Raw genomic sequence first — 115,343 nt, 5'->3', positions numbered from 1 at the left:
AGCCAGCCGGGGCCTGGCCATTCTGCGCCAGGCTGTAGAGCATCCGCCCGGTGCTGAAGATGCCGCCGTTGCAGGACGACAGCGCCGCGGTGATCACCACAAAGTTGATGATCCCGGCGGCGGTCTTGATGCCCAGGCGCTCGAAGGTCATCACGAATGGGCTACCCTGGGTGCCGATCTCGTTCCAGGGGTAGATCGACAGGATCACGAACAAGGCGCCGACGTAAAACAGCAGGATCCGCCAGAACACCGAGCCGATGGCGTTGGGGATGGTTTTCTGCGGGTTCCTCGCCTCACCGGCGGTCAGGCCGATCATCTCCACGCCCAGGTACGCGAACATCACCATCTGCAGGGACATCAACACGCCCGTCACGCCGTTGGGCATGAAGCCGCCGTGGGCCCAGAGGTTGGAAATACCCAGCGCCACGCCGTCGTTGCCGAACCCGAAGGCGATGATGCCGACGCCGCCGATGACCATGGCAATGATGGTCACGATCTTGATCAGGGCGAACCAGAACTCGAACTCACCGAAGGCCTTGACCGCGATCAGGTTGATCGAGCCCATGCTGACCAGCGCCGCCAGGGCCCAGATCCAGCGCGGCACATCGGGGAACCAGATGCCCATGTACACCGCGACGGCGGTGATCTCCGCCACGCAGGTCACCAGCCACAGGAACCAGTAGTTCCAGCCGGTGAGAAAGCCTGCCAAAGGGCCGAGGTAATCCTGGGCATAACGGCTGAACGAACCGGCCACCGGGTTATGCACGGCCATCTCGCCGAGGGCACGCATGATCACCAGGATCGCCAGGCCGCCGATGATGTAGGAGAGCATGATCGCCGGGCCGGCCATTTCAATGGCCTTGGCCGAACCGAGGAACAACCCGACACCGATGCATGCGCCAAGCGCCATCAGGCGGATATGCCGCTCGCCGAGCTCACGTTTGAGCGGACCACCCTGAGCGGTCTCGCCATGGGGCAGATGATTGCCGACTGGCATAGGGAACAACCTCGTCTTGTTATTGGATTAACCACCGAGTCTCCAAGGCGCAGACCGATAAGCCTGCCACCTTGCCGAAACCGGGCCTGTCTTGTGGACAGGCCGTCCTGTGGAACGACAGCCTCAGGATCAGCGGGCCATGCAGTATAAAAAGCCTGCGATAGAGATTTTCACTGTAAAACCTGGGTTATTCAGGGGAAAGCCTCAACAAAATCGGTTCTTTTGGAGAGGCATTGACTGAGATTACAGGAAATTCAGTGGACAAACGCGGTATTGGCGGGCAAACGTCAAGCGAAAAAGCGAGGTACGAGTGCGACGACCGATGGCTCTAACACCGGCATTACAAGCAACACCCTTCTTGTGGCGAGGGGATTTATCCCCGTTGGGCTGCGCAGCAGCCCTGAAACCAGCCAATCCGGTCTGTCAGACAGATTGAGTCAATTGCAATGGGGCCGCTTCGCAGCCCAACGGGGATAAATCCCCTCGCCACAGGACTACAAAACCCACGGACATTTCGCTCGACGTTTTCAGCACCAAGGCAAGAGCCGCGGCACTACGCTGCCTTGAATCCCTTCACTGGAATCAAGGAATGCCTCCATACCCCAATTCTCATCGCTTGCGTCAAGGTCGCTATTCAGAGCAAGGACGAGCTTATCTGGTAACCGCAGTTATCCATCGACGACGTCCGGTTTTTGCTGATTGGACAGTTGGACGACTGCTGGTTGCCGAGTTCAAGCACGCCCATGACTCAAACCAAGTGAATTCACTGGCATGGGTGGTGATGCCGGATCATTTCCATTGGCTGCTGCAGATCAACGAAGGCTCTCTGAGCCAGGTCATCGGCGCCGTCAAAGCCCGATGCACTCGACGTCTCAACTGTTGGGCCGGAACGTCTGGCCCACTCTGGCAAAGTGGTTTTCACGACCGGGCCATCCGCGATAACGAAGACCTCCTGCCTTTTGCCCAATACATTATTGCCAATCCCCTTCGTGCCGGGCTGGCGGATCGTATCGGCGACTACCCCCTTTGGGACGCCGCATGGCTTTGAAGTCCTCTACTCACCTGTGGCGAGGGGATTTATCCCCGCTGGGCTGCGCAGCAGCCCTGAAACCAGCCCATTCGGTCTGTCAGACAGATTGAGTCAATTGCAATGGGGCCGCTTCGCAGCCCAACGGGGATAAATCCCCTCGCCACAAAGTTCATCGCAGCCTTGATGGCACCTGCCCACCCACAATTTCCCCTCCCCCCACGCCAACCACCGTCTAAGCTTCAAGCAAGTCCGATCAATCTGCTTAATTGGATCAGTCGACTATGGGCGCTTTATGGCATACCGATTCGAACAAACCTGTGGTCCCGACTGAACGTATGGAAGACGCGCCCTCACCCCAAAAAAAGCCCCGTGTACGGCATGGCTGGCGGGCGTTCTGGTTGTTGTTGCTGATCATCGTGGTGGTGGTCGGGTTGGCGGTGGCCAAGGAAATGCGCACCTCGCGGTTTCAGGCCCGGGAAATCAGCAAGTACGCCGACTCCCTTTCCTATTCGGTTCAACCTGGCCCCAGCGATGCCATCGTCTACCCCGGCGCGGGTCCGTTCGACCGGCGCCTGGGCTACAGCTCGCTGGGCGAGTTCCTGCCGCGGTTGCTCAAGCGCGACTACGTGATCCAGGCCCAGGCGCGCTTTTCACCGGCCCTGATGGACTACGTCGAAAAAGGCCTGTTCGTGCCCTATACGGAGAAGATCCAGGCCGGGCTGACCATCACCGATTGCCGCGCCGCGCCGGTGTACCAGTTCAAGTACCCACAGCAGTTGTACGGCAGTTTCGACGCGATTCCGCCGGTGGTGGTGCAAAGCCTGCTGTTCATCGAAAACCGCTTCCTGCTCGACCCGCAGCAGCCCTTGGCGAACCCGGCGGTGGACTGGCCGCGCTTCGCCATGGCGGCGTGGTCGCAGGTGGCCAAGCTGCTGAGCTTGCCGGGGCAGTCCGCCGGGGGCAGCACGCTGGCGACGCAGTTGGAAAAATACCGCCACTCCCCTGAAGGCTTGACCGTGTCGGGCGCGGAGAAGATCCGCCAGATGATCTCCGCCAGCGTGCGCGCCTACCAGGGCGGCCCGCAAACCCTCGAGGCGCGGCAGCGGGTGATCCGTGACTACCTCAACAGCGTGCCGCTCTCGGCCGTCCCGGGGCACGGTGAAGTGCATGGCATGGCCGAAGGTTTGCGGGTCTGGTACGGCGCCGATTTCAACCGGGCCAACGAACGTCTGTTCAGCACCGCCACCGACCCACAGACCCTGGCCGAAAAAGGCCTGGCGCTGCGGGAAATGCTGTCGTTGATGATCGCCCAGCGCCGCCCTTCCCATTACCTGACCAAGGGTCACGACGAACTGGCGCGCCTGACCGACAGCCACATCCGCCTGCTGGCCCAGAACGGCGTGATCGACGCAGACCTGTCCGCTGCCGCCCTGGCGAGCAAGGTCAGCTACCGCGACTGGGTGCAACAACCGACGATCCAGCCCAACGAGACCAACAAAGGCATCAGCGCCGCCCGCAGTCGCCTCGCCACGCTGCTCGACCGCCCGCTCTATGACCTCGATCGCCTGGACCTGTCGGCCACCAGCACCTTGCAAAGCGACTTGCAGGCCCAGGCCACCCAGTACCTCAAGCGCTTGGCCGACCCGGCGTTCGCGGCCGAGATCGGCCTCATGGGCGAGCGCCTGCTGACCCCCACCAGTACCACCCAGGTGCGCTACAGCTTCACCTTGCTGGAATTGACCCCGGACGGCTCGCGGGTGCGGGTGCAGACCGACAGCACCGACCAGCCCTTCGACATCAATGAAGGCAGCAAGCTGGAGCTGGGCTCCACCGCCAAATTGCGGGTGCTCACCACCTACCTGCAGATCATCGCCGAGCTGCACGATCGCTACGCCCAGAAGACCCCGGCGGAGCTGAGAAAAACCGACATCGCCGAGCAGGACCGCCTGTCCCGCTGGGCCGTCGACTACCTGAGCCAGAACAGCGACCGCAGCCTGCCGAAAATGCTCGAAGCGGCCCTGGACCGTACCTATTCGGCCAGCCCCGGCGAGGCGTTCTTCACCGGTGGCGGGCTGCACACCTTCCATAACTTTCGCAACGAGGACAACGGCCGCAACCCCACCCTGCGCGACGCCCTGCGCGAATCGATCAACTTGCCGTTCATCCGCCTGATGCGCGACCTGGTGCGCTATGCCACCTACGCCGGCCCCAGCAACAGCGCCGAGTTGCTCAAGGACGACAGCGACCCGCGCCGCCAGGAATACCTGGCCCAGTTCGCCGATCGCGAAGGCACCTCGTTCCTGCTCAGGTTCTGGAAGAAGTACCAGAAGAAAGACACCGGTGAACGCCTGGAAACCTTCCTCGACAGCATGCACCCCACGGCGATCCGCCTGGCCGCCGTGCACCGCTATTTCTTTCCCGGTGACAGCCAGGAGAGTTTCAACCTGTTCGTGCGCTCGCACCTCAAGTCGGTCAAGAGCAGCGAGAAACTCACCGACGAACGCCTGGAGCGGCTCTACCAGAGCTATGGCCCCGGCGCCTATGACCTGCCGGACCAGGGCTTCATCGCCAAGGTCCACCCTCTGGATTTGTGGTTGATGGGGTACCTGTTGAACAACCCCGACGCCAAGTTCAGCCAGATCGTCAAGGCCAGCGAATTCGAGCGCCAGGAGGTCTACAGCTGGTTGTTCAAGAGCCGGCACAAGAGCGCCCGCGACAGTCGCATTCGCACCATGCTCGAAATCGAAGCCTTCCTGGATATCCACCAGCGCTGGCAGAAAGTCGGCTATCCGTTCGACCACCTGGTGCCGTCACTGGCGACCGCCATCGGCAGCTCCGGCGACCGCCCGGCGGCCTTGGCCGAACTGGTGGGCACCATCCTCAACGACGGCATCCGCCAACCGGCGCTGCGGGTCGACAGCCTGGATTTCGCGGTGGGCACGCCGTACGAAACCCGGCTGGTCAGCGACCCAGACAACGGCAAGCGGGTGATGCCAGTGGACGTGGCCCGGGCCCTGCGCGGGGCATTGTCCCAGGTGGTGGATGCCGGCACCGCGAAACGGGTGGCCGGCAGTTTCAAGCTGGACGACGGCACGCCACTGGCCATGGGTGGCAAGACCGGCACCGGCGACAACCGCATCGAAGCCATCGGCGCCGGTGGGCGCATCCTCAGCTCCAAGTCGATCAATCGCACGGCCACCTTCGTCTTCTACATCGGCGACAGCCATTTCGGCACCCTCACCGCCTATGTCCCGGGGGCATCGGCGCAGAACTTCAGGTTCACCTCGGCCTTGCCGGTACAGGTGCTCAAGGGCATGGCACCGTTCCTCTCGCCCTACTTGCAGCCGGGCAGTCATACCCAGTGCAAGCCGTTGGTGGCGCGCCAGTGACGGGCGTGCGGATTACGGGTTCACCCGCGGCACGGCATCGAAGATCACCGTGAAATCGGCATTGAACACACCTGTCTGTCCGGGCAGAGGCAAGGCCGAAGCCCTGATGACCATGTCGGCCTGGGTACCTGGCGTCGACGTGGGGTCGTCCACCACCTCCTGGGGCGAAGCGGTCAGGGTGACGTTGTTGAACCGCACCAGCAGCGGAATGGCGCTGCTGCCGTTGGTCAACGCAGGCTGGCCAGCCGGCAGGTACGCATGCACCGAGCCGTCGGTGTTCTTCACATCGAAGGTCTGGCGTACCGTACTGAACTGACTCGTCACCGGGTCGTAATGCATGACCTCATCCTTGCCGAACTCCGGATCCCGGGGCTGCACATGGAACTGCTGGGTGGGAATGTTCGCCGTGATGTGAATCGGCGAACGGGCATCGTCGGCCGCGTGCAGCGGCGAAACGCTCGAGGCAACAAGGCCCAGAGCCATTGCAAAGACCTTTTTATCGAACATGGCAAATACCTTTTAGCCGTAGAGAAACTGGGTGGGTCAAGCGGAGATCCGCGGCACGGCGTCGTAGATCACCGTGAAGTCGCCGGTGTAGAAGCCCGGCCTGCGCTGGGCCGGCATCGCATCGGCAGAGATGGTCATCTCGACCTGGGTGCCGGGCGTGGAGGACGCATCGTCCACCACTTCCCGCGGCAAGCCGTCCAGACGGACTTCGTTGAACCGGACCCTCAACGGGATCCTGGTATTGCCGTTGGACAGGAACGCCGCGCCGCCCTCGATGTAGGCGTGGATCGAACCCTCGGTGTTCTTCACATCGAAGATCTGGCGCAAGATGCCCAGGTCGTCGTTCAAGGGGTTGTAATGCATGACCTCGTGCTTGCCGAACTCCGGGTCCCGTGGCTGGACATGGAATTGCTGGGTGGGAATGTTCGTCTTGATATGAATGGCTGAACGCGCATCATCGGCCCCGAGTGCCAGCGACGGACTCATGGTCGCGGCGCCCAGGGCCATGACGGATATACATTTCTTCAACATGCTTGCTACCTTTTTTCATCGTTGTTTTTAAAGAAGCATCCATGCCATCACTGCCAACCGTGGCAACGGGGCGGTGTCGAGTGCCCTTTTTCGTGATGCCCTCGCATCCGTGGCGAGGGAGCTTGCTCCCGCTGGGGGGCGCAGCCGCCCCCGCTCTTCTCCTGAAACACCGCGTTCTTCGGATACGTTGCGTCTGCTGCGCAGCCGAGCGGGAGCAAGCTCCCTCGCCACAGGGATCGGTGCTGCTTCAAATGATCGGCATCACAGGGTTTGGTGTTGTGTCGATGATCTTTATCCAGTGCTATGGCGCCGTGGCGTCGAACACCATGTGCACCGTGCCGTAGTAGTCGCCAGGCTTGTAGTCGTCATCGGGCTTGATGGCGGCGATTTCCAGGGGAACCTGGCGGCCCGGACGGGCCTCGGTGGCCGAGACCACCTGGGTCGAATCCAGGGTCAGTTCGACGCCGTTGAAGCGCACCCGCAAGTCGATGCGGTCGCGGCCATTGGACAGGTAGGCCTCCTCGCCGAGGCGCGCGCCAATGGAGCCGTTGCTGTTCTTCACCTCATAAATGGCCCGCAACGGGCTCAGGTCCGAGGTGATGGTGCTGAACGGCAGCCGTTGTTCTCGCTGGACCAGCTGCGGGTCGAGTGGCAACACATAGAAGTCGGCCGTCGGGATGGTCACGTAGAGTTCGAACGTCTCCCGCTCGACAGCCCCCAGGCCAAAGACCAGGGCATGACCAGGGCGGTCAAAGCGAGAGGGCGTAGCCGTGTCTTGATCATTTTGATTTACCTCTTGCGTCAACGACGGTTCGGCGACAGCCGTCAGCCCTTGATCTCGACGTTCTGGGTCTTGCTGCCTTCGATCAGCGTGAAGCGGTACTCACGTCCCGCCTCCTTGTCGAACGCGAACGTGCGGCCCTTCATGACGTGATGCTTGGTGGTCGGGCGGCATTCGTTTTCTTTTTTCGCTTCGCAGTCCTTGAACTCGTCGATCACCACCACGCTGTTGCCGTTGTTGCGCAACTGGTAGCGGGTGGCGCTGTGATCGATCACGGTGTCGAAACGGGTGTCCTTGGGCCGCACGAAAAACACCGTGCCGTACCCAGCCAACACCTTGACCCCGGCGGCCACGCGCTCTTTCTTATAGGCTTCGCGTTCCTCGGCGCTGACGGCGAATTCGTCTTCCGCTTCCGGCACCACCGGCACGAAACGCACGCGGAAGTAACGCTCCTTGTCGCGGTTGCCCATGAACAACAACCGCGTGCCCTGCACACCGTTGGCCGGCACGATCAGGCGCGCCGGGCTGGCCATCAGGCCATCCCTGGCCTGGGCACTGGCCTGGTTCTGCAGCGGCACCTCGCTGTAGGTGCCGTCCTCGTTGTAGATGATCTCCAGGATGTTCACCTTGACGAAGGCTGTCGACGTCCCGCCGTTGAACACCCGCTTCATGTAGGTGGTCTTGTTGCCGTCCAGGTAGTCGTAGACCACTCCGACACCGATCTGCGGCCCGGCCTGGGCCACGCCGCAAAACAGAGAAATACCCACCCATGCCCATAGTTGTTTCATCACTTGCTTGACCTCATGCATTAAACGCAACTCACAAAAAATTTGGCCGGCAGGCCACTCAGACTTCCGAATCCCAGATCACCGTGACACTGCCGGAGTAAGCCTTGGCGCCGGTGTCCAGCATCTCTTCGACGCTGCCCCGGGCCACTTCGAAATGCAGCATCCCGGACCGACGATCAACGTAAACACTTGGCTGGAAGAGTTCGGTCCCGCTGCCATCGCGTAACAACGGACGCCGGTCGACCGGTTGGCCGCCAACGTCTGCCAGACCTTCGGGCAGGCTCACGCGCACATCCACCGGCACGGTATGGCCGCTGCCGGTTTCCGAGATCGCGCAGGTGTTGCCGCTGACGTACTGGCATTCGAGCCTCATCTTGAAACGTGACGAAGCCGAGATATGGAAGCGCTGGTCGCGAAACAGCCGCGTCGGTTTGCTCCCGCTGTTCAGCCACGCTTGCCAGCCTTCCTGGGGCACCAGTTCCACCCGGTTGCCACCCGGGGGCACCTCCACCTTGAGGGTGTGCTCGACATCGAGCTTGAAATTGAGGGTGATCACCGATTCGTTGGGGATCATCAGGTCACCGAAGTCGAAGTCCTGCCCCGGGCCGATGCTGTAGACCAAGGAGCCGGTATATTGGCCAGACGACATCTTCAGCGGGTTGGGGGTGCGCAGTTCGTAGGCGAAGTTCATGGAGGTGTATTCCATGCCCGGAATCAGGTAACGGGCTCTTTTGGCACAGTTGCCTTCGACCGGGGTTTTCCAGAAGAAAAAGTAGGCGCGGTCGTTCAAACCCGATTCACTGCTGGATCGACAAGGTGCAGGGGCGTACTTCCAGGTCGAACCCCACAACATCGCATGGGCGGTCCCCATGTCCACGCCGCCTCCGACCAGATCGATCACACTGACCGGCAGGAAGTACATCGAGCCGATGCCGGCGATGCGCACCTGGACGATCTCAGTCTCGCCCGTGCCGGTATGGGTGACCTGCGCCAGACGCCAATTGGCAGGCACATGGAATGTCGCCCCTTGCCGCAGGTCCGCATGATTGGCCTGAATGGGCGCGTTGGAATACGAGTTGATGTTCCACTGCAGGCTGGATACGTTCTCCCTTTCACAATCCGCCGGGTTAGAAGCGCAGTAACCGGAAACCGGCGTGGTGTTGCGAAAGGTGTTCTCGTTGGGCTTCGAGGGATCGGGCCTGAAGACGGCGGTGATCTCCTTGCTCACGCCATGGGCCGCCGATGCGCCGGCCAACACCATCACCGAAACCATGCTACGCACTGCTACTGGTAGACCTTTCATCAATCACCGTCCTTTCGCCTCAGGCAGGCCAATCCGTGCCCTTTAAACTTCCGAATCCCAGATCACCGTGACATCCCCGGTGTAGCGCGTGGCGCCCGTGTCGAGCATCGCTTCGACGCTGCTGCGGCCCACTTCGAAATGCAGCATCCCGAGCCTGCGGTCGACGTATAAGCTGGGCTCGAACAACTCCGTGCCACTGCCGTCACGCAACAGCCGGCGGCGGTTGACCGGTTGCCCGGCGCCGTCCATCAAGCCATCGGGCAGGGTCACGCTGACGTCCACCGGCACGGCGTGACCGGTGTCGGTTTCGGACATCGCGCAGGTGTTGCCGCTGATGTACTGGCATTCGATTGCCATCTTGAAACGCGAAGAGGCGGAAATATGGAAGCGTTGGTCACGGAACAGCCGCGTAGGCTTGCGCCCGCTGTTGAGCCAGGATTGCCAACCTTCCTGGGGCACCAGTTCCACGCGATTGCCGCCGGGAGGGACTTCGACCTTGAGGGTGTGTTCGACGTCGAGTTTGAAATTGAGCGTCAGCAGCGAGTCGGTAGGGATCATGACGTCGCCTGCATCAAAATCTTGTCCTGGTCCGATGGTGTAATTCAGTGAACCTGTGTATCGACCAGACGACATTTTCAACGGGTTGGGTGTACGCAATTCGTAGGCAAAATTCACCGAGAGATATTTCAGGCTGGGAACGGCATAACTAGCCTTTTTGGCACATACGCCGTCAGTCGGCGTCCACCAGATAAACGGAAAGTCTTTATCGCTATAACCTATAAAACCAACCTCTTGGCAGGGCGCAGGCGCGCTTTGCCAGGTCTTCCCGCCCCACAATCGGCCATGAGCTGTCCAGTTAGATACCCCCCACCAACCAGACTGGGTGCGGACACGGGGAGTCGATAGGTCGCTCCTATACCAGCCCAGCGAAACTCTACGGTCTCGGTTTCTCCTGTCTCCGAATGGATTACCTGGAGCTCGCGCCATTGAGTGGGAACACTCAACATTGCGCCCTTGCGAGGGTCGGTGTGATTTGCCTGGATGGGTCCGGTTGAATCGAAAGTCACGGGCAACAAAATGCTGGATAGTTTCTTGGCCTCGCATACCGTCGGTTGATGCTGGCAGTAACCACCAATAGGGGTGGTATTGAGGAACACATTCTCGTGAGGCTTCGAAGCATCCGGCCTGAATATCGCAGTGATATCCCGGCTTACGGCATTGGCAGCAGGCACGCAGGCAAGCAACAACATCGAGACGATGCTGCTCACAGCCACCGGTAAACATTTCATCTATACAACCTCATCCATCAAAGCGAATCCCTGCAAGTTGGGGGAAGAATCCTCGCGCGGGGAGCGCCCTGCTCTCCCGCGCCACGTGAGGATTCAGGAGCGCTGCCGGTCGTTGTGGGCCGCGGCCAGCGAGCTATCGGCCAGGCTGTCCGGCGTGCAGCGCAGGTCGCCGATCATCAGCACATCGCCTTCGTTGCTGGCGTTCTCCGGGTCGAGGCGGAAGCGGCAGAACAGCTCGTTGCCGTAGCGCACTTCCAGGGTCGGCGAGGCGGCATTCATTTCCATGGAGAAGAACCCGTCCGCCTCGCTCACGCCACGGCTGGCGTGATTGATCACGTGATGGCCCTTGAGCGGCTCGCCCTGTTCGTCCAGCAGGCGCCCGAGCACGGTCACGGTTTTCATCACGCTGACCTTGCGGTAATCCACGCCGCCCTTGTTCAGGTGATAGCGGGTGCGTGCCGGCTCGATGCTCGCCGCCGGTGGGTGCACGCCCTCGAAGTCGAAGGTCACCATGCTGTTGCGGTAGGCGGTGATCGGTACGAAGTTGCGGCCCGGGTGCAACGTGGTGGAGCCACCGGTCAGGTCATCGGCACGCAGGATGATGTCGTCCAGGTCGGTTTCCACGTCGACGATCATCCCCGCGCCACGGCCCTGGGGCAGGCCGGTGAAGACGGCTTTCTGGCCGCCGATGGCAACCGTGCTGCTCAGGTTCAGGCCACCGGTGAGGTTGTCGTTGTAGGAAGAGCGCTGCAGGAAGCCGTCTCCGTAGAGCGATTCGGTGCTGAAGCTGGCGATGCCGGACAGGCCCACGCCATAGGTGTCGGCCAGGGCCGTGGCGGAGACGTTTTGCAGCACATGATCCTCAAGGTCCCGGCGATAGGTCAGCGATGCATTGTTGTCCCGGTCGCCTTCGCGGGAAGTGCGAGTGCCGATGCTGCCCGACCAGTATTCGCCCGGCCCGCCCAGGGCGACGCTGACGCTCAGGTCCACGCCGCGATTGCGCCGGTCATTGGTACTCGACGTGCCAGGGCGGTCGAACACCGACAGCCGCCAGTTGGCGTCGCTGCCACGCAGCTTGCCGCGCTGGGTCCAACCCAGGTCCAGGCCCGTGCCCTGGACATTGCCTTCGCTGTAGGCCAGCCGCCCATTGATCGAGGACTTGCTGCTCAAGCGGTGATTGACCGACAGCGAGGAATTGCTGGTCTGGCCGACGTACACGTTGCGCTGGCGAATGCGGGTGCCGTCCGGCAGGGTTTCGTAGGTGTTGCGGGTGTCCAGCCAACTGCGGTTGTGGCTGGCGACGACGCTGCCCAAGCCATAGCTGTACAGGGCCTGCACGTCCATGCCGTTGCCGTACTGCTCGGTGTGGTAAACGTTGGCGTACAGACTGGTGTGGGAGGCCAGTGTCCAATCTATCGACGTGCCGACCTGCAGCTTGTCCTGCACCTGGCGCGTGGAACCCCCGACGATCACCCGTGGGTGCAGCAGGTAGTTGACGCCAACCCCCGCGGTCGTGAACCCCGAGGGCTGGTCCTCCCAGTTGCTCCAGAGCCGGGTCTCGCGGCCGGCGAACAGGTTGTAGCGCCAGCGCTCCTCGGTGCTGTTCCAATTGTTCGGCTTGTAGACCAGTTCCTGGCTGGTGGCGGTGGTTTGCCCGTCCTCGATCAGCCGCACTTCCACTTCGTAGATCCCGCCGGGCAACGGGCGAGTGTCCAGGCTCTGCAAGCCGGCGCTGACGGCCTGGCTGTTGATCAGCAGGCCGTTGCGATAAATTTCTACCGAAGCCTGGCGGCTGGCGGTGACGTAAATGGGGTAGACGCTGGGCTTGGGGTTGTCGATCACCAGGCTGTCGGAGCTGCCGTACATCACGCCCAGGGCGGTGTCCGGGTTGGCGCCGAACGAACGAATCTGCCGGTTCAAGCCATCGGAGCTGGGGGTGAAATAGCCCAGGCGAAAGAAATGCCCTTCCAGTTCACGTTGGGTGAACAGTTCATGGACGGCGTGGTAGAGCTTGTCGTCCGGCCCGCCCAGGCGCGAGAGCTGGAGGTCCAGGGACTGGCTCCAGTTGCCGACGCTGGAACTGGCGTTGAGGCCATAGCGGCCGCCGGTGTCCTGTTGCTGGCCACCGTTGAGATTGAGTTGGTTATTGAAGATCAGGCCGAGGCTGCCGTCCTGGGGCTGGTCGTGATAGCGCTGGGTGTGGGTACCGCGTTCGACATCGCGCGTGAGGATCGACACCAGCGAGTTCTCAAGGCTGTAGTGCACGGCCAGGAGCCCGGCGGTGCAGTTCTTTTCACAGGCGCCCAGCCGTTGGCCTTGCTTGAGCGTCTGCTCCCACTGGTCCCGCTCCACGGCCTTGACCGTGCTGTCATGGGTGTCGGTGAATTCCAGCAGGGTAATGCGATCGTCCCGCGTCAAGACCACCATGGCTTCACCGAGGTACTGCTGATTGAGCTCAATACGAACCGCCAGGGGCACGTCGAAGAAGTGGGCTTCAAATTCCGCCGGAAGGCCCTTGGCCTGGGACAGCAGGCTGGTCGGTGTGGTACCGGGGGCAGTCGGCGCGGCCAATGCGCTGGCGCACAACAGCAGCGCGAACGCACCCGCGATGGGTGTCATCGGAAACATCAACGGACTCTCATAATCAGCGAGCTTTCTGGGCGTTTCGGGGTGGGTCGACCGGTCGGGGAGAACCGGTCGACCTGCTGCTGCCCTGGGATGAGGTGGGGATCACTGGGCAGCGGGGGCCTTACGGGCGAGGCACGGCGTCGAAGATGACGGTCATGTCGGCGGTGTACAGGCCGTTCTGGGTCGCCAGCGGCTTGGCTGCGGTGATGGTCATCTCCGCCTGGGTGCCCGGGGTGGAGGTGGCGTCGTCGACCACTTCCTGGGACAGGGCGGTCAGGGTGATGCCATTGAAGGTGGTGGTCAGGGCGATGGCATCGCTGCCGTTGTACAGCGAAGCCGGGCCGCCTTCGATGTAGGCATTGACCGAACCTTCGGTGTTCTTCACGTCATAGGTCTGGCGCAGCGACGTCAGCGTACCGCTGACCGTGTTGTAGTTCATGGTTTCGTCCTTACCCCAGTTCCCGTCGCGCGGTTGTACATGGAACTGCTGGGTCGGGATGTTCGCGGTGATGTGGATGGCCGAACGTGCATCATCCAGAGCGAAAGCCAGCGAAGAACTCAGGGCCGCAGCAGTCAGGGAAGCGGCGGTTACGATTTTCATGAGCATGGGTTAACACCTGTTCATAGCAATAAAGAGAGAAGGGTTGAAGTGGCAGGCCAAATACACCTTGTCATGCCCCCTCAACGCCGCTGCATGATCGTCGCTCTTTAATTAAAAATAAGCAGGAAAGTTCGCACAGTCATGTAGTAAATCGCGCACGCAAAAGAGCGAAAAATACGCAACTTTCGATAAAGCGTAACTTTTAATGTAAGAGGCTTCCCACATCCCCAGGAGCCAAAGGGGAAAAGGCTCGCAGACACTTTCGATTCATCCCGCAACCATGGGGGATTCAGGTAAGGTCTTATTTCACTTAGTGTAGGACGCAACTAAGATATATCTCCAAGACAAGATATATCTATAGGCGAAGATATATCTGAAATCAAAGATATATCTCGGTTCTATTGATGCCGAACAGAGAGCAGAAAGATGACAGCCCCTTACTTCCCCTCCACTCGCGACCAGGGTCATCACGATGGCTTCGAACGGCGCCCGCCCGGTCGCGAACGCAGCGGGCGCGGCCCCCGGGTGTTCGCGGCCGGCGAGTTGAAATTGCTGTTGCTGGCGTTGATCGCCGAAAAGCCTTGCCACGGCTACGAGTTGATTCGCCAGATCGAGTCCATGTTCGACGGCGCCTACACCCCCAGCCCCGGCGTGATCTACCCGACGCTGACACAGCTGGAAATGGGTAAGATGGTCCTGCGCGACGCCGAGGGCGGAAAAAAATGTTACAGCGCCACCGACGCCGGACGTCTATTCCTTCGAGACCAGGCCGAGGCGCTGGATGGTGTGCGGGTACGCATCGAGGCCAGCAAGCGTGTCCTGCGCGAGCAAGGGCGGCCGGCGGAAATCCACGAAGCGGTGGTCAACTTGCGTCGCGCGCTGCAGATGCACCAGGCGCGCTGGAATCCAGAAGAAATCCTGCGCATCCGCGACCTGCTCAACGAGACTGCCAAAGCCATCATCGACGGCCCCGACCGTCCACCTGTTTCGGAGTCAAGCCATGACTGAAGTCGATCCAACCACCATTCACCGCGTCAACCACGAGATCAAGCGTCGTCGCCTGCAAGTGCTGCGGGTGGTGGAGCTGACCCCGCGCATGCGCCGCATCACCGTCGGCGGGCCGGAACTGGCAGGCTTCGTCAGCCTGGGCACGGACGATCACGTGAAATTGTTTTTCCCGCAGGACGCCGCGCAGCACGCCGCCCTGGAGCACTTCGACCCCAGCGCCGACAAAGGGCAGGCGGCAATGCCGCCCATGCGCGACTACACCCCGCGCCGCTACGACCTGGACACCCTGGAGCTGGACCTCGACTTCGTCCTGCACGGCGACGGTCCGGCAGCCACCTGGGCGGCCCAGGCCAAGCCGGGGCAATACCTCGACATCGGCGGGCCGCGGGGCTCGATGATCGTGCCGGACGTGTTCGACAGTTACCTGTTGGTTGGCGATGAAACCGCCCTGCCCGCCATCGCCCGCCGCCTCGAAGGCCTGGCGCCGAACCGCCGGGCCCTGGTGGTGGTGGAAGTGGAAAACGGCGCCGAGCAGCAAGTGCTGCAAAGCCCGGCGCAGGTCCATGTGATCTGGGTGCTGCGCGAAGGCCGCCAGGACAATCTGGTGGCCACGGTCAGGCAACTGGAAGTCCCCGCCGGCAAGCTGTATGCCTGGGTCGCCACCGAAAGCAAAGTGTCGCGGCGCATTCGCAAAGTGTTGCTGGAGGAAAAAAGCCTGGACCCGGATTACGTCAAGGCCGTGGGCTACTGGAAGGCGGACGATAGCGACGAGGAGTGAATGCACTTGTGCCCCGTGACAAGAGCCGGTCTCTGTGGCGAGGGGATTTATCCCCGCTGGGCTGCGCAGCAGCCCTAAAACCAGCCAACCCGGAGTATCAGGCCGATTGAGGCGAGTTGATGGGGGCCGCTTCGCGGCCCAACGGGGATAAATCCCCTCGCCACAGATAAATCCCTCTCCACCGATAAATCGCTTCGCCACCGGTTTATCATTCGCCTTCGAATATCGGCTGAACCGGGTCCCCCCATGCTTTTCCTGCTCGCCTACATCAGCAGCGTCGTGCTGATCAACTACGCGTTTTCCGCGGCGCCGCACCTGGACATCATCTGGTCGGCCTGGGGTGGGCTGGTGTTTATCCTGCGGGACATGGTGCAGACCCGCTTCGGTCATGGCGCCATCGTCGCGATGCTGGCGGCGCTGGTGTTGTCCTATGTCACCTCGGACCCGACCATCGCCCTGGCCAGCGCCACGGCCTTCGCGGTGTCCGAGTGCATCGACTGGCTGGTGTTCACCATCACCCGGCGCCCGCTGCATGATCGGCTGTGGATCAGTTCGGCCTTGAGCATTCCCTTGGACACCTTCATCTTCTTCGGCCTGATCGATGCCCTGACGCCGGGCGTGGTCGGGACCGCCCTGGCCTCCAAGTTCGCCGGGGTCACGGCGGTCTGGCTGATCATGGCCTGGCGTTTACGCAAACAGGCCGTCGCCAGCTGAAGCCAAAACCTGCGGTTCATGTAAAATGCCGCGCTTTCTCCCACGGGAAGCTCGCCCGGCGCGCAACCCTCGACGATCCGCTCCTGCTTGAGGACTTTCAGATGACCCGTATCGGTACTCCATTGTCGCCGACCGCGACCCGCGTTTTGTTGTGTGGCAGCGGTGAGCTGGGCAAGGAAGTGGTAATCGAACTGCAGCGCCTGGGCGTCGAAGTAATTGCCGTGGACCGCTATGCCAACGCGCCGGCCATGCAAGTGGCCCATCGCAGCCACGTGATCAACATGCTCGACGGCGCTGCCCTGCGCGCAGTGATCGAAGCCGAGAAGCCGCACTACATCGTGCCGGAAATCGAAGCCATCGCCACCGCCACCCTGGTGGAGCTGGAAGCCGAGGGCTTCACGGTGATCCCGACCGCCCGTGCCGCGCAACTGACCATGAACCGTGAAGGCATCCGCCGCCTGGCCGCCGAAGAACTGGGCCTGCCGACCTCGCCGTACTTCTTCGCCGACACCGTCGAAGACTACCGCAAGGCCGTGCAAAGCCTGGGGTTCCCTTGCGTGGTCAAGCCGGTGATGAGCTCGTCGGGCAAGGGCCAGAGCCTGCTGCGCAGCGATGATGACGTGCAGAAAGCCTGGGACTACGCCCAGGAAGGCGGCCGAGCCGGCAAGGGTCGGGTGATCATCGAAGGCTTCATCGACTTCGACTACGAAATCACCCTGCTCACCGTCCGTCATGCCGGCGGCACCACCTTCTGTGCCCCGGTCGGCCACCGCCAGGAGAAAGGCGACTATCAGGAATCCTGGCAGCCCCAGGCCATGAGCCCGGCGGCGCTGGCCGAATCCGAGCGCGTCGCCCAGGCCGTCACCGAGGCCCTGGGTGGGCGCGGGATGTTTGGTGTCGAGTTGTTCATCAAGGGCGACCAGGTGTGGTTCAGCGAAGTGTCGCCACGGCCACACGACACCGGCCTGGTGACGCTGATTTCCCAGGACCTGTCGCAGTTCGCCCTGCATGCCCGCGCCATCCTCGGCCTGCCGATCCCGCTGATCCGCCAGTTCGGCCCGTCGGCCTCGGCGGTGATCCTGGTGGAAGGCCAGTCGACCCAGACCGCGTTCGCCAACCTCGGCGCCGCCCTGAGCGAGCCTGACACCGCCCTGCGCCTGTTCGGCAAACCGGAAGTCAACGGCCAGCGCCGCCTGGGCGTGGCCCTGGCCCGCGACGAATCCATCGAAGCGGCCCGTGCCAAGGCGACCCGGGCTTCGCAGGCGGTGAAGATCGAGTTGTAAAAGCTGCACACTAATCCCCTGTAGTAAAGGGATTCATCTGTGGCGAGGGGATTCATCCCCGTTGGGCTGCGAAGCAGCCCTAAAACCTAGCAACTCGGTGGATCAGGTAGTTTGAGGTGGCTGCTTTTTTGGGGCTGCTGCGCAGCCCAGCGGGAGCAAGCTCCCTCGCCACAAAAGCTCAACCGCTCAAAGGCCTGCGCTCACCAAAAACCGATGCTGCAAAAAAAGGCGACACCCGTAAAGGTGTCGCCTTTTTCATGTCCGCCGGTAGGGCTTAATCCGGCAGTTTGTAAGCAATCACATAGTCACCCTGCTTGGTGCCCAGGGAGCCGTGGCCACCCGCGACGACCAGCACGTATTGCTTGCCGTCCTTGCCGGTGTAGGTCATCGGCGTGGTCTGGGCGCCGGCTGGCAGGCGACCTTCCCACAGTTGCTTGCCGTTCTTCACGTCATAGGCACGCAGGTACTGGTCGAGGGTGCCGCTCAGGAACGCCAGGCCGCTGGCGGTGGTGAAGGTGCCGCCCAGGCTCGGTACGCCCATGCTCAGCGGGATCGGCACGGGCGAGCTGTCACGCACGGTGCCGTTCTTGTGCTTCCACAGGGTCTTGTGGTTGGTCAGGTCCACCGCCGCCACATAACCCCACGCCGGCGCCTGGCAAGGCAGGCCCATGGGCGAGAGCAGCGCTTCGAGGATCACCCCATACGGCGCGCCCTTGTTCGGCTGCACGCCCTCGGTTTCGCTCTTGCGACCCGGACCGCCGGCCACTTCCGCCGCCGGGACCAGCTTGGACTTGAACGCCATGTAGCTCGGGTTGACGAAGGCGATCTGACGCACCGGGTCCACCGAGATACCGCCCCAGTCGAACACCCCGAAGTTGCCTGGGTAAACGATCGAGCCTTGCAGCGACGGCGGGGTGAACATGCCGTCATAGCGCAGCGACTTGAAGTCGATCCGGCAGAGCATCTGGTCGAACGGGGTCACGCCCCACATGTCGCGCTCCTTGAGGACCGGCGGCACGAAGTTCAGGTCGGACATCGGCTGGGTCGGCGAGGTATGGTCGCCTTCCACCGCGCCTTGCGGCACCGGGATCTCCTTGATCGGGATGATCGGCTGGCCGGTGCTGCGGTCCAGCACGTAGATGCTGCCCTGCTTGGTCGAGGCCAGCACGGCCGGCTTCACGCCCTCGGCGGTCTTCATGTCCATCAGGGTCGGCTGGCCGCCCACGTCCATGTCCCACAGGTCGTGGTGAGTGAACTGGAAGTACCAGCGCACCTTGCCGGTGGCGATGTCCAGGGCGGTCAGGCCGGCGGCGTATTTTTCCGATTCCGGGGTGCGCATGCCACCGAACTGGTCGGGGGTCTGGTTGCCCATCGGCAGGTACAGCATGCCGAGTTTTTCATCGACGCTGAACATGGACCACATGTTCGGCGAGTTGCGGGTATAGGTCTGGCCTTCGGCAATCGGCGTGGTGTCGTCCGGGTTGCCGCTGTCCCAGTTCCACACCAGCTTGCCGGTGTGCACGTCATAGGCACGGATCACGCCGCTCGGCTCGTCGGTGGACACGTTGTCGGTAACGTGGCCGCCGATCACTACCAGGTTCTGGGTGACCGCCGGTGGCGAAGTGGAATAGTAACCGCCAGCCGTGAAGCCGCCGATGTTGGCGCTCAAGTCGACCTGGCCCTTGTCGCCGAAGTCTTCGCACATCTTGCCGGTGTCGGCATCGAGGGCGATCAGGCGGGTGTCGGCGGTCGGCAGGAAGATCCGGCGCGGGCACACGGTGCTGACTGGCGCAGCGCTGGCAGCGCCGGTGGGGCTCTGTTCGGCAGAGGCGTACGCGGCGTCATCGTGATAGCTCACGCCACGGCAGGTCATGTGCGCCCAACCCTTGAAGTTCTCCGCCTTTTGCGTGGAAAGCTTCGGATCGAAACGCCAGATTTCCTTGCCGGTTTCCGGCTCCAGGGCAATCACCTGGCTGTGGGGCGTGCACACGTAGAGCATGCCGTTGGCCTTGAGCGGGGTGTTTTCGGCGGTGGTCTCACCCGGGTCGTTCGGCCCTGGCAGGTCGCCGGTGCGATAGGTCCAGGCCGGCACCAGCTTACTGACGTTCTGCGGGGTGATCTGCGCCAGTGGCGAGTAACGGTCGCCGTGAGCACTGCGGCCGTAGGAATTCCAGTCGCCGTCCGGCATCGCCGGGGCGGTGTTGGTCATGCCTTCTACGGTGTCGCGATCCAGTTGGCCCTTGATTTCACCCGGGTTGGTGAACTGGCTGGCGAGCGCGGCGATACCGGCGATGATCACGGCCGCACTCAATGCGCGGGTGCCCATGGGCGATGCGTCGGCGGTCAACAACGGACGGCGCACCCATGGCAGCAACATGACGATGCCCAGAGCAAACAACAGGGCCAGGCGCGGCACCAGTTGCCACCAGTCCAGGCCCACTTCCCACAGCGCCCACACGGTGCTGGCAAACAGCACCAGCGCGTACAGGCCCAGGGCCGCGCGCCGGGCCATGATCAGCAGCACGCCGGTCAGCGCCAGGCCGATACCCGCCAGCAGGTAATACCATGAGCCGCCAAGCGTGCTCAGCTTGACTCCGCCCGCCAGCAGGGCCAAGCCCATCAATAGAAGCAGAATGCCGAGCAGGCTCGGTAGCAGACGGCTTCGACTCAAAGCACCCTCAGTGCTCATAGTGTGATTCTCCGTGAGGTTTTAAGGAGTCCCGCGCAAAGTCTCACTGTAGATGACGATCCTTTGGGGGCTTGGTTCAGTTAAAAGTTTCCGGATGTTACGAACCCCCTGTGGGAGTTGGCTTGCTCGCGAAAGCGGTGAATCAGTCGACTAATGAGGCTGAATATGAAATCGCTTTCGCGAGCAAGCCCGCTCCCACAGAAAAGCAGGTCGCTGCGGATGCAGAGATAGCGCTGTCTTTTAAGATTGAAGGCAGAACATCGAGAACAGCGAAAAGGCTCTAGCGCGCTAAAAGAAGCGTTTCAGCAAGCGGCGCAAGGATAATGTTCTGTTACAGATAGAGAAAGTGCTTTTGTTGACATGGATCATCGCGAAATCGGTAACAGTGTGCCTCGACAGCTACCGCGCGGACGCCCGATGGCGCACGCTAGGCTTCCACCCCACGGGCACCTCGGCTAAGGTGCGCGGCTTTCACCCTTTTCGCGTAAAGGCCTCCCCATGACCGAACCCAACAACAACCCGCTGCACGGCGTGACGCTGGAGCAGATCCTCAACGTCCTGGTGCAGCACTACGAATGGTCCGGGCTGGCCGAGCGCATCGACATCCGCTGCTTCAAGAGCGACCCGAGCATCAAGTCGAGCCTGACCTTCCTGCGCAAGACCCCTTGGGCGCGGGAGAAAGTCGAACGTCTCTACATCAAGCTGATGCGCACCAAGCGGCCGGTCTGAGCCATGGGCTCGGATGGGCGCGTCGCCCTGCGGCAGCACTTCGTGTCGGTGACGGCACTGCTGGCCTGGGTGGGGCTGAGCATCCAGTTGTACCTGATCCTGCTGGGGCGCTGGGAACTGGGCGCGAGCCTGTTGGGTGGGCTGGTCAATTGCTTCAGCTTCTTCACCGTGCTGACCAACACCCTGGTGGCGGTGGTGCTGACCTGGGAACAGACCCCACGGCCATCGGCTGTGCGCCGCTGGTTCCTGCGGCCCGCCGTACGCAGCGGCATCGCCGCCAGCATTGCCCTGGTGAGCCTGGCCTACAACCTGCTGCTGCGGCACCTCTGGCAACCCGAAGGCTGGCAGTTCGTGGCCGACGAACTGCTGCACGACGTAGTGCCGCTGCTCTACCTGATCTATTGGTGGCAATGGGTGCCCAAGGGCTCGTTGCGCCTGGGCCATATCGGGCTGTGGATCCTCTACCCGCTGGTGTATTTCGCCTACATTTTGTTGCGGGGCAATCTGCTGGCGGCCTACCCCTACCCGTTCATTGATGTGGCCAACCTGGGTTATCCACAGGTGTTCATCAATGCCGGGGGGATCTTGTTGGGGTTTGTCGTGATTGCGCTGGGGGTGGTGGGGGTTGATCGGTGGCGGGCGCGCTAGGGATTTATCGCCGATCACTTTTGTGGCGAGGGGATTTATCCCCGCTGGGTTGCGAAGCAACCCCATCGCTGTGGACTCAAATCTGTCTGACACACCGAGTTGTCTGGTTCTAGGGCCGCTTCGCAGCCCAACGGGGATAAATCCCCTCGCCACAGTGGAGCTTTCATCGCTCAGGACTTCGCGGGCAACATCCACACCAACCCGCTGGCCTTCGCCCGCTCGTGACACAACGCCAGGACGCTGCGCCGCTCTTCGTTGTCCATCCGACTCCAGCGGGTGATTTCCGCCACGCTGCGCTGGCAGCCGGTGCAGATGTCGTCATCGTCCAGTGCGCAGATGCTCACGCAGGGCGAAGGAACCGGGCGCTCGGACGCGCTCATTGGTCTTGCTCGGACAGGTCGCGAGCGTAGCGCTGGGCGTTGTGCACATAGTGGGCGGCGCTGGCCTCGAGCATTTTCTTCTGGGCCTCGGTCAACTCGCGCACCACCTTGCCGGGCGAGCCCATCACCAGCGAACCGTCGGGGATCTCCTTGCCCTCGCCGATCAGCGAGTTGGCGCCGATGATGCAATTGCGGCCAATCCTGGCGCCATTGAGGATCACCGCATTGATGCCGATCAGGCTGTAGTCGCCCACCGTGCAACCGTGAAGCATGGCGTTATGGCCGATGGTCACGCCGGTGCCGATGGTCAGCGGGTACCCCATGTCGGTGTGCATCACCGTGCCGTCCTGCACGTTGCTGTTCCGGCCGATCAGAATCAGCTCGTTATCGCCGCGCAGCACGGCGTTGAACCAGACGTTGGCGCCCTCTTCGAGGCGGACCTTGCCCACCAGCGTGGCGTTGGGTGCGACCCAACTGTCGGGATGGGTTTCGACACGGGCATCGCCCAAACGGTATTTCATGGCAATCCTCGGGGCGTCAGGTGTTGATGAAGCTCTTGGGCGGCGTATGCAGGTCGATGCCCGCGTCGTACAGCAGGTTGACCAGCTCGACGATCATGATCGCCGTCAGACCCCAGATCTTGTATTCGCCATAACGGTAACTGGGCGTGTACCAACTGCGGCCCTGGTAGTCGATACGGTGGGTATGTTCGCGGGGATCCTTGCGGAAAAACTCCAGCGGCACGCTGAACACCGCGGCGATCTCGGCATCGTTGGCCCGGTACTCGACAAAATCCGGAATCACCCCGACATACGGCGTGACCTTGATCCCATGCAGCGAGATCAGCGGGCTGAGCGGGCCGATCACCTCCACCAGACCGGGGGGCAGGCCGATTTCTTCCTCGGCTTCGCGCAGGGCAGTGAAGATCAGGTCCGGGTCTTCCGGGTCGCGGCGTCCGCCGGGGAACGCCACTTCGCCGCCGTGGGTCGAGAGCCCGCTGGCGCGCAAGGTCAATACCAGCTCCGGCTCGTCACCGCGAGTGATCGGCACCAGCACAGCGGCTTCAGGGAAGCGACGGTCGGCCTGCAGGTCACGCGGGGTATGGTTGCTTACTCGATGCAGTAGCTCGTCCAGCATGAGACTTCTCGATTTATTCGCTACCTTGCATCATGCACCAATCGTTCAAGCCGCCCAACCCCGACACCGCGTCGTGTCGCGAAACGACAACTTGCCGACCCCGCCCGCGCACGCCAAGATAGGCGCAGCATTCAGGAACCCCAGCATGAAATTCTGCAGCCAGTGCGGTAACCCGGTGACCCAACGCATACCCGAAGGCGACTCGCGCCTGCGGTTTGTCTGCGACACCTGCCACACCATCCATTACCAGAACCCCAACATCGTGGCCGGTTGCGTACCGACCTGGGGCAGTAAAGTCCTGCTGTGCCGGCGCGCCATCGAGCCGCGGCGCGGCTACTGGACGCTGCCGGCGGGTTTCATGGAAAACGGCGAGACCGTCGAACAGGCCGCCGTGCGCGAAACCGCCGAAGAAGCCTGCGCCCGGGTGCGCAACCTGAGCATCTATACGCTGATAGACGTACCGCATATCAGCCAGGTGCATGTATTCTTCCGCGCTGAACTGGTGGACGAGGATTTCGCCGCCGGTCCCGAGAGCCTGGAAGTGCAACTGTTCGAAGAAGCCGACATTCCCTGGGATGAACTGGCGTTTCGCACCGTGGGGCGCACCCTGGAATATTTCTACGCGGACCGTCGCGCCGAGGCCTACCCGGTGCGCAGCGAATCGATCCCGCCGCTGGCTCAACCTGCCAATACCTGAAACCCCATAGGAATACCCTGTCAATGCGCTGGTTGCTTGTGCTGTTCTGCTTGTCGTTCACCGCCCTGTCCCAGGCGTCTGCGCTGGGAACCTACGACGGCAAGCTCATCGAAAAAGTGCTGGTGCTCAAGTCCGCCCATCAATTGCAATTGATCAACGACGGCAAACCGCTCAAGACCTACCGCATTTCATTGGGCAAGGGCGCCAAGAAAGGCCCCAAGCTGATCGAGGGCGACAAGCGCACCCCCGAGGGTTTCTACTGGATCGACTGGCGCAAGACCAGCGATCGCTTCTACCTGTCGATGCACATTTCCTACCCCAACATCAGCGACGCCGCCCGCGCCCGGCGCGAAGGGGTGGAACCGGGGAGCATGATCATGATCCACGGCACGCCGGACACCGAGGAAAACCCTGAAGAACTGTTCCACACCCTGGACTGGACCGACGGCTGCATCGCCATGCGCAACGTCGACATGCGCGAAGTCTGGAACCTGGTGCCCGACGGTACGATGATCGAGATTCGGCCGTAGCGCCGCGATGCGAAGGGGCCGGTGGGCGCAGCCATACGCGGGGTGAGAACCCCAGCCTCTAGGACCCCGGCCATGCCGATGCATGCCCGAATGCATTTCCCCCTGTGGGAGCGGGCTCGCCCGCGAAAGCGCCCTACCAGCCGCCCCCTCCCTTGCCATCTCTCAATTCCACAGGCGCAATGCAATCCGGTGCTCCACCACCCCTTGCAAAACCCTCGATTAAAAGTCATCGCACAACGCTTATCTACTGTCAGAAATAACAGGTAACGGATATTTCCGACCAGTGACGCACATCGCCCTGTCCCTGCCATTCCTCGACTATCAGCTTGTTACAAGATCGAGCCATCAAACCCTGATCCTTCATCTATTCTCAGTCTCACGCAGTGAACCGAGGCGCACCCCAGCGGGGTCTTCGCACTGCGCAATCAATATTTAAACTGTCAATTCGAAGAATAGGTCGTAATGAAGTATGTGATTCGGTTGGCATCCTCGTTTCAGGTGAGGTGTCCAAATCATGAGTAGAAGTAACGGTTTCATCCGGGCGACGGCGGTCGCCGTGGTGTTGGCTGGCGCCTGGCAAGCGGGTTCTTATGCGTGGGCGGCAACCCAGGGCTCGGCGCAGAAAGAAGAGCCCTGGTACCAGGCCTGGCTTCAGGTCACGGCAGACCCGAGCGTGGACATCCGTGCGACCACCCCTTCCCTGCGCTGGCGCACCGACATGGACACGCTCTATCGGGGCGACACCACCAATCAGGGGTTGGAGGCGTTCCAGGACGGGCTATTGCCCAAATCCGTCGCGTTTCCCGAAGACGAATGGATGTATGACTGGTTCAGGCATGGCGCTGGCGCCCCACGGTCGGTATATAGCAGCACCACCCGCAATCAACGTATCGCCCAGAGCTTCGCCAATGAATGGGTGTTCGAATTCAGGGCTCCCCATGGCATCGATCAGGAGCAATCGGGCGGGCCTATTGTAGGTGAGCAAGAGATCAGCTACCCGGGCGGGGTCAAGGGGATCTTTATCAAGCAGGCCTGCAACAAAACCAATCTCGCCGATTGTGTCGCGAACCCTAACTACCGTGAACCCACCGGTCACGAGACAATGCAGGAAGTGGCCGCGACCCGAATCGATTGGAACAAGCTCACACCCGCAGAAGGTCTGGCCTGGACAACGAACAAACAATCCCTCTGGGCAGTGGGCTCGTCGAGGATCAATCCTGTGCAGGGAGCAGAAGCACTGGCCAGCGGGTTACGAGCAAAGAATTCGCAGCCACCGGTCTTACGCTGGGCGAGCAGCCCAGAGTCTCCCTCCATTCAATCGGTCGTCGTGGCATTTCGTGACTATAGCGATGCCAAGATCTGGGCGGTCACGGAAGCAGAAAACGGCGGCTGGGTCTATGAGGTCAGGCCCAACAGCGTGGCGGTGGATCTGTCAGGTGAATATACCGGCAACCGTCCAGGCGCCTTCGCATTCATCGGTGGTATCAAAAGCGGGCTGTTGATGAACGCGCGCCGTTTCGAGAAAGGCGTGAGCCAACCGGTCGAGTGCATCGGCATTGAAAAAGAAGTTTGCCGACTCGAGAACGTCCACCAATAGCTTCAAACCGACACCAGCCGTCATGCAGGCTGGCGGCTCCACTTGAGGCCTTGTACGCCCCCTCGCCCTGCTGTGGCGAGGGGGTCTGCGACCGCTGGGCCAGTCCGACAACGGGGCCGGTGCTTATGGCATCAAACCCGGAGCTCTGCCCGGTCCAGGCATTTGTTCGCCAGCAACGTGCCCAGCTCGATCATCTGCGCCACGCCCAGTGCCACATGGCGTCGTGAACCTTCCAGGTCGAACGCCAGGTCGCTGAGCATGGCGTTGGCCGAGGCCAGGGTTTCGCTGAGGTTGGCCAGCATCACTTCGGGGTCGACACCGGCGGTCACGGTGAAGAGCTGCGTCGAGGGTTGGGGGGCTGACTCGCCGTCTTCAGGCTTGAGGTAATGGTCCATCGCTCGGTCGGCGGCTTCCTTCAGTTTTTCGGGGGCGTAGTCGCCGTAGGGGAAGGTGGATGCCGGGTTTGGAATGTCAGAATTATTTTTCAATGGAAGCTCCTTTTATTAATGGAGCCCAGGACAAATTGTCCGGGCCTATTGCCCCTTGTGTTTTCGGACGGTCAAACCCGGTCGCTGAATTGGCAGCGACACCCAAAGGCTAGAGCCGTCGCTTCCGACGGGCAACCTTAAAAACCTGTCGGAAACTTCGGTGCGCCTGACAGACCAATGGACAAGTATTCACACAACAAAAAACCGGCCTAGGCCGGTTTTCATTGGTGATATTTGGATTCAAACAAACGCTGCCCGCTGCTCAGCCTCATAATGCCGAGTCTGAAAAGGCAAAAGGGTTTGCACCTTCAAACCAAGACCTTCCTTTAACCCCCAAGAAAGAGCCAGTTCATCACGGCGCTTGCGAAGCGCAACAGCAGTCTGTGAGGTAATGGCTTGCTTGGGTGTCGAGCGCAAGAACAGCTCTAGGGCATTGAAAACTTCCAACGCACGACTGTCCGTGACACACGAAAAACGGGTGAGTCGTTCGAGCAAATATCCTGCTCGACGCTGCTCGACCTCATCAGTGTGTTGGCTCAGGAAAGCTTGGGCTGCGCTTATTAAATCCGCGCTGGAATACCAGACAGCCTTGGCCATGCTCACAAGCGCAGCATCGTCTGCGTGATCCAATGGGTTCTTGACCAATGTGTCCAGAGCGGCCGAGAGGACTTGGCCGTTAGAAGGCTTCGTCATCTGTATCCTCCAAATAATTTTGCAAAATGTGGTTAAGAACAGAGGTTGGAGGCTCTTTGTTGCCAACATATACGTCAATTGCCTGCAGCGCCAGTCGACGCAGCTCGGAAGATAAAATGAAGCCAGCCCTCAGAAGCGCCATGATGTCGCCAATATCTTGATCCGTTGCCCTACCCAGCTTTGAAATCGCAATATCGATCGGAGCGGCAATGTGAACATGCAAAGGAGACTCGACAGGGAACTCTTCAAGGGTAAGGCTTCGAACCCAGTAGTCCTCGTGAATTGGACCAAAGCTGGTGTTGTATTGGAGGTCGTAGTTTAGCTCCATCAATCGACCGGATTTCTCGTCGCGAAATTGCTCGGGCACTTGCGCGAGCAGCATTCGAAGATCAAAACCGTCCGGAAGGCTGGCCTCATAGATTTCCGCGTCAACGTCCGTGGAAACACGATGATTTGTATAGAGGTGCACTGCGCATCCACCAAATACCATGACTTTAACCGCCCCTGGTTTTGCACTCTCAGATGTCAGCTCTGCTTCGACGGATTTGAACATTGAAACCAAAGCCTGCCCCAGCGCGGTGCGGGTATTGAGGCGAGGAGTGATCATTTCCGGCATTTCCATGTTTGAACCTCAGAGGCTGGTGTTGCTCCTTGAAACCTGGATCTGCCACTCAGCCTTGCCAAAGACTAATAGGCGATCCATGCGCTTGGAGACGGGCCCCGAAAGCTAGAGCCCTCGCTTCCGAGCGACAACCTTAAAAACTTGTCGGAAACTTCGGTGCGTCTGACAGACCAATTGCCTGGTTGCGGATGTTTCATACGGGGGCATATCCGTTGCTGCGGTAATGGCTGCTGGCGGTTTCGCCCTTACGGCGACTTACTTTCTTTCAAACGCCCCGGAATGCCGGCCCAGAAGAAAGTAAGCAAAGAACGCTGGCCCCACCACTCGGCACCTCGCCTGGGCGAGGTGCCGAGTGGTGGGGCAAAGCGCTTTTGGTTACTTTTGGCGCTCTTCCAAAAGTGACCCGCCGTAAGGGCGGAACCCTAAGCAGCCATGACCGCAGCAACGGATATACACCCAAATCTCGCCCCCAATAAAAAACCCGCCGATCTACTCAGCGGGTTTTTCATTTAAGCGATTCAAGCGTAGGAAGATCAAAAATCCTCCAACCGCCACACCTCATACGCCGGCGTCTCGTAGGGATGGCTCTGTTTCAAAGCCTCCACTACCCCACGAATCAACTCATCAGCGACAACCAGCTCCACCTTCCACTCCTCGACCTGCTCAACCTGCCCCGCTTCGCCAATGAACGGCTGGCTGCCGTCCAACGGGCGAAACTGGCCCAGGCCCAGCACTTGCCAGGCGCAGTGATCATAGTCGCCGATTCGCCCGCCACCGGCAGCGAATACGGCGTTTTTGACCTCGTCCACATGGCTGGCCGGGACGAAGAAGCAGAGTTTGTACACGCCTTTAGTTCACCCAGACGCGGGCGTTGCGGAACATGCGCATCCATGGCGCGTCTTCGTTCCAGTCGTCCGAACGCCACGAGTTCTGCACCGCGCGGAAAACACGCTCAGGGTGCGGCATCATGATGGTCACACGGCCGTCGCGGCTGGTCAGGCCGGTGATCCCGCGCGGCGAACCGTTCGGGTTGGCCGGGTAGGTTTCGGTGACCTTGCCGTGGTTGTCGACAAAACGCAGCGACACGCAACCGGACAAGTCGGCTTCGAGCAACGCCTCTTCGCTTTCGAATTCCGCATGGCCTTCGCCATGGGCGATGGCGATCGGCATGCGCGAGCCGGCCATGCCCTGCAGGAAGATCGAATTCGACTCCTGCACCTGGACCATCGCCACGCGGGCTTCGAACTGCTCGGAACGGTTGCGCACGAAGTGCGGCCAGAACTCGCTGCCGGGGATCAGCTCGTGCAGGTTGGACATCATCTGGCAACCGTTGCACACACCGAGGGTGAAACTGTCGTTGCGCTCGAAAAAGCCCTGGAACGCGTCACGGGCGCGGCTGTTGAACAGCGCCGACTTGGCCCAGCCTTCGCCGGCCCCCAGCACGTCACCGTAGGAGAAACCGCCACAGGCAACCAGGCCCTTGAAGTCGTTCAGGTCGACACGACCGGCGAGGATGTCGCTCATGTGCACGTCGATCGCGTTGAAACCGGCACGGTCGAACGCCGCCGCCATTTCCACCTGGCCGTTGACGCCCTGCTCACGCAGTACCGCCACCTGTGGGCGAATGCCTTTCTTGATGTAGGGCGCGGCCACGTCCTGGTTGACGTCGTAGCTGAGCTTGGCGCTCAGCCCCGGGTTGTCTTCTTCCAGCAGCGCGTCGAATTCCTGCTCGGCGCACTCGGCGTTGTCCCGCAGGCGCTGGATCTGGTAGCTGGTTTCAGCCCACTGGCGCTGCAACAGGCGGCGCTGGCCTTCAAAGACGGTGTCGCCGTTGAAGGTGATGTCGATGTGCGCGTTGTTGATCGGCTGGCCGATCACCGAGACGCACTCGGCCAGGCCGGCGGCGCTGAACTGGGCGAGGATGTCCGGGGTGGCGTCCTGGCGCACCTGGATCACCGCACCGAGCTCTTCGTTGAACAGGATGGCCGGGATTTCGCTGGCGGACTCGGCCACGCTGTCGAGGGTCAGGTTCAGGCCGCAATGACCGGCGAAGGCCATTTCCATCACAGTGGTCAGCAAGCCGCCGTCGGAACGGTCGTGGTAGGCCAGCAGATGACCGTCGGCGTTGAGGCCCTGGATCACGGCGAAGAACGCCTTCAGGTCTTCGGCATCGTCAACGTCCGGTGCCTGCTTGCCGAGCTTGCCATGCACCTGGGCCAGGATCGAGGCGCCCATGCGGTTCTGGCCACGGCCCAGGTCGATCAGGATCAGGTCGGTGGTGCCCTTGTCCATGCGCAGTTGCGGGGTCAGGGTCTGGCGGACATCGGTCACCGGGGCAAAACCGGTCACGATCAGCGACAGCGGCGAGGTCACGCTCTTGTCCACGCCTTCGTCTTTCCAGCGCGTGGCCATGGACATGGAGTCCTTGCCCACCGGGATGGTGATGCCCAACTCAGGGCACAGCTCCATGCCGACGGCCTTGACGGTGTCGTACAGGCGGGCGTCTTCGCCCGGATGACCGGCGGCGGACATCCAGTTGGCCGACAGCTTGATGTCGGAGATCTTGCCAATGCGCGAGGCCGCGAGGTTGGTCAGGGCCTCGCCGATGGCCATGCGGCCCGACGCCGGGGCGTCCAGCAGCGCCAGCGGCGTGCGCTCGCCCATGGCCATGGCTTCACCGGTGTAGACGTCGAAGCTGGTGGCGGTCACGGCGACGTCGGCCACCGGTACTTGCCACGGGCCGACCATCTGGTCGCGGGCCACGAGGCCGGTGATGGTGCGGTCGCCGATGGTGATCAGGAAGCTCTTGCTTGCCACGGCCGGGTGATGCAGGACGCGCTCGATGGAGTCGGCGAGGTCGAGAGTGGACGGGTCGAAGTCATCGCCCAGCTCGGTTTCGCGAACGGCCGAACGGTGCATGCGCGGGGCCTTGCCCAACAGCACTTCCAGCGGCATGTCCACCGGGCTGTTGCCGAAGTGGCTGTCGGTCACGGTCAGTTGCGGCTCGGCGGTGGCTTCGCCGACCACGGCGAACGGGCAGCGCTCGCGCTCGCAGATGGCCTTGAAGCGGTCGAAGTCGGCCGGGCCGACCGCCAGGACATAACGCTCCTGGGATTCGTTGCTCCAGATTTCGTGCGGGGCCATGCCCGGCTCGTCGTTTGGAATGTTGCGCAATTCGAAGCGGCCACCACGGCCGCCGTCGTTGACCAGCTCCGGGAAGGCGTTGGACAGGCCGCCCGCGCCGACGTCGTGGATGAAGCTGATGGGGTTCTTGTCGCCCAGCTGCCAGCAACGGTCGATGACTTCCTGGCAACGGCGTTCCATTTCCGGGTTTTCCCGTTGGACCGAGGCGAAGTCCAGGTCCGCCGAACTGGTGCCGGTGGCCATCGAGGACGCAGCGCCGCCGCCCAGGCCGATGAGCATGGCCGGGCCACCGAGGACGATCAGCTTGGAGCCGACCACGATCTCGCCTTTCTGCACGTGTTCGGCGCGGATGTTGCCCATGCCGCCGGCGAGCATGATCGGCTTGTGGTAGCCGCGCACTTCTTCACCGCGCGGGGTGGCGATGGATTGTTCGAAGGTGCGGAAATAACCGGTGAGCGCCGGACGGCCGAATTCGTTGTTGAACGCAGCGCCCCCAGGGGGCCTTCGATCATGATGTCGAGGGCGTTGACGATGCGCTCAGGCTTGCCATAGGGCTTTTCCCACGGTTGTTCGAAGCCCGGGATCTGCAGGTTCGACACGGTGAAACCGGTCAGGCCAGCCTTGGGCTTGGCACCGCGACCCGTGGCGCCTTCGTCGCGGATCTCGCCACCGGAACCGGTGGACGCGCCCGGGAACGGGGCAATCGCGGTCGGGTGGTTGTGGGTCTCGACCTTCATCAGGATGTGCACCGGCTCCTGGACCGCGCCGTACTGGCGAGTCTCGGGGTCCGGGAAGAAGCGGCCGGCCACACTGCCGACGATGACCGAGGCGTTGTCCTTATAAGCAGACAGCACGCCTTCGCTGTGCATCTGGTAGGTGTTCTTGATCATGCCGAACAGGCTTTTTTCCTGGCTCTGGCCGTCGATGTCCCAACTGGCGTTGAAGATCTTGTGGCGGCAGTGCTCGGAGTTGGCCTGGGCGAACATCATCAGTTCGATGTCGTGGGGGTTGCGCTGCAAACCCTGGAAGGCGTTGACCAGGTAATCGATCTCGTCTTCGGCCAGGGCCAGGCCCAGTTCGGCGTTGGCTTTTTCCAACGCGGCGCGCCCGCCGCCCAGCACGTCGATGGCGGTCAGTGGCTTGGGCTCGGCGTGGCTGAACAGGCCGGCGGCCTCCTCCAGGTTGCCCAGTACGATCTGGGTCATGCGGTCATGCAGGTTCTCGGCGATCAGCCGGGCGTCGGCCTCGCTGAACTCACCGGTGACATAGAAGGCAATGCCGCGCTCCAGGCGCTGGACTTTCGCCAGGCCACAGTTGCGGGCGATGTCACTGGCCTTGCTCGACCACGGCGAAATGGTGCCGAACCGTGGCAGTACCAGGAACAGGCGGCCGGTGGGCTCCTGGACGGGAACACTGGGACCGTACTTCAGAAGGCGCGCGAGCACCTGCTGTTCGTCGCCGGTCAAAGCGCCGGTGACTTCGGCGAAGTGAGCGAATTCAGCATACAAGCCGCTGACAGCCGGGACGCATCGGCCCAGTTGCTCAAGAAGTTTGCTGTGGCGAAAGGCAGAAAGGGCAGGAGCGCCGCGCAGGATCAACATCTTCGGGACAGCCTCGGGAAGGGGGTGTGCTTTGAGGCCGTGCATTCTAGCCTAAACCGCCGGCAACGGCACCCGAAACGGCACCCCGGATGCGCCCCGAATGTCGGTCTTTGCCCGAAAAACCGGATTGGACGCACGTTCCAATGTTCGCGCAGAGATTTTTTTCAGTGCCATAAAACCCGCCGCGCGCCGGCCGGCCTGAGTTGCGGACATGTTTTGCAATCGCTAGCAGACTGGCCATTTGCTGTCGAGATATGGCGGTAAGGGCCGTTTGCGTATACTGCGCAGATGTTTTCCCCAACGGCTTTGCGTCCGCGATATGCCAAGTGGCTGATCGCAACCGGACTCTTCCTGGTGCTCAGTGGTTGTGTTGAGAAACCCAACACACTGGAGCGCGTAAAGGAGGATGGCGTGCTGCGGGTGATCACCCGGAACAGCCCCGCCACCTACTTTGAGGATCGCAACGGTGAAACCGGCTTCGAATACGAGCTGGTGAAGCGCTTCGCCGACGATTTGGGGGTGGAGCTGAAGATCGAGACCGCCGACAACCTCGACGACCTGTTCAGCCAGATCGGCAAGCCCAACGGCCCGGTGCTGGCCGCCGCAGGCCTGGTCAGCAGCGAGCCGCGCAAGAAGCAGGTGCGGTTTTCCCACGCCTACCTGGAGGTCACGCCCCAGGTCATCTACCGCAACGGCCAGTCGCGCCCCACCGACGCGGCGGCCCTGGCGGGCAAGAAGATCATGGTGCTCAAGGGCAGCACCCACGCCGAGCAGCTGGCGCAATTGAAACAGCAATACCCCGGCATCGAATACGAAGAGTCCGACGCCGTTGAGGTGGTCGACCTGCTGCGCATGGTCGACGAGGGCCAGATCGACCTGACCCTGGTGGACTCCAACGAAGTGGCGATGAACCAGGTGTACTTCCCCAACGTGCGCGTGGCCTTCGACCTGGGCGACGCTCGCAGCCAGAGCTGGGCGGTGGCCCCCGGTGAAGACAACAGCCTGCTCAACGAGATCAACAGCTACCTCGACAAGGTGCAGAAGAACGGCACCCTGCAGCGCCTCAAGGATCGTTACTACGGGCACGTCGATGTTCTCGGCTACATGGGCGCCACCACTTTCGCCCAGCATCTGCAGCAGCGGCTGCCCAAGTACGAGCAACACTTCAAGACCTACGCCAAGCAGGAAAAGGTCGACTGGCGCCTGCTGGCGGCAATCGGCTACCAGGAATCGCTGTGGCAACCGGCGGTCACGTCCAAGACCGGCGTGCGCGGCCTGATGATGCTGACCCAGAACACGGCCCAGGCCATGGGCGTGTCCAACCGCCTGGACCCCAAGCAAAGCATCATGGGGGGCGCCAAGTACCTGGCCTACATGAAGGACCAACTGGACGAGAGCATCGAAGAACCGGACCGCACCTGGTTCGCCCTCGCCGCCTACAACGTCGGCAGCGGTCACCTGGACGACGCCCGCAAGCTGGCGGCCAAGGAAGGGCTGAACCCGAACAAGTGGCTGGACGTGAAGAAAATCCTGCCGCGCCTGTCGCAGAAGCAGTGGTACAGCAAGACCCGCTACGGCTACGCCCGAGGCGGCGAACCCGTGCATTTCGTGGCGAACATCCGGCGCTACTACGACATCCTGACCTGGGTCACGCAGCCGCAGCTCGAAGGCAACCAGGTGGCCGAGGGCAACCTGCACGTACCGGGCGTCGACAAGAGCAAGCCGAACCAGGAAACCCCGCCGCTCTGAAAGCCCCACACAATCCCTGATGCTGTGATGAATCTGTGGCGAGGGGATTTATCCCCGTTGGGCTGCGAAGCAGCCCCAAAGCTGTCAACTCAATCTGCCTGACACACCGAGGCGCCAGATTTTAGGGCTGCTTCGCAGCCCAACGGGGATAAATCCCCTCGCCACAATGAATCAAGCAGGCCTTAAATAAGCAGGCATATTGAGTTATGTGGTGGCATCAGGCCTTAGCAGCCGCCAGGATCAGCGCTTTCATTTCCGAGACCGCCGACTTGAACCCGACGAACAGCGCGTGGGCCACCAGCGCGTGGCCGATGTTCAGCTCGTTGATGCCCTTGATGGCCGCCACGGCCTCAACGTTGTGGTAGTGCAGGCCGTGGCCGGCGTTGACGATCAGGCCCTGGGCCAGGCCGAAGGTGACGCCATCGGCTACCCGCCGCAGCTCATCGGCCACGGCGGACGGGGTTTCGGCGTCGGCATAGCGGCCAGTGTGCAGTTCGATGGCCGGGGCGCCGACACGTCGGGAGGCTTCGATCTGCCGCTCGTCGGCGTCGATAAACAACGACACCTCGGCACCGGTCTTCGCCAGCCGCTCCACCGCCGCCTTGATCCGCGCTTCCTGCCCCGCCACGTCCAGGCCGCCTTCGGTGGTCAGTTCCTGGCGCGTCTCAGGCACCAGGCAGATGTGCGCCGGGCGGATGCGCTCGGCGAACGCCATCATTTCCTCGGTCACGCCCATCTCGAAATTCATGCGGGTTTGCAGCACATCCTTGAGCAGCAGTACGTCGCGCTCCTGGATATGCCGGCGATCCTCCCGCAGGTGCACGGTGATGCCGTCGGCGCCCGCCTCTTCGGCGTCCAGTGCGGCCTTGACCGGATCCGGGTAGCGCGTACCCCGGGCCTGGCGGAGGGTGGCGACATGGTCGATGTTCACGCCGAGAAGAATGCGTTGGCTGGTGCTCACGAAAAAGCGCTCCTGAATGGGCTAATGGACGGCCCACAGCATACGGGTTGATCAAGGCTTGCGAAACAACTCGCGACTGACCAGCGGTTTGCCACCCAGGTGAACCGCCAGGGCCTGGCGCATCAGACGCTTGGCCGCCGACAAGGCGCCTGGCGCGGTCCAATCGGCTTCGGCCATGGCCAACAGTTCGGCGCCGTTGAACAAGCCCGGTTGCAACAGGTAGACCTGCTCGAGGCCGGCATCCACTTGCAAGCGGTACAGGCCGTCGGCCGCGATGGGCGCGCCATGCAGGTCGGTGTCCAGGGCAAAACCATAGCCAAGGTCATCCAGCAGCCGCCATTCGAACGAGCGCAACAGCGGCTCCAGCGGGCGGCCTTCGGCGAGGGCCAGCAGGGTCGCGGCGTAGTGGTCGAAGACCGCGGGATGGGGATCTTCGGCGGGCAGCAGGCGGATCAGCAATTCATTGAGGTACAGGCCGCTGAACAACGCCTCGCCATTGAGCCAGGCGGCAACGCCCTGGCTTTCCATGCGCCCGACATTCTTCAACTCGCCCCGACCGCGCAATTCGACTTCCAGCGGCACGAACGGCCGCGCCAGGGTCCCGGCCTTGCCCCGAGCCCCACGCAACACCGCCCGCAGCCGCCCTTGCGGCGTGAGGAAGTCCACCAGGGCGCTGCTTTCGCGGTAGGCGCGCGAATGCAGGACGTAGGCGGATTGGGCGATGGGTGGGCTGGAGGACATGGAAGTTGAAGTCTCGCTGACGGAGCACGTTTGTATAACAACCCAAACCAATGTGGGAGCGGGCTTGCTCGCGAAGGCGGTGTATCAGTTAACAATGATGTCGACTGACAGGACGCATTCGCGAGCAAGCCCGCTCCCACAAGGTCCGTGGCGTACGGCCGGACGGATTACAGGTCGCCGTAACCCAGCGAGCGCAACGCCCGCTCGTCGTCCGACCAACCACCCTTCACCTTGACCCACAGGTTGAGCATGATCTTGGAGTCGAACAGCAGCTCCATGTCCTTGCGCGCCTCGGTGCCGATGCGCTTGATGCGCTCGCCCTTGTCGCCAATGATGATTTTCTTCTGGCCGTCACGTTCGACGAGGATCAAGGCGTGGATGTGCAGGGTCTTGCCTTGCTGCTTGAATTCTTCGATCTCGACGGTGATCTGGTACGGCAGCTCGGCGCCCATCTGGCGCATGATTTTCTCGCGCACCAGCTCGGCGGCCAGGAAACGGCTGCTGCGGTCGGTGATCTGGTCTTCCGGGAAGAAGTGATCGTTTTCTGGCAGGTGTTCGGCGATCACCCGCTCCAGCGCGTCGAGGTTATGGCCGTGCTGGGCCGAGATCGGGATGATCTGGGCGTTGGGCAGTTGTTCCTGCAACCAGGTCAGGTGCGGCATCAGCTCGGCCTTGTCCTCGATGCGATCGGTCTTGTTCAGCGCCACGATCAAGGGACCGGTCACGTACTGGACGCGTTCGAGGACCATCTGGTCTTCCTCGGTCCACTTGGTGCGGTCAACCACGAAGATCACCACGTCGACGTCTTTCAACGCCGCCGACGCCGTTTTGTTCATGTAGCGGTTCAACGCCTTCTCGCCGCCCTTGTGCATGCCAGGGGTGTCGACGTAGATCGCCTGCACGGCGCCTTCGGTCTTGATGCCCAGCATGTTGTGGCGGGTGGTCTGGGGCTTGCGCGAGGTGATCGCCAGCTTCTGCCCGAGGATGTGGTTCAGCAATGTGGACTTGCCCACGTTCGGCCGGCCAACAATGGCGACATAGCCGCAACGGGTCAGGGTTGTATCAGTCATTGCCATTCTCCACGCCCAGGGCAATCAGTGCTGCGGCGGCCGCTACCTGTTCGGCAATACGACGACTCACACCCTGGCCTCGGCTTTTTTCATTCAGTAAGACAACTTCGCATTCGACGAAGAAGGTTCGGCAATGCGGCTCGCCCTGGATATCCACGACTTCGTAGCGCGGCAGCTCGCAACTGCGCGACTGCAAAAACTCCTGCAGGCGCGTCTTCGGGTCCTTGTTGGTGTCCACCAGCGTCAGGCTGTCGATCTCGGAGGTCAACCAGGCCAGCACGCGCTCGCGAGCCTTTTCCATGCCGGCGTCCAGGTAGATCGCGCCAATCAACGCTTCCAAGGCATCGGCGAGGATCGACTCGCGGCGAAAACCACCACTTTTCAACTCACCGGAACCCAGGCGCAGGTAGTCACCCAAGTCGAAACCACGGGCCAGCACGGCCAGGGTCTCACCTTTTACCAGGCGCGCGCGCAAACGCGACAACTGGCCTTCACGGGCCAGCGGGAAGCGCTCGAACAGCGCCTCGCCGGCGACGAAGTTGAGGATCGCATCACCGAGGAATTCCAGGCGCTCATTGTTGCGACCGGCAAAACTGCGGTGAGTGAGGGCCAGGAGCATCAACTCCGGATCCTTGAAGGTATAGCCGAGCTGGCGCTCGAGACGGCTTAGAGAAACGCTCACGGTTTACCCACGTAGAGTTCGTGGCTGGATTCCACTGCCAGGCCGGCAAAGCGCCGTTGGCTTGGGACAATTAACGCTGTGTTCAAAAATAACGTCCTGACTATCGTTGGCTTCAAGCTTTCGGGCAGCCTTATGCAGGCTTCAGAAATGCATTCGGCGCTGTGTTCAACAGCGCCGTGTGGGATTACTTGATCAGGCCAACCCGCGAGAAATTCGGCAGGTGGCTGAGTTTGGGTTCCGGCCAGCTCATCCAGACTGCAAAGGCCTTGCCGACGATATTGCGGTCGGGGACCATGCCCAGCAGGTCCTTGGGAATGTTCGGATCATCCCAGTACCGGCTGTCGTTGGAGTTGTCGCGGTTGTCACCCATCATGAAATAGTGCCCCGCCGGCACGGTCCACGAATGGTCCGGCGTCGCGCGATAGCGGCTCATCTCCTTGCGGATCAGGTGCTCGACCGCGCCGAGTTTTTCCTTGTACAGCTCGGCGCTGCCCAAGGTGCCCGGCTCGGAGCCGAGCAACTGTTCGGCCACCGATTCGCCGTTGACGAACAGGCGCTTGTCGGCGGTGTAGCGGATCGTGTCGCCTGGCAGGCCTACCACCCGCTTGATGTAGTTGACGTTCGGGTCGCTCGGGAAGCGGAACACCATCACATCGCCGCGTTGCGGGTCACCCACCTCGATGACCTTCTTGTCGATCACCGGCAGGCGGATCCCGTAGGAAAACTTGTTCACCAGGATGAAGTCGCCCACGTCCAGGGTCGGCTTCATCGAGCCGGACGGGATCTGGAACGGTTCCACCAGGAACGAACGCAGCACCAGCACAATGAACAGCACCGGGAAGAACGACTTGCCGTATTCGACCAGCAGCGGTTCCTTGTTGAGTTTCTCGACCACCACACCGTCAGGCTGGCTGACGCTGCCCTGATAAGAGGCAATGGCCGCCCGGCGCCGGGGCGCCAGGAACAACAGATCAAGCAACGCCAACAAGCCGCAGACAAACACGGCGATAACCAGCAACAGCGGGAAATTTAGCGACATAGGACCTAACTATTCCAACCTGAGCACTGCAAGGAAGGCTTCCTGTGGAATTTCCACGTTACCGACCTGCTTCATGCGTTTTTTACCGGCCTTTTGCTTTTCCAACAGCTTGCGCTTACGGCTGACGTCGCCACCGTAGCACTTGGCCAATACGTTCTTTCTGAGCGCCTTGACGGTTGTACGCGCCACAATCTGCCCGCCAATGGCGGCCTGGATTGCCACGTCGAACATCTGCCGCGGAATCAGTTCCTTCATCTTCTCGGTCAATGCACGACCTTTGTAGTGCGCGTTGTCACGGTGCACGATCAATGCCAGGGCATCGACTTTCTCACCGTTGATCAGCACATCCAGCTTCACCAGATTAGCCGATTGGTAACGATCGAAATGATAGTCCAGCGAAGCATAGCCGCGACTGGTGGATTTCAGGCGATCGAAGAAGTCCAACACCACTTCGTTCATCGGCAGGTCGTAGGTCACCTGGACCTGCGAACCGAGGAACAGCATGTCGTGCTGCACGCCACGCTTTTCAATGCACAGGGTAATGACGTTACCCAGGTGCTCCTGAGGCACAAGGATGTTGGCCCGCACGATCGGCTCACGCATGTCCTCGATCGCCGACAGGTCCGGAAGCTTGGACGGGTTGTCGACGTAGATGGTTTCACCGTTCTTGAGCAACAGCTCGAAAATCACCGTCGGGGCCGTGGTGATCAGGTCCAGGTCGTATTCGCGCTCCAGGCGCTCCTGGATGATCTCCATGTGCAGCATGCCCAGGAACCCGCAACGGAAGCCGAAGCCCAGGGCGTCGGAGCTTTCCGGGGTGTATTGCAGGGACGAGTCGTTCAGGGTCAGCTTTTGCAGGGCTTCGCGGAAATCCTCGAAGTCGTCGGAGCTGACCGGGAACAGACCGGCATAGACCTGGGGCTGGATACGTTTGAAGCCGGGCAGCACATCGACGTCGGGGGTGGAACTCAAGGTCAGGGTATCGCCGACCGGCGCCCCGTGGATGTCCTTGATGCCGGCGATGATGAAGCCCACTTCACCGGCCTTGAGGTCGGTGGTAGCGGTGTGTTTCGGGTTGAATACGCCGACGCTGTCCACCAGGTGGATCTTGCCGGTGGACTTGACCAGGATCTTGTCGCCCTTCTTCACGCGGCCTTGGCGCACGCGAACCAGGGAGACCACGCCCAGGTAGTTGTCGAACCAGGAGTCGATGATCAGCGCTTGCAGCGGATCTTCGATGTTGCCGGTCGGCGCGGGAATGGTGGCTACCAGGCGCTCGAGCACTTCGTCCACGCCCAGGCCGGTCTTGGCACTGCACGTCACGGCGTCGGTGGCATCGATGCCGATGACTTTCTCGATTTCTTCCTTCACACGGTCCGGATCGGCCTGGGGCAAGTCGATCTTGTTCAGCACCGGCATGACTTCCAGGCCCTGCTCGATGGCCGTGTAGCAGTTGGCGACCGACTGTGCCTCGACGCCCTGGCCGGCATCGACCACCAGCAGCGCACCTTCACAGGCCGCCAGCGACCGGCTGACTTCATAGGTGAAGTCAACGTGGCCGGGGGTATCGATGAAGTTCAGCTGATAGGTGATGCCGTCGCGAGCCTTGTAGTAAAGGGTAACGCTGTGGGCCTTGATGGTGATCCCGCGCTCACGCTCGAGGTCCATGGAGTCGAGCACCTGGGCTTCCATTTCACGCTCGGCCAGGCCGCCGCAGATCTGGATAAAGCGATCGGCCAGCGTCGACTTGCCATGGTCAATGTGGGCGATGATGGAGAAATTGCGGATATGACTCAAATCACTCACGGGTCAACACTCAAAAAGGCTGCAGGCATAGCCCGCCGAAAAATAGCCGGCGATTGTACCTGATAGACCGCGCGAGCGTCACGTTCGCCTGTCGATGAGCGTTTGTTGTGAGGGAGCTTGCTCCCTCGCCACAGAAGCCCGCTCGCCTTGAGTTTGAATCAACCCGCCCGGCGCAGCAGCCAGAGCCCGGCCAGGGCGCACACGCCTGCCGGTACCAGCACCGCGAACAGCGGCGAGAAGCCGAACACCAGGCTCGACGGGCCGAGCAGGTCCTGGGCGATGCGGAAGGTGAAGCCCACCAGCACACCGGTAAACACCCGCTGACCAAGGGTCACCGAGCGCAACGGGCCGAAGATGAAGGAAATCGCCATCAACACCAGCGCGGCGGTCACCAGCGGCTGCAACACCTTGACCCAAAAAGCCAGCCAGTAGCGGCCGTTGTTAAGGCCCTGGTCGGCCAGGTAGTGGATATAGCCCCACAAACCGGTGATCGACAGGGATTCGGGCGCCATCACCACGGTACTGAGCAATTGCGGGCTGATGGACACGTCCCAGCGCTCTTGCGCCGCGGCAACCACTTCGGTGCGCTTGTCGTGGAACAGGGTGGTGGTGACGTCGCTCAGTTGCCAGTGGTCCTCGGCAAAGTTGGCCTTCTTGGCAAAGCTCGACGAAAGCATGTGCCGCTGGTCGTCGAACCGGTAGCGGGTCACGCCATAGAGGATGCCGTTGGGTTGCACCGAGTTGATATGGATGAACTCGTCACCCTGGCGGTGCCACAGGCCATGCTTGGCGCTTTGCGCATCGCCGCCGCCCTGGGCCAGGGAGCGATTGGCCTGGGCCGTGTTCTCGGTGGCCGGGGCGATGTACTCACCGATCAGCACCCCCACCAGCATCAGCACCAGCATCGGCTTCATCACCGCCCAGACGATCCGACCGATGGACACGCCCGCGGCGCGCATGATGGTCAGTTCGCTGTTGCTGGCCAGGCTGCCCAGGCCGATCAGGCAACCGATCAGCGCGGCCATCGGCAGCATGTCGTAGAGCCGGCGTGGCGCGGTCAGCAGCACGTAGCTGGCCACGTCTACCAGGGTGTAGGTGTCACTGACGTCGCTCATCTCGTCGATGAACGCAAACAGGGTCGCCAGGCCAAGGATGATCCCCAGTACCGCGAGGATCGCCATGAACACGCTGCTGCCGATGTAGCGGTCGAGTTTAACCACGGGCCACCTCCAGCGCGCTGCGACGACTGGCCAGCTTCAGGCGCAAAGGCTCCCAATAGAGCAGCCCCAGGCCAATGGCCAGGAATATCCCATGCACCCACCACAGACCCAGCGTGGGCGGGATCTTGCCTTTCTCCAGGGCACTGCGGGCGGAAATCAGGATGGTCAGGTAAGCCATATACAGGAGAATCGCCGGCAGCAACTTGAGGAAACGACCCTGGCGTGGGTTGACCCGCGCCAACGGGACCGCCATGAGGGTCACGATAAACACCAGCAGCGGCAGCGACAGGCGCCATTGCAGCTCGGTACGGGCGCGAATGTCATCGCTGCCCAGCAGGCTGGCGGTGGGCATGGCGTCGCGGTCGGTGACTTCTTCGCTGACTTCGGGCTTGGGCAGCAACACGCCATAGGTGTCGTACTTCACGGCTCGGTAGTCGGCCTGCCCCGGTTTGCCGTCGTAGCGGTAGCCGTTTTCCAGGATCAGGTAGCGATTGCCCTCGGGGCTTATCTGCTGCTTGCCCTTCTCGGCCACCAGCACGGAAATGCCGCGGTCCTTGCTACCGTCGGAAGACAGGTTCTTTTGCGTGATGAAGACGCCGGCCAGGTTGATCCGGTCGTCCGACAGCTGTTCGGTATAGGTGACCCGCGTCCCGTCGCGCAGCGCCTGGAAGCGCCCCGGCACCAGGGTGTCGAATTCGGTCATCGCGTCCTGCTGGTTGATCAGCAACTGGAACTGGTTGGCGCCCTGGGGCGACAGGCTCAGGCTCAGCCACGCCACCAACAGCGCGACCACCGTGGCCGGGAAAAGCGTCATGCGAAACAGGCGTTGCTGGCTCATGCCGGTGGCCGAGAGCACGGTCATCTCGCTGTCCAGGTACAGGCGGCCGTAGGCCAGCAGGATACCGAGGAACAAGCCCAGCGGCAGGATCAGTTGCAGGAAGCCCGGCAGGCGGAACCCCATGATCAGGAACAGGGAGCCCGGGTCCAGGGCACCGGAAGCCGCCTGCGCAAGGTATTTGATGAAGCGCCCGCTCATGATGATGACCAGCAGCACGGCGCTGACCGCGCTCAGGGTCAGCAGGACTTCGCGGGATAGATAACGAAAGACGATCACACCAGACACTCCAGGATTGTCAGGCTAGGGTTTGCACGAAAAGTGCCTGCGCGACTTTTCAGACAAAAACCTAAGGTGGCCAAACAAGCGAACAGATCGAGCCGGCCCACCACAGCGCGCCGCCGAAAAAAGAGCCGCATTATCCTGTGATTGGAGGCGCCTGTCACTTCGCACGCTTTAAGCCGCTGCTTAAAGCCGTGAAGTTAGCGTCGCCGAGGGTTGTCAGGCTCGGGCGCCGGGGTTCAAACTGCGGCCTTTGTCGCCGGCGCGACCGTGACTGCTTCACTCAGGACTGTGGCGAGCGAGCTTGCTCCCTCGCCACAGTCAGCGCCTGGCATCTTGACCAATCACTCAGGGATCCGGACATGGAACTGGTTGTAAAAAGCGTCAGCCCAGAAACGTTGAAAACCGCCACACTGGTGGTTGCCGTCGGCGAAAACCGCAAGCTCGGCGTCGTCGCCATCCAGCTCGACGCCCTGAGTGGCGGCGCCATCTCGGCGGTGCTCAAGCGCGGCGACCTGGCCGGCAAGGTCGGCCAGAGCCTGTTGCTGCACAGCCTGCCCAACCTCAAGGCCGAGCGCGTGCTGCTGGTGGGCGTGGGCAAGGACACCGAGCTGGGCGACCGTCCCTTCCGCAAGATCATCGCCGCAGCGCTGGGCACTCTCAAGGGCCTGGGCGGCGGCGAAGCCACCCTGGCGCTGGACGAACTGGTGGTCAAGGGCCGCGACAGCTACGGCAAGAACCGCCTGTTGGCCGAGACCCTGGTGGACGGCGACTATCAGTTCGAGCGTTTCAAGAGCCAGAAGGCCGAACCGCGCGCCCTGAAGAAAATCACCCTGCTGACCATCAAGGCTGCCCAGGCCGAGGTCCAGCGCGCCGTGACCCACGCCACCGCGATCGCCAACGGCATGGCCTTCACCCGCGATCTGGGCAACCTGCCGCCGAACATCTGCCACCCGACGTTCCTCGGCGAACAGGCCAAGGCCCTGGGCAAGGAATACAAGGCCCTGAAGGTCGAAGTCTTCGACGAGAAGAAGATCAAGGACCTGGGCATGGGTTCGTTCTACGCCGTCGGCCAGGGCAGCGCCCAGCCGCCGCGCCTGATCGTCATGCAATACAACGGCGGCAAGAAATCCGAGAAGCCGTATGCGCTGGTCGGCAAGGGCATCACTTTCGACACCGGCGGCATCAGCCTCAAGCCGGGCGCCGGCATGGATGAGATGAAGTACGACATGGGCGGCGCCGCCAGTGTGTTCGGCACCCTGCGCGCCGTGCTCGAACTGCAACTGCCGATCAACCTGGTGTGCATCCTGGCCTGTGCCGAGAACATGCCGAGCGGCACCGCTTCGCGCCCAGGCGACATCGTCACGACGATGAGCGGCCAGACCGTCGAGATCCTCAACACCGACGCCGAAGGCCGCCTGGTGCTGTGCGACGCCCTCACCTACTCCGAGCGCTTCAAGCCGCAGGCGGTGATCGACATCGCGACCCTGACCGGCGCCTGCGTCGTCGCCCTCGGCGCCCATACTTCCGGGCTTCTGGGCAACAACGACGAGCTGATTGGCCAACTGCTCAACGCCGGCCAACTGGCCGATGACCGCGCCTGGCAACTGCCGCTGTTCGATGAGTACCAGGAACAACTGGACAGCCCGTTCGCCGACATCGCCAACATCGGTGGCCCGAAAGCCGGGACCATCACCGCAGCGTGCTTCCTGTCGCGCTTCACCAAGAACCTGAACTGGGCGCACCTGGACATCGCCGGCACGGCCTGGACCAGCGGCGGCAAGGACAAGGGCGCCACCGGTCGTCCAGTGCCCCTGCTGACCCAATACCTGCTGGACCGCGCCAAGGCCTGACACCAATGACCGTCGCCGGCGTTGCCCACGGGTGACGCCGGCAGCGGCTCAGGAACCGCAATGACCAAAGTCGATTTCTATATCCTGCCCAGTGCCGATCCATCGGCACGGCTGGATTTTGCCTGCAAGCTCACGGAAAAGGCCTGGCGCATGGGCCACCGCATCTACCTGCATTGCAGCGATGCCGCCCAGCGCGACGACCTCGATGCGCGCCTGTGGGCCTTCAAGGGCGAAAGTTTCGTGCCCCACGGCCCGGCCGAGAGCGAGCCCGAAGGGCTGATCGTCCTGGGGTTGGGGACCGATTGCGGCCAGCATCAGGACCTGCTGGTCAACCTCGACCTGAAAGTACCGGCCTTCGCCTCGCGCTTCGCCCGGGTGGCGGAAGTGGTGGTGGAAGACCCGGCCATCCGGCAAGCCGCGCGGGAGAGTTTCCGTTTCTACCGCGAACAGGGCTATCCTCTGCAAGACCACCGTTTACAGCGACTCTGAGCCTACGATGGACACTCCAAAACCACCGCAAAAGCCCGCGCACCTGCTGGATGACCTCGAGTCGATCCGCCAGTTGCTCGGCGACGACAACCTGCAGCCGCCGTTGTTGACCGACACGGTCGTGCATGAACCTGCGCACGAAGAACAGATCCCGCTGCTGTTCGACCCGATCAACGGCCAACCCGAACCCAAGCCTGCCGCCAAGGCCGAACCCAAGGGCCCCGACGCGCTGCTGCATCTGGACAGCGAGCTGCGGGCCGCCGCGCAGTTGATCCTGCAAGACGTCATCGACGACTTCGCCCCGCACATCGAGACCGAGATCAAACGTCGCCTGGATGCCAGGATGGAGCGGCTGCTCGCCGCAGCTACAAGCGCCAAGCTTTAAGCCGCAAGTAAAAGCAAAAGCAAAAGCCAGCTTCTCCTCTTGCAGCTTGCAGCTTATAGCTTGCCTCTGCCCGCAGGGCTATACTTGCCGGCTTTTCCTGAATAAATGCCAATAGGGTCCCGCCGCGCATGGATAAGACCTACCAGCCGCACGCCATTGAAACTTCCTGGTACAACACCTGGGAGTCCGAGAATTATTTCGCTCCGCAAGGCGCGGGCGATTCCTACACCATCATGATCCCGCCGCCGAACGTCACCGGCAGCCTGCACATGGGCCACGGTTTCAACAACGCGATCATGGACGCCCTGATCCGTTTCCGTCGCATGCAGGGGCGCAACACCCTGTGGCAGCCGGGCACCGACCACGCCGGTATCGCCACGCAGATGCTGGTGGAGCGCCGCCTCGAAGCCCAGGGCCAGAATCGCCATGACCTGGGCCGCGAAAAATTCCTCGAGAAGGTCTGGGAATGGAAGGATGAGTCCGGTGGCAACATCAGCCGCCAGATCCGCCGCCTCGGCTCGTCCGTGGACTGGAGCCGCGAGCGCTTCACCATGGACGACGGCCTCTCGGAAGCGGTGAAGGAAGCCTTCGTGCGCTTGCACGAGGACGGGCTGATCTATCGCGGCAAGCGCCTGGTCAACTGGGACACCAAGCTGCACACCGCCATTTCCGACCTCGAAGTGGAGAACCATGACGAGAAAGGTTTCCTGTGGAACCTGAAGTACCCATTGGCCGACGGCGCGAAGACCGCCGAAGGCAAGGATTACCTGATCGTCGCCACCACCCGTCCGGAAACCATGCTGGGCGACTCGGCCGTGGCGGTGAACCCGAACGACGAGCGCTACAAGGCCCTGATCGGCCAGTTCGTGGAACTGCCCCTGGTCGGCCGTCGCATCCCGATCATCGGTGACGATTACTGCGACCCCGAGTTCGGCACCGGCTGCGTGAAGATCACCCCGGCCCACGACTTCAACGACTACGAAGTCGGCAAGCGCCACAACCTGCCGCTGCTCAATATCTTCGACAAGAACGCCAACGTCCTGCCGGCTGCCCAGGTGTTCAACCTCGACGGCACGTTGAACGAAAGCATCAACGGCCAGATCCCGGCGGAATACGCCGGCCTCGACCGCTTCGAAGCGCGCAAGCAGATCGTCGCGGCCTTCGAAGCCGCCGGCCTGCTGGTCAGCGTCGACGATCACGCCCTGAAGGTGCCCAAAGGCGACCGCTCCGGCACCGTCATCGAGCCGTGGCTGACCGACCAGTGGTACGTGTCCACCAAGCCTTTGGCCGAGCCGGCGATTGCCGCGGTCGAAGACGGTCGTATCCAGTTCGTGCCCAAGCAATACGAAAACATGTACTTCTCGTGGATGCGTGACATCCAGGATTGGTGCATCAGCCGCCAGCTGTGGTGGGGCCACCGTATTCCGGCCTGGTATGACGAGTCGGGCAAGGTCTATGTCGGCCGCGACGAAGCCGAGGTGCGCGCCAAGCACAACCTCGGGCCGGACGTGGCCCTGCAACAGGACAACGACGTCCTCGACACCTGGTTCAGCTCGGGCCTGTGGACGTTCTCGACCCTGGGCTGGCCGCAGCAGACCGAGTTCCTGAAGAAATTCCACTCCACCGACGTGCTGGTCACCGGCTTCGACATCATTTTCTTCTGGGTTGCCCGGATGATCATGCTGACCATGCACCTGGTGAAGAACGAGGACGGCACGCCGCAGGTGCCGTTCAAGACGGTCTACGTCCACGGCCTGGTGCGCGATGGCCAGGGCCAGAAGATGTCCAAGTCCAAGGGCAACGTCCTGGACCCATTGGACATCATCGACGGCATCGACCTGGAAGCGCTGGTGGAGAAACGCACCACCGGCCTGATGCAGCCGACTCCAAAACTGCTGAAGAAAATCGAGAAGCAGACCCGCGAAGAATTCCCGGACGGCATCGCCAGCTTCGGCACCGACGCGATGCGCTTCACCTTCTGCTCCCTGGCGTCCACCGGCCGCGACATCAAGTTCGACATGGGCCGCGTCGAAGGCTATCGCAACTTCTGCAACAAGATCTGGAACGCCGCGCGCTACGTGCTGGATAAGGGCGAAGACTGCGGCCAGAACGGCGAAGCCTATGAGCTGACCCTGGCCGATCGCTGGATCATTTCGCAGCTGCAACGCACCGAAGCCGAAGTGACCCGCCAGTTGGAACAGTTCCGCTTCGACCTGGCCGCGCAGGCCCTGTACGAGTTCATCTGGAACCAGTACTGCGACTGGTACCTGGAACTGTCCAAGCCAGTGCTGTGGGACGAGAACGCACCGATCGAGCGCCAGCGCGGCACCCGTCGCACCCTGGTGCGCGTGCTGGAAGTGGCGTTGCGCCTGGCGCATCCGTTCATGCCGTTCATCACCGAGGAAATCTGGCAGCGCGTCGCACCGCTGGCCGGCGCCGAAGGCAAGACGATCATGCTGCAACCTTGGCCGGTGGCCAATGAAACCCGCATCGATCCAGCGGCCGAAGATGACATCGAGTGGCTCAAGACCTTCATGCTGGGCCTGCGCAACATCCGCGCCGAAATGAACATCGGTCCGGGCAAGCCGCTGACTTTGTTCCTGAACAACGCCAACGCCGAAGACCTGCGCCGCCTCAATGAGAACGAAGCGCTGCTCAAGAAACTGGCGAAGCTCGAATCGGTGACCGTTCTGGCCGCCGGCGAAGAAGCGCCCCTGTCGGCCACCGCCCTGGTCGGCGAGATGGAAGTGCTGGTGCCAATGGCCGGCCTGATCGACAAGGCTGCCGAACTGGCGCGCCTGGACAAGGAAATCGGCCGTCTCAAGGGCGAAGTGCAGCGCGTCGGCGGCAAGCTGTCCAACGCCGGCTTCGTCGACAAGGCCCCGGCCGACGTCATCGAGAAGGAGCGGGCCAAACTGGCCGAGGCCGAACAGGCCTTGGGCAAGCTGGCCGAACAGCACGCGCGGATTGCCAGCCTGTAACAACACGCCGCAACGAAAGCAGGAGGCCCTGGTGGCCTCCTTTTTCCTGCCCGGCACTTTCTCCCGACCACCGAAAATCCGTTGTTGGAGCGGGCTTGCCCGCGAAAGCGGTGGATCAGACAGCCTATTGGTTAACTGACACACCGCCTTCGCGAGCAAGCCCGCTCTCACATTTAATCGGCGCAAGCCTCAAGACCAGGATGGATGTGGGACAATGCCCGCCACTTTTTGAGCCACCCCCGAATCGACTCGCCCATGACCGCCCCTCGCACGCCCAAACCTGCCCGCCAAAAGCCCAAGCCCGCCACCGAGGCCAAGACCGTGGCGCCACGGGAGAAGGCCAGCCTGCACCCGCGCAACCGCCACCAGGGCCGTTATGACTTTGCGGCGCTGATCAAGTCTACGCCCGAGTTGGCCAGGTTCGTGATCCTCAACCCCTACGGCAAGGAGAGCATCGACTTCGCCAGCCCCGAAGCCGTGCGGGTGTTCAACCGGGCGCTGCTCAAGTCCTTCTATGGCATCGCCCATTGGGATATCCCCGCCGACTACCTGTGCCCGCCGGTGCCCGGGCGGGCGGACTATGTGCATTTCCTGGCCGACCTGCTGGCCAGCCATAACGACGGTGAAATCCCCCGTGGGGCGGCGGTGAAGGTGCTGGACATCGGCACCGGTGCCAACTGCATTTACCCGCTGGTCGGCTACAGCGATTACCGCTGGCACTTCCTCGGCTCGGAGATCGACCCCACGGCCATCGCCTCGGCCAAGGCCATCGTGCAAGCCAACGGGTTGAACAAAGTCATCCAACTGCGCCAGCAAACCCAGCGCAAACAGATTTTGCTCGGCCTGCTCGATGACGCCGAGCGCTTTGACCTGACGATGTGCAACCCGCCCTTCCACGCCTCCCTGGAGGAAGCCACCCGGGGCAGCCAACGCAAGTGGCGGGCACTGGGCAAGGCGGATCCCAAGCGCAAGTTGCCCGTGCTGAACTTCGGCGGCCAGGCGGCCGAGTTGTGGTGCGAAGGAGGGGAAGCGCGTTTCGTCACGCAACTGATCAGCGAAAGCGCCCAGGTGGCCGGGCAGGTGCTGTGGTTCAGCACCCTGGTGTCGAAGGCGTCGAACCTGCCGGCGATCCAGGCCGCGCTGAAAAAGGCCGGCGCGCGGCACAGCCAGGTGGTGGAAATGTCCCAAGGGCAGAAACAGAGCCGCTTCGTGGCCTGGACGTTTCAGGACGAGGCGCAACAACAGGCCTGGCGCCAGGCACGCTGGCTGCGCAAGCAATAAGACATCAGGGTCGCGATGCCAGGCTGACTGGCTTTTTCAAGGCAATAAAAAACCGTGCCCGGATCGCTCCTTGGCACGGTTCTACTTGCAGCGGTCTTACTTGTTGACCGCGTCGGTCAGGCCTTTGGCCACAACCAGCTTGATTACTTTCTTGGCAGCGATTTCGATGGCAGCGCCAGTCGAAGGGTTGCGGCCGGTACGGGCAGGACGCTCGGTGACTTTCAGCTTGCCAACGCCTGGCAGAGTGAGTTCGCCGCCGTTTTCCAGCTGATCGGCAACGATTTGGCCCAGTTGGTCCAGCAGTGCACGCACGGTGGTTTTCGGCGCGTCTACGGCTTCAGCCAGATCAGCGATCAGTTGGTCTTTAGTAAGAGCCATGTAGTGTTCCTTCCCTATCAAATTCATATGGATTGCAGAGTGCAGTGTCAGCCATCGAGCCCGATCCATCTTGATCAGGCACCCTCGGCAATCACCGCGACGGATCGGGGTAATAGATGCCAAAAACCGGGTTTGGTTCGACCTGACAAATGCTGAATGCACGCTTAACGCAGTGACTTCGCGTAAGACCGGGCAAAACTAGCACAACGCCTGTGAAATATCCGCCTCTAGCTACCCATTTGGTCAGCTTTCTTGCGCTAAAACGGTAAAAAAATGCATATGGGCTGTCGGACGGCTCTGAAAGAGCCTTTGCCGGGTTCCAAAACCAGTGATTGCGGTACACTGAGCCCTTTTTCGGGGAGCGCGCCCTCCTCTCTTTCATCAGCCGAGAAATCCATGCCGATCCGTCACTGCATCGTCCACCTGATCGACAAGAAACCCGATGGCACCCCTGCCGTGCTCCATGCCCGCGACTCCGAGCTGAACGAGTCCACGGCCATCGAGAACATGCTCGCCGACCTCAACGAGAGCTACAACGCCAAGCAAGGCAAGGCCTGGGGCTTTTTCCACGCCGAGTCCGGGGCGCACCCCTTCAGCGGCTGGCTGAAGGAGTACCTGGACGGCGGCAAGGATTTCACCGCCTTCAGTCGCGTGGCGGTGGAGCACCTGCAAAAGCTGATGGAAGAATCCAACCTCTCGGTGGGCGGCCATGTGTTGTTCGCCCATTACCAGCAGGGCATGACCGATTACCTGGCGATCGCGTTGCTGCACCACAGCGAAGGCGTGGCCGTGACCGAGGAGCTGGACGTGACGCCCTCCCGCCACCTGGACCTCGGCCAACTGCACCTGGCGGCGCGGATCAACGTGTCGGAATGGCAGAACAACAAGCAGTCCAAGCAGTACATTTCCTTCATCAAGGGCAAGAACGGCAAGAAAGTCTCGGAGTACTTCCGCGACTTCATCGGCTGCCAGGAAGGCGTCGACGGCCCCGGTGAGACCCGCACCTTGCTCAAGGCCTTCAGTGATTTCGTCGAAAGCGAAGACCTGCCCGAAGACGATGCCCGGGAAAAGACCAAAACCCTGGTGGACTACGCCAGCAGCCAGGCCAAGCTCGGCGAACCGATGGGCCTGGAGGAACTGTCCGAGCTGATCGACGAAGAACGCCCCAAGGCCTTCTACGATCACATCCGCAACAAGGACTACGGCCTGTCACCGGAGATCCCGGCGGACAAGCGCACCCTCAACCAGTTCCGCCGATTCACCGGCCGCGCCGAAGGGCTGTCCATCAGCTTCGAAGCGCACTTGCTGGGCTCCAAGATCGAATACGACGAAGAAGCCGGCACATTGATCATCAAGGGGTTGCCGACGTCCCTGACGGACCAGCTGAAACGGCGAAATTGATGAGTCGGGCGGCCTGATATCCCATCAAGCCCGCTCCTGACCACCGGTCAGGACTGTCAAGGTCTACAGTATCGCCCTCCCTGGCAAATCCATTTTCATAGACGACAGCGCCTCGGCAGAAACACCGCCGAGGCCGTCCTCTGCCAGATTGCTTCAACAGATGGAGCCTATGGAAATGAACCCACTACGCCGCAGCCCTGTTCAACGTCGGCTGATCCAAATCGTCGGCCCGAGCCTGTTGTTCCTGCTCATCGGGACCTATGCCAGTTCCGCTTCAGCCGCGTCCTATTTGTGCAAGTACCATTCGATGCCGGGATTCGTCTTCGTAAAAAACCTCTTCGTGAGCGCATCCAGCACCCAGGACGCACTGACACTGGCCAGGGCGACCTTCAAACAAGAAAGCTTCTATGCCGACTACAACTGGATCACGTGCGAAATTCCTGTCAGCCCATGATCCAGCGCTGAACTGCCTGGGGCGCCGGGCTACTGAGCTGACAGCTTGAACCCCAGCCGCGGAAAGTGCACATGCACCACCCCGGCGCGCTCGTCCTCCCGACGCAGGATCAGCGTTTCCCGCCCGGCGAACACCAGCTCCCCCGCCACCGGATCGACACCGTAGTCGGTCGCGGCAATCGCCACCCGTTGCCCCAGGGCAAATCCGTTCGGCTCCTCGAACGACTCCTCCGGCAAGGCTGCCGGCGTTGCATTCCGGGCGACGTCGAGGGCCTGTTCGGCACTCATTTCGCTCGCTGCCCCATGGCCGAAGCCCAGCACCCGTGCCAGCCACGCCGACACCGCCGGATATGCGTCCACCAACGGCGAGGTCACCGGGGTGCCCTTGAGGAACCACAGCGGATGGGCCATGGCGAAGTCGGCGATCGAGGGCTCCCCCAACAGGAAGTCGCCTTCCTCGCGCTGCAACTGCTGCTCGAGGCGCGCCATGATCGTTGGCCACTGATGCTTGGCCTGCTCGGCCGCCAGACGCGTGGCACTGCCGCCACTGAACAGTCCGGCACGATCGGCGATGAACGCCTTGATCGCCTCGGGCGACAACTTGGCGAAGCGCATGGCAATCGACTCGGGCTGGAACACCAGGCTCACCGCATGCTGGAACACCACCGAGTCGGCCCACGCGGCGAAAGATGCCGCGATCATTTCGCGGCCCTCGGGGAACAACGCCGGCGAAGCCTTTTCCTGCTCCAGCCGGCGAGCGATCAGGGACGTGTCGCAATAGACATCGGCGCCGACCTGCAACACAGGCGTCTTGCGGTAGCCCCCTGTCAATGCCGTGAGGTCAGGCTTGGGCATCATCGGCGGGATGTGCACCGAGCGCCAGGACAAGCCCTTGAACCCCAGCAACAGCCGGGCTTTCTCCGCGAAAGGAGACGTCGGGTAATGATGAAGGATCAGCTCTGACATGGAATTGGCCACTGCAGGAATGAGGGCTTGCAGCTTAGCGCGCCACGCAGAAGCAGCCTACTGGCCTGATGAAGGTGTATCAGCGCGGTTGATGCTGGCGACCAGGCATTCCTTGGCGCTTTTCCTGAGCTTCTTGATCAGCCGCTCCTGGCGCAGGGCCTCGCCCTTGTCGCGGCAGGCTTCGGTGTACACCAGCGCCACGGCCGGGCTGGACAGGAAGAAGCGCGCGCCCTTACCGCTTTGATGCTTGGCGAAACGCCGTACCGGGTCATCGCTGATGCCGCAGTACAACGCACCATTGGCCGCCCGCACCAGGTAGACGAACCAGGGCTTGCCCGGTTCGGTGGGGCCTTGTGCAGGCAACTCGGAAAGTTCGTTGGCGGTCGTCAAGGGATGTTCAACAGGTGCGCAAAAACAAACCGCGATCTTATCAGCGACTGGCCTGGAAGGCTCGCAACCCTTTGAGGGCCTGGGCCCGGACCGCATTGCGCACCAGTGGCGTCCAGCCCAGCAACAGGCCCTTGGCGCCCAGCGCCTGGCGGGACCAACGCCACAGGTCGAAACTGTCGTGATGCTCGCAGATCTTGCCATCGCGGAAAACGAAACGCGCCTGGATGTCGTTGATCACGATGTTGCCGGTCTGGCTGAACAGGTAGGTGGCCACCCAGTGGGCGCCGCCGGTGCGGTCATCGCTGCGCACGCTGTCGAAGGTCAGGGAAAAGTCCTTGGCCCGCGTGGTGAGCATGCGCCACATGTCGCCCGCGTCACGACCACGCAGCTCACCGAACGCCGGGTCACTGAACACCACGTCGTCGGTGTAGCAGGCGCTCATGGCTTCGGCGTCCAGTCGCTGGAAGGCCTGATAAAAACGGGTGATCAGGGCGTTGTGGGCATCACTCATGGACAGACTCCGGCATTCGTTTGAATAGAGGTGCACGATAATCTGCCTCGGCGACGAAGACTATCGTCATTCGCCATGAAAATGACATCAACGAAGCCCGGTGACCCGTTCGCTGCTGACGCCGACGTACCGCGCCCGGCCTGCGCCGATACCGGCGATCATCGCGCCCAGGCCCACCAGGCCGAAGATCCAGCCCAGGGCGTTCCAGCCGCCGGTCAGGTCATGGACCACGCCCACCGCGAACGGCCCCAGCGATGCCAGCGTGTAACCGAAGCCTTGGGCCATGCTGGAAAGGTTCGCCGCCACGTGGGCGTCCCGCGAACGCAGGACGATCAGCGTCAGTGCCAGGCTGAACGTCGCGCCCTGCCCCAGCCCCAGCAGGATAGCCCAGCCCCACAAGCCTTCAATGGGCGCATAAAGGCAGCCGAACAGCCCGCCGAGGGTCATGGCCATGACGATCACGATGGCCAGCCGCTGGTCCTGGCCGCGCGTGGCCAGCCACGGAGCGGCCAGGGAGCTGACCAACTGGACGATGACCGAGCCGGACAGCACCAGGCCGGCCTGGGTCGGGCTCAGACCGCGCCCGATGAGGATCGACGGCAACCAGCCGAACACGATGTAGGCCAGGGACGATTGCAGGCCCATGTACAACGTCACCTGCCAGGCCAGCGGATCGCGCAACAGACCGCGGACCCGATACGCCACCTGGTGGGCACCGTGCTTCTGACCCACTTGCGGCAGCCAGAAGACCGCGGCCAGCAGGGCTGGCACTGCCCAGAAGCCAAGGCCCAGGGCCCAGCGGTGGTCCAGGTGTTCACTCAAGGGCACGGTGGCCCCGGCGGCCATCGCCGCTCCCAGGCACAGCGCCATGGTGTAGACGCCGGTCATGGTGCCGGCCTGCCTGGCGAAGTCACGCTTGACGATACCCGGCAGCAGCACGCCGATCACACCGATGCTGGCACCCGCCAAGAGGCTGCCGACGAACAATCCGACCTGACCGAACGAACTGCGCAAGACAATTCCCCCGGCCAGCGTCAGCAGGATCCCCAATACCACGCGCTCCGCCCCGAACCGTCGCGCCAGCACCGGCGCCAGCGGCGCGAACAGGCCCAGGCACAACACCGGCAGCGTCGTCAGCAGACCGGCCTGGGCCGCCGACAGGCCAAGGCTTGCGGACACCTCGCTGAGCAGCGGCGCCATGCTCGACAGCGCCGGACGCAGGTTCAGCGCCACCAGGATCAGGCCGAGCAGCAACAGCCAAGGGCGGCGCACCAACGGATGGCTCCGTTGGGTCTGCTCGTCGTCGGCTTCGGCGTCGATCAGCATTTCTTCGAGTTCAGCGGCGTGCCGGGGCGTCGTCGAGGGGCGGTGGTCAAGCGGATGACGGGACATGGAAAGCTCGGTTTCAGGGTTCATGGATCAATTGCCGGCAGGGACTTGGCCCATTGCGGATCAAGTCGAACACAGATTGATGACGAGGAACGATGTGGGGGCGCCGGCGCGATTGCGCACCGATCACGCTACAAAAATAGCGGTACAACCCGCTGGGCGCCGTATGGCGGCGGTGAAATCACAAACTGAATTTTCTGACATGTTAGTCAGCTTTATGTAGTACGGCAACCGCCTATGGCGATGGGGAGGGAAATTAAGTATGCGCTTGCTCGACCGCGACCCGCACGCGGTACAAAAAACAAACCCGGAGCAGTGTCCGGGTTCATTTCAGCGCCTGGGACCGATCAATGCAGGATCTGGCTCAGGAACAGCTTGGTGCGGTCGTTCTGCGGGTTGTCGAAGAAGTCGTTCGGCGCGGCCTGCTCGACGATCTCACCCTTGTCCATGAAGATCACGCGGTTGGCCACGGTGCGGGCGAAGCCCATTTCGTGGGTCACGCACAACATGGTCATGCCGTCTTCGGCCAGGCCGATCATGGTGTCGAGTACTTCCTTCACCATTTCCGGGTCGAGGGCCGAGGTAGGCTCGTCGAACAGCATGATCTTGGGCTTCATGCACAGGGCACGGGCGATGGCCACACGCTGTTGCTGGCCGCCGGAGAGCTGGCCCGGGTACTTGTGCGCCTGCTCTGGAATGCGTACGCGCTCCAGGTAATGCATGGCGATTTCCTCGGCCTTGCGCTTGGGCATCTTGCGTACCCACATCGGCGCCAGGGTGCAGTTCTGCAGGATGGTCAGGTGCGGGAACAGGTTGAAGTGCTGGAACACCATGCCGACCTCACGGCGGATCGCTTCGATCTGCTTGAGGTCGTTGGTCAGTTCCACGCCATCGACCACGATGCGGCCCTGCTGGTGCTCTTCCAGGCGGTTGAGGCAGCGGATGGTGGTGGACTTGCCGGAGCCCGACGGGCCGCACAGCACGATACGCTCGCCCTGCTTGACGTTCAGGTTGATGTCTTTCAACACGTGGAACTGGCCGTACCACTTGTTGACGCCCTGCATCTGAATAATGCCTTCAGGGCTCACAGGCTTTTTGATTGCTTCACTCATGAGTCAACTCCTAACGCTTGTGGCCTGTGTCGAGCTTGCGTTCCAGATGCATGGAATAGCGCGACATACCAAAACAGAAAATCCAGAACACCAGGGCGGCGAACACGTAGCCTTCAGTGGCCATGCCCAGCCATTTCGGGTCGGCGGCGGCTTGTTTCACACTGTTGAGCAGGTCGAACAGGCCGATGATGATCACCAGGCTCGTGTCCTTGAACAATGCGATGAAGGTGTTGACGATGCCCGGGATCACCAGCTTGAGGGCCTGCGGCAGGATCACCAGGCCCATGCTGCGCCAGTAACCGAGGCCCATCGCCGCGGCCGCTTCGTACTGCCCCTTGGGAATGGCCTGCAGGCCGCCGCGCACCACTTCGGCCACGTAGGCCGACTGGAACAGGATCACCCCGATGAGCGCCCGCAGCAGCTTGTCGAAGTTCATGCCCTCGGGCAGGAACAGCGGCAGCATCACCGACGACATGAACAGCACCGTGATCAACGGCACACCACGCCAGAACTCGATGAAGGTGACGCAGACCACGCGGATCGCCGGCATGTTCGAACGCCGGCCCAGGGCCAGGACGATACCCAGCGGCAGTGCGCCGGCGATGCCGACCGTGGCGATCACCAGGGTCAGCATCAGGCCGCCCCATTGGCTGGTCGCCACCGCGTCCAGGCCGAACACGCCACCGTGCAGCAGGCACCAGGCAACGATCGGGTACACCACCAGGAAGCTCAGGCCATAGATCGCCTTGCGCGGGAAGCGCGAGATGAACAACGGCGCCGCGCCGATCACTGCCAGCCACACCGTCAGGTCTACGCGCCAGCGCAGTTCCGTCGGGTAGTAGCCATACATGAACTGGCCGAAACGCTGCTGGATGAACACCCAGCAGGCGCCTTCCTTGGTGCAGTCGGCGCGGGTAGTACCCACCCAGTTCGCATCCAGGATGGCCCAGTGCAGCAGCGGTGGGATAATCAGGTAGATCAGGTAGAACGCGAACAGGGTCAGCAGCGTATTGATCCAGCTGGAGAACATGTTGGCGCGCACCCATGCCACCACACCGATGCTGTTGCTCGGTGGCGGCATGTCAGGCTTGAAAGTATGGGATGTCATGCGCGTTTCCTCACCGCTCGATCAGCGCAATGCGCTTGTTGTACCAGTTCATCAGCAGGGAAATGCTGATACTGATCGCCAGGTACACACTCATGGTGATCGCAATCACCTCGATGGCCTGGCCGGTCTGGTTCAACACCGTGCCGGCGAACAGCGACACCATTTCCGGGTAACCGATACCGGCCGCCAGGGAGGAGTTCTTCGCCAGGTTCAGGTATTGGCTGGTCAGCGGCGGAATGATCACGCGCAAGGCTTGCGGGATGATCACCTTGCGCAGGGTCGGCCCGTTGCGCAGGCCCAGCGAGCGCGCCGCTTCGGTCTGGCCGTGGCTGACCGACTTGATGCCCGAGCGCACGATCTCGGCGATGAACGCCGCGGTGTACACCGTCAAGGCCAGGGTCAAGGCCAGCAGTTCCGGGATCAGCACCCAGCCGCCGACGAAGTTGAAGCCCTTGAGCTGCGGCATTTCCCAATGCACCGGCGCACCGAACAGCAGCGCGCTCAAGGCCGGGATTACCAGGAACAGCGCCAGGCCGGCCCAGAACTTGTGGAACGGCTCGCCGGTCGCGTCGAAACGCTTGTTGGCCCAGCGGGCCATCAGCACGATAGCGACGATCGCCAGCACCACGCTGACCACGAACGGCCAGAATCCGTCCGCCACCAACGCGGCCGGCATGTTCAAGCCCCGGCTGCTGACAAAGAAAGTGTCGCCGAAGTTATGGGCAGCCCGCGGCCCCGGCATGCTCAGGAATACCGCGAAGTACCAGAACAGGATTTGCAGCAGCGGCGGAATGTTGCGGAAAACCTCCACGTAGACGGTCGCCAGCTTGGAGATGATCCAGTTCTGCGACAAGCGTGCGACACCGATGATGAAGCCGAGGATGGTCGCCAGGATCACGCCGATGAAAGTCACCAGCAGCGTGTTGAGCAAACCGATCACGAAGACGCGGGCATAGCTGTCCGCTTCGGTGTAGTCGATCAGGTGTTGGGCAATGCCGAAGCCGGCACTGCGTTCCAGGAAGCCGAAACCGGAGGTGATGCCCCGGTGTGCCAAGTTGGTCTGCGTGTTATCGAACAGGTACCAGCCCAGCGCGATGACCGCCACGACCGTGACGATCTGAAATACCCACGCACGCACTTTTGGATCGCTGAGGCTGAGCCTCTGCTTTGGTGCGCCGATTGAATTTTGCATGAAGTGCCCCGCAAAGAATGGAACAGAACATCACCCGGTGGTTGGCCCACCGGGTGATAGAACCATCAGCGCACTGGTGGTGCGTATTGAATGCCGCCAGCGTTCCACAGCGCGTTCAGGCCGCGGTCGATTTCAAGCGGAGTGCTCTTGCCCAGGTTGCGCTCGAACATTTCACCGTAGTTGCCAACTTGCTTGACGATCTGGACGACCCAGTCCTTCGGCAATTTCAGGTCCTTACCGTACTCACCGTCAGCGCCCAGCATACGAGCGACGTCCGGGTTCTTGGTGGACTTGGCTTCGGCCTCGACGTTCTTCGAGGTCACGCCGGCTTCTTCAGCGTTGAGCAGTGCATAGCCTGTCCAACGCACGATGGCCAGCCACTCGTCGTCGCCGTTACGTACGACCGGGCCCAGGGGTTCCTTGGAAATGGTTTCCGGCAGAACGACGTAGTCCTTCGGCGAGGCCAGCTTGCTGCGCTGGGCGAACAGCTGGGATTTGTCGGAAGTCAGCACGTCGCAACGACCGGATTCCAGCGACTTGGCGCTTTCGTCGGAGGTGTCGAAGGTGATCGGGGTGTACTTCAGGCCGTTGGCGCGGAAGTAGTCGGACACGTTCAGCTCGGTGGTGGTACCGGCCTGGATGCAGATGGTTGCACCGTCCAGTTCCTTGGCGCTCTTCACACCCAGCTTGTTGTTGGCCAGGAAGCCGATGCCATCGTAGTAGGTGATGAAGCCTGAGAATTTCAGGCCCATGCCCGCGTCACGGGAGCTGGTCATGGTGGAGTTGCGCGAGAGCACGTCGATTTCGCCCGATTGCAGCGCGGTGAAGCGCTCCTTGGCGTTCAACTGGCTGAACTTGACCTTGCTTGCATCGCCGAATACGGCAGCGGCCACGGCACGGCAGAAGTCGGCGTCGATACCGACGATCTTGCCGGTCGAATCAGGCACCGAGAAACCCGGCAGGCCATCACTCACACCGCATTGCACGAAACCCTTCTTCTGTACCGCGTCCAGGGTCGCACCCGCCTGCGCGAAACCGCTGACACCGAGCACAGCTGCTGCAGTCACGACAGCCAGGGTGGATTTCAGTAACTTCATTCAAACCTCCAGTTTTGCTCTTGTTGTGTCGGAGCTTGAGTCCTGTCGCACCCTTTTGAGGCATTGCCGACCCTTGTTGGCTTTTTTTAGGGTCAACCGACGTCTGGACCTTCGCTATGAGTCTATTAATGAGAACGTCCACCAGCAGTGGTCATGCCACTTCTCACCAATCGGCCGAACGGGCTGTAGCCCTTCACGTTCGCGAAGCCCGTAGCGGCTATTGGCGAACATCCATCACCGGATTTCTGATATCCCATGCGTCGCGTCAAGCTGATAGTGTTACCGCGCAGCGTAAGAATCATCACTCAGGCATCCTCATAGCAAAGCCCGTACCAGACCGCTGCGCTTGGTCCTTGTAAAACACGTCAAGACAAAAAGTTGTAAGTTTGCGACATCTAATTAACTGAGACACCGGACGCGCACCGTAACAATGCACTGATAGGGCGCACCCGCACAGATTTGGAGCACCGCCATGACCGACCCCTTGATTCTCGAGCCCAGCGGCACCGCAGACGCGTGCGTTATCTGGCTCCACGGCCTGGGCGCCGATCGCTTTGATTTCCTGCCAGTGGCCGAAATGCTGCAACAAAGCCTGCTCACCACGCGTTTCGTTCTACCCCAGGCGCCGACCCAGCCAGTAACGATCAACGGGGGCTACGCGATGCCCAGTTGGTACGACATCCGCGCGCTGAGCCCGGCGCGGGCCATCGACGAACAGCAACTGGAAGTCTCGGCACAACGGGTCATCGACCACGTCGAAACCCAGCGAGCCGGCGGAATAGACGCCTCGCGGATTTTCCTGGCGGGGTTCTCCCAGGGCGGCGCGGTGGTCTACCACACGGCGTTCGTGAAATGGCAGGGCCCGTTGGGCGGCGTGATCGCCCTCTCCACATATGCCCCGACGTTCGGCGACGAACTGCAATTGTCGGCCAGCCAGCAACGCATTCCCGTGCTGGCGCTGCACGGGCAGTACGACGAAGTGGTGCTCAACCCGATGGGGCGCACCGCCAAGGAGTATTTGAAGCAGCATGGTGTCACCGTGACATGGCAGGAATACCCAATGGGCCACGAAGTGTTACCCGAAGAGATTCGTGACATTGGCCATTGGCTGGCCGAGCGCTTGCGCTAAGAGGCAAATCGTCACGCCAGGCCGTTGACGAACCCACTACGCCGCGCCCGTTTCTTGCATTACACTGGCCGGCGTACATTCCTTAACCAATCGATGAGATGACCGTGCTCAAAGCACTCAAGAAGATGTTCGGTAAAAGCGAGGCCGAACAGCTCGCGCCTGCCGCCAGCGCGCCTGTCCCCGCCCCGAGCCGTCCCGATGCGCAGCAGCCGCGCCGGACCGCCCCTGTGGCGCAGGAGAAAAAACAGCCGGCGGCGCCATCCGCCGCCAAACCCGTCGCCCCGGCGCCGGAGAAGCCACGCAACGAATCCCCCGGCCACGCCGCGAACGGGCGCCAAAACCGCCGGCCGTCGCCTGGAAGCTGGAAGATTTCGTCGTCGCCCCCCAGGAAGGCAAGACCCGCTTCCATGACTTCAAGCTGGCCCCTGAACTGATGCATGCCATCCAGGACCTGGGGTTCCCGTATTGCACGCCCATCCAGGCGCAGGTGCTGGGCTACACCCTCGCCGGCAAGGACGCCATCGGTCGCGCCCAGACCGGCACCGGCAAGACCGCCGCGTTCCTGATCTCCATCATCACCCAACTGCTCCAGACCCCGCCGCCCAAGGAACGCTACATGGGTGAACCGCGGGCGCTGATCATCGCCCCGACCCGCGAGCTGGTGGTACAGATCGCCAAGGACGCCGCCGACCTGACCAAGTACACCGGCCTGAACGTCATGACGTTCGTCGGTGGCATGGACTTCGACAAGCAGCTCAAGCACCTCGAAGCCCGCCACTGCGACATCCTGGTGGCCACCCCGGGCCGCCTGCTGGACTTCAATCAGCGCGGCGACGTGCACCTGGACATGGTCGAAGTGATGGTCCTGGACGAAGCCGACCGCATGCTCGACATGGGCTTCATCCCCCAGGTCCGCCAGATCATTCGCCAGACACCGCCGAAAAGCGAGCGCCAGACCCTGCTGTTTTCCGCCACCTTCACCGATGACGTGATGAACCTGGCCAAGCAGTGGACCACCGACCCGGCCATCGTCGAGATCGAAGCCGAGAACGTGGCCAGCGAAAACGTCGAGCAACACATCTATGCGGTGGCCGGTGCCGACAAGTACAAGCTGCTCTACAACCTGGTCAACGACAACGGCTGGGAACGGGTGATGGTCTTCGCCAATCGCAAGGACGAAGTGCGCCGCATCGAGGAACGCCTGGTGCGCGATGGCGTCAACGCCGCGCAGTTGTCAGGTGACGTGCCGCAACACAAGCGCATCAAGACGCTGGAAGGCTTTCGCGAAGGCAAGATCCGCGTCCTGGTGGCCACCGATGTCGCAGGTCGCGGCATCCACATCGACGGCATCAGCCACGTGATCAACTTCACCCTGCCGGAAGTACCGGACGACTACGTGCACCGGATCGGCCGCACCGGCCGCGCGGGCGCCGAAGGCGTGTCCATCAGCTTCGCCGGGGAAGACGACTCCTACCAGTTGCCGTCCATCGAGGCGCTGCTGGGCCGCAAGATCAGTTGCGAAATGCCGCCGACGCATCTGCTGCGTCCGGTCGAGCGCAAGCGCTCCTGAGCCTGCCGCAACAAAAAAACGCAGCCCACCAAGGCTGCGTTTTTTTTGGCTTCAGGTCTTCGCAATTGGACAGGGGCAAAGCTGAGGACGCCTGCTCGCCACGCGCTTGAAAGTCACTGCAAGGAAACGGGCCTGCTCACGACTTCCAGCGATCCGCCGCCGCATGATCGCTGTCCCGGCCCTCGACCCAGCGCGGGCCGTCGGCGGTGTTTTCCTTTTTCCAGAATGGCGCGCGGGTCTTGAGGTAGTCCATGACAAAGGCGCAGGCGTCGAACGCCGCCTGGCGATGGGCGCTGGCGGCCGCGACGAACACGATCGGTTCGCCCGGCTCCAGCGCGCCGATGCGGTGCAGCACCTCCAGCTTGAGCAGCGGCCAGCGTTGCTCGGCCTCGGTGGCGATCTTGCCCAGGGCCTTCTCGGTCATGCCCGGGTAGTGCTCCAGGAACATCCCGGACACATCGAGGCCGTCGTTGAAATCGCGCACGTAGCCGACAAAACTGACCACCGCGCCCACGCCGACGTTGGCCGCGTGCATCGCATTGACCTCGGCCCCCGGGTCGAACGGCTCGGCCTGTACCCGAATCGCCATGGTTCAGCCTCCGGTCACGGTGGGGAAAAAGGCCACTTCGTCACCGTCCGCCAGGGGTTCGTCGAGCTGGCACAGGTCTTCGTTGCGCGCGCACATCAGGTTCTGTTCGCGCAGCACGTCGGCACCGTCACGGCGGGCGAGCAACGCGCGCACATCCTCGACCGTGGCGAACTCACCGTCGACGGTAACCGCTTCCACGCCCAGCGCTTCCCGATAACGGGCAAAGAATTTCACGTTGATTTTCATGAGGCGTCCGCCTGGAAATGACCGCTCTTGCCGCCGAGTTTCTCCAGCACGCGCACGCCTTCGATGGTCATGCCGCGGTCAACGGCCTTACACATGTCATAAATGGTCAGTGCCGCCACGCTGGCGGCGGTGAGGGCTTCCATCTCCACCCCGGTCTGGCCCGACAACTTGCACCGGGCGACGATGCGCACCCGCTCGTGCCCTTCGGCACTGAGCTCGACCTTGACGCTGGTCAGCATCAGGGGATGGCAGAGCGGGATCAGGTCGCTGGTCTTTTTCGCCGCCTGGATACCGGCAATGCGCGCCACGGCAAACACGTCGCCCTTGGGATGACCGCCACTGACGATCATCTGCAGTGTCTCGGGCAGCATGCGCACAAAGGCTTCGGCGGTGGCCTCACGGAACGTCACGGCTTTGTCGGTGACGTCGACCATGTTGGCGCGACCTTGGGAATCGAGATGAGTCAGCACAGGGTTACTCCTGATCGGGAGTGTCGATTGTAAACCCGTGGGTCAGATTCAGGCACGCCTGATTGTCGCACCTGGGGTGCGCTGTAATGCCCCAGACACCGCACATCCCCTTTTTGGGAGCGGGCTGGCTCGCGAATGCTGTGGGTCAGTTGCTCAATAGGCGTCTGACACCGCGCTTTCGCGGGCAATCCCGCTCACACAGGTTTTTGTACAGCCGTAAAAAACCGGGCGGCCTGGAGGCCGTCCGGTCTGGTTGGGTTACAGGTGGGATTCGGCGTATTCGGCCAGGATCGAGCGCGGTACGCCTTGCAGGGTGATGTGGACGCCGTTGGGGAAGTCCTTGAAGCGTTCGGTCAGGTACGTCAGCCCCGAGCTGGTGGCGGACAGGTAAGGGGTGTCGATCTGCGCCAGGTTACCCAGGCACACCACTTTGGAACCGGCACCGGCACGGGTGATGATGGTTTTCATCTGGTGCGGGGTGAGGTTCTGGCATTCGTCGATCAGGATCAGGCTTTGCTGGAAGCTGCGGCCCCGGATGTAGTTGAGGGATTTGAACTGCAACGGCACTTTGCTGAGGATGTAGTCGACGCTGCCATGGGTGCTTTCGTCATCCATGTGCAAGGCTTCGAGGTTGTCGGTGATGGCCCCCAGCCAAGGCTCCATTTTTTCCGCCTCGGTGCCGGGCAAGAAGCCGATTTCCTGGTCCAGGCCCTGCACGCTGCGGGTGGCGATGATGCGCCGGTAACGCTTGCTGACCATGGTCTGCTCGATGGCGGCGGCCAGGGCCAGGATGGTCTTGCCCGAACCGGCGGCGCCGGACAGGTTGACCAGGTGAATGTCCGGGTCGAGCAAGGCGAACAGCGCCAGGCTCTGGTAGATGTCGCGAGGCTTGAGGCCCCAGGCCTCCTGGTGCAACAGGGGCTCCTGGTGCAGGTCGAGGATCAGCAGCTTGTCGTCCTGGATTTCCTTGATCCAGCCGACAAATCCTTGTTCGTCGATGATGAATTCGTTGATGTGCACCGCCGGCAGGTTGTCGATCAGTTGCACCTGGTGCCAGGTGCGACCGTGATCCTGGCGGGTCTCGACCTTGCTCACCCGGTCCCAGAAGGAGCCGGTCATGGTGTGGTAGCCATTGGGCAACAACGAGACGTCGTCGACCAGTTGGTCGGTGCTGTAGTCCTCCGCCGCGATCCCGCAGGCGCGGGCCTTGAGGCGCATGTTGATGTCTTTGGTGACCAACACCACGGCCTGGTCCTTGTTGCGCGCGTGCAGGTCGATCAACTGGTTGATGATGATGTTGTCGTTCAGGTGTTCAGGCAGCACCAGGTTCGGTTCGGTGCGCTTGCTCATCAGGATCGAGAGCAGGCCCTTGGGACCGCTCTTGCCACGCTGGATCGGCACGCCGAGCTCGACGTCCTCGGGGGAGGCATCGCCCAGGGTCTTGTCGATCAGGCGGATCGCCTGGCGGCATTCGGCGGCCACGCTGTGATGCCCGCTCTTGAGCTTGTCCAGCTCCTCCAGCACGGTCATCGGGATGGCGACGTGGTGTTCTTCGAAGTTCAGGAGCGCGTTTGGATCGTGAATCAATACGTTGGTATCGAGTACATACAGGATTGGCTGGTTGGAGGAAGGGCTACGTCCGTGGTCATCCATACTCGGTCACCTTTGTGGGGGCCATTCGACGCAATACCGTGACAGTGCTGCGCCTCGAGGTAGCCACCGAATTCACCCGCGAGGGTTCAGGTGAACTGCACACAATCTGGGTCTTGGAAGACGCCACCTGTGTTGCAGGTTTCGGCGGTCTGACTTCTTGATACTCCAAAAACCATGACAGGAAAAAGCACTTTGACGCTTTTTTGAAGTTTATTTTTCAGAGTGACGAATAACCCTTGGCGTACCGCCCCGGCACCGTTAAAGTCGGAAGTCCGGTTGCCCTGAATGTCCGCCGCAATTTGCGCCCCGCCCAATGTTTCCGGGCCTTTTCCAGGTTTCAGCGAAACGCTTCCTGACAGTCTTCCCAACCGATCCCGCTTTGCGCCGTCTGCGTCACCAGCCACGGCAGCGCCGTCTTCACCCCCTCCTGCTTGGCATTGAAGTTGATCACCCCATGGCGCCATAACAGCATCAGCGTCAGCGCACGCTGGGCGCTTTGCTCGGGTTTGAGCCGCAAGGTGCTGTCCTGGGGATCGATGTCCCACAGCGCCACTTGCAGGCCCTGTTGCCGGAAGAACCCTTCGGCGTCGCCACGGCGCTGGCCCTGGGGCGGACGGAACAGCGGCACGTAGTTCTCCGGCAACTTGCTCTTGACCAGGTCGACGCTGCGCCGCACCGAATCCTGCCAGTCCTGCCAATAGCTATGGGAACGGAACTCCCAGCCCTGAACCCCCACGCACTGCCCGGAATACAAGCTCTGTAGGCCGTTGACGGCGTGCTCCGCCAGCCGCGCCTCGATATCCTTGCCCAACACGAAGAAGGTGCCGTTCATGTTCGACTTGCGCAGGTAATCCGTCACCCATGGGGTATTGTCCGGCGTCACGTTGGCGCCGCTGTCGAAGGTCAGCAGGAAGAGCCGGTCATGCATGGCTTCGCCGTTGCGCTCGTAATCACCGAACCGCGCAATTTCGCTGCTGGTTTGCGGGAAAAGCGCGGCTTTTCGCAGCAGCTCGTCGCGGTACTGGGTGTGGAAGACCTGGCTCGGCCCGGCCCATTTGTAATAGAACGAACTCTCATCGAGGTGGAACCTGCGCGCCTCTTCGCGCAGCGTCGCCATGTTCTCGACCAGATAACAGAAGGAGGCATCCTGGTCGCAACTGCGTTGGGCAAAGTTGTAGTTGTCCAGCAGCCGCTGCCACAACCGGGTACGAAGCGCGTCCACCGCGGCCATGTTGACCGTACGCAGCCCCAGGTATTGCTTGAGGGCGATTTCATCCATGGCGTCGACGTCCAGCAGCACCCGGGCGAACATCAGGATCTCGGCCCGCGAGGCCACGTCGAACAAGGTCGGGCTGGTGAGCTGTTCCGGCCAGGTGCTGCGGTCGAGGGTCGCAATGTCGTTGGGCGCGGCGATGACGCTGCAACTCAACAGCCAGGCCGATAACACAAAGGCGATACGCAAAAGGGATGTCTCCATAACGAAACCCGCGCCGCATCATAGCTGATCCTGGGGCGACGACTTGTCGGCTCCAACCACTTATCTGGACATACCCGCTTTTGTGGCGAGGGAGCTTGCTCGCGCAGGGCTGTGAAGCAGCCCCAGGAATGCCGGCAACCGCTTCGCGCCCGAGCGCGAGCAAGCTCCCTCGCCACAAGAACATGCGGGTTCCAGACCACAACTCGCATCACACCACCCATCCCCTATTGCCCCTATAGCTGGAGTCCACCCGGACAACCCCCTAGAATCGCCGCACCTTTGAAGGAGACGACTAGATGCTGATGGTGATTTCCCCCGCCAAGACCCTCGACTATGAAAGGCCACCGGCCACCGAGCGTTTCACCCAGCCGCAGTACCTGGACCACTCCCAGGAACTGATCGAGCAACTGCGCGAGCTCTCGCCGGCACAGATCAGCGAACTGATGCACGTCTCCGACAAGATCGGTGGCCTCAACGCCGCACGGTTCGGCAGCTGGACGCCGGCCTTCACCCCGGCCAACGCCAAGCAGGCATTGCTGGCCTTCAAGGGCGACGTGTACACCGGCCTCGACGCCCAGAGTTTCGGCGAGGCCGACTTCGACTACGCCCAGCAGCACCTGCGCATGCTCTCCGGCCTGTATGGCCTGCTGCGCCCGCTGGACCTGATGCAGCCCTACCGGCTGGAGATGGGCACGAAGCTGGCCAACGCCCGGGGCAAGGACCTTTATGCGTTCTGGGGCACGCGTATCAGCGAGTGGCTGAACGAAGCCCTGGCCGAACAAGGTGATGACGTCCTGTTGAACCTGGCGTCCAACGAGTACTTCTCGGCGGTCAAGCGCTGCGCCCTGAAAGCGCGCGTCATCGACACCGAGTTCAAGGATCTGAAAAACGGCCAGTACAAGATCATCAGTTTCTACGCCAAGAAAGCCCGCGGCCTGATGAGTCGCTTCGTGATCCAGGAACGCATCAACGACCCTGCCGCCCTCAAGCAATTCGATGTACAGGGCTATCGCTTCAACGCCCAACAATCGAGCCCCGACAAACTGGTTTTCCTGCGCGACCATGCTCCGGAATAAAGCATAACTTTATAAGGCCCCCTGATCGGGGGCCTCGATCAACCCCGTACTTGTCATCTTGCTTCCCCTCCCACTTCGTCAGCTTCATGACGCCAACAAATCGTCCACCCCGCAGGCTAACTTTTGTTTCACTCGACACTCGTCAGTTTTTTGCGTAGTGGCACACATTTTTTTCTACCGTAGTGGCACAAAACTATCCACCCCCGCTAACTCCCCATTTATAAAGGGCGAAACGGCGCGTGATATCAAAATGAAAGCAGTGCCATCTTGGATAATATTTCGAAAAATTTCGAAAATCGCGATGAGCGGATCGGAACTATGTGAAATCGCACGGCTCATACCACCGGTAACGATTATCGCCGAACGTGTAGGAGATAACTTACAGACGACGTCGGACGGAGTAACCAAGTTGTCACGGCAACTTAGCGAAACGGTCGCCTAATTGGATCCACCCTTAAAGGATGGGAGATAACGCAACATTACTATCCCCAAAAAGGCCAAGGCTGCGCCCCTACATTGTGCTCACCCGAGCACGGAAGTTTTTGATTTTGTGGGCTTTTCGCCAGAGATCAGAAGTGAAACACCTTTGCACGAGTGTTCCCGACAACGAGGACTGGCTGCATAACAGGGCAGGTCATAACAACAAGGCCGCTTTGCGCACAACTTGAGTGCAATTATTTAGACACTCGGAACTTAGTATGCCTGCACAACGGCATTGTGGCGCCTGCACTCCACACTTCCGAGTGCACGATGACCGCTGAACACTATTAACTCCGGCCATTTATTGGCGTGAAAAACAGAGGTAAATGCGATGCGCATTAGCATATTTGGTTTGGGTTACGTCGGTGCAGTATGTGCCGGTTGCCTGTCTGCACGGGGCCATGACGTAGTTGGCGTAGATGTCGCCAAAGACAAGATCGACATGATCAACGCGGGCAAATCGCCGATTGTTGAACCTGGTCTTGGCGAGCTGTTGGCCCAAGGTATTGAAACAGGTCGACTGCGCGGTACTACCAACTTCGCCGAAGCGATTCGCGATACTGACCTGTCGATGATTTGCGTCGGTACTCCGAGCAAAAAGAACGGCGACCTGGAACTGAACTACATTGAGGCCGTGTGCCGCGAGATCGGTTTCGTACTGCGTGACAAGACCACCCGCCACACTGTCGTGGTCCGCAGCACCGTATTGCCGGGCACCGTCGCAAACGTTGTCATCCCGATCCTGGAAGACTGCTCCGGCAAGAAAGCCGGCGTCGACTTCGGCGTCGCGGTCAACCCTGAATTCCTGCGCGAAAGCACCGCGATCAAGGACTACGACCTGCCACCGATGACCGTGATCGGTGAGTTCGACAAAGCTTCTGGCGACGTCCTGCAATCGCTGTACGAAGAACTCGATGCGCCGATCATCCGCAAGGACATCGCCGTCGCCGAGATGATCAAGTACACCTGCAACGTCTGGCACGCCACCAAGGTGACCTTCGCCAACGAGATCGGCAACATCGCCAAGGCAGTCGGCGTCGATGGCCGTGAAGTGATGGATGTGGTCTGCCAGGACAAGACCCTGAACCTGTCCCAGTACTACATGCGCCCAGGCTTCGCCTTCGGCGGCTCCTGCCTGCCCAAGGACGTTCGCGCCCTGACCTACCGCGCCAGCTCCCTGGACGTGGAAGCGCCATTGCTCAACTCGCTGATGCGCAGTAACGAGTCCCAGGTGCAGAACGCCTTCGACATCGTTTCCAGCCACGAGAAACGCAAAGTCGCCCTGCTGGGCCTGAGCTTCAAGGCCGGCACCGACGACCTGCGCGAAAGCCCGCTGGTCGAGCTGGCGGAAATGCTGATCGGCAAGGGCTACGACCTGCGCATCTACGACAGCAACGTCGAATACGCCCGCGTCCACGGCGCGAACAAGGACTACATCGAGTCGAAGATCCCTCACGTCTCGTCCTTGCTCAACTCCGACTTCGACTCGGTCATCGACAGCTCCGACATCATCATCCTGGGCAACCGTGACGAGAAGTTCCGCGCGCTGACCGAGAACGTACCGGAAGGCAAGCAGGTCATCGACCTGGTCGGCTTCATGTCCAAGGCCACCACGCCGAGTGGCCGGACCGAAGGCATCTGCTGGTAAGTCTGTTTGCCGGCCGGGGCACATCCCGGCCGGCCTTTCGCCTGCCTTAACCCATCGGGCCGCCCACGAGGCCCGCCCGAGATAGAGACGGATGCAGATTATGCACAGGCTAAAGCACGGCCTGCTTCAGGCCGCCGGTTGGCTGTTTTACTTGAGTTTATTGATGGGCATCGCCTTGGCGTTGCCCACGTCCACGTTCGACTCCGAATCCAAGGACTTCATCTTCCTGATCGGCGCCGTGGGCATCTGGCGTTACTCCATGGGCGCAACGCATTTCGTGCGCGGCATGATCTTCCTGTACATCGTCTACCCGCATCTGCGCCGCAAGGTTCGCAAGCTGGGCAAGGCCGCCGATCCATCCCACGTGTACCTGATGGTCACCAGCTTCCGGATCGATGCGCTGACCACCGCCCAGGTGTATGGCTCGGTGATTCGCGAAGCCATCGACTGTGGGCTGCCTACCACCGTGGTCTGCTCCATCGTGGAAATGTCCGACGAGCTGCTGGTCAAGAGCCTCTGGGCCCGCATGAACCCGCCAGAGCGGGTCAAGCTGGACTTCGTGCGCATCCCCGGCACCGGTAAACGCGACGGCCTGGCCTACGGCTTCCGCGCCATCTCCCGCCACCTGCCGGACGACCGCGCGGTGGTCGCCGTAATCGATGGCGACACCGTCCTCGCCGAAGGCGTCGTGCGCAAGACCGTCCCTTGGTTCCAGCTGTTCGGCAACGTCGGCGGCCTGACCACCAACGAGTTCTGCGAAGTGCGCGGCGGCTACATCATGGCCGAGTGGCACAAGCTGCGTTTCGCCCAGCGTCACATCAACATGTGCTCCATGGCCCTGTCCAAGCGCGTGCTGACCATGACCGGTCGTATGTCGGTGTTCCGCGCCACGGTAGTGACCAACCCCGACTTCATCGCCGACGTCGAGAGCGACTCGCTACAACACTGGCGCCTGGGCCGCTTCAAGTTCCTGACCGGCGACGACAAGTCGAGCTGGTTCAGCCTGATGCGCCTGGGCTACGACACCTTCTACGTGCCTGATGCGGCGATCAACACCGTTGAACACCCGCCGGAAAAAAGCTTCATCAAGGCCAGTCGCAAGCTGATGTTCCGCTGGTACGGCAACAACCTGCGGCAAAACTCCCGGGCCCTGGGCTTGGGCATGCGCCGCCTGGGCATGTTCACCTCGGTGGTGCTGTTCGACCAGCGCGTGTCGATGTGGACCTCGCTGCTGGGCCTGACCGTGGCGCTGATCGCCAGCTTCAAGTACGGCACCGCGTTCATCCTGGTGTACCTGCTGTGGATCGGCATCACCCGCCTGATCCTGACGCTGCTGTTGTCGTGCTCCGGTCACCGGATCGGCCCTGCCTACCCGGCGATTCTCTATTACAACCAGATCGTCGGCGCGTTGGTGAAGATCTATGTGTTCTTCCGCCTTGACCAGCAGTCCTGGACCCGCCAGCCCACCTCACTGACCCGTGATCTCGCCAGCTTTCAACGTTGGTTCAACACTTGGTCGTCTCGGACCATGACCTTCTCCGCCGGCAGCATTTTTGTCGCTGTGCTGCTGACGATGGTCTGACCGGACTTGAATGAATTAACTAGGAAATCGCCCCTATGAACACCGCCGTGAACGTCAACGTAGTGCATGAATCCGAAGCCCAGCGCCAGCACGCCCGAGTGAAAATCCCGGCCAAGCTGCGTTTCTTCGGCCCCGACCGCACGCCAATGGAAGTCAAGGTCCTGGACCTGTCCGCTGGCGGCCTTTGCTTCAACGCCGGCCAGATGCCGCTCAAGGTGGGTGAAACCTACAAGGCCCGCCTGCAGTTCGTGATCGACAACCTTGGCCTGGCCATGGACGTGGAATTGCAGATCCGCTCCTTCGACCGCCAGACCGGCCGCACCGGTTGCCAGTTCCAGAACCTGGAGCCACGGGACATCGCCACGCTGCGTCACATCATCACCTCGCACCTGGCCGGCGACATCGTCGGTGTCGGCGACGTGCTGGCGACCTTGCAGCGCGACAACTTCACCAAGGCACGCAAGCAGAAAGACGAAAGCGGCGGCATGAGCGCTTTCGGTCGCCTGCGCGCAGTGACCTTCAGCCTCGGGATCTTCGTCGTCGGCCTGGCCGCGTTCGGCTTCATCTTCAAGTCGGTGTACGGCATGTACTTCGTCAGCCACGCCCAGGCGGGCCTGGTGAACGTACCCGGCATGGCCATCACCATGCCGCGCGACGGCACCGTGCAGAGCCTGGTCAAGGCTGACGGCGTGGCCGCCAAGGGCGCTCCGCTGGCGACCTTCAGCACCAGCATGCTCGACGTGCTCAAGGGCCACCTGGACGACAACCAGCTGCAACCGGCCAAGGTCGAGGAACTGTTCGGCAAGCAAATGACCGGCACCCTGACCTCGCCATGCGACTGCATCGTGGCCCAGCAACTGGTCGCCAACGGTCAGTACGCCAGCAAGGGCGACGTGATCTTCCAACTGGTGCCACGCGGCACCGAAGCCAACGTCGAGGCACGCTTCTCGTATCGCCAATTCGGCGACGTGCGCCCAGGCACCTCGGTCAACTTCCAGGTGGCCGGCGAAGACACCACCCGCACCGGCAAGATCGTCAGCAGCACCAGCCTGAAAAGTGAAGACCTCTCCTCCGACATCCGCGTGCTGATCAAGCCTGACGAGCCGCTGGACAGCTCGCTGGCCGGCCGTCCTGTGGAAGTCCACAGCGACCGTGGCCCGAACCTGAACTGGCTGATCGACAAAGCCATGGCTGTCGGTATCTAAGTCGAGGATATGCCCGTGACCACTCCACAAAACAACAACGCACCGCATTCCCTGTGGGAGCGAGCTTGCTCGCGATGGGATCAGCGCAGTGTGTCTGATGTATCGAGCGGCCTGCATCGCGAGCAAGCTCGCTCCCACATTCGATCGGGGTACTGCGCACTGGCCTTGGCAATCAGCCTGGCCGGCTGCGCCGGCCTGCCCGACCAGCGCCTGGCCAACGAAGCGCTCAAGCGCGGCGACACGGCGCTGGCGCAGCAGAACTACCAGCAGTTGGCAGACCTGGGCTACAGCGAAGCCCAGGTCGGCCTGGCCGATATTCAGGTGGACAGCCGTGATCCGGAGCAGATGAGAAAAGCCGAGGCGACCTACCGCGCCGCCGCCGACATCTCGCCACGGGCCCAGGCGCGCCTGGGTCGCCTGCTGGTGGCCAAACCCGGCTCCACCGAAGCCGAAAAGCACGAAGCCGAAGGCCTGTTGAAGAAAGCCTTCGCCAACGGTGAAGGCAACACCCTGATCCCGCTGGCGATGCTGTACCTGCAATACCCGCACAGTTTCCCGAACGTCAACGCCCAGCAGCAGATCAGCCAATGGCGCAGCGCCGGCTACCCGGAAGCGGGCCTGGCGCAGATCCTGCTCTACCGCACCCAGGGCACCTACGACCAGCACCTGGACGAAGTCGAGAAAGTCTGCAAGGCCGCGCTGGCCACCACCGACATCTGCTACGTCGAACTGGCCACGGTCTATCAGAAGCGCGGCCAGCCGGAACAGCAGGCCGAGTTGATCAAGCAGATGCAGGCCGGCCACGCCCGCGGCGTCGTATCCGCCCAGCGCGTGGACAGTGTTGCCCGGGTCCTGGCCGATGCCAGCCTGGGCAAGACCGACGAAAAAACCGCCCAGTCGCTGCTCGAAGGCATCGCCCCCGGCTACCCCGCTGCCTGGGTCAGCCTGGCGCAGTTGCTCTACGATTTCCCTGAACTGGGCGACGTCGACAAGATGATGCAGTACCTGGAAAACGGCCGCGCCGCCGACCAGTCGCGTGCCGAGCTGTTGCTGGGCAAGCTGTACTACGAAGGCAAGTGGGTCCCGGCCGATGCCAAGGCCGCCGAGGCACATTTCCAGAAAGCCGTGGGCCGCGAAGTGGCCGCCGATTACTACCTTGGCCAGATCTATCGCCGTGGCTACCTGGGCCAGGTGTACTCGCAAAAAGCCCTGGACCATCTGCTCAAGGCCGCCCGCAACGGCCAGAACAGCGCCGATTTCGCCATTGCCCAGTTGTTCTCCCAGGGCAAGGGCACCAAGCCCAACCCGGTCAACGCCTATGTATTCAGCCAGTTGGCCAAGGTACAGAACACCCCGCAAGCCATCGAACTTGCCCAGACCCTCGAAGCCCAATTACCGCCGCAGCAACTTGCACAAGCCCAGCGCCTGCTAAAACAGGAGCAGGCCATTCGGGGCGCCATGAGCCCCGATACGCTGGAACTGCAAGCCCTAAAAGAAGATGACGGCGAGGAACAACTATGAAGCCTTTGAAGCTCAATCCTTTTGTGCAGGCCGGTATTGGCCTGACATGCGCCCTGCTCTGGTCCTGCCCGACGCTGGCCGCCCTGACTGAAACCAAGAACTTCGGCCTGGAAGTGAAGATCACCGGCCAGTCCGAAGACGACCGCGACCTCGGCACCCAGAGCGGTGGCGACGTCAACGGTATCGGCCTGGACCTGCGCCCTTGGGTCTATGGTGAAAGCGGTAACTGGAGCGCCTACGCCATGGCTCAGGCCGTGACCTCCACCGACATCATCGAGACGGACACCCTGCAACAATCCGACGGCGCCACCGAACAGACCGACAGCGGCGACCGCGAAGCCAAGAAAAGCTACCTGGCAATGCGTGAATTCTGGATTGGCTACAGCGGCCTGACCCCGTACCCGGGCGAGCAATTGAAGTTCGGCCGCCAGCGCCTGCGCAACGACGATGGCCAATGGCGCGACACCAATATCGAGGCCCTGAACTGGACCTTCGACACCACGTTGCTGCGGGCCAACCTCGGCGTTGCCGAACGCTTCAGCGAGTACCGCACCGACCTCAAGGAACTGTCGCCCAAGGACAAGGATCGCCTGCACGTCTATGGCGACGTCGGCTACCAGTGGATGCCAGGCCAGTGGGCCGGGATCCGTGCCCACCACACCCATGATAACGGCAGCCTCGACTACCCGACCCCGGGCGAGCCTACCGACACCCTGGACAAGACCCAGAACGGCGACTTGACCTGGCTGGGCCTGGAAGCCAACAGCGACGCCTACAACTGGCGCAACACCAACACCGTCAACTACTGGGCCAGCATCACCGGCATGACCGGCGACCGCGACACCGTCAATGCGCTCAATGCCGACGGCACGCGCCCGGCGCAAGCCAAGCGCAGCGACGACGTCGACGGCTGGGCCACCGACCTGGGTATCCGCCTGCGCCTCGACCCGCAATGGCAAGTCGGTGCGGCCTATGCCCGCGCCAGCGAGGACTACGAACAAAACGGTCTGCAGAGCAACCGCTCGAACTTCACCGGCACGCGCTCGCGGGTCCACCGTTTCGGCGAAGCCTTCCGCGGCGAAATGGCCAACACCCAGAGCGCCAGCCTGTTCGGTTCCTGGCAGTTGCGCGACGAATACGACGCCAGCCTGGTGTACCACAAGTTCTGGCGCGTGGACGGCAACAAGCCGGTGGGCAGCAACGGCATCAACGCCGTGCAGAACAACACCGACGACGTCACCGGCGCCATCCTGTCCACCTCGACCCTGCCGCTGCGTGACGGCGACAAGGACCTGGGCCAGGAAGTCGACCTCGTCGTCACCAAGTACTTCAAGCAAGGTCTGCTGCCTGCCGCGTTGAGCCAGTCCATCGATGAGCCATCGGCGCTGGTGCGCTTTCGTGGCGGTGTGTTCAAGCCAGGCGATGCCTACGGCAAAGAGGTCGATTCGTACATGCATCGCGCCTTTGTCGACGTGATCTGGCGCTTCTGATGCAAATGGCCATGGGAGTGCCCGAAATGAACCGCTACCTCAGGAACAGCCAGGCGATGAAAGGTTCGATCAGCCTGTTGGTCGCAGCGATGCTGCTGGCCGGCTCGCCGGCGTTCGCCAACGTTGAACCGGCGGTCAAGCCAGGCAACGTGGTCAAGGAACTGCAACGCGCCAAGACCTACACCGTCAACAGCGCGCCGACCGCGCCGCTGGAACTGGCCAAGCCGACCTTGCCCGACCTCAAGGGCTTCACCGCCGAAGCGGCCGCGGCCAAGATCGTGCGGACCAAGACCGGCAAGGTCAGCGTGCGCCGGATGATGCAGGAAAACGCCTTGAAGGACTTCATCGGCGGCGACAACAAGATGGCCGAGTGGGTGGTGCGCCAGCACGGCATCCCCCAGGCCATCTTCCTCGACGACGGCTACATGAACCTCAAGGACGTGGCCAAGAAGGTGCCCAAGTACATCATCGAGACCTCGCCCGGTGTCTACCTGGCGAAGATCCCGATCGTGGTCGGCCAGAAAGGCATCCTGGAAATCGACAAACAGACCCAGGAACTGCGCCTGTCCCAAGAGGGCGGCTCGTTCCTGGTCAACGATGGCCAGATGTTCATCCGCGACACCAAGGTCACCGGCTGGCGTGAAAAGGACAACGGCCCCGCCACGTTCCGCTCGCCCAAGGAATTCCGTCCGTTCCTGCTGTCCTGGGGCGGCACCGAGACCTACATCGTCAACACCAAGATGGCCAGCTTCGGTTACTCCAACAGTAAGTCGTACGGGGTGAGTATTTCCCAGTACACGCCGAACATGGCCAAGGTCCTCAAGCGTCCGGAACCGACCGGCTGGATCATCGGTTCCGAGTTCTCGGACATGTGGTACGGCTTCTACTGCTACGAGACCCGCGACTTCGTGGTCAAGAGCAACACCTACAAAGACAACATCGTCTACGGCATCGACCCCCACGACCGTTCCCATCGGCTGATCATCGCCGACAACACGGTCTACGGGACGAAGAAGAAGCACGGGATCATCATTTCCCGTGAGGTCAACGACAGCTTCATCTTCAACAACCGCAGCTACGACAACAAGCTCTCGGGCCTGGTGATCGACCGTAACAGCGTCAACAACATCATTGCCTACAACGAGATCTACAAGAACCACACCGACGGCATCACCCTCTACGAGAGTGCCGACAACCTGTTGTGGGACAACAAGGTGATCAGCAACCAGCGTCACGGCATCCGGATTCGTAACAGCGTGAACATCCGCCTCTACGAAAACGTATCCATGGCCAACGGCCTGACCGGGATCTACGGCCACATCAAGGACCTGTCCGACACCGACCGCGACATCAAGCTCGACCCGTTCGACGCCGAGGTCTCGCTGATCGTGGTGGGTGGTGAACTGGCTGCCAACGGCAGCGGCCCACTGTCCATCGACTCGCCCTTGAGCGTGGAGCTGTACCGCGTGTCCATGCTCGCGCCGACCAAATCCAGCGGCATCAGCTTCACGGGAATCCTGGGTGAACGCCAGGATGAAATTCTCGACCTGCTGGTGCGCCAGCAGAAAGCCGTGCTGATCGACCCTGTCGAAAGCCAGACCGAATTGCGGGACTGAGGATGACCTTTATGAACCCACAGATGATCAAGCTTCTGGGCCTGTCCGCCCTGACTGCCGGCATTCTCGCCGCCACCTCGGGCGCGCGCGCCGATGAAATCCAGGCACCGACCTTCACGGCCGAGCCTTGCTGCAACCTGTGCCCTGCGGCCCACGATGCGAAGAACTACACCACGCGCTACCAGCAGAACTTCACCACGCTGGTCCAGGCCCAGGGTGACTGGCTGTTCCGGACCCAGGAAGACCTGCGTACCGAGTTCAACACCACCCCGGCCGGCTACAAGCGCCTGCAACAATTGCATGACGCGTTCAAGGCCAAGGGTGTCGAACTGGTGCTGGTCTACCAGCCGACCCGTGGCCTGGTGAACCGCAACAAGCTCAACCCCCAGGAGAAGGCCAGCTTCGATTTCGACAAGGCCCTGACCAACTACAAGACCATGCTGGGCCGCTTCGCCCAGATGGGTTACGTGGTGCCGGACCTGTCGCCCCTGACCAACGAAAACCTGCCTGAAACCCTCCCGGCCCACGACTTCTACTTCCGTGGCGACCAACACTGGACGCCTTACGGTGCCCAACGCACGGCCAAGATCGTTGCCGAGAAGGTCAAGCAGCTCCCGGCCTTCGCCGACATTCCCAAGCGTGAATTCGAGACCAAGAAGTCCGGCCGCATGGGCAAGACCGGCACCCTGCACAACATGGCCGGCCAACTGTGCGGCACCAGCTATGCCATCCAGTACATGGACCAGTTCACCACCGAGCCGAAGGGCGAGGCCGGTGACGGCGACCTGTTCGGCGATTCCGGCAACCCGCAGATCACCCTCGTGGGCACCAGCCACAGTGGCAAGAACTACAACTTCGCCGGTTTCCTGGAAGAAGCCATCGGCGCCGACATCCTCAACGTGGCCTTCCCCGGCGGCGGTTTCGAGGGCGCCATGATCCAGTACCTGGGCAGCGAAGAGTTCCAGAAGAACCCGCCGAAGATCCTCATCTGGGAGTTCTCGCCGCTGTATCGCCTGGACCAGGAAACCATCTACCGCCAGATGATGGCGTTGCTCGACAACAACGGCTGTGAAGGCAAGCCGGCGCTGATGAGCAGCAAGACCGCCCTCAAGCCGGGCAAGAACGAATTGATGGTCAATAGCAAGAATATGGACCTGCGTAACAGCAGTCACCAGATCGACATCCGCTTCGCCGATACCTCGGTGAAAACCTTGCAAGCCACCCTCTGGTACATGAATGGGCGCCACGAGGATATCAAGATCGAAAAACCGGATACCTCCGAAACCGACGGGCGTTTCGCCTTCCAACTGCGCACCGACGAAGACTGGGCTTCCCAGAACCTGCTGGCCCTGGAAGTCCAGGGGCCTGAAGCCGGTGCAGCCCCTCTGCAGGTGGAAGCGAAAGTCTGCAAACGCAACGCATCTGTGCAAGCCGAACAAACGGCTCAGATCGGACAATGAGGTCTCGTCTCATGACCAGAACCACGCATACCCGAACGTTGAAAACACTGCTGGCACCGTCCCTGCTGACCCTGGCGATGTTCGCCGGGGCCACGCAGGCGGCGGCCCCGCTGCGCCCGCCACAGGGCTACTTCGCACCGATCGAGAAGGTCAAGGTGGGCGAAGCCTCCCAAGGCTGCGATGCCACCCCGACGCCCTACACCGGTTCCCTACAATTTCGCAGCAAGTACGAGGGCTCCGACAAGGCCCGCGCGACCCTGAACGTGCAATCGGAAAAAGCCTTTCGCGACAGCACCGCCGACATCACCAAGATCGAGCGCGGCGTCAGCAAGCAGGTGATGCAATTCATGCGTGACGGTCGCCCGGAACAATTGGAATGCACCCTGAACTGGCTGACCACCTGGGCCAAGGCCGATGCGCTGATGTCCAAGGACTTCAACCACACCGGCAAGTCCATGCGCAAATGGGCCCTGGGCAGCATGGCCTCGGCCTATGTGCGCTTGAAGTTCTCCGAGTCGCGGCCGCTGGCCAACCATCAGGAACAAGCGCAACTGATCGAAAGCTGGTTCAGCAAGATGGCCGACCAGGTGGTCAGCGACTGGGACAACCTGCCGTTGGACAAGACCAACAACCACTCGTACTGGGCCGCCTGGTCGGTGATGGCCACCTCCGTGGCAACCAACCGCCGCGACCTGTTCGACTGGGCCGTCAAGGAATACAAGGTCGGGGTCAACCAGGTCGACGCCGACGGCTACCTGCCCAACGAACTCAAGCGCAAGCAACGGGCCTTGTCGTATCACAACTATGCCCTGCCGCCGCTGGCGATGATCGCCAGTTTCGCCCAGGTCAACGGTGTCGACCTGCGCCAGGAAAACAACGGTGCCCTCAAGCGGTTGGGTGACCGGGTGCTGGCCGGGGTGAAGGACCCGGAGATCTTCGAAGAGAAGAACGGCGAAGAGCAGGACATGAAGGATTTGAAGGTCGATTCGAAATTCGCCTGGCTCGAACCGTTCTGCAGCCTCTACAGCTGCCCCGAGGATGTGCTGGAACGCAAGCATGAAATGCAACCGTTCAAGACCTTCCGCCTCGGCGGGGACTTGACCAAGGTGTATGACCCGGCCAACGAAAAAGGCAGCAAAGGTTCTTAGATACACACGGATCCCTGTGGGAGCGGGCTTGCTCGCGAAAGCGCTCTGACATCCAGCATCGATGTCGACTGACACACCGCCTTCGCGAGCAAGCCCGCTCCCACAGGGTCATCACTCCCCGGTTTTCATGGGGGGTTTGGGGGGGCTCTGGCCCTTGACTGTTGATTCAACATGGAGAGATCGGGATGGTATTTTCATCCAATGTGTTCCTGTTCCTGTTCTTGCCGATCTTTCTCGGCCTGTATTACTTGAGCGGGCAACGCTATCGCAACCTGCTGCTGCTGATTGCCAGCTATGTGTTCTATGCCTGGTGGCGGGTGGACTTCCTGGCCTTGTTCGCCGCCGTCACCCTGTGGAACTACTGGATCGGCCTGAAGGTCGGTGCCGCCGGCGTGCGGACCAAACCGGCCCAGCGCTGGCTGTTGCTCGGCGTGGCAGTGGACTTGTGCATCCTGGGCTACTTCAAGTACGCCAACTTCGGCGTGGACAGCCTCAATGCGATCATGACCAGCTTCGGCCTGGAGCCGTTCATCCTGACCCACGTGCTGTTGCCGATCGGGATCTCGTTCTACATCTTCGAGTCCATCAGCTACATCATCGACGTCTATCGCGGTGACACCCCGGCCACCCGCAACCTGATCGACTTCGCGGCGTTCGTGGCGATTTTCCCGCACCTGATCGCCGGCCCCGTGTTGCGCTTTCGCGACCTGGCCGACCAGTTCAACAACCGCACCCACACCCTGGACAAGTTCTCCGAAGGCTGCACGCGCTTCATGCAGGGCTTCATCAAGAAAGTGTTCATCGCCGACACCCTGGCGGTGGTGGCCGACCATTGCTTCGCCCTGCAGAACCCGACCACCGGTGACGCCTGGCTCGGTGCGCTGGCCTACACCGCGCAGTTGTACTTCGACTTCTCCGGCTACAGCGACATGGCCATCGGCCTGGGCCTGATGATGGGTTTCCGCTTCATGGAAAACTTCAAGCAGCCCTACATCAGCCAATCGATCACCGAGTTCTGGCGTCGCTGGCACATCAGCCTCTCCACCTGGCTGCGCGACTACCTCTACATCACCCTGGGCGGTAACCGCAAAGGCACGTTGATGACCTACCGCAACCTGTTCCTGACCATGCTGCTCGGTGGCCTGTGGCACGGTGCGAACATCACCTACGTGATCTGGGGCGCCTGGCACGGCATCTGGCTGGCCATCGAGAAGGCCGTGGGCATCAACACCACCCCACGCACCATCAACCCGATCCGCTGGGCATTGACCTTCCTGCTGGTGGTCATGGGCTGGGTGATCTTCCGTGCCGAGAACCTGCACGTGGCCGGTCGCATGTACGGCGCCATGTTCAGCTTCGGCGACTGGTCGCTGTCGGAACTGACCCGCGCCAACCTCACCGGCCTGCAGATCGCCACTCTGGTGGTGGCCTACGTCACCCTCGCCTTCTTCGGCCTGCGCGACTTCTACACCAACCGTCCGCCGGTCAAGGCCAAGCCTGAAGTGAACACCGAGGCCAACGGCCCGGCCACCGCCCAACCGGGCCTGATCAAGGCCGTGCCAGGCGACAACCCGTCGGCTATCCACGAACCCGGCTACACCGTCGGTGTCGAAGCTCAGGTGCAACCGGCCTACTGGACCGTGGACTGGTCGCGCTACGTGATGCGCGCCTTGGTACTGCTGCTGTTCATCGCCTCGATTCTCAAACTCTCGGCGCAAAGCTTCTCGCCGTTCCTTTACTTCCAGTTCTGAGGGATCTGAACATGACCCGCTCATTACGCATCTTCTACGTCACGCTGTTCATGGTGATCCTGACGGCCCTGGGTCTCTGGTCGATGCGCAGCTTCTTCGGCTTCAACACCAACCCGGACGCGACCGTGCTCAACGGTCGCTGGGCCAAGGCCGTGGAAACGCACTACGACGACGAGTTCCCGATCAAGCGCCTGGGCACCAACATCTGGGCCGCGCTGGACTACAAGCTGTTCAACGAAGGCCGCAAGGGCGTGGTCCTGGGCCGCGACCAGTGGCTGTACAGCGACGAAGAGTTCAACCCGATCGTCAACGAAGAGCTGAACCTGCAAGGCAACTACGCGCTGGTCGAAGGCGTGCGCCAGAAGCTCAAGGAACAAGGCGTGACCCTGGTCATGGCGATCGTGCCGGCCAAGGCGCGGCTGTACCCCGAGCACCTGGGTGAAGTGAAGCCTTCGAGCATTCACGCCAACCTCTACCAGGATTTCCACAGCCGCGTGGCGGCTGACAAGATCCTCGCCCCCGACCTGCTTGGCCCCCTGCAACAGGCCAAGCAAAGCGGCCAGCAAGTGTTCCTGCGCACCGACACCCACTGGACTCCGGAAGGTGCCCAAGTCGCGGCCGAGCACATCGCCAAGGCGATTGCCGAACGCACGCCGCTGGAAGGTCAGCCACAGCGTTTCGTGACCGAGCCTGCGGAAAAAATCACCCACAAGGGCGACCTGCGCCAGTTCCTGCCACTCGATCCATTGTTCGAGAACCTGATGCCAGCCCAGGAGCCGCTGGTCAAACGCAACACCCGCGAAGCCGACGACCAGCCGGCCGAAGGCGACGCGCTGTTCGCCGATGCCCAGGTGCCCGTGGCCCTGATCGGCACCAGCTACAGCGCCAACCCCAACTGGAACTTCGTCGGTGCCCTCAAGCAAGCCCTGCACAGCGACGTCGTGAACTACGCCGAAGACGGCCACGGCCCGATTCTGCCGATGCTCAGCTACCTCAAGAGCGACGCCTTCAAGAACAGCCCGCCACAGGTGCTGATCTGGGAGTTTCCTGAACGTTACCTGCCTGTGAACAACGAAATCGGCGACGCCGACCCGCAGTGGGTCGCAGAGCTCAAGCAAGCCGGCGCGCGTCAACAGAACGTAGCCGCCAACACCCCATCCGAGACGCCCGACCGGGCGCAAAACTGAAAGAGAGGTCCACCATGACTTTCAACACTACTCCTCGCCGTCTCGCCGCTCGCTCCTTCAAGGCTGTCGCCCTCGTCGCCAGCATGAGCGCCCTCTCGCTCTCCGCCTTTGCCGGTGACTCGGCCCTGTACGGCCCAGTCGCGCCAAAAGGCTCGAGCTTCGTGCGCATCTACAACGCCAGCAACGCCGAAGTCAGCGCCACCGTCGGCAGCACCAACCTCAACGACGTGGCCCCACTGGCCAGCAGCGACTTCAGCTTCATGCCTGGCGGCGACTACAGCGCCAAGGTCGGCAGCCAGACCGTCCCGGTCAAACTGGCTCCCGATCACTATTACACCCTGGTCAACAACGCCAGCGGCCAGCCTCAGCTGATCGAAGAACCACCGTTCAAGAACAAGCAGAAGTCCCTGGTACGCGTGCAGAACCTCAGCGACAAAGCTCTGACCCTCAAGACCGCCGACGGCAAGACCGAAGTGGTCCCGAACGTGGCGGCCAAAGGCCGTGGCGAGCGTGAAATCAACCCGGTGAAAGTAAGCCTGGCGCTGTTTGAAGGCGACAAGAAAGTCGGCGACCTCAAGCCTGTGGCCCTGGAGCGTGGCGAAGCCGCCGTGCTCTACGTCACCGGTTCCGGCAGCAGCCTGTCGCCGGTATGGGTGAAACGCCCAGTGTCGACCCGCTGATGAATTCACCTGATTGACGTTGTGCCCCTGTGGGAGCGGGCTTGCTCGCGAATACGGTCTCACATTCAACATTGATGTTGGCTGAAACACCACTTTCGCGAGCAAGCCCGCTCCCACCCTGAATTGGGGTGTCAGTCGGGCACGGAATAAAAACAAGAGTGAAACGACAGAACGCAGTAGCTCTATAACCATTACGCTTCAAAGGAGTAACACACATGATTCCGGTGATCTTGTCAGGTGGTAGCGGCTCACGTCTTTGGCCGCTTTCGCGCAAGCAATTCCCTAAACAGTTCCTGGCCCTGACCGGCGAACACACCCTGTTCCAGCAAACCCTCGAGCGCCTGGTGTTCGAAGGGATGGACACGCCGATCGTGGTCTGCAACAAAGACCACCGTTTCATCGTCAACGAGCAGCTGGCAGGCCGCAACCTGGAAGCCCAGCGCATCCTGATGGAGCCGTTCGGGCGCAACACCGCCCCGGCCGTGGCGCTGACCGCGATGATGCTGGTCAACGAAGGCCGCGACGAGCTGATGCTGGTGCTGCCGGCCGACCACGTGATCGATGACCAGAAGGCCCTGCAACGCGCCCTGGCCCTGGCCACCGTGGCCGCCGAGCGAGGCGAAATGGTGCTGTTCGGCGTACCCGCCACCAAACCGGAAACCGGTTATGGCTACATCAAGTCGACCAACGACGCGCTGCTGCCTGAAGGCGTGAGCCGCGTGTCGCACTTCGTCGAAAAACCCGACGTCAAGCGCGCCACCGAGTTCGTCGAGGCCGGCGGCTACTTCTGGAACAGCGGCATGTTCCTGTTCCGCGCCAGCCGTTTCCTGGAAGAGCTGAAAAAGCACGATCCGGACATCTACGACACCTGCCTGCTGACCCTTGAGCGCAGCGAGCAGACCGCGGACACCATCACCTTCGACGAAGCCACCTTCGCCTGCTGCCCGGACAATTCCATCGACTACGCGGTAATGGAAAAAACCCAGCGTGCCTGCGTGGTGCCGCTGTCGGCGGGCTGGAGCGATGTCGGCTGCTGGGCGTCGCTGTGGGAAGTCAATCCCAAGGATGCCGACGGCAACGTCACCAAGGGCGACGTGGTGGTCCAGGACAGCCGCAACTGCATGATCCACGGCAACGGCAAGCTGGTGTCGGTGATCGGCCTGGAGAACATCGTGGTGGTCGAGACCAAGGACGCCATGATGATTGCCCACAAGGACAAGGTCCAGGACGTCAAGAAGATGGTCAACACCCTCAACGCCCAGGGTCGTACCGAAACCCAGAACCACTGCGAAGTGTATCGTCCGTGGGGCTCGTATGACTCGGTGGACATGGGTGGCCGCTTCCAGGTCAAGCATATCTCGGTCAAGCCGGGCGCGTGCCTGTCGCTGCAGATGCACCACCACCGTGCCGAACACTGGATCGTGGTCAGCGGGACCGCCGAAGTGACCTGCGACGAGAACGTGTTCCTGCTCTGCGAGAACCAGTCGACCTACATCCCGATCGCGTCGGTCCACCGCCTGCGCAACCCGGGCAAGATCCCGCTGGAAATCATCGAAGTGCAGTCCGGTAGCTACCTGGGCGAAGACGACATCGAGCGCTTCGAGGACATCTACGGGCGTTCCACTCCGGTCGAACGTGGCGTGTCGGTGAAAACCATCGCGCAATAACACCGGGCAAGACAAAAAGTCCCCATCCAGGCCACTGCGTCCCCTATCCGCAGTGGCCTGGGTGGGGGCTTTTTTTTCATTGCGGTCCTGGCACGCATCAGCGCTTCGCCACCGCCGTTGCGTTCGGTAGGATGTGACCACGGTATCGGAGGCTTCCACCATGCTTATCGGCGTCTTGCTGGTCATCACCTGGCTCATCCTGTTGCTGCGCTACCCGGCCAAGGCGTTGCCGGTGTCCCTGGCCGCGTTCGTCGGGCTGGGCCTGGTGGCGGCGTGGGTGCTCTGGCAGGAAAACCGCGAGAACCGCCAGCTCGATCGCCTGGAGCTGCGCATCACCTATGCGCCCGAGCGCTGCCCCGCCGACCGTCCACTGTCGCTGAACCTGAACAACGGTAATGACGTGCCGTTGACCGAGCTGTACTGGCGGGTCGCAGCCTACGCCCCCGGCGATACCCTCAACCTGGCCGACAATCCCTACGATGCACCGCGCTATCGTGGCCCCGGCGAACTGCAACCCGGCGCCAGCTGGCAGGACTGCCTGCCGCTGCCGCCACTGCGTCCGGGCTATCGTGCGCAGAGCCTGGAGTTTCGCGCCGAGCGATTGCACGGTAGTTTCTCCAACTGATTCCACGCCTCCACTTTCTTGCACAAGGAATGCACCATGCCTGTCGCGTTGATCACCGGATGTTCCAGCGGCATCGGCCGCGCCCTGGCGGATGCCTTCAAGACCGCCGGGTATCAGGTCTGGGCCAGTGCACGTAAAGCTGAGGATGTGGCGGCGCTGAGCGCCGCCGGGTTTACCGCTGTTCAGTTGGACGTGAATGATGGCGCGGCGCTGGAGCAGTTGAGCGAGCGGATCAACCAGCAGCACGGCGGCCTCGATGTGCTGATCAACAACGCCGGCTATGGCGCCATGGGCCCGTTGCTCGACGGTGGTGTGCCGGCCATGCAGCGCCAGTTCGAGACCAATGTGTTCGCCATCGTCGGCGTGACGCGCGCGCTGTTTCCGGTACTGCGTCGGGCCAGGGGGTTGGTGGTGAACATCGGCAGCGTTTCCGGGGTGCTGGTCACGCCGTTCGCCGGCGCCTACTGCGCCTCCAAGGCCGCCGTGCATGCGTTGAGCGATGCCTTGCGCATGGAGCTGGCGCCGTTCGGCATCCGGGTCATGGAGGTCCAGCCCGGCGCCATCGCCTCCAGCTTCGCCAAGAACGCCGGCCATGAAGCCGAACAGCTGCTCACCGAACGATCACCCTGGTGGCCCCTGCGCGACGGCATCCGCGCCAGGGCCAGGGCCTCCCAGGACAACCCGACCCCAGCCGACGAATTCGCCGCCGGACTGCTCAAGGCCGCCCAACAACCCAAACCACCCCGCCTGCTGCGCCTGGGCAACGGCAGCCGGGCCTTGCCCTTGATGGTGGGCTTGCTGCCCAAGGGGTTGCTGGAGAAGGGCTTGAGGAAGCGGTTTGGCCTGGGGGGCTCGCTTTAACGCCGGGCATTTTTTGGGGCGGCTGCGCCACCCAGCGGGAGCAAGCTCCCTCGCCACGGGGACCGCGACGGCCACAAACCTCCCGGCGGCTGCCACAGGAGGGGGGTGGTTTGGGTGCAGATTTGGCCTCAGCCCCGGCTCTATTGTGGGAGCGGGCTTGCCCGCGAAAGCGCCTGCACAGCCACCATCAATGCCAACTGACCCACCGCCTTCGCGAGCAAGCTCGCTCCCACAGAAGGATTGTGGTTCGGGCGCAGATTTGGCCTCAGCCCCGGTTCTCTTGTGGGAGCGGGCTTGCCCGCGAAAGCGCCAGCACAGCCACCGTCAATGCCAACTGAACCACCGCCTTCGCGAGCAAGCTCGCTCCCACAGGAGGATTGTGGTTTGGGCGCAGATTTGGCCTCAGCCCCGGCTCTCTTGTGGGAGCGGGCTTGCCCGCGAAAGCGCCAGCACAGCCACCGTCAATGCCCACTGAACCACCGCCTTCGCGAGCAAGCTCGCTCCCACAGGAGGATTGTGGTTTGGGCGCAGATTTGGCCTCAGCCCCGGCTCTCTTGTGGGAGCGGGCTTGCCCGCGAAAGCGCCAGCACAGCCACCGTCAATGCCCACTGAACCACCGCTTTCGCGAGCAAGCTCGCTCCCACAGATTTCGTGGCACGCCACAAATCCACATACACCACAAAATCCCTGCTCCCACAGTCACCGCTCGGCCTGGTTTTCGACTACTACGGTGCAGGTCATCCCCGCTGCCAGCAACACGCCCTCGGGCACTTCATCGAGGTGGATGCGCACCGGCACCCGCTGGGCCAGGCGCACCCAGTTGAAGGTCGGGTTGACGTCGGCGATCAGCTCGCGGCTTTGCGGGTTGTCGCGGTCGTAGATGCCGCGGGAGATGCTTTCCACGTGCCCCTTGAGCACCTCACCGCTCATCAGTTGCAGCTGCGCCGGATCGCCGATCCGCACCTTGGGCAGCTTGGTCTCCTCGAAGAAGCCGTAGACCCAGAACGAGTTCATGTCCACCACGGCCATTTTCGCTTCGCCGATGCGCGCATAGTCGCCACGGTGGACGTTGAGGTTGGTCACGTAGCCGTCCACCGCCGCACGAACTTCGGTGCGCGTCAGGTTCAACTCGGCGGCCTCCAGTTGCGCCTGGGCGTGCTGGTAATCGGCCAGGGCCGAGTCGGCGATGTTGCTCGCGTCGTCGCGGTTTTCCCGGGAGATCACCAGGCTGTCGAGGTCGGCACGGCGATGGGCGTTGACCTTGCGCATTTCCCAAGTGGCCTTGCGTGAGGCCACCAGAGAACGGGCTTGCTTGACCGCGATGCGATAGTGCTCGGGGTCGATGCGCATCAGCAGGTCGCCCTTGCTCACCCGCTGGTTATCGCGCACCGCCACCTCGACCACTTCGCCACTGACATCGGCGGCCACGTTGATGATGTCGGCCCGCACTCGGCCATCTCGGGTCCAGGGCGTGTTCATGTAGTGCTCCCACAACGCACGGCCGATCCACAGCGCCAGGGCCAGCACCAGCAGCGTCGCAAGCAGGCTGAAAAACTTTTTCATCGCATCGATCTCAACGGTAGACCGTCAGCGCCAACGCGCCGAACAGACAGGTAAACAGACTCAGGCGCAGCAGCGCCGGGTGCCAGAAGAAGCGGTACAGATCCAGCCCGGATAGGAAACGGTCCAGGGCCCAGGCCAAGGCCGCGGCGATGAAAAACATCAGGGTCATGGTCGGCATGTACACGCCATGGAAGGCGATCTCACGGGGCATGTTCAGGTTCCTGGCGCAGCGGCGGTGCGTAGGCCGCCAATGGTGATTGCGGGTCGAGCAGCGAGGTGCGGATGAAATGCAGGTAGCTTTTCACCCGCCGCAGGGCGGACGTGTCGAAGTGCGGCGCGAAGGGTTCGTCAGTGGCCTGCACGCGCCCGATGGCGTGATCGACCGCCGCCAGGGCCCGCTCCAGGTTGCTGTGGCCCGGCTGGCGGAACAGCCGCACCAGCGCCCTGCCCATCCCGCGGATCGCCTGGCGCCACGGCTGGCTTTCGGCATACGCCGGGTGCACCGGCAGGATCGCCTGCTCCTTGCGCAACTCGATGATCGCGTGGCCGACTTCCAGCACCACGAACATCCAGCGCAGCAGATCACGCTGCACCCCAGGCTGGCCCGCCGCCAAGCCATAGGCTTGGTGCAGCAGGTCCCGACTACGGCTTTCGAACCCCGAGGCCAGGCCCTTGAGCTTGCCGCTGATGGCGAACACCACTTGCTCGCGCAAATCCTGTTCGAGCCGACGCCACAGCCAACGGCTGTTGGGCGGCAGGATGATCGCGCCGGCGGCCGCGCACACCAGCATGCCGAGGATCATCGCCAGGTAATCGTTGATGAACGCGTAGGGGTTGTAGACGGTCAGGTTGTCCGGCACCGAGCCGGTGCAGAAGAAGATCAGCAACCCCAGCCCGACGCCGGCGTACTGCGGTCGGGAACTGAGAAACGACCCCAGCATGATGACCGGCGCGAGCATCACGCAGAGCAGCGGGAAACCGTCGATCAAAGGAAACACGAAGAACATCTCGACGAAGCCGATCAACGCGCCAAGCAAAGTGCCGCAAGCCATCTGGAACGCCATGCGCTTGGGGTTCGGCGTCGCCGCCGACAAACCCACGGTAGCCGCGGCGATCATCGTCATCGTCGCGCCGCTCGGCCAGGCCGTGGCCACCCAATAGCTGCCCAGCACCAACAGGATGAAGGCGGCGCGGAACCCCGAGGCGGCCGCCGCCAGGCCATTGGTCTGGGGCACGAACGGCTCGTCCCAGCGCTCACGTTCGTGACGGTGGTCGGCCAGGGAGGCGTGGGTCAGGGCATAACCGTGCAGGTCATCGACAAAGCGGTAGAGCAGTTCATAAGCCGTATGGAAATCCAACTGCTGGGCGTCACTCGGCGCCGTTTCCTGGAACAGCGCCCGCAGCCGCCGCACCTGCGCCGGCAGGTCGGCCTTGTACTCGGCCAGCGCCACCGCCAGCCGCGCCGCATCGGTGTCGGTCAGCGGCCGGCCACTGAAACCGTCCAGCCGTTCCGCCAGCGTCTGCAAGCCCGGCTTGATGGCATTCACCACGTGATCGGCGGCGCTGCCACGCAGGCGTTCGAGCAACTGGTGCAAGGCGTTGAAGCGGGTGGTGATGCCCATGAATTCGCTGTTCAGGCGACTGAGCCGGCCATTGCGGCGGCGCATGTGCGGGTCTTCGAACACGGTCACACTGCGCAGGCTTTCCAGGCCGACAGCTTCGGCGATGAAGCGCACATTGCCGGCTTCGAATGCCTCCCGCCGGCTGCGTCCGCGCAAGCCATCGGTGACGAACAGGGCAAACACGCCGAAGCGCTGGTACAAGGCATTGCGCATGGCGGCGCTGGCGGTCTGCGGCAGGATCGCGGCGCTGACCAGGGTGGCGCAGAGAATTCCCAGGGAAATCTCCAGCACCCGCCACACCGCCGCCATGAACGCCCCTTCCGGGTGCGCCAGGGCGGGCAGGCCGATCATCGCGGCGGTGTAGCCGGCCAACACGAAACCGTATGCACGAAAGTTGCGATAACGCGCCGCGCCGGCCGTGCAGAGACCGACCCAGAGCGTCAGGCTGCCGAGAAACAATTCGGTGTTCTGGGCGAACAGGGCAATCAACGCCACCATCACCGCCGAGCCGGCCAGGGTGCCGAGAAAGCGGTAGAAACTCTTGGCGAACACCTGGCCACTCTGCGGCTGCATGACGATGAACACGGTGATCATGGCCGTGCGCGGCTGTGGCAGTTCCAGGCGCATCGCCAACCACAGCGTGAGGAAGGCGGCCAGCAGGACCTTGAACATGTAGACCCAGGTCACCCCGTCGCTGCGGGCCCAGTCGTAGAAGCCGCGGCGCCATTCGAGGCGGTAGAGCCAGCGCAGGGAGGCAAATAGCGGTGTCATAGGCAGCACTCAACCAAGGAAAACACTGCCCCTGTGGCAAGCGCCCTCGCCACGGTACGGTTCCAGTTCATTTCGCGGGCACATCACTACCGGCGTCGAGCCCGCCGCCCAGCGCCGTCACCAGGTCGGCGTGGGCACTCAGGCGCGCGGCCTCCACCTGTTGCTGCACCTGTTGCTGCTTGAACAACAGGCTCTGGGCGTTGAGCACGTTGAGGTAGTCGGTCAGCCCGCGCTGGAACGCCACCAGGGCGATGTCGTAGGTGCGTTGCGCGGCCGCCACGGACTCGGCGGCGAAGGCGTGTTGCTTGTCCATGGACTGGCGACGGATCAGCTGGTCGGAGATGCCCTTGAGCGCATCGACCAGCGTCTGGTTGTAATGCGCCACGGCCAGGTCATAGCCGGCGGCCGCCTCGCCCAACTGCGCGCGCAGGCGCCCACCCTCGAAAATCGGCAGCGAGATCGCCGGCCCGACGTTGTAGGTGAGCTTCTTGCCGGTGAGAAACTCCAGCATGCCGCCGCCGGTGGCCATGTAGCCCAGGCTGCCCACCAGGTCGACATTGGGGTAGAACCCCGCGTGAGCCACGTCGATGCCCCGGGCCTGGGCCGCCACCTGCCAACGCCCCGCCACCACATCCGGACGCTGGCCGAGCAGGTCGGCGGGCAGAGCCGAGGGCAGTTTCAAGGGCGCGCCAAGGGCCAGCGTCGGACGCTGCAACTGCGCGCCCGCACCCGGCCCCTTGCCCGCCAGCGCGGCCAATTGATTGCGACTCAAGGCGATGGCTTCGTCGATGGCGTCGAGTTGACGGTGAGTCTCGGGCAACGGCGCCTGGGCCTGGCTCACCTCGAAATGGGTGCCGATGCCGCCCTTCAGGCGTTTTTGCGCCAAGTCGAGAATCTGCTCCTGTTGGTGCAGCGTCGCGACGACGATATCCCGCTGGGCGTAGTGCAGGGACAACTGGATGTAGGCGTGCACGATGTTGTTCTGCAGTTCCAGTTGCGCCTGCCGCGCCTCGGCCACGCTCGCGTGGGCCAGGTCCACCGCCCGCTCGCTGGCGTTGCGCTCCCGGCCCCACAGGTCCAGGGCATAGCTCAAGCCCAGGGCGGCATTGTTGTCCCAGGTGGTGGTATTGGCCAGCTCGCCAGGGCCGTAGAACTGATCGGTGGGCCAGTTGTGACGCTTGAGGGTCGCTTCGCCGTTGACCTGCAGCGACTCGGCGGCCTCGACCACACCGGCCATGGCCTTGGCCTGTCGAACCCGGGCCGCGGCCATCGCCAGGCTCGGGTTGCCTTGCAGGGCCAGGTCGATCCAGCGATCCAACTGCCGATCGCCATAAGCCTGCCACCACTGGCGTTCGGGCCAGCGGGCATCGCGGGCGGCTTCGCGAATGGCGGCATCGGTGGCCAGTTGATCGGCCGGCATGGCCTCGCCCCGCGGCGCAATCCCTCCCGTACCGATGCAACCGCTGATGGTGAACGCCAGAACCCAAACACTGAGAGTCTTCAGCTCTCTGCTGATGCAACGCGGCACTTGCGAAAATATCCTGAGATGGGCATGACAGAAGGAAGGTAGTTGCCTGTTACCGCCAAACCTGTGGGAGCGAGCTTGCTCGCGATGAAGGCGTCACAGTCAGCTTCTTTACAAGCTGACACTCCGCTATCGCGAGCAAGCTCGCTCCCACAGCAAGCCCGGGCTCAAGACCTCGGTGTAAGGCGCTGCAACAGTGGAGGCAATTCTAGGTACGAGGCTCACCGGCGATAAGCCGACCTTTCTGCGAATCTTTGTTACCGTTAACGCGATAATCCCATCGTCGGGGTCCCGTAGCGCTGTAACTTCATGTCACAATTTGCTACCTCCCAAGAGAGCCCTCCATGGACACCTTGCAAAACATGCGCGCGTTCAGCTGTGTTGCCGAAGCTGGCAGTTTCACCGCTGCCGCCGCGCAACTGGACACCACCACGGCCAACGTTTCGCGCGCGGTTTCCAACCTCGAAGCCCACCTGCAAACCCGCTTGCTCAACCGCACCACCCGACGGATTGCCCTGACCGAGGCGGGTAAGCGCTACTTGCTGCGTTGTGAGCAGATCCTGGCGTATGTGGAAGAAGCCGAAGCCGAGGCCAGCGATGCCCACGCGCGCCCCGCCGGGCAGTTGAAGGTCCACACCATGACCGGTATCGGCCAGCATTTCGTGATCGACGCCATTGCCCGCTACCGCAAGACCCATCCGGACGTCACGTTCGACCTGACCCTGGCCAACCGGGTGCCGGACATCCTCGACGAGGGCTACGACGTGTCCATCGTGCTCGCCAGCGAATTACCGGATTCGGGTTTTGTCTCCCAGCGCCTGGGGATCACCTACAGCATCGTCTGCGCGTCCCCGGCCTACGTGAAGGCCAGCGGCTGCCCACAAAAGCCCAGCGATCTGCTCAACCACGCCTGCCTGAGGCTGGTCAGCCCGGTCATTCCGCTGGAAAAATGGGTGTTCGACGGCCCGGAAGGCCAGGAAATGGTCACCATCAACAGCTCACCGTTCCTGGTGAATTCTGCCGACGCGATGAAAACCGCGATCATCAGCGGCATGGGGATCGGGGTGTTGCCGGTGTACGCCGCCATCGAAGGCCTGCGTAACGGCACGCTGGTGCGGGTCATGCCCAACTACCGCTCCCAGGAACTGAACCTCTACGCTATCTACCCCTCACGCCAATACCTGGACGCAAAGATCAAGACCTGGGTCGAATACCTGCGCGGCTCGTTGCCGGAAATCCTGGCGGCGCACCAGGCCGAGCTCACGGCCTATGAGTTGAGTGGCAGCCTGGCGGGCGCACGGGCGGTGAACTGAAACCGCCCGTGCTCAACAGAGGCGGCTCAGCGCTTGCCCATCGAGCGACGCGTGCCGGGAGGCGCGGCGCCCGGGGTCTTGGTGTGGCCGTTCTTCGCGCCGTTCTTGTACCACGGCTGTTGCGTGGCCCCTTTGGCCGCGGCCAACTCGCCGGGCTTGAACGGAAACTTGAAGGCCGGGATCACCGCCTTGTCGCGCTCGGCGCTGGGAACATCGCTGTCAGGCCGCTCGGCCTGGTCGTCGGCGAGCGACGGTGTCGGGGAAGTCATGTCAATGTGTTCACTTGAGGTGGGACATCAATCCGTGGCGAGGGAGCTTGCTCCCGCTGGGCTGCGCAGCAGCCCCACAATAGGTGCGTGTCGGGGCGGTTGAGCGAGCCACGAAAGCGCGCAGTATACCCGCCCGCCACGGCAATGCATCGGGCAGATTCGATCAGCGTCACCACTCGTCCGACAGCCCCTTGGGACGAAACTGACGCGCCTGTCAGTTAGGCGTCACCTTCCTGACCGCCTCGCAACGCTATATAAGAGCGGTAGAAATCCCACCGTCCTGAACCGGCTCTTCGCATCCATGCACATCCAGAAAAAAACCGTCCTGCTCGTTGCGTTCCTGGTCGCCCTGGCGGCCCTGGTCTTCTGGTTGCTCATGAAGCCCGTCACCGCCAAGCCTGCCGCGCCCGCCGCCATTCCGGTGCGGGTGGTCAGCGTGGTGCAAAAGGATGTGCCACGCTTTGCCAGCGGCATCGGCACGGTGCTGTCGCTGCACAGCGTGGTCATTCGTCCGCAGATCGACGGCATCCTGACCCGCCTGCTGGTCAAGGAAGGGCAACGGGTGCAAAAAGGCGACCTGCTGGCGACCATCGACGACCGCTCGATCCGCGCCAGCCTCGACCAGGCCAGGGCCCAGCTCGGCGAGAGCCAGGCCCAACTGGCGGTGGCCCAGGTCAATCTCAAGCGCTACAAGCTGCTGAGCGTCGACGACGGCGTGTCGAAGCAGACCTACGACCAGCAACAGGCTTTGGTCAATCAGCTCAAGGCCACGGCCCAGGGCAACCAGGCGGCCATCGACGCGGCCACAGTGCAGTTGTCCTACACCCAGATCCGTTCCCCGGTGACCGGGCGCGTCGGCATCCGCAACGTCGACGAAGGCAACTTCCTGCGCACCAGCGACACCGAAGGCCTGTTCACGGTGACCCAGATCGACCCGATCGCGGTGGAGTTCTCCCTGCCCCAGCAAATGCTGCCCACCCTGCAACGCTTGATCGCCGCGCCCGACCAGGCCCTGGTCCAGGCGTTCATCGGCGCCGATGCCACGACCGGGGAACTGCTCGGCGAGGGTCGACTGAGCCTGATCGACAACCAGATCAACGCCAACACTGGAACGCTGCGGGCCAAGGCTGAGTTCAGCAACGCCGCGCAACGGCTGTGGCCGGGGCAACTGGTGACCCTGAAGATCCAGACCACGGTCGACAAGGACGCCCTGGTGGTGCCGCCGACCGTGGTCCAGCGCGGGCTGGAGCAACACTTCGTGTACCGGGTCAAGGGCGATACGGTGGAGAGCGTGCCGGTGGTGATGGTCCATCAGGACAGCGACCTGAACATCATCAAGGGCGTGAACCCCGGCGACCAACTGGTCAGCGACGGCCAATCACGGCTCAAGCCCGGCAGCCACATCCAGGTGCTCAGTGACCCACCGGCCCTGGCCAAGTCCGCGGAGCCGCAACCATGAAAGGCCGCGGCTCGATTTCGACCTGGTGCATCAACCACCCGATCGCCACAGTGCTGCTGACGTTCGCCCTGGTCCTGCTGGGGCTGATCGCGTTTCCCCGCTTGCCCGTCGCGCCGTTGCCGGAAGCCGAATTCCCGACCATCCAGGTCAACGCCCAGCTACCCGGCGCCAGCCCGGAAACCATGGCGTCGTCGGTGGCGACACCGCTGGAGGTGCAATTCAGCGCCATCCCCGGCATCACCCAGATGACCTCCAGCAGCGCCTTGGGCTCGACCAACCTGATCCTGCAATTCAGCCTCGGCAAAAGCATCGACACCGCCGCCCAGGAAGTGCAGGCGGCCATCAACACCGCCGCCGGCAAACTGCCCAACGACATGCCGAACCTGCCGACCTGGCGCAAGGTCAACCCGGCCGACAGCCCCGTGCTGATCCTCAGCATCAGCTCCACCCTGATGCCCGGTACCGAGCTGAGCGACTACGTTGAAACGCTTCTTGCCCGTCAGATCAGCCAGATCGATGGCGTAGGACAAGTCAACATCACCGGCCAGCAACGCCCGGCGATCCGGGTCCAGGCCTCGGCCGACCGGCTCGCCGCCATCGGTCTGACCCTGGCCGACATCCGCCTGTCGCTGCAACAGGCCAGCCTCAACCTGGCCAAGGGCGCCCTGTACGGTGAATCGAGCATTTCCACCCTGTCCACCAACGACCAGCTGTTCCAGCCCGAGGAATACCGTGAGCTGATCGTGTCCTACAAAAATGGCGCACCGGTGCACCTCAAGGACGTCGCCAAGGTCATCAGCGGCTCGGAAAACGCCTACGTCCAGGCCTGGTCCGACAACGAACCGGGGCTCAACCTGGTGATCTTCCGGCAGCCGGGGGCGAACATCGTCGAGACCGTCGACCGTATCCAGGCGGCCCTGCCGACCCTGCAAGCCATGTTGCCCGCCGCGATGCAGGTCAAGGTGCTGATCGACCGTACCCAGACCATCCGCGCCTCGCTGCACGAAGTGGAAATAACCCTGCTGATCACCGTGTTGCTGGTGGTGGCGGTCATGGCCCTGTTCCTGCGCCAGCTCTCGGCAACCCTGATTGTCTCGGCGGTGCTGGGGGTTTCGCTGACCGCCAGTTTCGCCCTGATGTACATCATGGGCTTCAGCCTGAACAACCTGACCCTGGTGGCGATCGTCATTTCGGTGGGCTTCGTGGTGGACGATGCGATCGTGGTGGTGGAGAACATTCACCGTCATCTTGAGGCCGGCGAAGGCATGCGCGAGGCGGCGATCAAGGGCGCCGGCGAGATCGGCTTCACGGTGGTGTCCATCAGCTTCTCGCTGATCGCCGCGTTCATCCCGCTGCTGTTCATGGGCGGCGTGGTCGGGCGGCTGTTCAAGGAATTTGCCCTGACGGCCACCTCCACCATCCTGATCTCGGTGGTGGTGTCGTTGACCCTGGCGCCGACCCTCGCCGCGCTTTTCATGCGCGCCCCGGTGCATCATGCCCACGGCAAGCCGGGTTTCGGCGAACGCCTGCTAGCCCGGTACGAACGCGGATTGCGGCGGGCCCTGGCTCACCAGAAGCTGATGATCGGCGTGTTCGGCCTGACCCTGGCGCTGGCCGTGGGCGGCTACGTGTTCATTCCCAAGGGCTTCTTCCCGGTCCAGGACACCGGCCTGGTGCTGGGCACCAGCGAGGCCGCCGCCGACGTGTCGTTCCCGGACATGGTCGCCAAGCACAAGGCCCTGGCCGACATCGTCGCCGCCGACCCGGCCGTGGCAACCTTTTCCCACTCCGTCGGCGTTTCGGGCAACAACCAGACCATCGCCAACGGCCGCTTCTGGATCGCCCTCAAGCCTCGGGACCAGCGGGATGTCTCGGCCAGTGGCTTCATCGACCGGATTCGCCCCAAGCTGCTGAAGATCCCCGGCGTGGTCCTGTACCTGCGAGCCGGGCAAGACATCAACTTAAGCTCCGGCCCCAGCCGTGCCCAGTATCAATACGTGCTCAAGAGCAACGACGGGCCGAGCCTCACGGCCTGGACCCAGAAGCTCACCGACAAATTGCGTGGCAACCCGGCGTTCCGCGACATCTCCAATGACTTGCAACCAGGTGGCAGCATCACCCACATCAACATCGACCGCAGTGCCGCCGCGCGCTTCGGCCTCACCGCCAGCGACGTCGACCAGGCCTTGTACGACGCCTTCGGCCAGCGGCAGATCAACGAGTTCCAGACCGAGACCAACCAGTACAACGTCATCCTGGAACTCGACACCGCACAACGCGGCAAGGCCGAGAGCCTGGCGTACTTCTACCTGCGCTCGCCCCTGAGCGGCGAGATGGTGCCGCTCTCGGCCCTGGCCCGCTTCGACGCACCGAGCAGCGGCCCGTTGTCGATTGCCCACGACGGCATGTTCCCGGCCGCCAACCTCTCGTTCAACCTCGCACCGGGCGTGGCGTTAGGGGATGCGGTGTGGATGCTCGACCAGGCCAAGAACGAGATCGGCATGCCGGCCGCCATCACCGGTAACTTCCAGGGCGCGGCCCAGGCGTTCCAGAGCTCGCTGGCCAGCCAGCCGTGGCTGATCCTCGCCGCGCTGGTGGCGGTGTACATCATCCTCGGCGTGCTTTACGAGAGCTTCGTGCATCCGTTGACCATCATCTCCACCCTGCCCTCGGCGGGCCTCGGTGCGCTGATCATGCTCTGGCTGCTGGGCCAGGACTTTTCGATCATGGCCCTGATCGGCCTGGTCCTGCTGATCGGCATCGTCAAGAAAAACGGCATCCTGATGATCGACTTCGCCCTCGACGCCCAGCGCAACGGCGGGCTGCCCCCTCAGGAAGCGATCTTCCAGGCCTGCGTGACCCGCTTCCGGCCGATCATGATGACGACCCTGGCCGCCCTGCTCGGCGCCCTGCCGCTGATGCTCGGCTACGGCACTGGCGCGGAACTGCGCCAGCCATTGGGCATCGCCGTGGTGGGGGGCCTGCTGGTGAGCCAGGCGCTGACGCTGTTCACCACGCCGGTCATATACTTGTGGCTCGAGCGACTGTTCCATCGGCCCAAGCCAGCGCCGACGGCCCTGGCGACCACACACTGAGGCCGGCCCATGCGTGTCCTGATCATCGAAGACGAAGAAAAAACCGCCGACTACCTGCACCGCGGCTTGAGCGAACAGGGCTACACCGTGGACGTCGCGCCGGACGGCATAGAGGGCCTGCACCTGGCCCTGGAAACCGATTACGCGGTGATCGTGCTCGACGTGATGCTGCCGGGCCTGGACGGCTTCGGCGTGTTGCGGGCCTTGCGCGCCCGCAAGCAGACCCCGGTGATCATGCTGACCGCCCGGGAACGGGTCGAGGATCGCATCAAGGGGCTGCGCGACGGCGCCGATGACTACCTGGGCAAACCGTTCTCCTTCCTCGAACTGGTGGCCCGCCTGCAAGCCCTGACCCGCCGCAGCGGTGGCCACGAACCCGTGCAGGTGACCATCGCCGACCTGTGGATCGACCTGATCAGCCGCAAGGCGACACGGGCCGGGCAACGCCTGGACCTGACCGCCAAGGAGTTTTCCCTGCTCAGCGTCCTGGCCCGTCGCCAGGGCGAGATCCTGTCGAAAACCGCCATTGCCGAAATGGTCTGGGACATCAATTTCGACAGCGACGCCAACGTGGTCGAAGTGGCGATCAAGCGCCTGCGGGCCAAGCTCGACGGGCCGTTCGAGCAGAAGCTGCTGCACACGATCCGCGGCATGGGCTATGTGCTGGAGAGCCGCAGTGAGTAACAGCCTCGCCCTGCGCCTGAGCGGGATGTTCACGCTGGTGGCGGCGTTGGTGTTCCTGTTGATCGGCGGTGCGCTGTACCAGCAGGTTGCCAAGGGCCTGGGCCTGTTGCCGGAAGCCGAACTCGATGCGCGCTACAGCGTGCTCGAATCCACGGTGGGCCGCTACGGCACCCCCGAACACTGGGTGAAGATCAATAACAAGCTGCGGTTGCTGGGCGAAGAAGACAAACGCATCCATTTCTGGATCGTCAGCGGCGACCCACGCTTCGAGTACGGCAACCCGGATGCGCAGATCCGCGCCTTCGCCGAGGGGCCGCTGGGCAAGCGCGACTTGAAGCTGCCTCACCGGCCCTATCCGATGAAAGTGCTGGTCAGTCAGTTCCCGGCCAAGGACCAACGCCCACCGTTGCGCTTCATGATCGGCATCGACACCGAGACGTTCTACCAGACCCAGCACCGTCTGCTGGTGGCGCTGGTGAGCCTGGCCATCGTCGGCGTGCTGCTGGCATCCCTGCTGGGGTATTGGGTGGCGCGGATCGGCCTCAAGCCCTTGATCAAGTTGTCCGACGAAGCCCAGCGCCTGACGCCGCCACGGCTGTCCGGGCGCTTGCAACTGACGCCATTGCCGCCGGAACTGAGCCAGTTCGTCAGCTCCTTCAACGCCACCCTCGACCGGGTCGAACTGGCCTACTCGCGGCTCGAATCGTTCAACGCCGATGTCGCCCACGAACTGCGTTCCCCGCTGACCAACCTGATCGGCCAGACCCAGGTGGCGTTGACCCGCGGGCGCTCGGCCGAACATTACTTCGAAGTGCTGCAGTCAAACCTCGAAGAACTGGAACGGCTGCGCTCGATCATCAACGACATGCTGTTCCTCGCCAGCGCCGACCAGGGCAGCAAGGCCACCAAGCTGACCAGCACCTCCCTGGCCAGCGAAGTGGCGACCACCCTCGACTACCTGGACTTCATCCTGGAAGACGCCCAGGTCCAGGTTCGGGTCAGCGGCGACGCCCAGGCCAACATCGAGATCGCCCACCTGCGCCGGGCGCTGATCAACCTGCTGAGCAATGCCGTGCAGCACACCGCTGCCGGACAGGTCATCGACGTGCGCATCGAGGTCCAGGCCGACCAGATCACCCTGGCCGTCACCAACCCCGGCGAGCCGATTGCCGGTGAACACCTGCCGCGCCTGTTCGAACGCTTCTACCGGGTCGATGCCTCGCGCAGCAACAGCGGCGCCAACCACGGATTGGGGCTGGCGATCGTCAAGGCCATCGCCCTGATGCATGGCGGCGACGTGTTCGTGCACAGCGAGCGGGGGCCAACACCTTCGGGATCCGCTTGCCCGCCTGACGTTCCACACGTCGCATCCCAACGGCCTTTTGCCCATTGAATGCTGGGCGAAAGGCAATTGAATCAGAATCAGGCGATCACGGCCTGCGACATCGGCGAACGGGCGATTGCGCAGAGATGGATTGCCCGCCTTCACCGATCCAAGCACAATCAGCAAAAGGCCAGCATGCAGCTCATTTGCCAGCCGTGTGCCCTTTGGGATGGATCCCCGCCACAGACAATGCAGACACTGTAACCATGAGCACGAGCAGTGCGACACCCGGCAATACCCTGTTTTCGATACGCTCGGAACGGGCACTCGTTTTCGCCAGCTCGCTGGTGGTCACGGCCATCCTGAGCATCGTGACGTTCCTGCTGATTCGCGAACATACCAGCGCACAACTGGCCGCTACCCGCGCGGCCACCAACATCGTGCAACTGATCGACGCCGACGTGCTGCGCAACGTCGAGCTCTATGACCTGTCGCTACAAGGACTGATCAGCACGGCCAAGCGCAGTGACCTCATCGGGGTGTCGCCGGCGATTCGTCACCTGGCCCTGTTCGACCGCGCCACCGCCGCGCCCTACAAGGGCGACATCCTGCTGCTCGACAAGCGCGGTGACGTGATCGCCGACTCCGCCTCGGTCATCCCGCGCCAGGGCAATTACGCCGACCGGGAATATTTTCGCGTGCACCTCGACGACCCGAGCCTGGGCATGATGATCAGCCGTCCGTTTCGCTCCAGGAGTGTCGCCCAGGACTGGCGCATCAGCTTCAGCTATCGATTGAACGATGAACAGGGTGAGTTCATGGGCGTGGCCGAGGCAGGGATGCGCTTGAACTACTTCAGCCAGTTGTTCAAGAGCCTGAACATTGGCCACGGCGGCACGGTGAACCTGATCAGCCGCGACGGGATCCTGCTGGCACAGGAGCCGCCCCTGGCCGACGACTTGATCGGCAAGGACTTCAGCAACCGACCGAACTTCGTGCGCATCCTGAAGGAAGGCAATGGCAGTTTTACCAGCGTGTCCAGCGTCGACCAGAGCACGCGCCTGTACACCTTTTCCCAGGTGGGCAACCTGCCGTTGATTGTCGTGGTGGCGTTGTCGTCCCAGGAAGTGTTCGCCTCGTGGAAACGCACGGCGTTGATGGTCAGCGGCGCGACCGGCGCGCTGTGCATCGCCTTGCTCTGGCTCACCTGGCTGCTACGTCGCGAATTGCGCCGCCGCCATCGGGCCGAGCGGAACCTGGCACAACTGGCGTCGATCGACGCCCTGACCGGCCTGGCCAACCGCCGGACCCTGGATGTGAAACTGCATCAGGAGTGGCTGCGTTCCCAGCGCTCGGGGCAACCGCTGTCGGTCATGATGATCGATGCCGACCACTTCAAGGCCTACAACGATCGCCACGGCCACCAAGGCGGGGACGAAGCCCTGCGAAGCCTCGCCCAGCTCATCGACGAACACGTCCGTCGCCCCGCCGACCTCGCCGCGCGCTATGGGGGTGAAGAGTTCGCGGTGGTGGTTCCGGAAACCACCACCGCCGGCGCCTTCACCATGGCCCAGAATATCCGCCAGGCCGTGGAACAACTGCCGCCTCCCGTCCCGGGAGAAGCCCCGATGACCGTCAGCATCGGCATCGCCACCTGGGCCAAAGGACCGTACAGCGACCTCGAACAACTCCTGGTCGCCGCCGACAAGGCGCTGTACCAAGCCAAGGCCAGCGGCCGCAACCGCGTCGTGTGCGCCATGTAATCCCCGCCCTCTCTACATCTGGACAAGCGTGGCCAGGGAGCTTGCTCCCGCTGGACTGCGCAGCAGGCCCATAAAGGATCAATGCGATATACCTGATACACCCAGGCGCCTGCTCCAGGGGCCGCTTCGCAGCCCAGCGGGGATAAATCCCCTCGCCACAAAAGCGCTCGCCACAGTCCCTCACTTGCATAATGGGCAACCACACAACCGTGGCGAGGGAGCTTGCTCCCGTTGGACTGCGCAGCAGGCCCAAAAAGATCAATGCGGTGAGCCTGATACACCCAGGTGCCAGTTCCAGGGGGGCCGCTTCGCAGCCCAGCGGGAGCAAGCTCCCTCGCCACGAAAACCCGCTCACACCAAACCTCTGTGGCGAGGGGATTTATCCCCGTTGGACTGCGCAGCAGGCCCAAAAAAGATCAATGCGATATGCCTGATACACCCAGGCGCCTGCTCCAGGGGGGCCGCTTCGCAGCCCAGCGGGGATAAATCCCCTCGCCACAAAAGCGTTCGCCACAGTCCCTCATTTACATAATGGGCAACCACACAACCGTGGCGAGGGAGCTTGCTCCCGTTGGACTGCGCAGCAGGCCCAAAAAATATCAATGCGATATGCCTGATACACCCAGGCGCCTGCTCCAGGGGGGCCGCTTCGCAGCCCATCGGGGATAAATCCCCTCGCCACAAAAGCGCTCGCCACAGTCCCTCACTTGCATAATGGGCAACCACACAACCGTGGCGAGGGAGCTTGCTCCCGCTGGACTGCGCAGCAGGCCCAAAAAAGATCAATGCGGTGCGCCTGATACACCCAGGCGCCTGCTCCAGAGAGGGCCGCTTCGCAGCCCAGCGGGAGCAAGCTCCCTCGCCACGGAAAGTGGCTCACACTGAACCTCTGTGCGATGGGGTTTATCCGAAACGGTCCCTTGATAAACAACCGGCATAAAAAAAGGCCACCCTAAGGCAGCCTTTAAAAACTAGAGAGGTTTTTTGCTTACACGGCCGCGACAGGGCGCATGTAAGAGATTGGTGCGGTGCTGGCGTCTTCGAACGTCACGACTTCCCAAGCATCTTTCTGCTCAATCAACTTGCGCAGCAGCTGGTTGTTCAGTGCGTGGCCGGACTTGAAGCCCTTGAACTCACCAATCAGGCTATTGCCCAGCAGGTAGAGGTCGCCGATTGCATCGAGGATCTTGTGTTTGACGAACTCGTCTTCATAACGAAGGCCGTCTTCGTTCAACACGCCATCGGAATCGACCACGATCGCGTTTTCCACGCTGCCGCCGAGTGCGAGGTTGTGCTTGCGCAGGTACTCGATGTCACTCATGAAGCCAAAGGTACGGGCGCGGCTGACTTCTTTTACGAACGAAGTGCTGGAAAAGTCCACGCTTGCACTCTGGGTGCGGTCCCGGAAAACCGGGTGATCGAAATCGATCTCGAAGCTCACCTTGAAACCTTCGAAAGGAACGAAAGTGGCGCGCTTGTCGCCATCTTCCACGGTCACTTCCCGCAGGATGCGGATGAACTTCTTGGCCGCGTCCTGTTCTTCCAGGCCAGCCGATTGAATCAGGAATACGAAGGGTCCGGCGCTGCCATCCATGATCGGGACTTCGGACGCGGAGAGCTCGACGTAGGCGTTATCGATGCCCAGGCCAGCCATGGCCGAGAGCAAATGCTCCACCGTATCCACTTTGGTGTCACCGTTGACCAAGGTGGTCGACATGGTGGTTTCACCAACGTTTTCCGCGCGAGCAGGAATCTGCACCACAGGGTCGAGGTCGGCACGACAAAACACGATGCCGGTATCGACAGGCGCGGGCTTGAGGGTCAGGTAGACCTTCTCGCCCGAGTGCAGACCGACACCTGTGGCACGGATAATATTCTTCAGGGTGCGTTGTTTAATCATGGCATGGGCCGCTTCAGCGCAAATTGCGAACTGGTATCAACAAAGGCTGGCGATGATAGCAGACCAGACCTTTGCTGAACACCAATCACCCGTATCCCCCTGATACATTTCATCAATCGGCCTGACGACGCAGGAATGCCGGGATGTCCAGGTAATCCAGATCGTCTTGCGGATTCATCTTCGCGGCAGTCGCAGCACCGGCCTGGGCCTGGTTGCGCATGACGGTCGGACGGTCCAGGTCACGGTAGTTCACCGCAGGCTGTTCCTGACGAACGGGGGCCTGTTGCTGTGGCTGGGAGGCCATGGCGGTCTGTACGGTGTTGTCGATCACCTTCATCGGCTTCTCGATTTTCGCGCCCAGGCCGGTGGCAACCACGGTCACGTGCAGCTCGTCGCGCATGTCGGGGTCGATCACGGTGCCGACCTTGACCATGGCGTGGTCGGAGGCGAAGGCTTCGATGATGCTACCCACGTCGGAGTACTCGCCCAGGGACAGGTCGGGACCTGCGGTGATGTTCACCAGGATGCCGCGAGCGCCCTGCAGGTTGACGTCTTCGAGCAACGGGTTGCGGATGGCCGCTTCGGTCGCTTCGCGCGCACGGTTCGGACCGCTGGCGCAGCCAGTGCCCATCATCGCCATGCCCATTTCGGACATCACGGTGCGCACGTCGGCGAAGTCGACGTTGATCATGCCCGGACGCTTGATGATGTCGGAGATACCGCGAACGGCACCGGCCAGTACGTCATCGGCCTTGGCGAAAGCCGACAGCAGGCTGGCGTCCTTACCCAGGATGGTCAGCAGCTTCTCGTTGGGGATGGTGATCAACGAGTCGACACTTTCGCTCAGCGCGCGGATGCCTTCATCGGCGATCTGCATGCGCTTGCGGCCTTCGAACGGGAACGGACGGGTCACCACGGCAACGGTGAGGATACCCATCTCCTTGGCCACTTCGGCAATGATCGGCGCTGCACCGGTACCGGTACCGCCGCCCATGCCCGTGGTGATGAACACCATATTGGTGCCAGCCAGGACTTCAGCGATGCGCTCGCGGTCTTCCAGGGCAGCCTGACGGCCAACCTCGGGATTCGCGCCAGCACCCAGGCCCTTGGTCACGCCGGTACCCAGTTGCAGGATGGTCCGCGCGCCGATGTTTTTCAGCGCTTGAGCATCGGTGTTGGCGCAGATGAACTCGACGCCCTCGATGTTGCTCTTGACCATGTGGTTGACAGCGTTGCCGCCGCCACCGCCGACACCGATTACCTTGATAACCGGGCTAGCGGGGATGTTGTCTACGAGTTCGAACATTTTCCCTCTCCTTTCATTCTCTAGTTTTTTCGCCTACTGCGTTTGCTGCCGTCTTCCGGCGCCAAGCCTGAAACTCGTCGCCTGAAGCTTGAAACCTGTATCAGAAATTGCCTTTGACCCAAGCCTGCAACCGCTCCAGCAGCGGCGCCTTGGCCTCTTCGCTGTTGTAGCTGTCGCGGCTGCCGATGCCGGAGAACGAGATGCCGTCGGACTGCTTCTGCAGGCCGTACATCAACAGACCCACGCCGGTGGAATAGATCGGGTTGCGCACCACGTCATCCAGGCCCTTGACGCCATGGGGCACGCCCAGGCGCACCGGCATGTGGAAAATTTCCTCGGCCAGCTCGACCGCGCCTTCCATCTTCGAGGTGCCGCCGGTCAGCACGATGCCGGCCGGGATCAGGTCCTCGTAGCCGCTGCGACGCAGTTCGGCCTGGATCAGGGTGAACAGTTCGTCGTAACGCGGCTCGACCACTTCGGCCAGGGCCTGGCGGGACAGCTCGCGCGGCGGACGGTCGCCGACGCTTGGCACCTTGATGGTTTCACCGGCGCCGGCCAGTTTCGCCAGGGCACAGGCGTAGCGAATCTTGATTTCCTCGGCGTACTGGGTCGGAGTGCGCAACGCCATGGCGATGTCGTTGGTCACCTGGTCGCCGGCAATCGGGATCACGGCGGTGTGGCGGATGGCGCCTTCGGTGAAGATCGCGATGTCGGTAGTGCCGCCGCCGATGTCCACCAGGCACACGCCCAGCTCTTTCTCGTCGTCGGTCAGCACCGAGTAGGCCGAGGCCAGTTGCTCGAGGATGATGTCGTCGATTTCCAGGCCGCAGCGGCGCACGCACTTCTCGATGTTCTGCGCGGCGTTCACGGCGCAGGTGACCACGTGGACCTTGGCTTCCAGGCGCACGCCGGACATGCCCAGGGGCTCGCGGACGCCTTCCTGGTTGTCGATCACGTAGTCCTGCGGCAGGGTGTGCAGCACCCGCTGGTCGGCCGGGATCGCCACGGCCTGGGCCGCATCGAGCACGCGCTCAAGGTCCGCGGAGCTGACTTCGCGATCACGAATCGCGACGATGCCGTGGGAGTTCAGGCTGCGGATGTGATTGCCCGCCACGCCGACGAACGCCGAGTGGATCCGGCAACCGGCCATCAGCTGCGCTTCCTCGATGGCGCGCTGGATCGATTGCACGGTGGACTCGATGTTCACCACCACGCCTTTCTTCAAGCCACGGGACGGATGGGTACCGATCCCGACGATGACCAGCGTGCCGTCGTCCGCGACCTCGCCTACCAGCGCTACCACCTTGGAAGTGCCGATATCCAGACCGACGATCATTTTTCCGCTTTGCACGTTTGCCATGGGTCCTGCCTCTTCTTAATTCTTCGCGACGGCGGGTTCGGCCGTCGTCGGCGCTACAGGTTCCCGCCAGCCAACAGCCAGGCCGTTGGCGTAGCGCAGATCGATGCGCGCAATGTTCGTAATCTGTTCTTTGAGCGTCTTGTCATAGATGGCAATGAAGCGGCGCATCTTTTCCACCAGGTTGCCGCGACCGAGCAGCAGCTCGATGCCCGGCCCCGAGCTGCCCGCGCCAGTGGTCAAAAACCAGCTGCCGCGCTCACGCAACTCCAGGCGCGCGATGGAGAAGCCCAAGGGCCGCAACATCTGGCTCAACACCTGGTACTGCTGCATCACTTGCTGTTGGGCCCGCTGTGGACCGAACAGTTGTGGCAAATGTTCATAATTGGCCAGTTCCCGAGGCGTGAACGCCTGGCCCTGGTTGTTCAACAGAGACTCGTCGCCCCAACGGGCCACCGGAAGCTGCTCTTCCAGGCGGATCGACACCTGGTCGGGCCACACGCGCCGGACCTCGGCATGGGCGATCCAGGGCATCTGCTCCAGTTCCGTGCGCATGCCCGCCAGGTCGATGGTGAAGAAGCTCGACGCCACGAATGGCGCGATCCGCTGCTGCACGGCCTGCTGGCTGATGTAACTCAGGTCGCCCTGCACGTTGATCCGGGCGATCGGCCGGTCGGCATAAGGCAGCAGCCGCTGGGCCCCTTCGTACGTACCGAACCCCAACGCCACCAGCAGTACCGGCCAGAACAGGCTCTTGAGAAAACCAAAGTTGGCTTTCGGCAAGCGCGCCGACATCGGCTCCTTGGCCACCATTCGGCTGGCACCCCGCGGCACCGGCTTGCGACCGGGTGCGGATGGCTGATGACGAAGCGATGCGCCTTGCATGGCTTAACCTCTTGGCTCTTGCGGGCCGACACTGGCCGCCAGGATCGACAGCACCAGTTGCTGGAAGTCCAGGCCGGCGGCACGCGCCGCCATCGGCACCAGGCTGTGATCGGTCATGCCGGGGGCGGTGTTGACTTCCAGGAACCAGAATTGCCCATTGGCGTCCTGCATCACGTCCGCCCGGCCCCAACCGGCGATACCCAGCGCCTCACAGGCCTTGGCCGTGAGGTCCATCAGTTCTTTTTCCTTGGCGCTGTCCAGTCCGCAGGGAATGCGGTACTGGGTATCGTTGGCGACGTACTTGGCGTCGTAGTCGTAGAACGTGTGCGGCGTGCCCAGCGCAATCGGCGGCAACACCTGGTCACGCAGGGTGGCGATGGTGAACTCGGGACCGGCGATCCACTGCTCGACCAACACTTGCGAATCGTAGGCGCTGGCGTCTTTCCATGCCGTGGTCAACTCAGGCAGCGAATTCACTTTCGCCATGCCGATACTTGAACCTTCATGAGCCGGTTTGACGATCAGCGGGAAGCCCAGTTCCGTGGCCGCAGAAATACAATCGGCCTCGCTCGCCAGCACCGCGTGACGTGGCGTCGGAATGCCGAGGCTGTGCCAGACCTGCTTGGTGCGCAGTTTGTCCATCGCCAGGGCCGAAGCCAGGATGCCGCTGCCGGTGTAGGGGATGCCCAGGCACTCGAGCAGGCCTTGCATGCTGCCGTCTTCACCGCCGCGACCGTGGAGAATGATGAACGCGCGGTCGATCTTTTCGCTCAGCAGGCGTTGCAGAAAGTCATCGCCCACGTCGATGCCGAACGCGTCGACACCGCCGCTTTGCAGGGCTTGCAGCACGGCGTTGCCAGATTTGAGGGATACCTCGCGCTCGGCGCTCTTGCCACCGAACAGCACGGCAACGCGGCCGAAGGCTTTCGGGTCGAGGGTCGAGACCAGGTTGGCGTAGGCAGCAGTCATTTCAGTTTCCCCTCGCTGGAGGCCACGATGGCACCGGCGAATAACGGACTTTTCAACAGTTTCGGGGCCAGCCCGCCGATGTCACCGGCGCCCTGGCACAGCAGGATGTCGCCGGCACGCAACAGCGGCTTGACCAGCGGCGCGAGGTCCACGCCACGCTCGATGTAGATCGGGTCCAGCTGGCCGCGCTGGCGGATGCTGTGGCACAGCTGGCGGCTGTCGGCACCGGGGATCGGCTCTTCGCCGGCCGGATAGACTTCCATCAACAGCAGCACGTTGGCGTCGGTCAGCACCTGGACGAAATCGTCGTACAGGTCCCGCGTACGGCTGTAGCGGTGCGGCTGATAGACCATCACCAGGCGCCGCTCCGGCCAACCACCGCGCACGGCCTTGATCACCGCCGCGACTTCGGTTGGGTGATGGCCGTAGTCGTCCACCAGCATCACGTTGCCGCCGTCCACCGGCAGCTCGCCGTAGACCTGGAAGCGCCGGCCCACGCCCTGGAACCCGGACAGGCCCTGGACGATGGCTTCATCGCTGACGCCTTCATCGGTGGCAATGCAAATGGTGGCCAGCGAGTTGAGCACGTTGTGGTTGCCCGGCATGTTTACCGAGACGTCCAACGGCTCACGGTCGGGGCGCAGCACGGTGAAGAAGGTCTGCATGCCTTGCTGGCGCACGTTGATGGCACGTACGTCGGCTTCTTCGCTGAACCCGTAGGTGACGGTCGGACGCTTGATCAACGGCAGGATCTCGCGCACCACCGGATCGTCCAGGCACACCACCGCCAACCCATAAAACGGCAGGTTGTGCAGGAATTCGACGAAGGTTTTCTTCAACTTGTTGAAGTCGCCGTCGTAGGTCGCCATGTGGTCGGCGTCAATGTTGGTGACCACGGCCACCAGCGGTTGCAGATGCAGGAAGCTGGCATCGCTTTCATCGGCTTCGGCGATCAGGTAGCGGCTGGTGCCCAGCTGGGCATTGGTGCCCGCGGCATTGAGGCGACCACCGATCACGAAGGTCGGGTCCAGGCCACCGGCGGCGAACACCGAGGCGATCAGGCTGGTGGTGGTGGTCTTGCCGTGGGTCCCGGCGACGGCGATGCCGTGGCGGTAGCGCATCAGCTCGGCCAGCATCTCGGCACGCGGCACCACAGGGATGCGTCGTTCCAGGGCGGTGGCGACTTCCGGGTTGGACGTGTTCACGGCGCTGGACACCACCAGCACGTCGGCATTGGCGGCGTTCTCGGCGCGGTGGCCGATGAAAATCTGGGCGCCGAAGGTTTCCAGGCGCTCGGTGACCGGGGACGCCTTCAGGTCGGAACCCGAGACCTGGTAGCCCAGGTTCAGCAACACCTCGGCAATTCCGCACATGCCTACGCCGCCGATACCGACGAAGTGGATACGGCGGATGCGGCGCATTTCCGGCTGCGGCATGGCTTTGCGATTCTCAACCATGGGCCACCTCCAGGCAGGTGTCGACCACTTGGGCCGTAGCATCGGGTTTGGCCAGGCGGCGCGCGGCGCGGGCCATGTCTTCAAGTCGTTGCGGCTGCATCAAAACCTCTGTCAGGCGGGCGGCAAGATCCGCGGCGCCAGTCGTTCTTTGCGGCATCAGGAAGGCTGCGCCTTCACGGGCCAAATAATCGGCATTGCGGGTCTGGTGGTCGTCGATGGCGTGGGGCAAAGGCACCAGCATCGAGGGCAGACCGGCGGCAGCCAGTTCGCTGATGGTCAACGCGCCTGCGCGGCAGATCACCAGGTCGGCCCAGCCATAGGCTTGGGCCATGTCTTTGATGAACGGCTGCACCTGCGCCTCGACGCCAGCGGCGCGATAGCGCTCGGCAGTCACTTCATCGTGGTTTTTGCCGGCCTGGTGAAACACTTCCGGGCGCAGGTCGGGGGCGACCTGCGAGAGGGCTTCGGGCAGCAGTTTGTTCAACGGCTCTGCCCCCAGGCTTCCGCCCAGGACCAGCAAGCGCGCCTTGCGTCCAGCCAGGGCTGGGCGCGGTGTATCGAGAAACAGCTCGGTACGCACCGGATTACCGGTGGTGCGGCGGCTGCCCGACAGGGTAAAGGTGTCGGGAAACGCTTCACAGACCCGGGCGGCCAACGGCACCAGTAACCGATTGGCGGTACCGGCCACGGCGTTCTGCTCGTGAACGATCACCGGCACGCCGGCCAGTTTGGCCGCGAGGCCACCCGGGCCGGTCACATAACCGCCAAACCCGACCACGCAGACCGGCCGCAACCGACGGATGATCGCCCGCGCCTGCCAGACCGACTTGAGCAGCATCAGCGGTGCCTTGAGCAGCGACAGCTTGCCCTTGCCCCGCAGACCGCTGGCGTTGATCCGGTGCAGCTCCAGGCCGGCGCCAGGCACCAGCTCGTTTTCGATACCCCGCGGCGTACCCAGCCAGTGCACGGTGTAGCCGCGCGCTTGGAACTCCCGGGCACAGGCCAGCGCCGGGAAGACATGCCCGCCGGTTCCGCCGGCCATGATCAGCACGTTAGCGCCCATGAGTCGGCTCCTCGGCGAAGTCGCTCTCGTGGAATTCCATCTCTTCGCTGCCCAGGTGGGTTCGACTTTCCCATTCGATGCGCAGCAACAAGCCGAGGCAGGCACAGCAGATCACCAGGGAGCTGCCGCCATAACTGAGGAACGGCAGCGTCAGACCCTTGGTCGGCAGCAGGCCGACGTTCACGCCGATGTTGATCAGGAACTGGCCGATCCACAGGAAAGACAGCCCATACGCCACGTAGGCGGCAAAAAACTGCTTGGCTTTCTCGGCCCACAAGCCGATGTACATGCCGCGCACGCAAACGAACACGAACAGCGCCACGGTGCACAGCGAACCCACCACACCCAGCTCTTCGGCCAGCACCGAGAACACGAAGTCGGTGTGGGCTTCCGGCAGGTAGAACTGCTTCTGCACGCTGTTGCCCAGGCCCACGCCCAGCCATTCGCCACGCCCGAAGGCAATCAGTGCCTGGGTCAACTGGTAGCCGGAACCGAACTGGTCGGCCCACGGATCGGTGAAGGTAATCAGTCGCGCCATCCGATAGGGCTGCGCCTGCACCAGCACGGTCACGGCCGCCACCGCCAGCGCCACCATCAGGATGAAGCGGAACAGCCCGACGCCACCGAGGAACAGCATCGCCGCGGCCGCGCCCATCATCACCACCGTGGCGCCGAAGTCCGGCTCCATCAGCAGCAGGCCAGCCATCGGCAACAACACGATGAACGGCTTGAAGAAACCCATCCAGCTTTCGCGCACTTCTTTCTGGCGCCGCACCAGGTAACCGGCCAGGAAGATCACCACGAAGACCTTGGCGATTTCCGAGGGCTGTACGTTGAAGAAGCTGAAGCCGATCCAGCGCATCGAACCGTTGACCTCGCGGCCGATGCCCGGCACCAGCACCATCACCAACAGGCCGAAGGCGCCGAGCAGCATCATCCAGCCCAGGCGCTGCCACGTGGCGATCGGCACCATCATGGTGACCACGCAGGCACCGAGGCCGATCACCAGGTAAATCAGGTGGCGGATCATGTGATAGAGCGTGTTGCCCGATTGCACCGCGGCCACTTCCGAGGACGCCGAGGTGATCATCACCAGGCCCAGGCCCAGCAGGGCCAGGCAACCGGCGAGCATCGGGAAATCCAGGTCGATGCCACGCCCGGTGATCAGCGGCGACGGGTATGGCTTGATGACATTCATCAGGCTCATGCCAAGTCCTCCGCGGCCCGGGCGAACAGCTGTCCGCGTTCTTCGTAATTCTTGAACATGTCGAAACTGGCGCAGGCCGGCGACAACAGGACGGCATCGCCGGGTTGAGCCAGGGCGCGGCATTGCTGCACCGCTTCGTCGAGGGAGGCGACGCGAACCAGCGGCACGGCGTCGCCGAGCGCCTGGGCGATCAATTCGCGGTCACGGCCCATCAGCACCACGGCGCGGCAGTTGGCCGCCACCGGGTCACGCAGGTCCTTGAAGTCGGCACCCTTGCCGTCGCCACCGGCGATCAGCACGAGCTTGCCTTCGATGTCCGCACCCAGCCCTTCGATCGCCGCCAGGGCGGCGCCGACGTTGGTGGCCTTGGAGTCGTTGTACCAGGCCACGCCATCGAGGTCGCGCACCCACTGGCAGCGGTGCTCGAGGCCGGCGAAAGTGCGCAGCGCCGAGAGCATGGCGTCGAACGGCAGGCCGACGGCGTACCCGAGGGCCAGGGCGGCCAATGCGTTGGCCTGGTTGTGGGCGCCACGGATCTTCAGTTCGCGTATAGGCATCAGGTTCTGGAATTCGAAGGCCAGGTATTTCTCGCCGTTCTCTTCCCGCAACCCGAAACCCTTGAAATCCGGCACGCCCAGGCCGAACGACCAGCACGGCAGGCCTTCGCCCAGCAGCGGACGGGTCAGGGCATCCTGGCGGTTGAACACCACCTGCCGGGCGCCGCGGAAGATCCGGTGCTTGGCCAGGTGGTAAGCCGGCAGGCCGCTGTAGCGGTCCATGTGGTCTTCGCTGATGTTCAGCACGGTGGCCACTTCAGCGCCCAGGTGGTCGGTGGTTTCGAGCTGGAAGCTGGACAACTCCATCACGTACAGCTCGACGTCGTCACTGAGCAGATCCAGCGCCGGTGTACCGAGGTTGCCGCCCACGGCGACCCGCTTGCCGGCCGCGGCCGCCATCTCGCCCACCAGGGTGGTGACGGTGCTTTTCGCATTGGAACCGCTGATGGCGATGATGGGCGCTTTGGCGTTGCGCGCGAACAGCTCGATGTCGCCGGACAGCTTCACCCCACGGGCCGCAGCCGCTTGCAGGGCCGGGGTCGCCAGGGCCAGGCCGGGGCTCACGTAGAGCTCGTCGGCGCGGCACAGGAACTCGACGTCCAGGTCGCCACAACGCACGTCCACCTGCGGATAGTCACGCCGCAGCGTGGCCAGCTCAGGCGGATTTTCCCGCGTGTCGGCGACGGCAAACGACACGCCCCGGTTCGCTAGGAAGCGAACCAGGGACATGCCGCTCTTGCCGAGGCCGACAACGATGCGGAAATGGTCGGAAGCGATCAGGGACACGCGTTCTACCTCAGTTTCAGGGTGGCAAGGCCGATCAGCACCAGAATCACGGTGATGATCCAGAAACGGACGATCACGCGCGGCTCGGGCCAGCCCTTGAGTTCAAAGTGGTGGTGGATCGGCGCCATGCGGAATACGCGGCGGCCGGTCAATTTAAACGACGCAACCTGAATGACGACTGACAGGGTTTCCATCACGAACACGCCGCCCATGATGAACAGGACGATTTCCTGGCGGACGATAACGGCGATGGTGCCCAGGGCCGCGCCCAGAGCCAGCGCGCCGACGTCGCCCATGAAGACTTGTGCCGGGTAGGTGTTGAACCACAGGAAGCCCAGGCCGGCACCGATCAGTGCGCCGCAGAACACGATCAGCTCGCCCGCCCCCGGTACATAAGGGATCAGCAGGTATTCGGCGAATTTCACGTTACCCGACAGGTAGCAGAAGATCCCCAGCGCGCCGCCGACCATCACCGTCGGCATGATCGCCAGGCCGTCGAGGCCATCGGTGAGGTTGACCGCGTTGCTCGAACCGACGATGACCAGGTAGGTCAGCACGATGAAGCCGGCGCCCAGTGGAATGCTGTAGTCCTTGAGCATCGGCAGGATCAGGGTGGTTTCCACCGGCGAAGCGGCGGTCATATAAAGGAAGATCGCCGCGCCGAGGCCGAACACCGATTGCCAGAAATACTTCCAGCGGCTGGGCAGCCCACGGGAGTTCTTCTCGATGACCTTGCGGTAGTCATCGACCCAGCCGATGGCACCGAAAAACAGAGTCACCAGCAGCACGACCCAGACATAGCGGTTCGCTAGGTCGGCCCAGAGCAGGGTACTGATGCCGATGGACGACAGGATCAGCGCGCCGCCCATGGTCGGGGTGCCGGATTTGGACAGGTGCGATTGCGGGCCGTCGTTACGCACCGACTGGCCGATCTGCAGGTTCTGCAAGGTGCGGATCATCCACGGGCCCAGGAACAGCGACAACGACAGCGCGGTCAGCACACCCAGGATCCCGCGCAGGGTCAGGTACTGGAAGACCGCGAAGCCTTTGTAGAACTGTTGCAGGTACTCCGCTAGCAGCAGCAGCATTAATGTTTCTCCATACGGGTGCCGCACAGCGCCGCGACGATGTTTTCCATCGCAGCGCTACGCGAGCCCTTGATCAATAAGGTGGTGTTCGGATCCTGCTCGGCGCCCAGCGCCTGGATCAGCTCGGCCTGGGTGGTGAAGTGCCGGGCGTTCTCGCCAAAGGCGGCGACCGCGTGGGCCATCATCGGGCCGACGGCGTACAACGCGTCGACCTTGCCGCGGGCATAGGCCCCCACATCGTGGTGGCCCTGCTGGGCCCAATCGCCCAACTCGCCGATATCTCCCAGTACCAGCAC

General features: G+C 62.4%; 94 protein-coding genes and 5 pseudogenes (2 of these 99 running past the window's edge). 42 read left to right on the top strand and 57 right to left on the bottom strand.

The window, feature by feature from the left end; all coding sequences use genetic code 11:
• Positions 1 to 997, bottom strand: the 5' portion of a protein-coding gene (locus tag KI241_RS05295; RefSeq protein WP_042732530.1) for an amino acid permease. Its footprint begins 425 nt before the window's first position; only the first 997 of its 1,422 coding nucleotides appear in the window; it begins with the start codon at positions 995 to 997; its stop codon lies beyond the left edge, outside the window.
• Between the two features lie 589 nt (positions 998 to 1,586).
• On the opposite strand from KI241_RS05295, the gene KI241_RS05290 reads away from it, so the two are divergent.
• Both KI241_RS05290 and KI241_RS05285 read left to right on the top strand, forming a co-directional pair.
• Positions 1,587 to 2,045, top strand: a complete 459-nt coding sequence (locus KI241_RS05290; protein WP_212803438.1) for a transposase — start codon at positions 1,587 to 1,589, stop codon at positions 2,043 to 2,045.
• Between the two features lie 263 nt (positions 2,046 to 2,308).
• Complete coding sequence (locus tag KI241_RS05285) at positions 2,309 to 5,416, top strand: transglycosylase domain-containing protein (protein WP_047737080.1); 3,108 nt, start codon at positions 2,309 to 2,311, stop codon at positions 5,414 to 5,416.
• 12 nt (positions 5,417 to 5,428) lie between these two features.
• Here KI241_RS05285 and KI241_RS05280 read toward each other — a convergent pair whose 3' ends face one another.
• The 8 genes and pseudogenes from KI241_RS05280 to KI241_RS05245 form a co-directional block, all read right to left on the bottom strand.
• Positions 5,429 to 5,899 (bottom strand): CS1 type fimbrial major subunit, encoded by a 471-nt coding sequence (locus KI241_RS05280; protein ID WP_244868282.1) that lies wholly within the window; start codon positions 5,897 to 5,899, stop codon positions 5,429 to 5,431.
• A 60-nt stretch (positions 5,900 to 5,959) separates the two neighbouring features.
• Positions 5,960 to 6,454 carry a CS1 type fimbrial major subunit gene (locus tag KI241_RS05275; RefSeq protein ID WP_042731178.1) on the bottom strand — a complete coding sequence of 165 codons (495 nt, stop codon included), beginning with the start codon at positions 6,452 to 6,454 and terminating at the stop codon, positions 5,960 to 5,962.
• A 301-nt stretch (positions 6,455 to 6,755) separates the two neighbouring features.
• Positions 6,756 to 7,139 carry a CS1 type fimbrial major subunit gene (locus KI241_RS05270; protein ID WP_244868262.1) on the bottom strand — a complete coding sequence of 128 codons (384 nt, stop codon included), beginning with the start codon at positions 7,137 to 7,139 and terminating at the stop codon, positions 6,756 to 6,758.
• 140 nt (positions 7,140 to 7,279) lie between these two features.
• The gene (locus KI241_RS05265) at positions 7,280 to 8,023 is read right to left on the bottom strand and encodes a pilus assembly protein (protein ID WP_042731180.1); all 744 of its coding nucleotides are present in this window, start codon (positions 8,021 to 8,023) and stop codon (positions 7,280 to 7,282) included.
• Positions 8,024 to 8,081: 58 nt separating this feature from the next.
• The gene (locus tag KI241_RS05260) at positions 8,082 to 9,326 is read right to left on the bottom strand and encodes a hypothetical protein (protein WP_042731176.1); all 1,245 of its coding nucleotides are present in this window, start codon (positions 9,324 to 9,326) and stop codon (positions 8,082 to 8,084) included.
• A 42-nt stretch (positions 9,327 to 9,368) separates the two neighbouring features.
• Positions 9,369 to 10,615 (bottom strand): annotated as a pseudogene (locus tag KI241_RS05255) (hypothetical protein).
• Positions 10,616 to 10,708: 93 nt separating this feature from the next.
• On the bottom strand, positions 10,709 to 13,243 hold the full coding sequence (locus KI241_RS05250) for a CS1-pili formation C-terminal domain-containing protein (RefSeq protein WP_042731174.1): 2,535 nt from the start codon (positions 13,241 to 13,243) through the stop codon (positions 10,709 to 10,711).
• A gap of 121 nt (positions 13,244 to 13,364) precedes the next feature.
• The gene (locus tag KI241_RS05245; protein ID WP_042731173.1) at positions 13,365 to 13,850 is read right to left on the bottom strand and encodes a CS1 type fimbrial major subunit; all 486 of its coding nucleotides are present in this window, start codon (positions 13,848 to 13,850) and stop codon (positions 13,365 to 13,367) included.
• Positions 13,851 to 14,270: 420 nt separating this feature from the next.
• Between KI241_RS05245 and KI241_RS05240 the strand changes: the two genes are divergently transcribed.
• The 4 genes from KI241_RS05240 to purT all read left to right on the top strand — a co-directional run bounded on the left by KI241_RS05240 (position 14,271) and on the right by purT (position 17,627).
• Entirely contained in the window at positions 14,271 to 14,852 is a 582-nt protein-coding gene (locus tag KI241_RS05240) for a PadR family transcriptional regulator (RefSeq protein ID WP_042731172.1), read from the top strand.
• Positions 14,845 to 15,630: a siderophore-interacting protein gene (locus KI241_RS05235; protein WP_212803437.1), complete on the top strand. Its 786-nt coding sequence runs from the start codon at positions 14,845 to 14,847 to the stop codon at positions 15,628 to 15,630. The genes KI241_RS05240 and KI241_RS05235 overlap by 8 nt, the downstream gene beginning before the upstream one ends.
• Positions 15,631 to 15,876: 246 nt before the next feature.
• A complete protein-coding gene (locus KI241_RS05230) occupies positions 15,877 to 16,344 on the top strand; it encodes a VUT family protein (protein ID WP_042730941.1) in 468 nt (155 codons plus the stop codon).
• A 101-nt stretch (positions 16,345 to 16,445) separates the two neighbouring features.
• On the top strand, positions 16,446 to 17,627 hold the full coding sequence (gene purT, locus KI241_RS05225; RefSeq protein ID WP_042730940.1) for a formate-dependent phosphoribosylglycinamide formyltransferase: 1,182 nt from the start codon (positions 16,446 to 16,448) through the stop codon (positions 17,625 to 17,627).
• A gap of 274 nt (positions 17,628 to 17,901) precedes the next feature.
• On the opposite strand, the gene KI241_RS05220 is transcribed toward purT, so the two are convergent.
• Positions 17,902 to 20,316, bottom strand: coding sequence for a glucose/quinate/shikimate family membrane-bound PQQ-dependent dehydrogenase (locus KI241_RS05220; protein ID WP_042730939.1), 2,415 nt, complete (start codon positions 20,314 to 20,316; stop codon positions 17,902 to 17,904).
• Between the two features lie 498 nt (positions 20,317 to 20,814).
• On the opposite strand from KI241_RS05220, the gene KI241_RS05215 reads away from it, so the two are divergent.
• Positions 20,815 to 21,045 carry a VF530 family protein gene (locus KI241_RS05215; RefSeq protein WP_042730938.1) on the top strand — a complete coding sequence of 77 codons (231 nt, stop codon included), beginning with the start codon at positions 20,815 to 20,817 and terminating at the stop codon, positions 21,043 to 21,045.
• A gap of 3 nt (positions 21,046 to 21,048) precedes the next feature.
• Entirely contained in the window at positions 21,049 to 21,693 is a 645-nt protein-coding gene (locus KI241_RS05210) for a Pr6Pr family membrane protein (protein ID WP_123578172.1), read from the top strand.
• 170 nt (positions 21,694 to 21,863) lie between these two features.
• Here the strand turns inward: KI241_RS05210 and KI241_RS05205 are convergent, their stop codons facing one another.
• The 3 genes from KI241_RS05205 to KI241_RS05195 are packed head-to-tail and all read right to left on the bottom strand — an operon-like array spanning position 21,864 to position 23,210.
• On the bottom strand, positions 21,864 to 22,073 hold the full coding sequence (locus KI241_RS05205; RefSeq protein WP_042730936.1) for a DUF1289 domain-containing protein: 210 nt from the start codon (positions 22,071 to 22,073) through the stop codon (positions 21,864 to 21,866).
• Positions 22,070 to 22,594 (bottom strand): gamma carbonic anhydrase family protein, encoded by a 525-nt coding sequence (locus KI241_RS05200; RefSeq protein ID WP_042730935.1) that lies wholly within the window; start codon positions 22,592 to 22,594, stop codon positions 22,070 to 22,072. The genes KI241_RS05205 and KI241_RS05200 overlap by 4 nt, the downstream gene beginning before the upstream one ends.
• A gap of 16 nt (positions 22,595 to 22,610) precedes the next feature.
• Positions 22,611 to 23,210: a CoA pyrophosphatase gene (locus tag KI241_RS05195; protein WP_123578173.1), complete on the bottom strand. Its 600-nt coding sequence runs from the start codon at positions 23,208 to 23,210 to the stop codon at positions 22,611 to 22,613.
• Between the two features lie 145 nt (positions 23,211 to 23,355).
• On the opposite strand from KI241_RS05195, the gene KI241_RS05190 reads away from it, so the two are divergent.
• The 3 genes from KI241_RS05190 (at position 23,356) to KI241_RS05180 (ending at position 26,034) form a co-directional block, all read left to right on the top strand.
• On the top strand, positions 23,356 to 23,907 hold the full coding sequence (locus KI241_RS05190) for an NUDIX hydrolase (RefSeq protein ID WP_042730933.1): 552 nt from the start codon (positions 23,356 to 23,358) through the stop codon (positions 23,905 to 23,907).
• A gap of 23 nt (positions 23,908 to 23,930) precedes the next feature.
• Positions 23,931 to 24,437 carry a L,D-transpeptidase family protein gene (locus tag KI241_RS05185; RefSeq protein WP_042730932.1) on the top strand — a complete coding sequence of 169 codons (507 nt, stop codon included), beginning with the start codon at positions 23,931 to 23,933 and terminating at the stop codon, positions 24,435 to 24,437.
• A 514-nt stretch (positions 24,438 to 24,951) separates the two neighbouring features.
• Positions 24,952 to 26,034 (top strand): hypothetical protein, encoded by a 1,083-nt coding sequence (locus KI241_RS05180; RefSeq protein ID WP_047737097.1) that lies wholly within the window; start codon positions 24,952 to 24,954, stop codon positions 26,032 to 26,034.
• Between the two features lie 131 nt (positions 26,035 to 26,165).
• Here the strand turns inward: KI241_RS05180 and KI241_RS05175 are convergent, their stop codons facing one another.
• The 5 genes and pseudogenes from KI241_RS05175 to purL all read right to left on the bottom strand — a co-directional run bounded on the left by KI241_RS05175 (position 26,166) and on the right by purL (position 32,582).
• Complete coding sequence (locus KI241_RS05175; protein ID WP_052497387.1) at positions 26,166 to 26,522, bottom strand: DUF6124 family protein; 357 nt, start codon at positions 26,520 to 26,522, stop codon at positions 26,166 to 26,168.
• Between the two features lie 240 nt (positions 26,523 to 26,762).
• Entirely contained in the window at positions 26,763 to 27,215 is a 453-nt protein-coding gene (locus tag KI241_RS05170; protein ID WP_042730930.1) for a hypothetical protein, read from the bottom strand.
• Complete coding sequence (locus tag KI241_RS05165; protein ID WP_123578174.1) at positions 27,199 to 27,837, bottom strand: DUF6036 family nucleotidyltransferase; 639 nt, start codon at positions 27,835 to 27,837, stop codon at positions 27,199 to 27,201. Before KI241_RS05165 ends, KI241_RS05170 begins: the two co-directional genes overlap by 17 nt.
• 533 nt (positions 27,838 to 28,370) lie before the next feature.
• Positions 28,371 to 28,682, bottom strand: a complete 312-nt coding sequence (locus KI241_RS05160) for a YqfO family protein (RefSeq protein WP_123578175.1) — start codon at positions 28,680 to 28,682, stop codon at positions 28,371 to 28,373.
• 4 nt (positions 28,683 to 28,686) lie between these two features.
• Positions 28,687 to 32,582, bottom strand: a pseudogene (gene purL / locus KI241_RS05155) (phosphoribosylformylglycinamidine synthase).
• Positions 32,583 to 32,870: 288 nt separating this feature from the next.
• Here purL and mltF point away from each other — a divergent pair.
• Positions 32,871 to 34,331 carry a membrane-bound lytic murein transglycosylase MltF gene (gene mltF / locus KI241_RS05150; protein ID WP_080922146.1) on the top strand — a complete coding sequence of 487 codons (1,461 nt, stop codon included), beginning with the start codon at positions 32,871 to 32,873 and terminating at the stop codon, positions 34,329 to 34,331.
• A gap of 217 nt (positions 34,332 to 34,548) precedes the next feature.
• Here mltF and pdxJ read toward each other — a convergent pair whose 3' ends face one another.
• From pdxJ to lptF, 8 genes are all read right to left on the bottom strand, one after another.
• On the bottom strand, positions 34,549 to 35,292 hold the full coding sequence (gene pdxJ / locus KI241_RS05145) for a pyridoxine 5'-phosphate synthase (protein WP_042731857.1): 744 nt from the start codon (positions 35,290 to 35,292) through the stop codon (positions 34,549 to 34,551).
• Positions 35,293 to 35,343: 51 nt separating this feature from the next.
• Positions 35,344 to 36,033, bottom strand: a complete 690-nt coding sequence (gene recO, locus KI241_RS05140; protein ID WP_047737112.1) for a DNA repair protein RecO — start codon at positions 36,031 to 36,033, stop codon at positions 35,344 to 35,346.
• A 167-nt stretch (positions 36,034 to 36,200) separates the two neighbouring features.
• Positions 36,201 to 37,103 (bottom strand): GTPase Era, encoded by a 903-nt coding sequence (era, locus tag KI241_RS05135; RefSeq protein ID WP_047737114.1) that lies wholly within the window; start codon positions 37,101 to 37,103, stop codon positions 36,201 to 36,203.
• Positions 37,096 to 37,785, bottom strand: a complete 690-nt coding sequence (gene rnc / locus KI241_RS05130) for a ribonuclease III (protein WP_042732747.1) — start codon at positions 37,783 to 37,785, stop codon at positions 37,096 to 37,098. Before rnc ends, era begins: the two co-directional genes overlap by 8 nt.
• 184 nt (positions 37,786 to 37,969) lie before the next feature.
• Positions 37,970 to 38,824: a signal peptidase I gene (lepB, locus tag KI241_RS05125; protein ID WP_042732746.1), complete on the bottom strand. Its 855-nt coding sequence runs from the start codon at positions 38,822 to 38,824 to the stop codon at positions 37,970 to 37,972.
• A gap of 9 nt (positions 38,825 to 38,833) precedes the next feature.
• Positions 38,834 to 40,630 carry a translation elongation factor 4 gene (lepA, locus tag KI241_RS05120; RefSeq protein WP_042732745.1) on the bottom strand — a complete coding sequence of 599 codons (1,797 nt, stop codon included), beginning with the start codon at positions 40,628 to 40,630 and terminating at the stop codon, positions 38,834 to 38,836.
• 158 nt (positions 40,631 to 40,788) lie between these two features.
• Positions 40,789 to 41,850: an LPS export ABC transporter permease LptG gene (lptG, locus tag KI241_RS05115; protein ID WP_042731878.1), complete on the bottom strand. Its 1,062-nt coding sequence runs from the start codon at positions 41,848 to 41,850 to the stop codon at positions 40,789 to 40,791.
• Entirely contained in the window at positions 41,843 to 42,964 is a 1,122-nt protein-coding gene (gene lptF, locus KI241_RS05110) for an LPS export ABC transporter permease LptF (RefSeq protein ID WP_042731877.1), read from the bottom strand. Before lptF ends, lptG begins: the two co-directional genes overlap by 8 nt.
• Positions 42,965 to 43,329: 365 nt before the next feature.
• Between lptF and KI241_RS05105 the strand changes: the two genes are divergently transcribed.
• From KI241_RS05105 to rlmF, 5 genes are all read left to right on the top strand, one after another.
• Positions 43,330 to 44,820 (top strand): leucyl aminopeptidase, encoded by a 1,491-nt coding sequence (locus tag KI241_RS05105; RefSeq protein WP_047737117.1) that lies wholly within the window; start codon positions 43,330 to 43,332, stop codon positions 44,818 to 44,820.
• Between the two features lie 60 nt (positions 44,821 to 44,880).
• On the top strand, positions 44,881 to 45,309 hold the full coding sequence (locus tag KI241_RS05100) for a DNA polymerase III subunit chi (RefSeq protein ID WP_042731875.1): 429 nt from the start codon (positions 44,881 to 44,883) through the stop codon (positions 45,307 to 45,309).
• A gap of 7 nt (positions 45,310 to 45,316) precedes the next feature.
• On the top strand, positions 45,317 to 45,694 hold the full coding sequence (locus KI241_RS05095) for a DNA polymerase III subunit chi (RefSeq protein ID WP_212803436.1): 378 nt from the start codon (positions 45,317 to 45,319) through the stop codon (positions 45,692 to 45,694).
• Between the two features lie 128 nt (positions 45,695 to 45,822).
• Positions 45,823 to 48,675 (top strand): valine--tRNA ligase, encoded by a 2,853-nt coding sequence (locus KI241_RS05090; RefSeq protein WP_042731873.1) that lies wholly within the window; start codon positions 45,823 to 45,825, stop codon positions 48,673 to 48,675.
• 255 nt (positions 48,676 to 48,930) lie between these two features.
• Positions 48,931 to 49,956, top strand: a complete 1,026-nt coding sequence (gene rlmF / locus KI241_RS05085) for a 23S rRNA (adenine(1618)-N(6))-methyltransferase RlmF (RefSeq protein WP_047737118.1) — start codon at positions 48,931 to 48,933, stop codon at positions 49,954 to 49,956.
• A 96-nt stretch (positions 49,957 to 50,052) separates the two neighbouring features.
• On the opposite strand, the gene KI241_RS05080 is transcribed toward rlmF, so the two are convergent.
• The gene (locus KI241_RS05080) at positions 50,053 to 50,334 is read right to left on the bottom strand and encodes an HU family DNA-binding protein (protein WP_003178349.1); all 282 of its coding nucleotides are present in this window, start codon (positions 50,332 to 50,334) and stop codon (positions 50,053 to 50,055) included.
• 396 nt (positions 50,335 to 50,730) lie between these two features.
• Here KI241_RS05080 and yejK point away from each other — a divergent pair, with 396 nt between their 5' ends.
• Together yejK and KI241_RS05070 are read left to right on the top strand one after the other, a co-directional pair.
• Positions 50,731 to 51,735: a nucleoid-associated protein YejK gene (gene yejK / locus KI241_RS05075; protein ID WP_042730182.1), complete on the top strand. Its 1,005-nt coding sequence runs from the start codon at positions 50,731 to 50,733 to the stop codon at positions 51,733 to 51,735.
• A 175-nt stretch (positions 51,736 to 51,910) separates the two neighbouring features.
• On the top strand, positions 51,911 to 52,189 hold the full coding sequence (locus KI241_RS05070; RefSeq protein ID WP_042730181.1) for a hypothetical protein: 279 nt from the start codon (positions 51,911 to 51,913) through the stop codon (positions 52,187 to 52,189).
• Positions 52,190 to 52,218: 29 nt separating this feature from the next.
• On the opposite strand, the gene KI241_RS05065 is transcribed toward KI241_RS05070, so the two are convergent.
• From KI241_RS05065 to KI241_RS05030, 9 genes and pseudogenes are all read right to left on the bottom strand, one after another.
• Positions 52,219 to 53,154 carry a glutathione S-transferase family protein gene (locus KI241_RS05065; protein WP_042730180.1) on the bottom strand — a complete coding sequence of 312 codons (936 nt, stop codon included), beginning with the start codon at positions 53,152 to 53,154 and terminating at the stop codon, positions 52,219 to 52,221.
• Between the two features lie 57 nt (positions 53,155 to 53,211).
• On the bottom strand, positions 53,212 to 53,544 hold the full coding sequence (locus KI241_RS05060) for a GIY-YIG nuclease family protein (protein ID WP_042730179.1): 333 nt from the start codon (positions 53,542 to 53,544) through the stop codon (positions 53,212 to 53,214).
• A gap of 40 nt (positions 53,545 to 53,584) precedes the next feature.
• On the bottom strand, positions 53,585 to 54,055 hold the full coding sequence (locus tag KI241_RS05055; RefSeq protein WP_042730178.1) for a nuclear transport factor 2 family protein: 471 nt from the start codon (positions 54,053 to 54,055) through the stop codon (positions 53,585 to 53,587).
• Positions 54,056 to 54,142: 87 nt separating this feature from the next.
• A complete protein-coding gene (locus KI241_RS05050) occupies positions 54,143 to 55,447 on the bottom strand; it encodes a CynX/NimT family MFS transporter (RefSeq protein WP_234407995.1) in 1,305 nt (434 codons plus the stop codon).
• 61 nt (positions 55,448 to 55,508) lie between these two features.
• A pseudogene (locus KI241_RS27695) lies at positions 55,509 to 55,601 on the bottom strand (GntR family transcriptional regulator); the annotation flags it as partial.
• 190 nt (positions 55,602 to 55,791) lie between these two features.
• Positions 55,792 to 56,556: an amino acid ABC transporter ATP-binding protein gene (locus KI241_RS05045; protein WP_042730176.1), complete on the bottom strand. Its 765-nt coding sequence runs from the start codon at positions 56,554 to 56,556 to the stop codon at positions 55,792 to 55,794.
• Between the two features lie 10 nt (positions 56,557 to 56,566).
• Entirely contained in the window at positions 56,567 to 57,664 is a 1,098-nt protein-coding gene (locus tag KI241_RS05040; protein WP_042730175.1) for an amino acid ABC transporter permease, read from the bottom strand.
• Positions 57,665 to 57,674: 10 nt separating this feature from the next.
• Complete coding sequence (locus KI241_RS05035; protein WP_042730174.1) at positions 57,675 to 58,856, bottom strand: amino acid ABC transporter permease; 1,182 nt, start codon at positions 58,854 to 58,856, stop codon at positions 57,675 to 57,677.
• Positions 58,857 to 58,921: 65 nt separating this feature from the next.
• Entirely contained in the window at positions 58,922 to 59,953 is a 1,032-nt protein-coding gene (locus KI241_RS05030) for an amino acid ABC transporter substrate-binding protein (RefSeq protein WP_042730173.1), read from the bottom strand.
• Between the two features lie 472 nt (positions 59,954 to 60,425).
• Between KI241_RS05030 and KI241_RS05025 the strand changes: the two genes are divergently transcribed.
• Together KI241_RS05025 and rhlB are read left to right on the top strand one after the other, a co-directional pair.
• A complete protein-coding gene (locus tag KI241_RS05025) occupies positions 60,426 to 61,082 on the top strand; it encodes an alpha/beta fold hydrolase (protein ID WP_212803435.1) in 657 nt (218 codons plus the stop codon).
• A gap of 98 nt (positions 61,083 to 61,180) precedes the next feature.
• Positions 61,181 to 62,652 (top strand): annotated as a pseudogene (gene rhlB / locus KI241_RS05020) (ATP-dependent RNA helicase RhlB).
• Positions 62,653 to 62,788: 136 nt separating this feature from the next.
• Here rhlB and moaE read toward each other — a convergent pair.
• From moaE to KI241_RS04995, 5 genes are all read right to left on the bottom strand, one after another.
• Entirely contained in the window at positions 62,789 to 63,241 is a 453-nt protein-coding gene (moaE, locus tag KI241_RS05015; protein WP_042730170.1) for a molybdopterin synthase catalytic subunit MoaE, read from the bottom strand.
• A gap of 3 nt (positions 63,242 to 63,244) precedes the next feature.
• Positions 63,245 to 63,487, bottom strand: coding sequence for a molybdopterin converting factor subunit 1 (gene moaD / locus KI241_RS05010; RefSeq protein ID WP_042730169.1), 243 nt, complete (start codon positions 63,485 to 63,487; stop codon positions 63,245 to 63,247).
• Entirely contained in the window at positions 63,484 to 63,957 is a 474-nt protein-coding gene (moaC, locus tag KI241_RS05005) for a cyclic pyranopterin monophosphate synthase MoaC (protein ID WP_042730168.1), read from the bottom strand. Before moaC ends, moaD begins: the two co-directional genes overlap by 4 nt.
• Positions 63,958 to 64,215: 258 nt before the next feature.
• Positions 64,216 to 65,610, bottom strand: coding sequence for a PhoH family protein (locus KI241_RS05000; protein WP_042730167.1), 1,395 nt, complete (start codon positions 65,608 to 65,610; stop codon positions 64,216 to 64,218).
• 337 nt (positions 65,611 to 65,947) lie between these two features.
• Entirely contained in the window at positions 65,948 to 67,072 is a 1,125-nt protein-coding gene (locus KI241_RS04995; RefSeq protein WP_042730166.1) for a polysaccharide deacetylase family protein, read from the bottom strand.
• 311 nt (positions 67,073 to 67,383) lie between these two features.
• Between KI241_RS04995 and yaaA the strand changes: the two genes are divergently transcribed.
• The 15 genes from yaaA to KI241_RS04920 all read left to right on the top strand — a co-directional run bounded on the left by yaaA (position 67,384) and on the right by KI241_RS04920 (position 87,084).
• Positions 67,384 to 68,163 carry a peroxide stress protein YaaA gene (gene yaaA / locus KI241_RS04990; protein WP_123578179.1) on the top strand — a complete coding sequence of 260 codons (780 nt, stop codon included), beginning with the start codon at positions 67,384 to 67,386 and terminating at the stop codon, positions 68,161 to 68,163.
• Between the two features lie 811 nt (positions 68,164 to 68,974).
• Complete coding sequence (locus tag KI241_RS04985) at positions 68,975 to 70,291, top strand: nucleotide sugar dehydrogenase (protein ID WP_042729895.1); 1,317 nt, start codon at positions 68,975 to 68,977, stop codon at positions 70,289 to 70,291.
• A gap of 97 nt (positions 70,292 to 70,388) precedes the next feature.
• A complete protein-coding gene (alg8, locus tag KI241_RS04980; protein ID WP_185057635.1) occupies positions 70,389 to 71,873 on the top strand; it encodes a mannuronan synthase in 1,485 nt (494 codons plus the stop codon).
• A gap of 35 nt (positions 71,874 to 71,908) precedes the next feature.
• On the top strand, positions 71,909 to 73,078 hold the full coding sequence (locus KI241_RS04975) for an alginate biosynthesis protein Alg44 (protein ID WP_042729897.1): 1,170 nt from the start codon (positions 71,909 to 71,911) through the stop codon (positions 73,076 to 73,078).
• A 9-nt stretch (positions 73,079 to 73,087) separates the two neighbouring features.
• Complete coding sequence (gene algK / locus KI241_RS04970; protein WP_212803434.1) at positions 73,088 to 74,599, top strand: alginate biosynthesis TPR repeat lipoprotein AlgK; 1,512 nt, start codon at positions 73,088 to 73,090, stop codon at positions 74,597 to 74,599.
• 5 nt (positions 74,600 to 74,604) lie between these two features.
• Entirely contained in the window at positions 74,605 to 76,089 is a 1,485-nt protein-coding gene (locus KI241_RS04965) for an alginate export family protein (RefSeq protein WP_042729907.1), read from the top strand.
• A 26-nt stretch (positions 76,090 to 76,115) separates the two neighbouring features.
• The gene (gene algG / locus KI241_RS04960; protein WP_042729908.1) at positions 76,116 to 77,705 is read left to right on the top strand and encodes a mannuronan 5-epimerase AlgG; all 1,590 of its coding nucleotides are present in this window, start codon (positions 76,116 to 76,118) and stop codon (positions 77,703 to 77,705) included.
• 11 nt (positions 77,706 to 77,716) lie between these two features.
• Entirely contained in the window at positions 77,717 to 79,165 is a 1,449-nt protein-coding gene (locus KI241_RS04955; protein ID WP_042729899.1) for an alginate O-acetyltransferase, read from the top strand.
• An 11-nt stretch (positions 79,166 to 79,176) separates the two neighbouring features.
• Positions 79,177 to 80,313, top strand: coding sequence for a mannuronate-specific alginate lyase (locus KI241_RS04950; RefSeq protein WP_047737139.1), 1,137 nt, complete (start codon positions 79,177 to 79,179; stop codon positions 80,311 to 80,313).
• 185 nt (positions 80,314 to 80,498) lie between these two features.
• A complete protein-coding gene (locus tag KI241_RS04945; RefSeq protein WP_042729901.1) occupies positions 80,499 to 82,064 on the top strand; it encodes an MBOAT family protein in 1,566 nt (521 codons plus the stop codon).
• A gap of 11 nt (positions 82,065 to 82,075) precedes the next feature.
• Entirely contained in the window at positions 82,076 to 83,251 is a 1,176-nt protein-coding gene (locus KI241_RS04940; protein WP_042729902.1) for an alginate O-acetyltransferase, read from the top strand.
• Positions 83,252 to 83,265: 14 nt separating this feature from the next.
• On the top strand, positions 83,266 to 83,931 hold the full coding sequence (locus KI241_RS04935) for an alginate O-acetyltransferase AlgF (protein ID WP_042729903.1): 666 nt from the start codon (positions 83,266 to 83,268) through the stop codon (positions 83,929 to 83,931).
• Between the two features lie 215 nt (positions 83,932 to 84,146).
• Positions 84,147 to 85,598, top strand: coding sequence for a mannose-1-phosphate guanylyltransferase/mannose-6-phosphate isomerase (locus tag KI241_RS04930; protein ID WP_042729904.1), 1,452 nt, complete (start codon positions 84,147 to 84,149; stop codon positions 85,596 to 85,598).
• A 160-nt stretch (positions 85,599 to 85,758) separates the two neighbouring features.
• A complete protein-coding gene (locus KI241_RS04925; RefSeq protein ID WP_123578184.1) occupies positions 85,759 to 86,223 on the top strand; it encodes a multidrug transporter in 465 nt (154 codons plus the stop codon).
• Positions 86,224 to 86,259: 36 nt separating this feature from the next.
• Positions 86,260 to 87,084, top strand: coding sequence for an SDR family oxidoreductase (locus KI241_RS04920; RefSeq protein ID WP_212803433.1), 825 nt, complete (start codon positions 86,260 to 86,262; stop codon positions 87,082 to 87,084).
• A 699-nt stretch (positions 87,085 to 87,783) separates the two neighbouring features.
• Here KI241_RS04920 and KI241_RS04915 read toward each other — a convergent pair.
• The 4 genes from KI241_RS04915 to KI241_RS04900 form a co-directional block, all read right to left on the bottom strand.
• Positions 87,784 to 88,647 (bottom strand): HlyD family secretion protein, encoded by an 864-nt coding sequence (locus KI241_RS04915; RefSeq protein ID WP_042732899.1) that lies wholly within the window; start codon positions 88,645 to 88,647, stop codon positions 87,784 to 87,786.
• Positions 88,648 to 88,657: 10 nt separating this feature from the next.
• Positions 88,658 to 88,858 (bottom strand): DUF1656 domain-containing protein, encoded by a 201-nt coding sequence (locus KI241_RS04910; RefSeq protein WP_024617598.1) that lies wholly within the window; start codon positions 88,856 to 88,858, stop codon positions 88,658 to 88,660.
• A complete protein-coding gene (locus tag KI241_RS04905) occupies positions 88,848 to 91,040 on the bottom strand; it encodes an FUSC family protein (protein ID WP_123578189.1) in 2,193 nt (730 codons plus the stop codon). The genes KI241_RS04910 and KI241_RS04905 overlap by 11 nt, the downstream gene beginning before the upstream one ends.
• A 67-nt stretch (positions 91,041 to 91,107) precedes the next feature.
• On the bottom strand, positions 91,108 to 92,568 hold the full coding sequence (locus KI241_RS04900; protein WP_212803432.1) for an efflux transporter outer membrane subunit: 1,461 nt from the start codon (positions 92,566 to 92,568) through the stop codon (positions 91,108 to 91,110).
• 341 nt (positions 92,569 to 92,909) lie between these two features.
• Between KI241_RS04900 and KI241_RS04895 the strand changes: the two genes are divergently transcribed.
• Positions 92,910 to 93,878, top strand: coding sequence for a LysR family transcriptional regulator (locus KI241_RS04895; protein WP_042731881.1), 969 nt, complete (start codon positions 92,910 to 92,912; stop codon positions 93,876 to 93,878).
• Between the two features lie 26 nt (positions 93,879 to 93,904).
• On the opposite strand, the gene KI241_RS04890 is transcribed toward KI241_RS04895, so the two are convergent.
• Entirely contained in the window at positions 93,905 to 94,147 is a 243-nt protein-coding gene (locus KI241_RS04890) for a hypothetical protein (RefSeq protein ID WP_212803431.1), read from the bottom strand.
• 301 nt (positions 94,148 to 94,448) lie between these two features.
• Between KI241_RS04890 and KI241_RS04885 the strand changes: the two genes are divergently transcribed.
• The 5 genes and pseudogenes from KI241_RS04885 to KI241_RS04865 all read left to right on the top strand — a co-directional run bounded on the left by KI241_RS04885 (position 94,449) and on the right by KI241_RS04865 (position 102,472).
• Positions 94,449 to 95,606, top strand: coding sequence for an efflux RND transporter periplasmic adaptor subunit (locus KI241_RS04885; protein ID WP_042731883.1), 1,158 nt, complete (start codon positions 94,449 to 94,451; stop codon positions 95,604 to 95,606).
• Entirely contained in the window at positions 95,603 to 98,701 is a 3,099-nt protein-coding gene (locus tag KI241_RS04880) for a multidrug efflux RND transporter permease subunit (protein ID WP_212803430.1), read from the top strand. Before KI241_RS04885 ends, KI241_RS04880 begins: the two co-directional genes overlap by 4 nt.
• Before the next feature lie 9 nt (positions 98,702 to 98,710).
• Positions 98,711 to 99,385: a heavy metal response regulator transcription factor gene (locus KI241_RS04875; protein WP_047739496.1), complete on the top strand. Its 675-nt coding sequence runs from the start codon at positions 98,711 to 98,713 to the stop codon at positions 99,383 to 99,385.
• Positions 99,360 to 100,738 (top strand): annotated as a pseudogene (locus KI241_RS04870) (heavy metal sensor histidine kinase). Before KI241_RS04875 ends, KI241_RS04870 begins: the two are co-directional and overlap by 26 nt.
• 237 nt (positions 100,739 to 100,975) lie before the next feature.
• Positions 100,976 to 102,472: a sensor domain-containing diguanylate cyclase gene (locus KI241_RS04865; RefSeq protein WP_123578193.1), complete on the top strand. Its 1,497-nt coding sequence runs from the start codon at positions 100,976 to 100,978 to the stop codon at positions 102,470 to 102,472.
• Between the two features lie 988 nt (positions 102,473 to 103,460).
• Here the strand turns inward: KI241_RS04865 and lpxC are convergent.
• The 11 genes from lpxC to murF all read right to left on the bottom strand — a co-directional run.
• Positions 103,461 to 104,372 carry a UDP-3-O-acyl-N-acetylglucosamine deacetylase gene (lpxC, locus tag KI241_RS04860; RefSeq protein ID WP_030139673.1) on the bottom strand — a complete coding sequence of 304 codons (912 nt, stop codon included), beginning with the start codon at positions 104,370 to 104,372 and terminating at the stop codon, positions 103,461 to 103,463.
• 112 nt (positions 104,373 to 104,484) lie between these two features.
• Complete coding sequence (gene ftsZ, locus KI241_RS04855) at positions 104,485 to 105,678, bottom strand: cell division protein FtsZ (protein WP_042729563.1); 1,194 nt, start codon at positions 105,676 to 105,678, stop codon at positions 104,485 to 104,487.
• A gap of 100 nt (positions 105,679 to 105,778) precedes the next feature.
• Positions 105,779 to 107,038, bottom strand: a complete 1,260-nt coding sequence (gene ftsA / locus KI241_RS04850) for a cell division protein FtsA (RefSeq protein WP_042729562.1) — start codon at positions 107,036 to 107,038, stop codon at positions 105,779 to 105,781.
• 15 nt (positions 107,039 to 107,053) lie between these two features.
• The gene (locus tag KI241_RS04845; RefSeq protein WP_042729561.1) at positions 107,054 to 107,920 is read right to left on the bottom strand and encodes a cell division protein FtsQ/DivIB; all 867 of its coding nucleotides are present in this window, start codon (positions 107,918 to 107,920) and stop codon (positions 107,054 to 107,056) included.
• A 3-nt stretch (positions 107,921 to 107,923) separates the two neighbouring features.
• Positions 107,924 to 108,889 carry a D-alanine--D-alanine ligase gene (locus KI241_RS04840; RefSeq protein WP_042729560.1) on the bottom strand — a complete coding sequence of 322 codons (966 nt, stop codon included), beginning with the start codon at positions 108,887 to 108,889 and terminating at the stop codon, positions 107,924 to 107,926.
• On the bottom strand, positions 108,886 to 110,346 hold the full coding sequence (gene murC, locus KI241_RS04835; RefSeq protein WP_042729559.1) for a UDP-N-acetylmuramate--L-alanine ligase: 1,461 nt from the start codon (positions 110,344 to 110,346) through the stop codon (positions 108,886 to 108,888). Before murC ends, KI241_RS04840 begins: the two co-directional genes overlap by 4 nt.
• Positions 110,339 to 111,409, bottom strand: a complete 1,071-nt coding sequence (gene murG / locus KI241_RS04830) for an undecaprenyldiphospho-muramoylpentapeptide beta-N-acetylglucosaminyltransferase (RefSeq protein WP_042729558.1) — start codon at positions 111,407 to 111,409, stop codon at positions 110,339 to 110,341. The genes murC and murG overlap by 8 nt, the downstream gene beginning before the upstream one ends.
• Positions 111,399 to 112,610 carry a putative lipid II flippase FtsW gene (gene ftsW, locus KI241_RS04825; RefSeq protein ID WP_172679751.1) on the bottom strand — a complete coding sequence of 404 codons (1,212 nt, stop codon included), beginning with the start codon at positions 112,608 to 112,610 and terminating at the stop codon, positions 111,399 to 111,401. Before ftsW ends, murG begins: the two co-directional genes overlap by 11 nt.
• A gap of 2 nt (positions 112,611 to 112,612) precedes the next feature.
• Entirely contained in the window at positions 112,613 to 113,959 is a 1,347-nt protein-coding gene (murD, locus tag KI241_RS04820) for a UDP-N-acetylmuramoyl-L-alanine--D-glutamate ligase (RefSeq protein WP_212803429.1), read from the bottom strand.
• A gap of 5 nt (positions 113,960 to 113,964) precedes the next feature.
• Positions 113,965 to 115,047 carry a phospho-N-acetylmuramoyl-pentapeptide-transferase gene (gene mraY, locus KI241_RS04815; protein ID WP_042729555.1) on the bottom strand — a complete coding sequence of 361 codons (1,083 nt, stop codon included), beginning with the start codon at positions 115,045 to 115,047 and terminating at the stop codon, positions 113,965 to 113,967.
• Positions 115,047 to 115,343 carry the 3' portion of a UDP-N-acetylmuramoyl-tripeptide--D-alanyl-D-alanine ligase gene (gene murF / locus KI241_RS04810; RefSeq protein WP_042729554.1) on the bottom strand. The gene runs 1,071 nt beyond the window's last position, so only the last 297 of its 1,368 coding nucleotides appear in the window; the start codon falls outside the window, past its right edge — the gene reads right to left on this strand; the stop codon is at positions 115,047 to 115,049. The genes mraY and murF overlap by 1 nt, the downstream gene beginning before the upstream one ends.

The sequence above is a fragment of the Pseudomonas sp. Cab53 genome (assembly GCF_018325965.1).
Classification (GTDB): domain Bacteria; phylum Pseudomonadota; class Gammaproteobacteria; order Pseudomonadales; family Pseudomonadaceae; genus Aquipseudomonas; species Aquipseudomonas chlororaphis_E.
Note: the sequence above shows the minus strand (reverse complement) of the source record. Positions and strands in the feature narration are given on the sequence as shown.

What these genes read in the sequence shown, in the direction of transcription:
- KI241_RS05240 (WP_042731172.1), top strand. Translation starts at nt 14,271, where the DNA reads ATGACAGCCCCTTACTTCCCCTCCACTCGCGACCAGGGTCATCACGAT.
- KI241_RS05250 (WP_042731174.1), bottom strand. Translation starts at nt 13,243, where the DNA reads ATGTTTCCGATGACACCCATCGCGGGTGCGTTCGCGCTGCTGTTGTGC.
- KI241_RS05170 (WP_042730930.1), bottom strand. Translation starts at nt 27,215, where the DNA reads ATGACGAAGCCTTCTAACGGCCAAGTCCTCTCGGCCGCTCTGGACACA.
- KI241_RS04845 (WP_042729561.1), bottom strand. Translation starts at nt 107,920, where the DNA reads ATGCAAGGCGCATCGCTTCGTCATCAGCCATCCGCACCCGGTCGCAAG.
- KI241_RS05080 (WP_003178349.1), bottom strand. Translation starts at nt 50,334, where the DNA reads ATGGCTCTTACTAAAGACCAACTGATCGCTGATCTGGCTGAAGCCGTA.
- KI241_RS05275 (WP_042731178.1), bottom strand. Translation starts at nt 6,454, where the DNA reads ATGTTGAAGAAATGTATATCCGTCATGGCCCTGGGCGCCGCGACCATG.
- KI241_RS05040 (WP_042730175.1), bottom strand. Translation starts at nt 57,664, where the DNA reads ATGACATCCCATACTTTCAAGCCTGACATGCCGCCACCGAGCAACAGC.
- KI241_RS04950 (WP_047737139.1), top strand. Translation starts at nt 79,177, where the DNA reads ATGACCAGAACCACGCATACCCGAACGTTGAAAACACTGCTGGCACCG.
- rlmF (WP_047737118.1), top strand. Translation starts at nt 48,931, where the DNA reads ATGACCGCCCCTCGCACGCCCAAACCTGCCCGCCAAAAGCCCAAGCCC.
- lpxC (WP_030139673.1), bottom strand. Translation starts at nt 104,372, where the DNA reads ATGATTAAACAACGCACCCTGAAGAATATTATCCGTGCCACAGGTGTC.
- KI241_RS04865 (WP_123578193.1), top strand. Translation starts at nt 100,976, where the DNA reads ATGAGCACGAGCAGTGCGACACCCGGCAATACCCTGTTTTCGATACGC.
- recO (WP_047737112.1), bottom strand. Translation starts at nt 36,033, where the DNA reads ATGTCCTCCAGCCCACCCATCGCCCAATCCGCCTACGTCCTGCATTCG.
- KI241_RS05210 (WP_123578172.1), top strand. Translation starts at nt 21,049, where the DNA reads ATGGGCTCGGATGGGCGCGTCGCCCTGCGGCAGCACTTCGTGTCGGTG.
- KI241_RS05190 (WP_042730933.1), top strand. Translation starts at nt 23,356, where the DNA reads ATGAAATTCTGCAGCCAGTGCGGTAACCCGGTGACCCAACGCATACCC.
- KI241_RS05030 (WP_042730173.1), bottom strand. Translation starts at nt 59,953, where the DNA reads ATGAAGTTACTGAAATCCACCCTGGCTGTCGTGACTGCAGCAGCTGTG.
- moaD (WP_042730169.1), bottom strand. Translation starts at nt 63,487, where the DNA reads ATGAAAATCAACGTGAAATTCTTTGCCCGTTATCGGGAAGCGCTGGGC.
- KI241_RS05100 (WP_042731875.1), top strand. Translation starts at nt 44,881, where the DNA reads ATGACCAAAGTCGATTTCTATATCCTGCCCAGTGCCGATCCATCGGCA.
- KI241_RS05065 (WP_042730180.1), bottom strand. Translation starts at nt 53,154, where the DNA reads ATGTCAGAGCTGATCCTTCATCATTACCCGACGTCTCCTTTCGCGGAG.
- KI241_RS05050 (WP_234407995.1), bottom strand. Translation starts at nt 55,447, where the DNA reads ATGTCCCGTCATCCGCTTGACCACCGCCCCTCGACGACGCCCCGGCAC.
- KI241_RS04930 (WP_042729904.1), top strand. Translation starts at nt 84,147, where the DNA reads ATGATTCCGGTGATCTTGTCAGGTGGTAGCGGCTCACGTCTTTGGCCG.
- KI241_RS04910 (WP_024617598.1), bottom strand. Translation starts at nt 88,858, where the DNA reads ATGCCCCGTGAGATCGCCTTCCATGGCGTGTACATGCCGACCATGACC.
- KI241_RS04935 (WP_042729903.1), top strand. Translation starts at nt 83,266, where the DNA reads ATGACTTTCAACACTACTCCTCGCCGTCTCGCCGCTCGCTCCTTCAAG.
- KI241_RS04945 (WP_042729901.1), top strand. Translation starts at nt 80,499, where the DNA reads ATGGTATTTTCATCCAATGTGTTCCTGTTCCTGTTCTTGCCGATCTTT.
- lepB (WP_042732746.1), bottom strand. Translation starts at nt 38,824, where the DNA reads ATGTCGCTAAATTTCCCGCTGTTGCTGGTTATCGCCGTGTTTGTCTGC.
- KI241_RS04975 (WP_042729897.1), top strand. Translation starts at nt 71,909, where the DNA reads ATGAACACCGCCGTGAACGTCAACGTAGTGCATGAATCCGAAGCCCAG.
- KI241_RS04940 (WP_042729902.1), top strand. Translation starts at nt 82,076, where the DNA reads ATGACCCGCTCATTACGCATCTTCTACGTCACGCTGTTCATGGTGATC.
- KI241_RS05165 (WP_123578174.1), bottom strand. Translation starts at nt 27,837, where the DNA reads ATGGAAATGCCGGAAATGATCACTCCTCGCCTCAATACCCGCACCGCG.
- KI241_RS05280 (WP_244868282.1), bottom strand. Translation starts at nt 5,899, where the DNA reads ATGGCTCTGGGCCTTGTTGCCTCGAGCGTTTCGCCGCTGCACGCGGCC.
- KI241_RS04955 (WP_042729899.1), top strand. Translation starts at nt 77,717, where the DNA reads ATGAACCCACAGATGATCAAGCTTCTGGGCCTGTCCGCCCTGACTGCC.
- KI241_RS04880 (WP_212803430.1), top strand. Translation starts at nt 95,603, where the DNA reads ATGAAAGGCCGCGGCTCGATTTCGACCTGGTGCATCAACCACCCGATC.
- yaaA (WP_123578179.1), top strand. Translation starts at nt 67,384, where the DNA reads ATGCTGATGGTGATTTCCCCCGCCAAGACCCTCGACTATGAAAGGCCA.
- murG (WP_042729558.1), bottom strand. Translation starts at nt 111,409, where the DNA reads ATGGGCGCTAACGTGCTGATCATGGCCGGCGGAACCGGCGGGCATGTC.
- purT (WP_042730940.1), top strand. Translation starts at nt 16,446, where the DNA reads ATGACCCGTATCGGTACTCCATTGTCGCCGACCGCGACCCGCGTTTTG.
- KI241_RS04885 (WP_042731883.1), top strand. Translation starts at nt 94,449, where the DNA reads ATGCACATCCAGAAAAAAACCGTCCTGCTCGTTGCGTTCCTGGTCGCC.
- KI241_RS05105 (WP_047737117.1), top strand. Translation starts at nt 43,330, where the DNA reads ATGGAACTGGTTGTAAAAAGCGTCAGCCCAGAAACGTTGAAAACCGCC.
- KI241_RS05195 (WP_123578173.1), bottom strand. Translation starts at nt 23,210, where the DNA reads ATGCTGGACGAGCTACTGCATCGAGTAAGCAACCATACCCCGCGTGAC.
- ftsA (WP_042729562.1), bottom strand. Translation starts at nt 107,038, where the DNA reads ATGGCAAACGTGCAAAGCGGAAAAATGATCGTCGGTCTGGATATCGGC.
- KI241_RS05260 (WP_042731176.1), bottom strand. Translation starts at nt 9,326, where the DNA reads ATGAAAGGTCTACCAGTAGCAGTGCGTAGCATGGTTTCGGTGATGGTG.
- KI241_RS05095 (WP_212803436.1), top strand. Translation starts at nt 45,317, where the DNA reads ATGGACACTCCAAAACCACCGCAAAAGCCCGCGCACCTGCTGGATGAC.
- KI241_RS04895 (WP_042731881.1), top strand. Translation starts at nt 92,910, where the DNA reads ATGGACACCTTGCAAAACATGCGCGCGTTCAGCTGTGTTGCCGAAGCT.
- era (WP_047737114.1), bottom strand. Translation starts at nt 37,103, where the DNA reads ATGACTGATACAACCCTGACCCGTTGCGGCTATGTCGCCATTGTTGGC.
- KI241_RS05285 (WP_047737080.1), top strand. Translation starts at nt 2,309, where the DNA reads ATGGGCGCTTTATGGCATACCGATTCGAACAAACCTGTGGTCCCGACT.
- KI241_RS05235 (WP_212803437.1), top strand. Translation starts at nt 14,845, where the DNA reads ATGACTGAAGTCGATCCAACCACCATTCACCGCGTCAACCACGAGATC.
- KI241_RS04985 (WP_042729895.1), top strand. Translation starts at nt 68,975, where the DNA reads ATGCGCATTAGCATATTTGGTTTGGGTTACGTCGGTGCAGTATGTGCC.
- KI241_RS04905 (WP_123578189.1), bottom strand. Translation starts at nt 91,040, where the DNA reads ATGACACCGCTATTTGCCTCCCTGCGCTGGCTCTACCGCCTCGAATGG.
- KI241_RS05220 (WP_042730939.1), bottom strand. Translation starts at nt 20,316, where the DNA reads ATGAGCACTGAGGGTGCTTTGAGTCGAAGCCGTCTGCTACCGAGCCTG.
- KI241_RS05090 (WP_042731873.1), top strand. Translation starts at nt 45,823, where the DNA reads ATGGATAAGACCTACCAGCCGCACGCCATTGAAACTTCCTGGTACAAC.
- mraY (WP_042729555.1), bottom strand. Translation starts at nt 115,047, where the DNA reads ATGCTGCTGCTGCTAGCGGAGTACCTGCAACAGTTCTACAAAGGCTTC.
- KI241_RS05055 (WP_042730178.1), bottom strand. Translation starts at nt 54,055, where the DNA reads ATGAGTGATGCCCACAACGCCCTGATCACCCGTTTTTATCAGGCCTTC.
- KI241_RS04890 (WP_212803431.1), bottom strand. Translation starts at nt 94,147, where the DNA reads ATGACTTCCCCGACACCGTCGCTCGCCGACGACCAGGCCGAGCGGCCT.
- KI241_RS05070 (WP_042730181.1), top strand. Translation starts at nt 51,911, where the DNA reads ATGAACCCACTACGCCGCAGCCCTGTTCAACGTCGGCTGATCCAAATC.
- KI241_RS05290 (WP_212803438.1), top strand. Translation starts at nt 1,587, where the DNA reads ATGCCTCCATACCCCAATTCTCATCGCTTGCGTCAAGGTCGCTATTCA.
- KI241_RS05230 (WP_042730941.1), top strand. Translation starts at nt 15,877, where the DNA reads ATGCTTTTCCTGCTCGCCTACATCAGCAGCGTCGTGCTGATCAACTAC.
- KI241_RS04840 (WP_042729560.1), bottom strand. Translation starts at nt 108,889, where the DNA reads ATGACTGCTGCCTACGCCAACCTGGTCTCGACCCTCGACCCGAAAGCC.
- KI241_RS05245 (WP_042731173.1), bottom strand. Translation starts at nt 13,850, where the DNA reads ATGCTCATGAAAATCGTAACCGCCGCTTCCCTGACTGCTGCGGCCCTG.
- KI241_RS04915 (WP_042732899.1), bottom strand. Translation starts at nt 88,647, where the DNA reads ATGAAAAAGTTTTTCAGCCTGCTTGCGACGCTGCTGGTGCTGGCCCTG.
- KI241_RS05045 (WP_042730176.1), bottom strand. Translation starts at nt 56,556, where the DNA reads ATGAGTGAAGCAATCAAAAAGCCTGTGAGCCCTGAAGGCATTATTCAG.
- moaE (WP_042730170.1), bottom strand. Translation starts at nt 63,241, where the DNA reads ATGGCGATTCGGGTACAGGCCGAGCCGTTCGACCCGGGGGCCGAGGTC.
- KI241_RS05215 (WP_042730938.1), top strand. Translation starts at nt 20,815, where the DNA reads ATGACCGAACCCAACAACAACCCGCTGCACGGCGTGACGCTGGAGCAG.
- KI241_RS05025 (WP_212803435.1), top strand. Translation starts at nt 60,426, where the DNA reads ATGACCGACCCCTTGATTCTCGAGCCCAGCGGCACCGCAGACGCGTGC.
- mltF (WP_080922146.1), top strand. Translation starts at nt 32,871, where the DNA reads ATGTTTTCCCCAACGGCTTTGCGTCCGCGATATGCCAAGTGGCTGATC.
- KI241_RS04875 (WP_047739496.1), top strand. Translation starts at nt 98,711, where the DNA reads ATGCGTGTCCTGATCATCGAAGACGAAGAAAAAACCGCCGACTACCTG.
- algG (WP_042729908.1), top strand. Translation starts at nt 76,116, where the DNA reads ATGAACCGCTACCTCAGGAACAGCCAGGCGATGAAAGGTTCGATCAGC.
- KI241_RS05180 (WP_047737097.1), top strand. Translation starts at nt 24,952, where the DNA reads ATGAGTAGAAGTAACGGTTTCATCCGGGCGACGGCGGTCGCCGTGGTG.
- yejK (WP_042730182.1), top strand. Translation starts at nt 50,731, where the DNA reads ATGCCGATCCGTCACTGCATCGTCCACCTGATCGACAAGAAACCCGAT.
- KI241_RS05185 (WP_042730932.1), top strand. Translation starts at nt 23,931, where the DNA reads ATGCGCTGGTTGCTTGTGCTGTTCTGCTTGTCGTTCACCGCCCTGTCC.
- KI241_RS04920 (WP_212803433.1), top strand. Translation starts at nt 86,260, where the DNA reads ATGCCTGTCGCGTTGATCACCGGATGTTCCAGCGGCATCGGCCGCGCC.
- murC (WP_042729559.1), bottom strand. Translation starts at nt 110,346, where the DNA reads ATGGTTGAGAATCGCAAAGCCATGCCGCAGCCGGAAATGCGCCGCATC.
- KI241_RS05200 (WP_042730935.1), bottom strand. Translation starts at nt 22,594, where the DNA reads ATGAAATACCGTTTGGGCGATGCCCGTGTCGAAACCCATCCCGACAGT.
- ftsZ (WP_042729563.1), bottom strand. Translation starts at nt 105,678, where the DNA reads ATGTTCGAACTCGTAGACAACATCCCCGCTAGCCCGGTTATCAAGGTA.
- KI241_RS05000 (WP_042730167.1), bottom strand. Translation starts at nt 65,610, where the DNA reads ATGGATGACCACGGACGTAGCCCTTCCTCCAACCAGCCAATCCTGTAT.
- KI241_RS05265 (WP_042731180.1), bottom strand. Translation starts at nt 8,023, where the DNA reads ATGAAACAACTATGGGCATGGGTGGGTATTTCTCTGTTTTGCGGCGTG.
- KI241_RS05205 (WP_042730936.1), bottom strand. Translation starts at nt 22,073, where the DNA reads ATGAGCGCGTCCGAGCGCCCGGTTCCTTCGCCCTGCGTGAGCATCTGC.
- KI241_RS04925 (WP_123578184.1), top strand. Translation starts at nt 85,759, where the DNA reads ATGCTTATCGGCGTCTTGCTGGTCATCACCTGGCTCATCCTGTTGCTG.
- algK (WP_212803434.1), top strand. Translation starts at nt 73,088, where the DNA reads ATGCCCGTGACCACTCCACAAAACAACAACGCACCGCATTCCCTGTGG.
- KI241_RS05035 (WP_042730174.1), bottom strand. Translation starts at nt 58,856, where the DNA reads ATGCAAAATTCAATCGGCGCACCAAAGCAGAGGCTCAGCCTCAGCGAT.